Origin of the sequence: Bradyrhizobium sp. NP1, from assembly GCF_030378205.1 — a bacterium.
GTDB lineage: Bacteria > Pseudomonadota > Alphaproteobacteria > Rhizobiales > Xanthobacteraceae > Bradyrhizobium.
The window spans coordinates 1839206-1950172 of the sequence record NZ_CP127385.1; the positions used below are offsets into that span (position 1 = coordinate 1839206).

The 110967-nt window shown below is 64.6% G+C and carries 116 protein-coding genes (2 of these 116 only partly in view); 62 read left to right on the plus strand and 54 right to left on the minus strand.

The features are described 5' to 3' along the window. The 4 genes from QOU61_RS08795 to QOU61_RS08810 form a co-directional block, all read left to right on the plus strand. A protein-coding gene (locus QOU61_RS08795) for an alpha/beta fold hydrolase (RefSeq protein WP_289657719.1) crosses the window boundary here: on the plus strand, positions 1–180 show its end. Its footprint begins 1524 nt before the window's first position; only the last 180 of its 1704 coding nucleotides appear in the window; its start codon lies beyond the left edge, outside the window; it ends in the stop codon at positions 178–180. Further along, a complete protein-coding gene (gene phaZ, locus QOU61_RS08800; RefSeq protein WP_289657720.1) occupies positions 173–1123 on the plus strand; it encodes a poly(3-hydroxyalkanoate) depolymerase in 951 nt (316 codons plus the stop codon). Before QOU61_RS08795 ends, phaZ begins: the two co-directional genes overlap by 8 nt. A 24-nt stretch (positions 1124–1147) precedes the next feature. Beyond that, complete coding sequence (locus QOU61_RS08805) at positions 1148–1576, plus strand: phasin family protein (protein ID WP_289657721.1); 429 nt, start codon at positions 1148–1150, stop codon at positions 1574–1576. Positions 1577–1682: 106 nt separating this feature from the next. After that, positions 1683–2900: an acyl-CoA dehydrogenase family protein gene (locus QOU61_RS08810; protein ID WP_289657722.1), complete on the plus strand. Its 1218-nt coding sequence runs from the start codon at positions 1683–1685 to the stop codon at positions 2898–2900. A 237-nt stretch (positions 2901–3137) separates the two neighbouring features. On the opposite strand, the gene gfa is transcribed toward QOU61_RS08810, so the two are convergent. From gfa to xoxF5, 4 genes are all read right to left on the minus strand, one after another. Next, positions 3138–3701 (minus strand): S-(hydroxymethyl)glutathione synthase, encoded by a 564-nt coding sequence (gene gfa / locus QOU61_RS08815; RefSeq protein ID WP_289657723.1) that lies wholly within the window; start codon positions 3699–3701, stop codon positions 3138–3140. A 31-nt stretch (positions 3702–3732) separates the two neighbouring features. Beyond that, the gene (locus QOU61_RS08820; RefSeq protein ID WP_289657724.1) at positions 3733–4842 is read right to left on the minus strand and encodes an S-(hydroxymethyl)glutathione dehydrogenase/class III alcohol dehydrogenase; all 1110 of its coding nucleotides are present in this window, start codon (positions 4840–4842) and stop codon (positions 3733–3735) included. Between the two features lie 40 nt (positions 4843–4882). Continuing rightward, complete coding sequence (locus tag QOU61_RS08825) at positions 4883–5398, minus strand: c-type cytochrome, methanol metabolism-related (protein WP_289657725.1); 516 nt, start codon at positions 5396–5398, stop codon at positions 4883–4885. Positions 5399–5475: 77 nt separating this feature from the next. Further along, the gene (gene xoxF5 / locus QOU61_RS08830) at positions 5476–7281 is read right to left on the minus strand and encodes a lanthanide-dependent methanol dehydrogenase XoxF5 (protein ID WP_289657726.1); all 1806 of its coding nucleotides are present in this window, start codon (positions 7279–7281) and stop codon (positions 5476–5478) included. Positions 7282–7620: 339 nt separating this feature from the next. Between xoxF5 and QOU61_RS08835 the strand changes: the two genes are divergently transcribed. From QOU61_RS08835 to QOU61_RS08855, 5 genes are all read left to right on the plus strand, one after another. Beyond that, positions 7621–8586 (plus strand): helix-turn-helix domain-containing protein, encoded by a 966-nt coding sequence (locus QOU61_RS08835; RefSeq protein ID WP_289661392.1) that lies wholly within the window; start codon positions 7621–7623, stop codon positions 8584–8586. A gap of 417 nt (positions 8587–9003) precedes the next feature. Next, positions 9004–9405, plus strand: coding sequence for a lanmodulin LanM (gene lanM / locus QOU61_RS08840; RefSeq protein WP_289661394.1), 402 nt, complete (start codon positions 9004–9006; stop codon positions 9403–9405). Between the two features lie 108 nt (positions 9406–9513). Then, entirely contained in the window at positions 9514–9594 is an 81-nt protein-coding gene (gene pqqA, locus QOU61_RS08845) for a pyrroloquinoline quinone precursor peptide PqqA (protein ID WP_289661397.1), read from the plus strand. 176 nt (positions 9595–9770) lie between these two features. Next, positions 9771–10637 (plus strand): DUF6662 family protein, encoded by an 867-nt coding sequence (locus QOU61_RS08850; RefSeq protein WP_289657727.1) that lies wholly within the window; start codon positions 9771–9773, stop codon positions 10635–10637. 101 nt (positions 10638–10738) lie between these two features. After that, the gene (locus tag QOU61_RS08855) at positions 10739–10975 is read left to right on the plus strand and encodes a hypothetical protein (protein WP_289657728.1); all 237 of its coding nucleotides are present in this window, start codon (positions 10739–10741) and stop codon (positions 10973–10975) included. A 19-nt stretch (positions 10976–10994) separates the two neighbouring features. Here QOU61_RS08855 and QOU61_RS08860 read toward each other — a convergent pair whose 3' ends face one another. Both QOU61_RS08860 and QOU61_RS08865 read right to left on the minus strand, forming a co-directional pair. Continuing rightward, positions 10995–11339 (minus strand): hypothetical protein, encoded by a 345-nt coding sequence (locus QOU61_RS08860; protein WP_289657729.1) that lies wholly within the window; start codon positions 11337–11339, stop codon positions 10995–10997. A gap of 30 nt (positions 11340–11369) precedes the next feature. Further along, the gene (locus tag QOU61_RS08865; protein ID WP_502876903.1) at positions 11370–12062 is read right to left on the minus strand and encodes a pentapeptide repeat-containing protein; all 693 of its coding nucleotides are present in this window, start codon (positions 12060–12062) and stop codon (positions 11370–11372) included. Between QOU61_RS08865 and QOU61_RS08870 the strand changes: the two genes are divergently transcribed. After that, the gene (locus tag QOU61_RS08870; protein WP_289662318.1) at positions 12061–12252 is read left to right on the plus strand and encodes a hypothetical protein; all 192 of its coding nucleotides are present in this window, start codon (positions 12061–12063) and stop codon (positions 12250–12252) included. The genes QOU61_RS08865 and QOU61_RS08870 overlap by 2 nt on opposite strands. A gap of 94 nt (positions 12253–12346) precedes the next feature. Next, a complete protein-coding gene (locus QOU61_RS08875; RefSeq protein WP_502876946.1) occupies positions 12347–12634 on the plus strand; it encodes a hypothetical protein in 288 nt (95 codons plus the stop codon). A gap of 28 nt (positions 12635–12662) precedes the next feature. Here QOU61_RS08875 and QOU61_RS08880 read toward each other — a convergent pair whose 3' ends face one another. Together QOU61_RS08880 and QOU61_RS08885 are read right to left on the minus strand one after the other, a co-directional pair. Continuing rightward, entirely contained in the window at positions 12663–13442 is a 780-nt protein-coding gene (locus QOU61_RS08880) for a quinoprotein dehydrogenase-associated SoxYZ-like carrier (RefSeq protein ID WP_289661401.1), read from the minus strand. Positions 13443–13546: 104 nt separating this feature from the next. Beyond that, positions 13547–14467: a quinoprotein relay system zinc metallohydrolase 2 gene (locus QOU61_RS08885; RefSeq protein WP_289657731.1), complete on the minus strand. Its 921-nt coding sequence runs from the start codon at positions 14465–14467 to the stop codon at positions 13547–13549. 321 nt (positions 14468–14788) lie between these two features. Here QOU61_RS08885 and QOU61_RS08890 point away from each other — a divergent pair, with 321 nt between their 5' ends. Further along, positions 14789–15616 (plus strand): substrate-binding domain-containing protein, encoded by an 828-nt coding sequence (locus QOU61_RS08890; protein WP_502876904.1) that lies wholly within the window; start codon positions 14789–14791, stop codon positions 15614–15616. Between the two features lie 35 nt (positions 15617–15651). Continuing rightward, complete coding sequence (locus QOU61_RS08895; protein ID WP_502876947.1) at positions 15652–16176, plus strand: PQQ-dependent catabolism-associated CXXCW motif protein; 525 nt, start codon at positions 15652–15654, stop codon at positions 16174–16176. A 4-nt stretch (positions 16177–16180) separates the two neighbouring features. Here QOU61_RS08895 and QOU61_RS08900 read toward each other — a convergent pair whose 3' ends face one another. The 5 genes from QOU61_RS08900 to QOU61_RS08920 are packed head-to-tail and all read right to left on the minus strand — an operon-like array spanning position 16181 to position 20622. Continuing rightward, on the minus strand, positions 16181–16795 hold the full coding sequence (locus tag QOU61_RS08900; RefSeq protein WP_289657733.1) for a hypothetical protein: 615 nt from the start codon (positions 16793–16795) through the stop codon (positions 16181–16183). Beyond that, positions 16792–17640 (minus strand): lanthanide ABC transporter permease protein PedC, encoded by an 849-nt coding sequence (locus QOU61_RS08905; protein WP_289657734.1) that lies wholly within the window; start codon positions 17638–17640, stop codon positions 16792–16794. The genes QOU61_RS08900 and QOU61_RS08905 overlap by 4 nt, the downstream gene beginning before the upstream one ends. Beyond that, positions 17637–18455, minus strand: a complete 819-nt coding sequence (locus tag QOU61_RS08910; RefSeq protein ID WP_289657735.1) for a lanthanide ABC transporter ATP-binding protein PedB/LutE — start codon at positions 18453–18455, stop codon at positions 17637–17639. The genes QOU61_RS08905 and QOU61_RS08910 overlap by 4 nt, the downstream gene beginning before the upstream one ends. Further along, positions 18452–19423 carry a YVTN family beta-propeller repeat protein gene (locus QOU61_RS08915; protein ID WP_289657736.1) on the minus strand — a complete coding sequence of 324 codons (972 nt, stop codon included), beginning with the start codon at positions 19421–19423 and terminating at the stop codon, positions 18452–18454. Before QOU61_RS08915 ends, QOU61_RS08910 begins: the two co-directional genes overlap by 4 nt. 17 nt (positions 19424–19440) lie before the next feature. After that, on the minus strand, positions 19441–20622 hold the full coding sequence (locus QOU61_RS08920) for a lanthanide ABC transporter ABC transporter substrate-binding protein PedA1 (RefSeq protein ID WP_289657737.1): 1182 nt from the start codon (positions 20620–20622) through the stop codon (positions 19441–19443). Positions 20623–20750: 128 nt separating this feature from the next. Between QOU61_RS08920 and QOU61_RS08925 the strand changes: the two genes are divergently transcribed. Next, on the plus strand, positions 20751–21266 hold the full coding sequence (locus tag QOU61_RS08925; RefSeq protein WP_289661406.1) for a DUF3280 domain-containing protein: 516 nt from the start codon (positions 20751–20753) through the stop codon (positions 21264–21266). Positions 21267–21276: 10 nt separating this feature from the next. On the opposite strand, the gene fghA is transcribed toward QOU61_RS08925, so the two are convergent. After that, the gene (fghA, locus tag QOU61_RS08930; RefSeq protein WP_289657738.1) at positions 21277–22119 is read right to left on the minus strand and encodes an S-formylglutathione hydrolase; all 843 of its coding nucleotides are present in this window, start codon (positions 22117–22119) and stop codon (positions 21277–21279) included. A 96-nt stretch (positions 22120–22215) separates the two neighbouring features. Then, complete coding sequence (locus QOU61_RS08935) at positions 22216–22836, minus strand: response regulator transcription factor (RefSeq protein WP_289657739.1); 621 nt, start codon at positions 22834–22836, stop codon at positions 22216–22218. Positions 22837–23033: 197 nt separating this feature from the next. Here QOU61_RS08935 and QOU61_RS08940 point away from each other — a divergent pair, with 197 nt between their 5' ends. After that, positions 23034–24389: a histidine kinase gene (locus QOU61_RS08940; protein WP_289657740.1), complete on the plus strand. Its 1356-nt coding sequence runs from the start codon at positions 23034–23036 to the stop codon at positions 24387–24389. A 239-nt stretch (positions 24390–24628) separates the two neighbouring features. Further along, positions 24629–27055, plus strand: a complete 2427-nt coding sequence (locus QOU61_RS08945) for a TonB-dependent receptor (protein WP_502876905.1) — start codon at positions 24629–24631, stop codon at positions 27053–27055. 133 nt (positions 27056–27188) lie between these two features. Here the strand turns inward: QOU61_RS08945 and QOU61_RS08950 are convergent, their stop codons facing one another. Further along, positions 27189–27404 (minus strand): hypothetical protein, encoded by a 216-nt coding sequence (locus QOU61_RS08950; RefSeq protein WP_289657741.1) that lies wholly within the window; start codon positions 27402–27404, stop codon positions 27189–27191. Between the two features lie 224 nt (positions 27405–27628). Between QOU61_RS08950 and QOU61_RS08955 the strand changes: the two genes are divergently transcribed. Beyond that, the gene (locus QOU61_RS08955) at positions 27629–27814 is read left to right on the plus strand and encodes a hypothetical protein (RefSeq protein ID WP_289657742.1); all 186 of its coding nucleotides are present in this window, start codon (positions 27629–27631) and stop codon (positions 27812–27814) included. Positions 27815–28029: 215 nt separating this feature from the next. Here the strand turns inward: QOU61_RS08955 and QOU61_RS08960 are convergent, their stop codons facing one another. Together QOU61_RS08960 and QOU61_RS08965 are read right to left on the minus strand one after the other, a co-directional pair. Then, a complete protein-coding gene (locus QOU61_RS08960; protein WP_502876906.1) occupies positions 28030–29739 on the minus strand; it encodes an AMP-binding protein in 1710 nt (569 codons plus the stop codon). Between the two features lie 274 nt (positions 29740–30013). After that, positions 30014–30535, minus strand: coding sequence for a MarR family winged helix-turn-helix transcriptional regulator (locus QOU61_RS08965; RefSeq protein WP_289657743.1), 522 nt, complete (start codon positions 30533–30535; stop codon positions 30014–30016). A 155-nt stretch (positions 30536–30690) separates the two neighbouring features. On the opposite strand from QOU61_RS08965, the gene QOU61_RS08970 reads away from it, so the two are divergent. The 8 genes from QOU61_RS08970 (at position 30691) to QOU61_RS09005 (ending at position 39348) form a co-directional block, all read left to right on the plus strand. After that, positions 30691–33009 carry a bifunctional salicylyl-CoA 5-hydroxylase/oxidoreductase gene (locus QOU61_RS08970; protein WP_289657744.1) on the plus strand — a complete coding sequence of 773 codons (2319 nt, stop codon included), beginning with the start codon at positions 30691–30693 and terminating at the stop codon, positions 33007–33009. Positions 33010–33017: 8 nt separating this feature from the next. After that, the gene (locus QOU61_RS08975; RefSeq protein ID WP_289657745.1) at positions 33018–33809 is read left to right on the plus strand and encodes an SDR family NAD(P)-dependent oxidoreductase; all 792 of its coding nucleotides are present in this window, start codon (positions 33018–33020) and stop codon (positions 33807–33809) included. Further along, a complete protein-coding gene (locus tag QOU61_RS08980; protein ID WP_289657746.1) occupies positions 33806–34657 on the plus strand; it encodes an enoyl-CoA hydratase family protein in 852 nt (283 codons plus the stop codon). The genes QOU61_RS08975 and QOU61_RS08980 overlap by 4 nt, the downstream gene beginning before the upstream one ends. Before the next feature lie 2 nt (positions 34658–34659). Then, the gene (locus QOU61_RS08985; protein WP_289657747.1) at positions 34660–35844 is read left to right on the plus strand and encodes an acyl-CoA dehydrogenase family protein; all 1185 of its coding nucleotides are present in this window, start codon (positions 34660–34662) and stop codon (positions 35842–35844) included. A gap of 12 nt (positions 35845–35856) precedes the next feature. Beyond that, on the plus strand, positions 35857–37056 hold the full coding sequence (locus tag QOU61_RS08990) for an acyl-CoA dehydrogenase (RefSeq protein ID WP_289657748.1): 1200 nt from the start codon (positions 35857–35859) through the stop codon (positions 37054–37056). Positions 37057–37064: 8 nt separating this feature from the next. Continuing rightward, positions 37065–37502 (plus strand): acyl-CoA thioesterase, encoded by a 438-nt coding sequence (locus tag QOU61_RS08995; RefSeq protein WP_289657749.1) that lies wholly within the window; start codon positions 37065–37067, stop codon positions 37500–37502. Beyond that, on the plus strand, positions 37480–37875 hold the full coding sequence (locus tag QOU61_RS09000) for a RidA family protein (protein ID WP_289657750.1): 396 nt from the start codon (positions 37480–37482) through the stop codon (positions 37873–37875). Before QOU61_RS08995 ends, QOU61_RS09000 begins: the two co-directional genes overlap by 23 nt. Positions 37876–38148: 273 nt before the next feature. Next, positions 38149–39348 (plus strand): adenylate/guanylate cyclase domain-containing protein, encoded by a 1200-nt coding sequence (locus QOU61_RS09005; protein WP_289657751.1) that lies wholly within the window; start codon positions 38149–38151, stop codon positions 39346–39348. Between the two features lie 12 nt (positions 39349–39360). On the opposite strand, the gene QOU61_RS09010 is transcribed toward QOU61_RS09005, so the two are convergent. Next, a complete protein-coding gene (locus QOU61_RS09010) occupies positions 39361–39603 on the minus strand; it encodes a hypothetical protein (RefSeq protein WP_289657752.1) in 243 nt (80 codons plus the stop codon). An 828-nt stretch (positions 39604–40431) separates the two neighbouring features. Between QOU61_RS09010 and QOU61_RS09015 the strand changes: the two genes are divergently transcribed. Beyond that, positions 40432–41046: a hypothetical protein gene (locus tag QOU61_RS09015; protein WP_289657753.1), complete on the plus strand. Its 615-nt coding sequence runs from the start codon at positions 40432–40434 to the stop codon at positions 41044–41046. A 12-nt stretch (positions 41047–41058) separates the two neighbouring features. Next, entirely contained in the window at positions 41059–41766 is a 708-nt protein-coding gene (locus QOU61_RS09020; protein WP_289657754.1) for a transglutaminase-like cysteine peptidase, read from the plus strand. Positions 41767–41835: 69 nt separating this feature from the next. On the opposite strand, the gene QOU61_RS09025 is transcribed toward QOU61_RS09020, so the two are convergent. After that, positions 41836–42723, minus strand: coding sequence for a helix-turn-helix domain-containing protein (locus tag QOU61_RS09025; protein ID WP_289657755.1), 888 nt, complete (start codon positions 42721–42723; stop codon positions 41836–41838). A gap of 257 nt (positions 42724–42980) precedes the next feature. On the opposite strand from QOU61_RS09025, the gene QOU61_RS09030 reads away from it, so the two are divergent. Further along, the gene (locus QOU61_RS09030) at positions 42981–43556 is read left to right on the plus strand and encodes a cupin domain-containing protein (RefSeq protein ID WP_289657756.1); all 576 of its coding nucleotides are present in this window, start codon (positions 42981–42983) and stop codon (positions 43554–43556) included. 65 nt (positions 43557–43621) lie between these two features. Next, positions 43622–44953, plus strand: a complete 1332-nt coding sequence (locus QOU61_RS09035; protein ID WP_289657757.1) for an MFS transporter — start codon at positions 43622–43624, stop codon at positions 44951–44953. Here QOU61_RS09035 and QOU61_RS09040 read toward each other — a convergent pair. Then, positions 44940–45818, minus strand: coding sequence for a LysR family transcriptional regulator (locus QOU61_RS09040; protein WP_289657758.1), 879 nt, complete (start codon positions 45816–45818; stop codon positions 44940–44942). The genes QOU61_RS09035 and QOU61_RS09040 overlap by 14 nt on opposite strands. Before the next feature lie 84 nt (positions 45819–45902). On the opposite strand from QOU61_RS09040, the gene QOU61_RS09045 reads away from it, so the two are divergent. From QOU61_RS09045 to QOU61_RS09070, 6 genes are all read left to right on the plus strand, one after another. Next, positions 45903–46970 carry a YeiH family protein gene (locus QOU61_RS09045; RefSeq protein WP_289657759.1) on the plus strand — a complete coding sequence of 356 codons (1068 nt, stop codon included), beginning with the start codon at positions 45903–45905 and terminating at the stop codon, positions 46968–46970. A gap of 85 nt (positions 46971–47055) precedes the next feature. Further along, positions 47056–47547 carry a MarR family winged helix-turn-helix transcriptional regulator gene (locus tag QOU61_RS09050; RefSeq protein WP_289657760.1) on the plus strand — a complete coding sequence of 164 codons (492 nt, stop codon included), beginning with the start codon at positions 47056–47058 and terminating at the stop codon, positions 47545–47547. A gap of 190 nt (positions 47548–47737) precedes the next feature. Then, positions 47738–48781 carry an ABC transporter substrate-binding protein gene (locus QOU61_RS09055; protein ID WP_289657761.1) on the plus strand — a complete coding sequence of 348 codons (1044 nt, stop codon included), beginning with the start codon at positions 47738–47740 and terminating at the stop codon, positions 48779–48781. After that, complete coding sequence (locus QOU61_RS09060; protein WP_289657762.1) at positions 48781–49608, plus strand: ABC transporter ATP-binding protein; 828 nt, start codon at positions 48781–48783, stop codon at positions 49606–49608. Before QOU61_RS09055 ends, QOU61_RS09060 begins: the two co-directional genes overlap by 1 nt. A 32-nt stretch (positions 49609–49640) precedes the next feature. Then, the gene (locus tag QOU61_RS09065) at positions 49641–50480 is read left to right on the plus strand and encodes an ABC transporter permease (protein ID WP_502876948.1); all 840 of its coding nucleotides are present in this window, start codon (positions 49641–49643) and stop codon (positions 50478–50480) included. A gap of 46 nt (positions 50481–50526) precedes the next feature. Further along, positions 50527–52017 carry a chlorohydrolase family protein gene (locus tag QOU61_RS09070; protein WP_289657764.1) on the plus strand — a complete coding sequence of 497 codons (1491 nt, stop codon included), beginning with the start codon at positions 50527–50529 and terminating at the stop codon, positions 52015–52017. Positions 52018–52081: 64 nt separating this feature from the next. Here QOU61_RS09070 and QOU61_RS09075 read toward each other — a convergent pair whose 3' ends face one another. Then, a complete protein-coding gene (locus QOU61_RS09075) occupies positions 52082–52543 on the minus strand; it encodes a MarR family winged helix-turn-helix transcriptional regulator (protein ID WP_289657765.1) in 462 nt (153 codons plus the stop codon). A gap of 286 nt (positions 52544–52829) precedes the next feature. On the opposite strand from QOU61_RS09075, the gene QOU61_RS09080 reads away from it, so the two are divergent. Genes QOU61_RS09080 through QOU61_RS09120 form a run of 9 tightly spaced genes read left to right on the plus strand, consistent with a single transcriptional unit; the run spans position 52830 to position 62216 of the window. Then, positions 52830–55076: a xanthine dehydrogenase family protein molybdopterin-binding subunit gene (locus QOU61_RS09080; RefSeq protein ID WP_289657766.1), complete on the plus strand. Its 2247-nt coding sequence runs from the start codon at positions 52830–52832 to the stop codon at positions 55074–55076. 3 nt (positions 55077–55079) lie between these two features. Next, positions 55080–55529: an SRPBCC family protein gene (locus tag QOU61_RS09085; RefSeq protein ID WP_289657767.1), complete on the plus strand. Its 450-nt coding sequence runs from the start codon at positions 55080–55082 to the stop codon at positions 55527–55529. After that, positions 55529–56404: an FAD binding domain-containing protein gene (locus QOU61_RS09090; protein ID WP_289657768.1), complete on the plus strand. Its 876-nt coding sequence runs from the start codon at positions 55529–55531 to the stop codon at positions 56402–56404. Before QOU61_RS09085 ends, QOU61_RS09090 begins: the two co-directional genes overlap by 1 nt. After that, positions 56401–56904 (plus strand): (2Fe-2S)-binding protein, encoded by a 504-nt coding sequence (locus tag QOU61_RS09095; protein WP_502876907.1) that lies wholly within the window; start codon positions 56401–56403, stop codon positions 56902–56904. Before QOU61_RS09090 ends, QOU61_RS09095 begins: the two co-directional genes overlap by 4 nt. A gap of 32 nt (positions 56905–56936) precedes the next feature. Beyond that, positions 56937–58181 (plus strand): FAD-dependent monooxygenase, encoded by a 1245-nt coding sequence (locus tag QOU61_RS09100; RefSeq protein WP_289657769.1) that lies wholly within the window; start codon positions 56937–56939, stop codon positions 58179–58181. Then, complete coding sequence (locus tag QOU61_RS09105; RefSeq protein WP_289657770.1) at positions 58182–58880, plus strand: isochorismatase family protein; 699 nt, start codon at positions 58182–58184, stop codon at positions 58878–58880. 1 nt (position 58881) lies between these two features. Beyond that, positions 58882–59727, plus strand: coding sequence for an alpha/beta fold hydrolase (locus QOU61_RS09110; protein ID WP_289657771.1), 846 nt, complete (start codon positions 58882–58884; stop codon positions 59725–59727). A 10-nt stretch (positions 59728–59737) separates the two neighbouring features. Next, positions 59738–60790, plus strand: coding sequence for a 2,5-dihydroxypyridine 5,6-dioxygenase NicX family protein (locus QOU61_RS09115; RefSeq protein WP_289657772.1), 1053 nt, complete (start codon positions 59738–59740; stop codon positions 60788–60790). A 58-nt stretch (positions 60791–60848) separates the two neighbouring features. After that, entirely contained in the window at positions 60849–62216 is a 1368-nt protein-coding gene (locus QOU61_RS09120) for an MFS transporter (RefSeq protein ID WP_289657773.1), read from the plus strand. 70 nt (positions 62217–62286) lie between these two features. On the opposite strand, the gene QOU61_RS09125 is transcribed toward QOU61_RS09120, so the two are convergent. Together QOU61_RS09125 and QOU61_RS09130 are read right to left on the minus strand one after the other, a co-directional pair. Beyond that, a complete protein-coding gene (locus tag QOU61_RS09125; protein WP_289657774.1) occupies positions 62287–63108 on the minus strand; it encodes a crotonase/enoyl-CoA hydratase family protein in 822 nt (273 codons plus the stop codon). Between the two features lie 14 nt (positions 63109–63122). Continuing rightward, positions 63123–63773 (minus strand): 2-hydroxychromene-2-carboxylate isomerase, encoded by a 651-nt coding sequence (locus QOU61_RS09130; protein WP_289657775.1) that lies wholly within the window; start codon positions 63771–63773, stop codon positions 63123–63125. Between the two features lie 240 nt (positions 63774–64013). Between QOU61_RS09130 and QOU61_RS09135 the strand changes: the two genes are divergently transcribed. Continuing rightward, on the plus strand, positions 64014–64703 hold the full coding sequence (locus tag QOU61_RS09135; protein WP_289657776.1) for a TetR/AcrR family transcriptional regulator: 690 nt from the start codon (positions 64014–64016) through the stop codon (positions 64701–64703). Between the two features lie 6 nt (positions 64704–64709). Here QOU61_RS09135 and QOU61_RS09140 read toward each other — a convergent pair whose 3' ends face one another. From QOU61_RS09140 to QOU61_RS09165, 6 genes are all read right to left on the minus strand, one after another. Next, positions 64710–65780: an NAD(P)H-dependent flavin oxidoreductase gene (locus tag QOU61_RS09140; RefSeq protein WP_289657777.1), complete on the minus strand. Its 1071-nt coding sequence runs from the start codon at positions 65778–65780 to the stop codon at positions 64710–64712. 134 nt (positions 65781–65914) lie between these two features. Continuing rightward, positions 65915–66919 (minus strand): LysR substrate-binding domain-containing protein, encoded by a 1005-nt coding sequence (locus tag QOU61_RS09145; RefSeq protein ID WP_289657778.1) that lies wholly within the window; start codon positions 66917–66919, stop codon positions 65915–65917. Further along, positions 66916–67863 (minus strand): transcriptional regulator GcvA, encoded by a 948-nt coding sequence (gene gcvA / locus QOU61_RS09150; protein ID WP_289657779.1) that lies wholly within the window; start codon positions 67861–67863, stop codon positions 66916–66918. Before gcvA ends, QOU61_RS09145 begins: the two co-directional genes overlap by 4 nt. Continuing rightward, entirely contained in the window at positions 67860–68123 is a 264-nt protein-coding gene (locus QOU61_RS09155) for a hypothetical protein (protein ID WP_289657780.1), read from the minus strand. Before QOU61_RS09155 ends, gcvA begins: the two co-directional genes overlap by 4 nt. Beyond that, positions 68113–68403, minus strand: coding sequence for a hypothetical protein (locus QOU61_RS09160; RefSeq protein WP_289657781.1), 291 nt, complete (start codon positions 68401–68403; stop codon positions 68113–68115). Before QOU61_RS09160 ends, QOU61_RS09155 begins: the two co-directional genes overlap by 11 nt. Before the next feature lie 235 nt (positions 68404–68638). Further along, on the minus strand, positions 68639–69343 hold the full coding sequence (locus tag QOU61_RS09165; protein WP_289657782.1) for an RraA family protein: 705 nt from the start codon (positions 69341–69343) through the stop codon (positions 68639–68641). Positions 69344–69548: 205 nt separating this feature from the next. On the opposite strand from QOU61_RS09165, the gene QOU61_RS09170 reads away from it, so the two are divergent. Then, positions 69549–70907 carry a hemolysin family protein gene (locus QOU61_RS09170; RefSeq protein ID WP_289661417.1) on the plus strand — a complete coding sequence of 453 codons (1359 nt, stop codon included), beginning with the start codon at positions 69549–69551 and terminating at the stop codon, positions 70905–70907. A 195-nt stretch (positions 70908–71102) separates the two neighbouring features. Next, positions 71103–71897, plus strand: a complete 795-nt coding sequence (locus QOU61_RS09175; RefSeq protein ID WP_289657783.1) for a hypothetical protein — start codon at positions 71103–71105, stop codon at positions 71895–71897. 156 nt (positions 71898–72053) lie between these two features. Here QOU61_RS09175 and QOU61_RS09180 read toward each other — a convergent pair whose 3' ends face one another. Continuing rightward, positions 72054–72530 carry a MarR family winged helix-turn-helix transcriptional regulator gene (locus QOU61_RS09180; RefSeq protein WP_289657784.1) on the minus strand — a complete coding sequence of 159 codons (477 nt, stop codon included), beginning with the start codon at positions 72528–72530 and terminating at the stop codon, positions 72054–72056. A gap of 93 nt (positions 72531–72623) precedes the next feature. Between QOU61_RS09180 and QOU61_RS09185 the strand changes: the two genes are divergently transcribed. Continuing rightward, a complete protein-coding gene (locus QOU61_RS09185; protein WP_289657785.1) occupies positions 72624–72992 on the plus strand; it encodes an antibiotic biosynthesis monooxygenase family protein in 369 nt (122 codons plus the stop codon). 61 nt (positions 72993–73053) lie between these two features. Further along, entirely contained in the window at positions 73054–73539 is a 486-nt protein-coding gene (locus tag QOU61_RS09190) for a hypothetical protein (protein WP_289657786.1), read from the plus strand. Between the two features lie 248 nt (positions 73540–73787). On the opposite strand, the gene QOU61_RS09195 is transcribed toward QOU61_RS09190, so the two are convergent. After that, complete coding sequence (locus QOU61_RS09195; protein ID WP_289657787.1) at positions 73788–74693, minus strand: LysR family transcriptional regulator; 906 nt, start codon at positions 74691–74693, stop codon at positions 73788–73790. Between the two features lie 94 nt (positions 74694–74787). Between QOU61_RS09195 and QOU61_RS09200 the strand changes: the two genes are divergently transcribed. Together QOU61_RS09200 and QOU61_RS09205 are read left to right on the plus strand one after the other, a co-directional pair. Further along, entirely contained in the window at positions 74788–76224 is a 1437-nt protein-coding gene (locus QOU61_RS09200; RefSeq protein ID WP_289657788.1) for an aldehyde dehydrogenase family protein, read from the plus strand. Between the two features lie 864 nt (positions 76225–77088). Next, positions 77089–77745 (plus strand): FMN-binding negative transcriptional regulator, encoded by a 657-nt coding sequence (locus QOU61_RS09205; protein ID WP_289657789.1) that lies wholly within the window; start codon positions 77089–77091, stop codon positions 77743–77745. A gap of 4 nt (positions 77746–77749) precedes the next feature. Here the strand turns inward: QOU61_RS09205 and QOU61_RS09210 are convergent, their stop codons facing one another. The 3 genes from QOU61_RS09210 to QOU61_RS09220 are packed head-to-tail and all read right to left on the minus strand — an operon-like array spanning position 77750 to position 79128. Beyond that, positions 77750–77929, minus strand: coding sequence for a hypothetical protein (locus QOU61_RS09210; RefSeq protein WP_289657790.1), 180 nt, complete (start codon positions 77927–77929; stop codon positions 77750–77752). Between the two features lie 11 nt (positions 77930–77940). Further along, complete coding sequence (locus QOU61_RS09215) at positions 77941–78330, minus strand: hypothetical protein (RefSeq protein WP_289657791.1); 390 nt, start codon at positions 78328–78330, stop codon at positions 77941–77943. 6 nt (positions 78331–78336) lie between these two features. Continuing rightward, positions 78337–79128 (minus strand): sterol desaturase family protein, encoded by a 792-nt coding sequence (locus QOU61_RS09220; RefSeq protein ID WP_289657792.1) that lies wholly within the window; start codon positions 79126–79128, stop codon positions 78337–78339. Positions 79129–79248: 120 nt separating this feature from the next. On the opposite strand from QOU61_RS09220, the gene QOU61_RS09225 reads away from it, so the two are divergent. Both QOU61_RS09225 and QOU61_RS09230 read left to right on the plus strand, forming a co-directional pair. Then, positions 79249–79563 (plus strand): DUF6166 domain-containing protein, encoded by a 315-nt coding sequence (locus tag QOU61_RS09225; protein ID WP_289657793.1) that lies wholly within the window; start codon positions 79249–79251, stop codon positions 79561–79563. A gap of 21 nt (positions 79564–79584) precedes the next feature. Continuing rightward, a complete protein-coding gene (locus tag QOU61_RS09230; protein WP_289657794.1) occupies positions 79585–80694 on the plus strand; it encodes a Zn-dependent alcohol dehydrogenase in 1110 nt (369 codons plus the stop codon). On the opposite strand, the gene QOU61_RS09235 is transcribed toward QOU61_RS09230, so the two are convergent. The 3 genes from QOU61_RS09235 to QOU61_RS09245 all read right to left on the minus strand — a co-directional run bounded on the left by QOU61_RS09235 (position 80695) and on the right by QOU61_RS09245 (position 84124). After that, the gene (locus QOU61_RS09235) at positions 80695–81453 is read right to left on the minus strand and encodes a GntR family transcriptional regulator (RefSeq protein WP_289657795.1); all 759 of its coding nucleotides are present in this window, start codon (positions 81451–81453) and stop codon (positions 80695–80697) included. It lies immediately after the preceding gene. A gap of 86 nt (positions 81454–81539) precedes the next feature. After that, positions 81540–82946, minus strand: a complete 1407-nt coding sequence (locus tag QOU61_RS09240) for an MFS transporter (RefSeq protein WP_289657796.1) — start codon at positions 82944–82946, stop codon at positions 81540–81542. A gap of 242 nt (positions 82947–83188) precedes the next feature. Further along, positions 83189–84124 (minus strand): LysR family transcriptional regulator, encoded by a 936-nt coding sequence (locus QOU61_RS09245; protein WP_289657797.1) that lies wholly within the window; start codon positions 84122–84124, stop codon positions 83189–83191. 106 nt (positions 84125–84230) lie between these two features. Between QOU61_RS09245 and QOU61_RS09250 the strand changes: the two genes are divergently transcribed. The 4 genes from QOU61_RS09250 to QOU61_RS09265 are packed head-to-tail and all read left to right on the plus strand — an operon-like array spanning position 84231 to position 89405. Further along, positions 84231–85853: an FAD-dependent monooxygenase gene (locus QOU61_RS09250; RefSeq protein ID WP_289657798.1), complete on the plus strand. Its 1623-nt coding sequence runs from the start codon at positions 84231–84233 to the stop codon at positions 85851–85853. A gap of 2 nt (positions 85854–85855) precedes the next feature. Continuing rightward, positions 85856–86635 (plus strand): alpha/beta fold hydrolase, encoded by a 780-nt coding sequence (locus QOU61_RS09255; RefSeq protein ID WP_289657799.1) that lies wholly within the window; start codon positions 85856–85858, stop codon positions 86633–86635. Between the two features lie 34 nt (positions 86636–86669). Beyond that, entirely contained in the window at positions 86670–88148 is a 1479-nt protein-coding gene (locus QOU61_RS09260) for an MFS transporter (protein WP_289657800.1), read from the plus strand. A 57-nt stretch (positions 88149–88205) separates the two neighbouring features. After that, entirely contained in the window at positions 88206–89405 is a 1200-nt protein-coding gene (locus QOU61_RS09265) for a M24 family metallopeptidase (RefSeq protein ID WP_289657801.1), read from the plus strand. A 27-nt stretch (positions 89406–89432) separates the two neighbouring features. Here the strand turns inward: QOU61_RS09265 and QOU61_RS09270 are convergent, their stop codons facing one another. Beyond that, on the minus strand, positions 89433–90188 hold the full coding sequence (locus tag QOU61_RS09270; protein ID WP_289657802.1) for an IclR family transcriptional regulator: 756 nt from the start codon (positions 90186–90188) through the stop codon (positions 89433–89435). A gap of 258 nt (positions 90189–90446) precedes the next feature. On the opposite strand from QOU61_RS09270, the gene QOU61_RS09275 reads away from it, so the two are divergent. From QOU61_RS09275 to QOU61_RS09295, 5 genes are read left to right on the plus strand one after another with little or no spacing between them, the layout of a single operon-like run. Next, entirely contained in the window at positions 90447–91460 is a 1014-nt protein-coding gene (locus QOU61_RS09275) for an ABC transporter substrate-binding protein (RefSeq protein WP_289657803.1), read from the plus strand. 1 nt (position 91461) lies between these two features. Further along, positions 91462–92268, plus strand: a complete 807-nt coding sequence (locus tag QOU61_RS09280; protein ID WP_289657804.1) for an ABC transporter ATP-binding protein — start codon at positions 91462–91464, stop codon at positions 92266–92268. Further along, the gene (locus tag QOU61_RS09285; RefSeq protein WP_289657805.1) at positions 92255–93121 is read left to right on the plus strand and encodes an ABC transporter permease; all 867 of its coding nucleotides are present in this window, start codon (positions 92255–92257) and stop codon (positions 93119–93121) included. Before QOU61_RS09280 ends, QOU61_RS09285 begins: the two co-directional genes overlap by 14 nt. Before the next feature lies 1 nt (position 93122). Beyond that, a complete protein-coding gene (locus tag QOU61_RS09290) occupies positions 93123–93833 on the plus strand; it encodes an isochorismatase family protein (protein WP_289657806.1) in 711 nt (236 codons plus the stop codon). Between the two features lie 34 nt (positions 93834–93867). After that, a complete protein-coding gene (locus QOU61_RS09295; RefSeq protein ID WP_289657807.1) occupies positions 93868–95535 on the plus strand; it encodes an FAD-dependent oxidoreductase in 1668 nt (555 codons plus the stop codon). Positions 95536–95556: 21 nt separating this feature from the next. On the opposite strand, the gene QOU61_RS09300 is transcribed toward QOU61_RS09295, so the two are convergent. The 15 genes from QOU61_RS09300 to QOU61_RS09370 all read right to left on the minus strand — a co-directional run. Continuing rightward, entirely contained in the window at positions 95557–96240 is a 684-nt protein-coding gene (locus QOU61_RS09300) for a putative quinol monooxygenase (RefSeq protein ID WP_289657808.1), read from the minus strand. Positions 96241–96352: 112 nt separating this feature from the next. Beyond that, the gene (locus QOU61_RS09305; RefSeq protein WP_289657809.1) at positions 96353–97279 is read right to left on the minus strand and encodes an alpha/beta hydrolase; all 927 of its coding nucleotides are present in this window, start codon (positions 97277–97279) and stop codon (positions 96353–96355) included. A gap of 19 nt (positions 97280–97298) precedes the next feature. Next, complete coding sequence (locus tag QOU61_RS09310; protein ID WP_289657810.1) at positions 97299–98969, minus strand: amidohydrolase; 1671 nt, start codon at positions 98967–98969, stop codon at positions 97299–97301. Then, positions 98956–99999, minus strand: coding sequence for a branched-chain amino acid ABC transporter permease (locus QOU61_RS09315; RefSeq protein ID WP_289657811.1), 1044 nt, complete (start codon positions 99997–99999; stop codon positions 98956–98958). The genes QOU61_RS09310 and QOU61_RS09315 overlap by 14 nt, the downstream gene beginning before the upstream one ends. Beyond that, positions 99996–100874, minus strand: coding sequence for a branched-chain amino acid ABC transporter permease (locus QOU61_RS09320; RefSeq protein ID WP_289657812.1), 879 nt, complete (start codon positions 100872–100874; stop codon positions 99996–99998). Before QOU61_RS09320 ends, QOU61_RS09315 begins: the two co-directional genes overlap by 4 nt. Further along, on the minus strand, positions 100874–101584 hold the full coding sequence (locus QOU61_RS09325) for an ABC transporter ATP-binding protein (RefSeq protein ID WP_289657813.1): 711 nt from the start codon (positions 101582–101584) through the stop codon (positions 100874–100876). The genes QOU61_RS09320 and QOU61_RS09325 overlap by 1 nt, the downstream gene beginning before the upstream one ends. Further along, positions 101581–102345: an ABC transporter ATP-binding protein gene (locus tag QOU61_RS09330; RefSeq protein ID WP_289657814.1), complete on the minus strand. Its 765-nt coding sequence runs from the start codon at positions 102343–102345 to the stop codon at positions 101581–101583. Before QOU61_RS09330 ends, QOU61_RS09325 begins: the two co-directional genes overlap by 4 nt. Continuing rightward, a complete protein-coding gene (locus QOU61_RS09335) occupies positions 102342–103298 on the minus strand; it encodes an acetamidase/formamidase family protein (protein WP_289657815.1) in 957 nt (318 codons plus the stop codon). The genes QOU61_RS09330 and QOU61_RS09335 overlap by 4 nt, the downstream gene beginning before the upstream one ends. After that, positions 103298–103984: a DUF1989 domain-containing protein gene (locus QOU61_RS09340; protein WP_289657816.1), complete on the minus strand. Its 687-nt coding sequence runs from the start codon at positions 103982–103984 to the stop codon at positions 103298–103300. The genes QOU61_RS09335 and QOU61_RS09340 overlap by 1 nt, the downstream gene beginning before the upstream one ends. A 33-nt stretch (positions 103985–104017) precedes the next feature. Next, a complete protein-coding gene (locus tag QOU61_RS09345) occupies positions 104018–105286 on the minus strand; it encodes an ABC transporter substrate-binding protein (protein WP_289657817.1) in 1269 nt (422 codons plus the stop codon). Between the two features lie 59 nt (positions 105287–105345). Continuing rightward, complete coding sequence (locus QOU61_RS09350; RefSeq protein ID WP_289657818.1) at positions 105346–107064, minus strand: amidohydrolase; 1719 nt, start codon at positions 107062–107064, stop codon at positions 105346–105348. Next, positions 107061–108740, minus strand: a complete 1680-nt coding sequence (locus QOU61_RS09355) for an ATP-binding cassette domain-containing protein (protein ID WP_289657819.1) — start codon at positions 108738–108740, stop codon at positions 107061–107063. Before QOU61_RS09355 ends, QOU61_RS09350 begins: the two co-directional genes overlap by 4 nt. 37 nt (positions 108741–108777) lie before the next feature. Continuing rightward, positions 108778–109734, minus strand: coding sequence for an ABC transporter substrate-binding protein (locus QOU61_RS09360; RefSeq protein ID WP_289657820.1), 957 nt, complete (start codon positions 109732–109734; stop codon positions 108778–108780). Between the two features lie 119 nt (positions 109735–109853). Further along, positions 109854–110162 (minus strand): hypothetical protein, encoded by a 309-nt coding sequence (locus QOU61_RS09365; protein ID WP_289657821.1) that lies wholly within the window; start codon positions 110160–110162, stop codon positions 109854–109856. A 13-nt stretch (positions 110163–110175) separates the two neighbouring features. Further along, positions 110176–110967, minus strand: partial view of a DODA-type extradiol aromatic ring-opening family dioxygenase gene (locus QOU61_RS09370; protein WP_289657822.1) — the 3' portion only. It continues 87 nt past the right edge of the window; only the last 792 of its 879 coding nucleotides appear in the window; the start codon falls outside the window, past its right edge — the gene reads right to left on this strand; its stop codon occupies positions 110176–110178.

Sequence of the window (110967 nt, forward strand, 5' to 3'; positions counted from 1 at the left end):
AGCGCGGACGCCCCCGACGCGTTTCTGGCGTCGGCCGAGAAGCGGAAGGGAAGCTGGTGGCTTGATTGGCGCGACTGGCTGCATGCGCGCTCGGGCGACGAGATCGCAGCGCCTGCTTCACTCGGCAGCGCGCGGCACCCGACCCTTGTTGCGGCCCCGGGGACCTACGTCTTTGAGTGACAATCTCGCCAGCGGCGACAAGGCCGAACCGGTTGTGGTTGCGAAGCCGGGCGCGATCGAGGCGCGGCAGGTTATGATCGACGGTCAGTTGCTTGAGGTCGCCATCAGGCATGGCGGCGGCAGCGGGCCGCCGCTGTTGCTGTTCAACGGGATCGGCGCCAACTGGGAGCTGGCGAAGCCGTTCCTCGAAGCGCTCACGAGCACGACCGCCATTATCTTTGACGTGCCCGGCGTCGGCGGTTCACCCAGGCCGCTGCTGCCCTATCGCCCGTCGACGGTGGCACGGCTTGCGGCAGGTCTCATGGCGGAGCTGGGCTACGCCGAGGTCGATGCCGCCGGGGTCTCCTGGGGCGGCGGAATCGCACAGCAATTCGCGCATCAGCACCCAAAACTGTGCCGGCGGCTGGTGCTCGCCGCGACGGCGCCCGGCGTCACCATGGTGCCGGCAAGCCTCTCGGTACTGTGGAAGATGGCGACGCCGCGCCGCTACACCGACAAGGACTATATGAACCGGGTTGCGGCGGACATCTATGGAGGAGCGTTTCGATTCGATCCGTCATTGATCGGCCGGCACGCGGCTTCGATGCATGGGGTGCGCAATCTGGGCTACCTGTACCAGCTTCTCGCGATGGCCGGCTGGACCAGCCTGCCATGGCTATGGTCGTTGCCGCAGCCGACGCTGGTCCTGATGGGCAGTGACGATCCACTGGTCCCCCCGATCAATGGCCACATCCTGGCAGGCCTGATCCCGAACGCCGAACTCCACATGATCGATGACGGGCACCTGTTCATGGTGACGCGGCCGGCCGAAACGGCTGCCCTGATCGAGGCGTTTCTGGCCGACGAGAACCGACAGGTCCGGCCGTCGTCCCCGCGTTCGCCAACGGCGGACCGTCTCAAAGACCTCATTCCAACGTCCGAAGGTGGACGCCACAAGCCCTAAGCACAGCAACAAGGGAGGAATATCATGACGGATACGACCTCATACATCGAGCTGCTGAGGAAATTCGGGAGCGATCTCGGCTTGCCGAAGTTGAATGTGGACGAGCTGCTGCAGACCCAGAAGAAGAACATCGACGCCCTGGGCCAGAGCGCGAAGGTGGCCGCGCAGGGTGCGCAGTCCGTGGCGCAGAAGCAGCGCGAGGTGCTCGAAGCCGGGCTACGCGAGGCCGCGACGCTTGCGCGGGAATACAAGCCGCTCGGCAAGATTCACGAGAACATCGCACTGCAGACCGAATTCGCAAGGAAAGTGTTCGAGATCTCGGTGCAGGGAGCCCAGGAGAGTGCGTCGACCGCAAGGCAATCGACCACGGAAGCGGTGAAGATCATCCAGGATCGCGTCAAGGAGAGCTTCGAGGAGATCCGCGCCAGCGTCCGCCCGAACAAATCAGTCTGACATCGCCGCCGGGATGTGACGACGCGACGAACCTCGGCAGGAGGAGATCGTCCTGCCGGGGCCACTAGATATCAGGCCAACCTCGCTACGCATGAGGGAGGAATCCATGGCGAACCCACAAGTGACGCGGGCTGGAAAGCCCGGCTATGCGCCGCCGCCGATCGACGGCGACTTCTACAGGGTTGCGGCAGTGCTCAGCGACGAGGAACGTGCACTGCTTCGTCGCGTTCGCGACTTCACCGAAGGCGTGGTCGCCCCCGTGATCGAGGAATATTGGGGGCGCGATGAATTCCCGTTCGCGATCATTCCGAAGATGGCCGAAATCGGCATCGGTGGCGTCGGCTACCAGGGCTATGGCGCAGCCGGTGGCAGTTGGCTGTTGAACGGCTTCGTTGCGATGGAACTGGCCCGGGTCGATGCGTCCGTCGCGACGTTCTGGGGTGTGCATACCGGGTTGTCGGCGGGATCGATCTATCTATGCGGCGACGAGGCGCAGAAGCAGCGCTGGCTGCCGCCGATGATGCGCTTCGAGAAGATCGGCTCGTTCGGTCTGACCGAGCCGCTGGTGGGATCTGCGACATCCGGCGGGATGATGACAACCTGCCGGCGAGAAGGCGACGCCTGGATCCTCAACGGCCAGAAGAAATGGATCGGCAACGCCACCTTCGCCGACGTCAACGTGATCTGGGCGCGCGAGGAGGGCTCGAACCAGGTCAAGGGCTTCGTGGTGGGAAAGGACAATCCGGGCTTCTCGGTCGAAAAGATCAAGACCAAGATGGCGCTCCGCGTCGTGCAGAACGGGCTAATCACGCTGAAGGACTGCCGTGTCCCGGAGGCGGATCGCTTGCAGAACGCCAACACTTTCAAGGACACCGCCAAGGTTCTGCGGATGACCCGCACCGGCGTGGCATGGTTTGCCGTGGGCTGCCAGATGGGAGCATACGAGCATGCGCTCCGCTATGCGACGGAGCGGATACAGTTCGGCAGGCCGATTGGCGGATTCCAGCTCGTGCAGGACCTGCTGGTGCGCATGCTCGGAAACGTCACCTCGACGCAGGCGATGATGCTGCGGCTCGCGCAGCTGCAGGACGAAGGGGTGATGCTGGACGAGCATGCATCGCTCGCGAAAGCTTTCTGCACCGTCAAGTGCCGCGAGACGGTCGGCTATGCGCGCGAGCTACTCGGCGGCAACGGCATCCTGCTGGAGAACCACATCGGCCGTTTCGTGGCCGACGCGGAAGCGATCTATTCCTACGAAGGCACAAGGGAAATGAATACGCTGATCGTCGGCAAATCCATTACGGGATTGAGTGCCTTCGTCTGACGCCCAGCGTTGGCCCGATCCGAAAGAGCTATCGCCTTGGACGTCCACGCCCCAAGCGCGCAGAAGAGGCCTCGCCGCCGAAAACACGGGGCGAGGCCAATCCAGTTCAGGGAGGAACGCAGTATCAGATCGGGCGCGGTGTCATCGACCGCCACGAACATTTGCGGCTTCAGGAAACCGATATACCGCACGGAATCGGGATACCGCGCGTGGGCTCTCCATCGTCGCGCCGGGTGGTCAGGCCGCCTTGGCCTTCGCCACATGGGTGGAAATCGCATCCATTAGTGCCGGCGACAGGCAATCATAGGGCTCAAGGCCGAGCTCCTTGAGGCGAGACCGGATTTCATCCATTTGTTCCGGTTTGACGCCGGACTCGATCACGGAAGACACGAAGGCCGCAAAACCTGGCGCCGCCCAGCCGCCTTCCTCGAAAAGTTCGGGGTGAATGAAATCGAGGCCGTAGAACGGGTGGCCCTTGTTCTCAATGCGGCCGTACATATGCGTGCCGCAGGCCCTGCAGGCGTATCGCTGGATGGTCGCCGCGGTGTCGACGATCTGGAGCTTGTCGCCATTTTCAAGCACCGTCACATTCTGGCGCGGCACAACGGCAACGACGGAGAAGGTCGCGCCTTCGGGCTTCCAGCATTTTGTGCAGCCGCAGGCATGATTGTGCGCGACGTCGCCCTTGATGCCGATTTTGACCGGCTTGTCCTTGCATTTGCAGACCAGCGTCCCTCCCGAAAAGCTCCCAGAGCCTTTCTTCACGCCGTTGTCGATTGCAGGGTGGATATGAACGGTCATGGATCAACCCTCCTTATGTGACATCATGACATCAGAACACGACAACCGAACGGATCGACTTGCCTTCGTGCATCAAGTCGAACCCCTTGTTGATTTCTTCGAGCTTGAGGACATGGGTGATCATCGGATCGATCTGGATCTTTCCGCTCATGTACCAGTCGACAATCTTCGGCACGTCGGTGCGGCCACGCGCACCGCCGAACGCGGTGCCCTTCCAGACGCGGCCGGTGACGAGCTGGAATGGACGGGTGGAAATCTCCTTTCCGGCTTCTGCGACGCCGATAATGACGGAGACTCCCCAGCCGCGATGGCCGCATTCGAGCGCCTGGCGCATCACCGTCGTGTTGCCGGTGCAATCGAAGCTGAAATCGGCGCCGCCATCGGTGAGCGCGACCAGATGCTGGACGAGATCGCCGGAAACCTTCTTCGGGTTGACGAAGTCGGTCATACCGAATTTGCGGCCCCATTCCTCCTTCGAATCGTTGACGTCGACGCCAATGATCTTGTCCGCGCCGACCATCTTGGCGCCCTGAATGACGTTGAGTCCGATGCCGCCGAGCCCGAAGACGACGACGTTCGCGCCCGGCGTGACCTTGGCGGTGTTGACGACGGCGCCGACGCCTGTCGTGACGCCACAGCCGATATAGCAGCTCTTGTCGAATGGGGCGTCCTCGCGGATTTTTGCCACCGCTATCTCTGGCAGAACCGTGAAGTTCGAAAACGTGGAGCAGCCCATGTAGTGGTAGATCGTTTTTCCCCGATAGCTGAAGCGCGACGTGCCGTCCGGCATCACGCCCTTACCCTGGGTGGCGCGAATCGCCGTGCAAAGATTGGTTTTTTGGCTGAGGCAGCTTTTGCATTGGCGGCATTCGGGCGTGTAGAGCGGGATGACATGGTCGCCGGGTTTCACGGAGCTTACTCCTGCTCCAACCTCGCGCACGATGCCCGCGCCCTCATGGCCGAGGATGGAAGGAAATATCCCCTCGCTGTCGAAGCCGTCGAGTGTATAGGCATCGGTGTGACAGATCCCGGTCGCCTTGATCTCGACCATGACCTCGCCGGCCTTCGGCCCTTCAAGGTCGAGCTCAACGATTTCCAGCGGCTTCTTTGCCTCGAAAGCGACGGCGGCGCGTGTCTTCATGGTCGGACCCTGTCTCGCTTCTCACTCCGGTTCCGCTCTTTCAATGTCCCATGCAGGCGTTCTCGGTCTCGGCGTAGGCTGCGGATTTGTCTTCATGCTTGGGCGGACGCACGCGACCGACAGCATTGTCGGCACGCGCGCGCAGGTAGATGTAGATATCGTCCATGTAGCAGGCCACGTTCGGATTATCGCCAAAGGCCGGCATCACGTTCTCTTGCGCCGTGTTGACGTTCTTGCGGCCGCTCGCGACCACTCCCAGGAAATCGGCGTAGCTCATCGTCTTGAGCGAGTCCTTTAGCGCGGGAGCGTAGCTCGATCCCATTCCATCCGGCCCGTGGCAGACGTGACAGTCCGAATGATAGCGCCGGTATCCGGAATAGGTGTACCAGTCGACCGTGCCGTCAGCCGCAACCTTGAAAGTCGGAATCCCGTCCTTGTCGAAATATTTGCCGTTTTCGGATTTGACCGCGGTCGGATCGCCCGAGCCGTCCGCAAGGGCGTTCCTTTCGGCTACGATAACGATCGTCGCTGCAGCCAGCAGCAGGATACTGCGCACGAGCTTGCCCCGGGACTTTCGAGAACAGGTAGACCGGCGCAGAGGATAATCCTCTGCGCCGAGGTGTGGTCAGCAGCTCATTGCGGCAGGGCGAACACGGTGAGTGTTCCACCGAGCGCGGTGTAGTTGCTCAGCGCAGCATAGCCGCCGACCGCGCCGAGACCTTCTGTCGGCTCGGTCAAGCCGGCCGCGAGGCCGATGCCTGCCCAGCCACCCACGCCGGACAACACGGCGATGTACTGCTTGCCGCTGTGCTCATAGGTCGTGACGTTGCCGATGATGCCGGACGGCGTCTTGAACTTGTAGAGTTCCTTGCCTGTCTTGGCATCGACCGCCTTCAGGTAGCCTTCGAGCGTGCCGTAGAACACCACGCCGCCGGCGGTCGCGAGCGCGCCCGACCAGACCGAGAACTGCTCCTTGACCGACCAGACGATCTTGCCGGTCTTGCCGTCCCAGGCAATGAAGTTGCCCATGTTGCTTTCGCCGGGAGGCGGATACATCGACAGCGTCGCGCCCACATAGGGCTGACCCGCGGTGTAGCTCACCTTGAACGGCTCATAGTCCATGCAGACGTGGTTGGTCGGAACGTAGAACAGCTGCGTTTCCGGCGAGTAGGCCGCGGGCTGCTCGTCCTTGGTGCCGAGCGCCGCCGGGCAGATTCCCTTGACGTTATGGTCCTCGCCTTGCTTGTCGGTCGAATATTGATCGACAACCTTCGGCCGGGCATAGGTCGGCGAGCTCTTGTTCATGTCGACGCCGGTGGTCCAGTTCACCTTCGGATCGTATTTCTGGGCAACCAGCAATTCGCCGGTGACGCGATCAAGCGTGTAGCCCAGCCCGTTGCGGTCGAAGTGGGTTAGGAGCTTGCGCGATGTGCCGTTGACCTGCTGATCGGTGAGGATCATCTCGTTGACGCCGTCATAGTCCCACTCGTCATGGGGCGTCATCTGGTAGACCCACTTCGCCACGCCGGTATCGGGGTTGCGCGCGAAGATGGTCATCGACCACTTGTTGTCGCCCGGACGCTGCTTCGGGTTCCAGGTCGAGGGATTGCCGGAGCCATAGTACATGAGGTCGAGCTGCGGATCGTAGGCGATCCAGCCCCAGGTGCAGCCTCCGCCGATCTTCCACTGGTCACCTTCCCAGGTCTTCAGGCTGGAGTCCTTGCCGACCGGCTTGCCGAGTTCGGTGGTCTTCTGCGGATCGAACAGCATCTGGTCGTCCGGCCCTTCGGAATAGGCCTTCCAGACCTGCTTGCCGTCCTTGATGTCGTAGGCGGTCATGCTGCATTGCACGCCGAATTCGCCGCCGGAGGTGCCGACCAGCACTTTGTCCTTGATCACGGCAGGTGCCGAGGTGCCGGTCTGTCCTTTCGATGGATCGCCGTTTGTTGCGCTCCAGACAAGGTCGCCGGTCTTGGCGTTGAGCGCGACCAGCTTGTCGTCCGCCTGGTGCAGGAAGATCTTCCCGTCGGCATAGGCAAGACCGCGGTTCACCGTGTCACAGCACATCACGGGAATGACATTTGGATCCTGCTTCGGTTCGTACCTCCAGACGATCTTGTTGTCCTGTGAAAGGTCAAGAGCATAGACCTTGTTGGGGAAAGGCGTGTGGACGTACATCATGTTGCCGATTACGAGCGGGCCGCCTTCGTGGCCGCGCAACACGCCCGTCGAGAACGTCCAGGCGACCTGCAATTTTCCGACATTGGACGCGTTGATCTGGTTGAGCTTGGAGTAGCGCGTATTGGCGTAGTCGCCGGTCGGCATCACCCAGTCCTTGGGGTTTTGCGACATCTTGATCAGTTCGTCGCTGGCTGACGCGCTCCCTGCGGCAAATGCCGCCACAGACCCCAGACAGCTTGCTAACAGCACCTTGCGCATCGTGCATCCTCCCACACCTGAAATTTCGGGTTCCCGACAGAACGGCCCGCTTTTCTTCATGGTTTCCGTACGCCTTTCGCAAAGGTGAGACTTGCCTGATAGCGAAACGCATTTGCACAGCAGGGAAACCCGACCAAACTTTTTTCGGCTTCATCCGGCCCGCTGCGAGGCGCCCGGTGTGGCGTCCCTTGGGATCGGCTGCCTGGATGTTTGTCTTGACGCGATAGGAGCTTGGTCGGAGGATCATATGCGGCGACTGAGCTCCCGATTTCCGCCTCAAATTGAATGTCGCCTAGTGTGCGTTGCTGCGAGCCCACGGCTGATCATCGGTGGCGAGAAATGTCGGACACGGTCCACTCACTCAGCACTTCAGGATTGGGCTCGAAGGAGCAAATCCGGTATTGGTCAGATGCGCTGACGGACCTCTGTGGCCGGTTCGACGTCGATCCGCTGGAGGCGTCAGCCCTGGAGGGCCGGATCAGCTACACGACCGTGTCGCGGCTGAAGCTCTGCCAGATCGAAGCAAGCCAGCATCGGATCGCTCACACCTCTTCGAAAAGCCAGGGCAGCGAGCACCCGTTCGTCAAAATCCTGTTTCAGATCCAGGGGGTTTCTTATTTCGAGCAGAATGGCTGCCAGATACAGGTGACCCCCGGCGATTGCCTCGCCTATGACGTTTCCTGTCCCCACACCATTATCAGCCCGTCGCTGACGCGCCATGAAGTCGTCATCGTGCCGAAGGAATTGCTGCGCGAACGCGGTTTCCATTTTGCAAAGATGTCGGCGTGCAAGCTGTCGGCGCGCAACGGCACCGGCCGAATCGCGCACGACGTCGCGCATGCAGCTTTTGACGAGGCTGCCAGGCTCTCGCCGAACAGTGCGGCCGGCGTCGCCGATTCGCTGATCGATCTTCTGTTGTTGCCGCTTCGTGAGGCCGATACGGCCTTCGACCGGTCCGGTCCGGAGGCGATGTATGTGAGGGCGCAGGCTTTCATCCGCGAGCATCTGCGCGACCCGGCTCTCTGCATTGACCAGATTTCCGCGGAGCTTGGCTGCACCAAGCGCTATCTGCATATGCTGTTCAGCGAAAGGGGAATGACCGTCGGCGATTCAATCTGGCGGGCGAGATTGCAACATTGCCGGCAGGAGCTGGAAGCGCATGCCGGAAAGACGGTCACGGACGTCGCATTCTCGTGGGGCTTTTCCAGCTCGTCGCATTTCAGCCGCGTCTTTCGCAAGTGCTATGGCGTCGTGCCGTCGGCCATTCACAAAGGGCCGCATGGCGGCGCGTCGGATGTTACCTGACGGCTTGCCCATCAACTCGGGAAGCATTCGGGCAAGCGGTGGGCCGCGGTTTGGTCCCGCGTTTGTCGATGGGAACCTTGCAGTTGTCGATTCGCTGCTCGTCCGTCCATTTCGGGCCGAGCCGTTCTTTCCCGGTCAGCGTCGGCCCGGTTGCAGGCAGGGCGGCGTTTATCGCGCCCGGGTCAAGCTCTCCGTCCTCGGCGAGTGCGCAGGACGCAAAGCCGGTGAACAACAACGAGATAAGCAGGCCTCGATGTAACGATCCCACGGACGCCTCCTGGAACGTTGCTGCCCCACCTTGCCAGCGATATGGAGGATCATCTTAGCAAGATCGAAATTCGTCCAACCACCCGAAACCTGCGGCGGCCTCCGGGGACCCTCACTGACTTTTCAGCTCTGACAAACGGGAGATTTATGATGATTTCGCGTCGAAATGTCCTTCTGGTGTCCGCGGCGCTGTTGGCGGAATCGAGTTCGTCTGCCCTGGCGGCGTCCCGTGGCGATCCGATCAAGATGTTCGACACCGATGCCGACGGCACGCTCGACCTTGCCGAGGTGAAGAAAGCGGCGTCGGCATTGTTCGCAAAGCTCGATCGTGATCACGACGGCACGCTCGACAGGCGCGAATTGTCTGGCCGGCTGAGCGCCCGCGAGCTCGCGGCCGCCGATCCCGATCACGATGGAACGCTGACGCTGGACGAATATCTGGCCGTCGTGGAGCAGCGCTTCAACGCGGCGAACCGGGATAATGACGGAACGCTGGACGCAAAAGAGCTGAGCACGCCGGCCGGGCGAGCGCTGTTGCGATTGTTGAGATAGCCGCGCCAATGCTTCTGCAAGGACTTGCATCGGGCGTGCCGCGGTCCTACGGTTGGGGTCGCGGCGGGCGTTGCGTCAAAACACTGCAAAAGCGCTTGGGAGGTCCAAATGACCTGGAAGACCCCGAAGATCGTCGAAGTGCAGGTGGGCATGGAAATCAACATGTACGCCTGCGCGGTGCGCAAATAGCGCCAAACGATCTGCCCGGCTCAGGCAGCAATCGGCGCCGAGCCGCGGCGGACGTTTCGCTTCGGCTGCCGGCTTCTCCGAGAACGCAAAGCCCACGTGTTGCGAACGCGGCCGTGATAGGCTGTTGCCAGCGCTATTGACGCTTTCGATTCGGGCCAGCAGCTGTCAGAACGCGGATGGCTATTCCTGCAAGATCATTTGGCGCCGCAATGCGGTGCTTTTTCGTGCTGTTGCCGGCCTTCGCTCATGCTGAGGGCATCGACACCGAGCATGTATTTGCCTTCATGATTGGCAGCGATGTGGGCACTGTCGGCGAGCGCGAATTCCAGAGCACGACGACGGGAAGTTTCTCGAAGGATGGCGGCAGGTACGCGGCCTTCGATCAGGAGTTTGAAGTCGAGTTCTTGCCGGCCAGAAATTTCCGTGTCGAAATCGGCGCCGCGCTGGCGGCGCACGCGATTGACGGCGTCGCAGGTTTCGAGAACCGCAACGAGGCGGGCGTGCAGGGGGCAGCTCTGGATCTCCGCTACAAGTTTCTCGATCGGGACGCCGCCCCCTTCGGCTTGACGCTGGCGCTGGAGAGCCACGCGAGCCGCATCGATGAGATCTCCGCTGCGCCGGTCCGAAATTATGGGGCCGAATTGATCCTGGCACTGGAGCGGGACGTGATCCCGAACGTCGCGGTGGCGACCCTCAATCTGAGCTATCAGCCGGAATGGAACCATTTTGTGGGCGCGCAGGCGGGGGAACAGGAGGCCACGCTCGGCGCCGCTTTCGGAATCATGGCGCAACTTCAACCCGGCGTCCTTTTCGGTGGCGAGATGCGCTACTTCCGGAGGTATGAAGGGATCGGTCTTGAACGACTGGCTGGACAAGCTCTCCTTGTCGGTCCGACCGCCTATTTTCAGCTGTCGGAGCGCGCACGACTAACTGTGAACTGGAGCGTTCAGGCTTGGGGGCGCCCGGCAGGATCGAGCCCGTCGCTGGATCTTGTCAATTTCGAGCGTCATCAGGCGCGGCTGGTTTTCGGCGCAAACTTCTGAAATTGGACGACTTGCGGCTTTCACGCCGCAGTGAAACCTTGCTGTGCCGGTTTCCGTAGCTGATCGTGTTGTCGGTTCGACGAACTACGCCGGGGAGTACCATGGATACGATAAACCTGATTATCACGGTTTGCGCCGTGCTGTCGCCGAACAGCTGCGAGGAAAGGCATTTGACCTTTGCCTCGAGCTTTTCGTTGCGGCAGTGTGTCATGGCCGCACCGCCCTACGTTGCGCAATGGGTGGGAGAGCATCCGAACTGGACCGCCGTCAAATGGCGCTGCGAGTATCCGCACAGCCGAGACAAGGTCGACAACGGCGGGAGCACGCCGGCCGGTTAGTGATTCCGTGCCGCTGCTTCTACTTCTTGCAGTCCTCCAAATCCTTGTCGGCTATCGAAAACACTGCATCGGCTTTGATTTCGAGGTTGCGCACGATGCACTGCCTGGCGTCGCGATAGCTGACCTTGGCATCGTAGCGTCCCGGCTCCACGCCGGTGATGCGCAAGCGCTCGTCATGATCCACTTCCTTGTCCTTGTCGTTTGATGTCTGGTCCGGCCCCCATTCGTTCTTGCCGACCGGGGATAGCTGAAAGCCGGAAATGGTCGCAGTCGTCAGGTTCCAGAGTCGAATACCCTTTCCTTGCGCATGCAGCGCGCCGGTGCACGCCATCAGCAGCGTGATCGAAGCCAAAACCCTTCGCATGAGGCCATTCCCCTCGATGTCTTCGAACCGCTATTGCTTTATCAAGCGGTCACGGCTCTTTGCCTTGTCAAAATTTCTGGCCCGGTCGAGGCCGATCGGCGCGATCAGTTTCGCCGATACGAGGTCGGCGCCATCGAAGTCGGTGTCGATAACCGTGACGCCGGTCAGGTCGGCTCCGCCGAGCTGGGCATTCTTCAGCGAAGCGCCGGTCAGGTCTGCTCCCTTCAGTGAAGCAAATTCGAGATCCACCCGAAACAGGTCGGCGCCGCGTGCGTTTACACGCTCCAGATTGGCCGATTTCAGCACTGCGCGCATCAGGCCCATCGACTGGTTACGCATGTCGGCTCCCAAATGTGCGTTCGCGATCGAGGCTCCGACGAGGCTCGCGCCTGTTAGATCGGCGGCGATGCGTGCTCCGGATAGATCAGCGCCGTCGAGGCGGGCGCGCAGCATCTGCGCAGCGAAGAAACTGGCGCCCTTCAGGCTGGCGCGCGTCAAGTCCGCCTCCAGCAACCAAGCCTGGTCAAGCACCGCGCGGTCGAGCCGCGCACCGACGAGCTTGGTCTTGTTGAGGCGCGCCGCGCGAAAAATCACGCCGGAAAGGTCGAGGCCGGAGAGATCGAGGCCGGACAGTCTCTTTCCGGTGAAATCGGCAGGCGCGGCCGCGGTCGCCGAGGCAAGCGCGGCCTCGACGTCGGCGCGTGTCATTTCGGCCATCACCATGTCGGGCGACGACAGGTCAACGCCGCGCATCATGTCCTGTGCCGTTGCCGCTGGCAGGACGATGAAAGCGGCGCAGATCGCAGCCAGTTCACGCAACATGGTTACCTCCCGCGTGTTGTGCCTGCGCGAGCGAAACCTTCATGACCTGCGCCTCAATCGTCTTGTTTTCGGCGCGGGGATGGTATCATAGCTTCAATCGTTGACGGAGGAAGGTCATGATCCTTGCCAGATCCCTTCGATGGGGTGCAGTACTGATCGTTCTTGCGACGACCGCAGCGGCCGCCATGGCGCAGGATGCCAACGACTATCCGACGTCGGCACGCGCTGAATATGTGTTTGGCTGTCTTGAGGCCAACGGCGAGACGCGTCAGGCGATCGAGCAATGCTCCTGCTCGATCGACATCATCGCTTCACTGATCCCCTACGACCGCTATGTCACGGCCGAAACCGTCCTGAGCATGTCCCAGGTCAGGGGAAATCTGGGTGCGCAGTTCCGTTCATCCGAGCAGGCGGCCAGCGCGCTCAACGACCTCCGGCGCGCTCAGGCCGAAGCAGAAGTCCGCTGCTTCTAGCGCGTGATCCGCCCCGGCTCGTGCGCCCTCAGGACCCGGGATCGTCGATCTTCCACTCGTTCTGAAAGACGTGACCCGCGGTGTCCCGGGCTTCCGCGCGGAAACGCTTGGCGCCATTGGTGACATAGGTGAAGCGGACGTTGGGGTCCTCGGAAATGGAAATGCCGCCTTCCATGGCAAGCACTGGGCTGTCGTCCTGCCATAGCTGCAGCCTGTTCACGAAGAAGGCCGGAATATAGAGCTGCGTGAGCTGATCCATCTGCAGGCCCGAATTGTTGGGATGGCCGATCATGATCTGGGCCTCGCGCCGTCCGCTGGAAGGATCCTGACCTGACGCGGCGAACTGCCGGTAACGCATCCGTCCGAGCCGGCTTTTGGCCTCTTCGACATTCTTGGCGGCAGGTGCGGAACAACCGCCGGACGCCTTCACAAAGGTCTTGGTCACGTAGAGCTTGCCGTCGCTCAACTCGGCCACGGCGTGAACATTGGTGTAGCTGTTGACACGAACGCGCGTGGAGATTTCCGAGACCGACGCATCGGGTCCCAGCTCGAACTTCGCCGCCATCGGCGCTGGATTCTGGTCGATCACAAGCGTGATCGACCGGATGCGGCGGCTATCGTCGGGCGCTATCGTCGTGCGCAGCGTCACGGGAACGATGGCGGCATCTTCGGCGCGGTAGGGCATCTCGATGGCGATGACATTGCTGCCATCGCGCATGTCCCGGCCGCCGAAGATATCCTGCACCAGACCCGGCCAAGGATCGTAGGCCTCGGCGCCGACTGCCGGCATCGGACAGCCGTCAACCATCGCTGCGAAGAGAGCTGCGGCGAACACAAGGAAATTCCGCTCCAGCATGGTCCAATCCCGCAAAGATGACCGCGCGCGCTTGTCAATATAATGGATCGCGACGACTATTCCCATTCAATTTCAGAAAATGCCGTGGTCGCGTTGCGTGCATTGTAGTCATCGAACAATTGCCATCGCGACCGCTCGGAGGCAGCAGCCCGCTCTGCCGCAGATCGGATCGGTTCACCGCGGGCCAGTGATGCGCGGATATCAGCGTCCAGCGTTTCAAGGTAGCGGCGTTCGTCGGCAAGCGCGGCTGGCCATTGGCTCACCGGTCCGTGACCAGGAACCACTTGCCGGGCGGGCAGGGCGGCGAGCGCTTTGACGGAGGCCAGAAAGCCGCGAATACTGCCATCGACGACCGGAACATGCGCAAGAAAGACGAGGTCGCCCGCAAAGAGCGTTGCCGTCTGCTCGTCCAGAACGGTGAGATCATTGTCGGAGTGCGCGGTCGGCCACGCGTGCAGCACGAGGGAGCGCGAACCAAGATCCAGCCTGAGTGTGTCCGCAACAAGCAGCGTTGGCGGCACCAGCCGGACCTCGTCGATCAGCGCCTCGCCCATGATGGAGCGAAAGGCATCGAGGTAGAAGGGCCCGCGCGTCGAGAGCGCCTGGGGAAGATTGTGGTGCCCGACAAACGTCGTCCCGCTGCCGATGAACGCCGCGTTTCCGAAGATGTGATCCGGATGGCCATGGGTGTTGATGACGTAGCGGATCGGCTTGTCGGTCCGGGCAAGGATGGCCGCACGCAGTCGGCGTCCCTCGCGGACGCTGCCTCCCGTATCGATCACCGCGACCGCATCATCGCCGATCACGAAGCCGACATTGGCAATGGCGCCGTCATTGTCGCGCGTCATCAGCGCGGTCGATCCCTCGTGCACATAGACGCCGGGCGCAACCTCGCGCACCTCTAACGCCTGCTGCTGCGCCCGTACCGGTCCGCAGAGCAGCAACAGGCAGGCAAGAATCCAGGTGCAGCGGATCACGCTGCGGCCTCCATTGCGCTGAGCATGACCGCCTGTTTCTGTTCCATCGATCCGACCTGTTGCATCGCAACGTGCGGCGGACGTGTCGTGAAGATTATCCGTTGAAGGCCACAATCAGGCAGCATAGCATCCCGCCGCGCCTCGCGCCGCTATCCAGACGCGTCGTCTCGTCATTGCCAATGTGCTCGAAAGTTGGCGCCCATGCAAAAGCCGAAGCAGCCTCCTCGGACAAAAGCCAGGACAAGCACGACGACAGGCATCGCGGAGAGGAAAGTAGCTTTGCGGCGTCGTCCGCAAGCGTCGGCTCTTGCGACTATTGTCTTGCTTGGCAGTTGCGCACTCGCGCGCGCGCAAGTAAGCGACACCGGTGACCTGTCGATCGAGCTTGTCGACCCCAAGGTCTTGCGGGTGTGCGCCGACCCGCGCAATCTGCCGTTCTCCAACGAGAAGGGCGAGGGATTCGAGAATAAGCTCGCCGAGCTGTTTGCCGACAAGCTGCAGAAGAAGCTCGATTATGTCTACTTTCCCCAGGCGACCGGTTTTGTCCGGATGACGCTCGGTGCCCATCGTTGCGACGTCATCATGGGATTTCCGCAAGGCGATGATCTCGTGCAGGCGACCAATCCCTATTACCGAACGGCTTACGCGCTGGTCACACGACAAGGCGGCGGATTGGAAGAGGTCTCCACGCTGGAGGACGAGCGGCTCAGGGGCAGGCATATCGGAGTCGTCGCGGGTACGCCGCCTGCCACAAACATGGCCGCCAACGGGCTGATGGCGTATGCCAAGCCCTACCCGCTGATGATTGATACGCGTGTCGACTCGTCGGTCGAAGCCATGGTCAATGACCTCGCGGCCGGCAAGATCGATGCCGGTGTCCTGTGGGGGCCGATGGCGGGCTTCTACGCGAAGAAGGCCAACCCGGCGCTGCATGTCACGCCGCTGGTCAAGGAAACGGCCGGACCGCGGCTCGTCTACCGTATCGGCATGGGCGTGCGACCCGCCGACCAGAACTGGAAGCGCCTGCTCAATCGGCTGATCCAGGAGAACCAGCCGGCGATCAACAAGATCCTGCTTGATTACGGCGTTCCCTTGCTCGACGAAGACGATCATCCGATCGATGCGGCGGCAGCGACGAAGTCGCCATGAGCGGAAGGCGCGAAGGCCTGGTCCTCGCGGCATTCATGTTCGCGACGACGGCCTTTGCGCAGCAACAGGTCGGTGAGCCCGAAGGCTATCGCACGGACGATTACCAGGCACCTGTGCCGTCGCGCCTTGCCGGCGCGCGGGTGCTCTCGACCGCCGAGGCTGAGGCGATGTGGCGAGCACATGACGGCGTTTTCGTTGATGTGCTGCCGCGCCCGCCGAAGCCGAAGGGCCTTCCTCCCGGTACGGTATGGCGCGACAAGCCACGGCTCAACATCCCCGGAAGCATCTGGTTGCCCGACACCGGCTATGGCGTCTTGTCGCCTGCGACCGAGGACTATCTGCGCCGCGGTCTTGCGCGCGCGTCCCGGGGCGATCCCTCCGTGCCGCTCGTCATCTACTGTCTGGCGGATTGCTGGATGTCGTGGAACGCGGCGAAGCGCGCGTTGAGCTACGGCTATCGAAACGTGGCCTGGTTTCCCGAGGGGACGGATGGCTGGGAGCGCGCCTCCCTCCCGTTCACCGAGGCGCAGCCGGAGCCGCGGCCGGGCGAGGAAAGATAGCCTGCTACTCCATTTCCTGCTGGATCACGCGGCCGAGCGCGAACAGCCGCTGATCGATCGTGGTCGGAACGTCGCAGACAAATTTCACGACCCGGCGCCGATCCTCGAAAATCCGGGTCTCCCAAATCAGCTGATTGCTCAGCTCGTCGATCTTGGGCTGGTCCGGCGGGGAAGCATCCTGCAGGGCTTGCAGCGCCAGCGTGTCAGACCGGATCTTCTCCGCAGCTGTTCGCTGCTTGCGCATGACGCGCTCGAGGCCATTCATGACCGAAGAGCGCTGCGCATTGAGCGTATCGAACAGACCGGCGAACAACTGCTTGCCGGCTGCAAGCTTGTCGGTCGAACTGGTGATGAACTCGCTGGCGTCCTTTTGCGCTTCCTCAAGCGGGGTACGGCGCGCGGCGAGCCGCGCCACGAGCGCGGCAAGCTTGGCGTCGTCCTTCCACTTGTCCTGGACATCGTCAAGCGAAGGCCCGGCCCACACCGCCGGCAGGGATATTTCCGGAACCTTGGCTTGCGCACATGGCCAGTCCGGAAAGCGCGGATCGGCTGCAAGGCTGAATTCGCCGGAGGCCGCGACCGCGATCAGCGCGCCGATCATCGTGATCCGCCAACTCATGTCTCGCCTCCGGCGGGGCCGCGACGGCTGAAGCCGCGTGATGGATCGTAGGCGTAGATGGCTCCGACCATGAAGGCAACCGTGCAGCCCGCCACCACGGCGAACGAAACCCAGTTCATCTTCATGTAAAAGGCGAAGCGGATCAGTTCCACCGCGTGGGTGAACGGATTGATCTGACAGACGTAGTAGAGAAACGGACTTCCTTCCTGAACCCGCCAGAGCGGATAGAGCGCGGAGGAAGCAAAAAACATCGGGAAGATGACGAAGTTCATCACGCCGGCAAAGTTCTCGAGCTGGCGAATGCCGGAGGAAATCAGCATGCCGAGGGCTCCGAGCATCAAGCCCGACAGCACCAGCGCCGGCAGCACCGTCAGATAGCCGAGCGGCGGCGGCTCGATGTCCCAGAACCAGGCGATCAGCAGGAAGGCATAGACCTGGAGCAGCGAAACCGCGGTTCCGGCGAGGAGCTTGCAAAGCAGCAGGTACCATCGCGGCAGCGGGCTCACCAGCAAGGTGCGCATGTTCCCCATCTCGCGGTCGTAGACCATCGACAGCGATGACTGCATGCCGTTGAAGAGCTGGATCATCGCCATCAAGCCGGGCGCGATATAGACCTCGTAAAGGACGTAGGTCTCGTAGGGCGGGATGATGGAGATACCAAGCACCTGACGGAAACCGGCGGCGAAAATGAACAGCCAGACCAGCGGCCTCACCAGCGCCGAGATGAAGCGCTCGCGCTGATGCAGGAAGCGCAGCCCCTCGCGCCAGACGATGCCGATCAGGCAGGTCGCGTACTCCGCAAGCGAAAAGCCGCTCCGTTCGTTCTCGATCGTCGTCGCGCTCATGACCGGAGGTTTCCCGGTTTTGCGGCTGCGTCGGTGAGGCGCCTGAAGGCGGATTGAATGTCATCGCCCCCGGCCTCGGCGATGACGCGCGCGGCCGGGCCGGATGCCAGGATGCGGCCTTCATGCAGGATCACGAGCTCGTCGCTTGCCGTGACCTCATCCAGTAAATGCGTGGCCCAGAGCACGCCGATGTTCTGTTCGGCCACGAGCTGCCGCACATGGGTCAGGATATCGGCGCGAGCCCTCACATCGAGCCCGACGGTCGCCTCATCGAGCAGAAGCAGGCGCGGCCGGTGCAGCAGAGCGCGTGCGATTTCGAGCCGCCGCATCTGTCCGCCCGAGAGATCGCGAACCTTGCTGCTGGCGCGGTCGGCAAGACCGATATGTGGCAGCAGGCGATGGCTACGCTCGATGGCATCGCGCCTGCCGATGCCATGCAAGGCGGCGTGGTAGAGCAGGTTCTGCCTGACCGAGAGATCCAGGTCGAGTGTCCGCGGCTGGAACACGACGCCCATCAGCCGCAGCGCCTCGCCGGGTTCGCGGCCGATGTCATGGCCGAAGATGCTGACGTGTCCCGACTGAATCCCGAACAGACGCGTCACCAGCGAGAACAGGGTGCTCTTGCCGGCACCGTTCAGGCCGAGCAGCGCGGTGAAGCCGGCAGGCGCGACCGTGAAGCTGATGTTGTCAAGAGCGCGTCTTGCACCATAGGAATGGCTGAGACCCGCGATCGATAGAGCCGGCGCGGTGTGAAGGCCGGGCTTCGGGTCGGTGGCCGGCTCTCGGCCGGCAGCGGGCGCTTCGGTTATCGTCATGGCTGCGCAATCGTGATGCCCCAGGGCAGCTCGCCGACCTGGATCGTCTTGATGACTTTCAGCGCGGCGACGTCGATCACGGAGACGTCGTTTGAGACGCCGTTCGTGACCAGCAGATATTTTTCGTCCGGCGTGAAGGCGGTATGCCAGACCCGTTGGCCGACGAGAAGATATTTGGTGACCGCGTGGCTCGTGCCGTCGACGACGGCGATCCGATTGGCCGGGCCAAGTGCAACGAACCCGGTCTTGCCGTCCCGGGTGATGCTGATGCCGACCGGCTGGATCGCTTCCCGCCGCAGGCCGGGAATGCTGAATTCGATCTTGCCGGTCACCACGTGCTTGGCGGGATCGATGATCGATACGGTGCCGCCGATTTCGGACGAGACCCATAATTCGGATCCATCACGCTTGAATTCGGCGTAGCGCGGGCGCGAGTCGACCAGCACGTTGGCAACGATGCGGCGCGACGCGACATCGATGAAATGCGCCATGTTGGTCGTTTCGGAGGTGTTGATCAGGATCTTGCCGTCCGGGCTGACGGCCATGCCCTCGGGCTCCACTCCGACCTGGATGTCGCCGACGCGGGTGCGCTTTTCGAGATCGACGACGGTGACGGTGTTGTCGTTCTCGTTGGCGACGTACAGGGTCTTGCCGGCGAGATCCTGGGTGAACAGTTCGGGATCGGGCCCGGAGGGCAGCGTGTCGACGACTTGCCGGGTTGCAACGTCGATCACCTGGATCGTGTCGTCGTCGCCGACTGCGACCAGCACGAACTTGCCGTCCCGCGTGAATTCGATGCCGCGCGGCCGCTGTCCGACCTTGATGGTATGGATGAGCGACCACGTATTGGTATCGATGACCGACACCGTATTGCCCTTCTCGTTCGAGACATAGGCGATGAAGGCCTGCGCGGGCGCAACCGCTGCCAGCCAGCCGGCTATCACGCAAAGCAGGGCATGGCGCCGCATGCACGAATTCTCCGTCGTCAGTGAAGCTTACACCTGGTCTCGGGCCGGTCGACACCGAGGGTATCGAGTTCCGAGACCTGATGCAGAAAACCTTCCTGAGGTGAGACCGAGACGACCATGCGGCCGTCGGCGAGCAGGATGGGCTGGCGAAGCTGCAGGTTCCAGTCCCGCAGCGTCAGAGGCTGCCCCTTGAAAGCCGCAACGGAAAAGTCGGGGCCCTTGATGAACTCCAGCAGCCGCTTGGGGTCACCGGAGTTGGTCCGTGCGGCGGCCTCTCCGACCATGCGTGCCGCGGTCCACGCCTGCATGTCGAGCGCAGTCATCCGCCTTGACGTCATTTTCTGGAAGCGGTTCTGCAACTGGATCGCCCCCCATTGGTCATGCGCGGCATCCCAGCTCGTGGGCTTGAGGCCGGCCGAACCGGCCACCGGTCGCGGATCCCAGGTGCGGTAGGGCAGGTAGGCGGCGAAGACCTCGCTTTCATCGGCCGCGACGAGGACGTCATAGGCAGGTGCTTGCTGCGTGAACACAGGCATCTGGCGCTGGATCAGGGTCACACCGCTGTCGCTGCGGCGCGCGCCGCCGCTATCCTCAAACGTCTTCTCCTGCACGATCTTCGCGCCGAAGCGCGTAGCCGCGCGCCGCAGCGCATCGGCGTAGAGCCGGTCGCGGTCATGCGATCCGACCACCAGCACCCAGCGCTTCCATTGCTTCCAAACCAGATATTGGGCAAGCGCGTCGGCGAGCATCGAGCGGGTCGGCGCCACATGGATGATGTTGGCACGGCAATCCTCTTCGCGCAGGCGGTCGTCGATCGCGCCGGCATTCAGCAGCAGCGTTCCGCGGTCCCGCAGCGCGTCGGCGGCCTGCAGCAACTGATCCGCCGGCAGATCGGCAATGACGAAGCCGCTGTGATCGGCAAGGGTCGTCGCGGCCTTTGCGGCCTCATCGCCCTCCTTGAGGCGCACCACTTCCAGGGTGAAGTGCTGGTTCAGGAACTTGCCCGTGGTGTTGTTGTCCGCGATGGCGAGGCGGGCGCCGGCGATGCCATCGTCGCCGGGCGGCTGCTCGACCAGGGACAATGTCGACCTCACGCCGGCCTGGCCCAGATATCCGATGCTGATTTCGATGGGGTCAGCGGCAAGCCCCGGCGTGGCCGCGATGCAAAGGCCGAGTGCACCGACCAACCACCGGATCATGGGCGCTCCCTGACATTCTTACCGCCTGACTGGCGGCGCGGTTTCTTTCAGGCAAGACTGAATTGTCGTAGCGTGCAACCCGCAATTTGTCGTAGCGGGACGGCAAGGCGGTCTTGCAGGTCACGATCATGAGAGCATTCGCTGTTATCATCTTCTTGACATTGGCGGCGCCGGAAGCGGTGTGCGCCGATCTGCCGAAGCTTGCAGTGTTTGATTTCGAGTTGCTCGATACCAGCCTGCGGGGCGAGATCAGCGGGCCGCAAAAGGATGAGCAAGAGCGGCTGAAGCGGGCCGGCGATCAGGTGCGCCGACAACTCGCAGACTCCGGCAAGTTCGAGATAGTCGATATCTCGCCCGTCAATGTTGCTGCACATGGCAGCAATCTGCAGGCCTGCGGCGGCTGCGACGTGCGCTACGCGCGACAGCTTGGCGCCGACCTCGTCATCACCGGCGTCGTGCAGAAGGTTTCCGAACTCATCCTCAGCATGAACATCTATTTGCGCGACGTCCAGACCGGGCGCCTCGTGACTGCCATGAGCGCTGATTTCCGCGGCAATACCGACGAATCCTGGTCGCGAGCGGCCAGCTATCTGGTGCGCAATCGGCTGCTGGCGCCGAACTACGGCAAACCACAACCGCAATAGGCCTGCGTGCTCACGTCAGGCGCGCGGCGTGCCAGCGCAGATGATCGTCCATGAAGGTGGAGATGAAATAGTAGCTGTGGTCGTAGCCGGGCTGTCGGCGCAGCAGCAGAGGGATGCCGCCCTTTTCGCATGCCGCTGCCAGCAATTCCGGACGCAGCTGCTCGGCGAGAAACTGGTCGGCGTCGCCGTAGTCGACGAGGAAGCCGGGATATCTCGCGCCATCCTCGATCAGCGCGACGGTGTCATACTTTCGCCAGGCCCGCTGATCCTGGCCGAGATAGCCGCCCAGCGCCTTGATGCCCCAGGGCACCCGTGATGGTGCCACGATCGGCGCGAACGCGCTCGCGGCGCGGTAGCGGTCGGGATGACGCAGCGCCGCGGTCAAGGCGCCGTGTCCGCCCATGGAATGGCCGAGAATGGATTGGCGGCCGGGGTCGACAGGAAAGTGCTCGGCAACCACTTTGGGCAGCTCTTCCGTGACATAGCTCCACATGCGGTAGTTGCGCGCAAAGGGCGGCTCCGTCGCATCGAGATAAAATCCCGCGCCCAGCCCGAAATCATAGGCGCCCGCGGGATCGCCGGGCACGTCGGCGCCGCGTGGGCTGGTGTCGGGTGCAACGAAGACCAACCCGAGTTCCGCGCAGGTGCGGCGGAATTCGCCCTTTTCCGTGACGTTCGCGTGGGTGCAGGTCAGGCCCGAGAGATACCAGACCACCGGCAGCTTCGCGCCCCCGGCTTGCGGCGGCACGTAGACCGAGAACGTCATGTCCGTCCTGGTCTGCTCGCTGCTGTGGCGGTAGACGCCTTGCGTTCCGCCGTGAGATCGATTGGTTGAAACGGTCTGAATTGCCATGATGATGAGATCTCCGTACGCCCGGCAACGAAATCGCCGATCGCGACCCCCGCTCGCATTCTGCCTTTTGAGTCCCCGGGAATCGCGGTGCGAGCGTCAGGCAACGCCATTCTCGATCGCGAGGCGGACGAGCTCGGTCGATGTGCGCACGCCAAGCTTCTGGCGCATGATCGAGGACGTGTTGGCGACGGTCTTGTACGAGGAGTGCACCAGCCAGGCGATCTCGGACAGGCTCTTGCCCGCGCTGATCAGGCGCAAGATCTCCATTTCGCGCGAAGTCAGCTTCGACAGCGGGCTTCGCGCAAACGCCGGTCCGGCAAAAGCGATGCTGCGCGCGACCGCGGGCTTGAGGAAGGTGTTGCCTTTTCCGACCTCGCGGATCGCCTCGAGCAGATCGTACGGATCGCCGGATTTTGAGACGTAGCCTTTTGCGCCGACCTCGATCGCGCGCGCGGCAAAAATCGGATCATCGTTCATGCTGAACATGATGATGCGCGCCGACGCCTCGCGCGCGAGGATTCGCCGCGCCAGCTCGTAGCCAGACACGGTCGGCAGGTTGATATCGATCACGCAGACATCCGGGCGTTCGACGATGAAGAGGCGTTCGCCGCTCTCGGCGTCGGACGCTTCCAACAGCGCTATGTCGGGATCGTCGGCGAACAAGGTCCGACAGCCCGATGCGACAATGGGGTGATCATCGACGATCAAAACGCGCATTGGCATGGATCCCGCAGTCGCGTCCTTCGGCATCGCCGCAATGCGCGAAGCCAAGCGAACGCGGCTTGTCGGCAGCGCGTCCTCTCGGAACATGCGTCGCACGCGACGTTACTGTAGACTTCATTAGATAACCGGCTGTTTTGCCTGTCAACGCTGTCTTGTCAAGGAACCGGATGAAGGGGGCTGGGATGAATCCGATGTGGCGAAGCCTTTCCCTGCGTGCCCGGATCAACCTGCTGCTGGGGCTGTTCCTTGCGCTTGGCCTCGCCGTCAACATTGCACGGCTTGTCGTCGAGGCCGGACCGCGTGTTCGCGCCGAAGATCAAAGCGTCGTACGGTTGGTCCGCGAATTCGTCGAAATGATCAGTGCCGACCTCGGCGCGACGCCTGACCCCGATGCCAAGCTGAAGCAGATTGCCGATCATCTCAATCGGCTTCGTCACGTCAGCGTCACGCGAAAGAGCGAGGCTGGCGGGCCATCGGACGCCGATCGCGCTGCCGACAATGAAGATCCCCGTCCGCCGCCCGGCTGGTTCGTCAAGCTGATCCATCCGGAGCAGACTTCCATCGAGGTGCCGGTCGCGGTCCACGGCAAGCCGGAATCGCTTGTCATTACGTCCCACCCCAATGACGAGATCGCGGAAATCTGGGATGGCATCCTCACTCAGCTCGAGGTCGGCCTCGCAATCGCTGTCGTGCTGCTCCTTGTCACCATGCGCGTCGTCGGTCGCGCGCTGGCACCGCTTGGGGCATTGTCTCGCGCGATGACGAAGATCGAGGAGGGGGCCTATGACACCCGCGTTGCACCCGGTGGCGCGCCTGAACTCGCGGCGATCTGTGCCAAGCTGAACCACCTCGCGGCCACGCTGGGAAACGCCGTCGAAGACAAGCGGCGCCTCGCGGAGCGGGCGGTCTCGTTGCAGGATCGGGAACGCAAGGCTATTGCCCGCGAGCTGCATGATGAATTCGGGCCGTGTCTCTTCACGCTGCGTGCTCATGCGGGTGCGCTGGCGCGGCTTTCGGCGACCGGCGAGCCGGAAGTGTGTTCGCTGCAAAAGCATGGCGATGCGATTCTCAAGCAGGTCAATGCGCTGCAGCAGCTCAACCGCATGGTGCTTGAGCGGCTGCGTCCGGTCGGGCTGGCCGAGCTCGGGCTTCGCGGCGCCCTTGAGGCGCTGTTGCGTCTATGGCGGGAATCCCATCCCGACGTCGCGATCAAGACTCACATTTCGCAGGTGCTCGGCGCGACCGGCGAGACCGCCGACTTGACGATATACCGGGTCATCCAGGAATCGCTCACCAACGTTTTTCGCCATGCCGGCGCCACGACCGTTGACGTCACCATCGAACCGACGAATTCACAGCAGGTTGGGCGCAGCTGTGCCTTGGTGCGGGTGCGCGACAATGGTCGCGGCCTGCAATTCGACCACAAGCTTGGCTTTGGCCTGATTGGCATGCGGGAGCGGATTTTGGCGCTGGGCGGAACACTCTCGATCGCGTCCGGCGAGGGCGGTGTCATGGTGGAAGCGCTCATTCCCACGGGGACACAGTAGAAATCCATGATTTCAATGTGGTTTTGGTTCAGAAGGTCTCTTGACGGACTCGCAGCAGCAATGAAGAGAGCTTCTCAACCACCACGCCGGCAGTGCGTTGGTGCGGAACCCGTCCGTTGCATCGATCGGGAAATTTTCCCGGGTTTCTCGGGAAAAACTCGCGCCCGGCACTTGCCTTTTTGCACGCGCGCCAGCGCGTTGGCGCGCGTATCGTCCAGCGGCTGAATTCCAGATGGCCGATGGAATGGGAAGTGAGTACGCGTGCCCTGTCGATGGTGTCGATATCGGTGGCGCTCTCCCTCGCGGGGGAGGGCTACGCGCAGGATGAGCCAGGCAATGTTCACAGGTTGCCGCCCTTGCGGGTGACGATTCCAGGGCCGCGCGCCAAGCCTGCGCCACCAAAAACGGCCCCTGCCATCGCGCGTTCGCTGCCAAGGGTCCGCGTCTATCCGCTGACGCCGATCGCGGGCGCAAACATCGAGGTCGACAAGGTCCCCGCCGCCATTAACGTGGTCGAATCTGGCCAGATCGAGCGCACCGGTTCGCTCAATATTGCTGAAGCGCTGCAGCAGGCCGTGCCGGGTGTCACGCTGAGCGAAGTTTCGGGCAATCCATTTCAGCCGAACGTTGAATTCCGCGGGTTCGTGGCCTCGCCCGTCGCCGGCACGCCGCAGGGACTGGCCGTCTACCAGAACGGCGTACGCATCAACGAGGCGTTCGGCGATACCGTCAATTGGGATCTGATCCCGACCACTGCAATCAAGTCGGCGACGGTGGTGACCAACAATCCAGCCTTCGGCCTCAACGCGCTCGGCGGCGCGGTCAGCATTCAGATGAAGGACGGCTTCGGCTATCACGGCGCGGAAATCGACACGATGGGCGGCGCGTTCGGCCGTGTCCAAAGCTCGGTGCAGTGGGGTAAGCAGGTCGACAACTTCGCGACCTACGCCGCGCTTGAGGGCGTGCACGACGACGGCTTTCGCAATTTCTCCGCATCGGATATCAAGCGGTTCTACGGTGATGTCGGCTACCGGAGCGACAGCACCGAGTTCCATCTCAACATGGGCGTGGCGGATAACCGGTTTGGCGCCACCGCCACCGCGCCGGTCGAGCTGCTGCAGCAATATTGGGGCGCAACCTACACCTCGCCGCAGGTCACCGACAACCGCGTGGGCTATGTCAATTTCACGGGCAAGGTCGAGGCCACGCCGAGCTGGACACTCGAGAGCGGCCTCCATGTTCGCGTCTTCGAACAGAAGGTGCTGGACGGGAATCCGACCGGAGCGCAGCCGTGCGCCGCCAATGCCGCACTGCTGTGTTTTGGCGACGACACGACACCGGCGAATGGCCTGAATGGCGCCCAGCTCGCCAATCCGTTCGCCAGCGGTGCGGTGCTGGGTGAACTCGATCGAACCGTGACGCGCTCGACCACCACGGGCGTATCGCTGCAGGCGACCAACAGCGACCAGCTGTTCGGTCACAACAATCGCTTCGTCGTCGGCACCAGCTTCGATAGCAGCGTGTCGCGATTTTCCGCCAGCGCCGAGCTCGGCACCATCGGTCCCGGCTTTGTCGTGAGCGGCAGTGGCATCTTTCTCGGACAGTCGGGCAGCCCGGTCTCGATCGGCCCGGTCGCGCTGCGGACCACCAATCAATACAGCGGGCTCTATGCGCTCGACACGTTCGATGTGACCAACGCGTTTTCGATCACTGCGGGCGGCCGGTTCAACGATGCCCGCATCGCGCTGGAGGACCAGATCGGCACCGCGCTCAACGGACGCGAAACTTTCGATCGTTTCAACCCGCTCATCGGGGGCACGTACAAGATCACTCCGGGGTTGACCGCCTATGCCGGCTACTCCGAAGCCAATCGCACGCCGACCCCGCTGGAATTGGGATGCGCGGACCCGGCCCGTCCCTGCATCATCGCGGCCTTTCTCGTCTCCGATCCGCCCCTGAATCAGGTGGTATCGCGCACCGTCGAAGCCGGGCTGCGGGGCACGCAGGAAACGAGCCTCGGCACATTGAGCTGGAAGGCCGGCATGTTCCGCGCGAAGAACACCGACGACATCCTGGCCATCCCCAGCCCGCGGCTCCAGGGCTTCGGCTACTTCCAGAATGTCGGCTCGACGCGCCGGCAAGGCATCGAGGCTGAAATCAACCTGAAATCATCCAGACTGCAGTTCTACGCAAGCTATGCCTTCGTCGATGCGCGCTTTCTCGACACCCTGCAGGTCGGCTCCAACAGTCCGTTTGCCGACAGCAACGGCAACGTCCAGATCCTGCCGGGCAATCAGATCCCGGCCGTGCCGCGGCAGCGGATCAAGGCGGGGTTCGATTACTCGATTACGGAGGCCGTCAAGGTTGGCGGCGATGCCCTGTTCGTGGGCAGTCAGTATTTCGTCGGCGATGAGTCGAACCAGGCGGCGAAGCTGCCGCCCTATGCCGTTTTCAACCTCCATGCGTCCTATCAGATCGACAAGACGTTCCGTCTTTATGGCCGCCTCGATAACGTCCTTGATAACCGCTACGCGACTTACGGCACGTTTTTCGACACCGCGGCCATACCCAACCTGGCTAACGGCGGTGCGCCCTTTATCGATCCGCGTTCGCTCAGTCCAGCACGGCCGCGGGCCTTCTATGTCGGCCTGAAAGCAACATTCTGAAGCAGCGTGCGCGCCGCGCCGCCCTAATGGCATGCACGGCTTCCGGCCGCCGGATCACCAGAAAGGTGATCGTCGTCGGCGCAAAGGCAGGCGCGCTCAGATGCCCGGAAAATGCATCCTTGACGTCCGCGACTTAAGCCTGGCTCCTGGGAATATATTTACCCAGGACGCATTTGTAACTCTGTAACGTCCACTCGTGATACGGGCCTTTGGCAAGCCAGTCGGCAATGCCGATCTGCGCATTTACCGAACAAGCGCTCATCGTGATGCCCGACTGCTCGCTTGTGGTAACGACTTTCTCCAGGCACAATTGACCGTTGCAAAGAATGGCGACGAGGGTGACGAGCATGTTGACCTTTCGTTGATGAGCATGCCTTTCGTTAGGTCCATGCAGGGTTCGTGCCATCGTTGGTGCGTTCTGGGTTACTCCCGTAGACAGAGTGAAGCGCAAATTTCTCGCTGCTAATCAAAGGTCTAGGTTCGCGCACAGCAAAGCGCTATCAATCCCCAAGATTGCGTGCTCCGCCAGCCAGGCGGCAATTTTTGCAGTGCTCGAGTCCGGGGACGCTTCCGATGACGGAGTGGTACCTAGTCTGGGTCGAAGGTCTGCGCGGACCAGAGCCGCAGAAGTGGTCTTCGGATGCGCTCTGGGGCCAGCTTGGCCGTCAGGACGTTATTGTCCGCTTCCAGTTGACGGATCGGGAAGCGAAACTGCCGCTCGACCAGCTGGCAAGGCTGCACCCGATCCCAACCGGGTGATTCTTCGAAACCCTGCGCGCTCAACCCGTTCCGTGGGTGGCTGCGCGTAACGGTCGAAAGCTGCGGCGGAGACGTTGTGCCCCGCAGCTAGAGCATGATCCGGAAAAGCGTGTAGCGGTTTTCCCTCGCGACAAACGCGGAACGCGTTTGCGCGGAGATCATGCTCAATCAAGAACCTAAAGCGCGATGACGATTCAGCCTGATCTCAACGCGCTTTAGTGCCCTTCCTTCAACTTGAACCGTTGCACCTTCCCGGTCGCCGTCTTCGGCAAGCTGTCGTGAAAGCGGATCGATCGTGGGTATTTGAAGGGCGCGATCGTCGATTTGACGTGATCCTGAAGACGCCTCACGCATTCGGCGTCGGCGGCAACCCCGGGTCTCAGCACGACGTGAGCTTCGACAATCTGACCGCGCTCCACATCAGGGACCCCGATCACACAACATTCGGCGACATCCGCATGCAAAAGAAGGGCGGCCTCGACCTCCGGACCGGCGATGTTGTAGCCGGCCGAGAGAATAATGTCGTCCGTGCGCGAGGCAAAATGAAATCGCCCTTCGGCGTCGCGCACGAAAGCGTCGCCGGTGAGATTCCAGCCGTCTCGCACATACTGAGTCTGACGCGAGCCGTTCAGGTATCGGCAGCCCGTGGGTCCACGAACGGCCAGACGGCCAGGCGTTCCGTCCGGCGCCTCATTCATGTTGTCGTCGACGACCTTGGCTCCATAGCCCGTCACCGGCCGCCCGGTGGCGCCGGCGGCCGCGTCTCCCAGGCGATTGGAGATGAAGATGTGCAGCATTTCCGTCGCGCCGATCCCGTCAAGGATCGGCTTGCCGACCTTGCGCGTCCATTCGTCAAAGATGGGGGCGGGCAGGGTTTCTCCAGCGGAGACGGCGATGCGCAGCGAGGACAAATCGGCGCCGTCATTTGCTGCCGCCAGCATCACGCGATAGGCGGTGGGCGCGGTGAAGCAAATCGTCGCCTTGTGAGTCTGGATCAACTCTATCAGGTTGGGGGGCGAGGCGTTTTCAAGCAGCGCCGCCGCCGCTCCGAATCTCAGGGGAAATATCGCCAATCCGCCGAGCCCGAAGGTGAAGGCAAGCGGCGGCGATCCGACGACGACATCGTCAGGTCCGACGTTCAGCACCTCGCGCGCATAGCCGTCCGCAATGATCAGGAGATCGCGGTGGAAATGCATGGTCGCCTTGGCTTCTCCGGTGGTGCCCGATGTAAATCCGAGCAGGGCGACATCGTCGCGGCCCGTTTTGACGGCATTGAACCGGACGGGCTTGCCGAGTGCGACGCGGTCAAGTTCGGCATCATGGCTCGACGTGCCATCGAAGCAGACGACCTTTTTGAGAAAGCGGCTCTCCTTTGCGCAAGCCACCAGCTCATCGGCGATGCGGCTGTCGCAAAGGGCGAGGGCGATCTCCGCCGTGTCGACGACTTTCGCCAGCTCGACCGCGCGAAGCATCGGCATTGTATTGACGACCACCGCGCCGGCCTTGGTGGCGCCGAGCCAGGCCGCGACGAAAGCCGGGTTGTTGCCGGAGCGGATCAGGACGCGGGCGCCGGGAACGACGCCGTAATCCTCGACGAGCGCGCGGGCGATCCGGTTGGACCAGTCGCTCAATTCCTTGTAGGTGCGTTGACGGCCGTTACCGATGAGCGCGATGCGGTCGCCCATGCCGTGTTCGACGATCCGATCGGTCAGTTCGACCGCGACGTTGAGATAGTCCGGATACTGAAATTCCGGCCGGTCGAGCAGAAGGTCCGGCCATTGTTCGGTCGGCGGCAAGCGGTCGCGCGTGAACGTATCGACGTGGCCGGTTGGACCGAGGGCCGCAAGGCCACCCGCATGACGGCGCGAGACGGGGCCGAGGCCGTGACGTTCGGACGAATGCGGCTCCGATTCCTGCCTGGTCATCTGTTGTTCCTCCCTTGATCCGATAATGGGCGGACAGCCGTCCGCCATGGTCAGCCGAATTGAGAGACGTGATCCCGCGGTCCGCCCCTATCCCGGACGTTGGATAATTATTTCGTCTTTAGATATTTTATATATGAAATATATAGGCCGGTCAAGCCGCCATCGATGGGGGCGGTTGGGGTGGCGGGAACGATCGAAAGCGCGCGGGTCGGCCGGGCTTGCGGCGGGCGGGACCGGGCGGCGGCTCGTTTGAGCGACCGCCGAAACTTGCGGCTCAGTCTTCCGGCCCGGCGTCCGAGGCGGCCGTCGTCACCTTGATGACCGAACGCTTGAGTGAAGCCAGTTCCTGCATCAGGCGGTCAATCGTCGCGATATCCAGTTCGCCGAACATGGAGATCAGCCAGGCTTCGTGCGCAGCCGCGATCTGCGCGAAGGCGGTCGTTCCCGCCTTGGTAAGGCGCACGACCAGTGCGCGGCGATCTTCCAGGACAGCCTCGCGGGACACGAATCCCTCCGCGGTCAGTCGATCGACGAGTGCTGTGACATTGGCGTTGCTTACCATCATGCGCTTCGAGAGCTCGCCGAGGCGCAACCCCGCCGGCTCCCGGTACAGCTGAGCCATGAGGTCGAAGCGCGGCAGCGTAAATTCGAACTCGGCGCGCAGCCTTTGGCGGATTTCGGCGCTGATCAGATTGGTGCACGACAGAAGGCGCAGCCACAGACGCAAATGTCGCTTGCGCCCGTCCGGTTCGTCGCGAACCATCGCCTCAACATCGGTCGCATCCGCAACGCTCATGATCCGCCTCATTTTGGAGTCCAACATTTTATAGCTGAAAATGCCGTGTTGGCGGCAGCTTCATTTCCTTAAAAATGGGGCTTGACAATAAGTTTATATATAAATATTTTATGTATGAAATAACTAAGCCGCCGTGAAGCAGGGAGGTTGTGACAATGCGCGTCGTTTGTATCGGTGGCGGCCCCGCAGGCCTGTACTTCGCCTTGTTGATGAAGAAGCTGCATCCCGATCATTCGATCACCGTTGTGGAACGCAACAAGCCCTACGACACGTTCGGCTGGGGCGTCGTCTTCTCCGACGCGATGATGGAGGCGATGACGCAATGGGATCCCGAAACCGCCAATGAGGTGCGCGATTCGTTCAACCATTGGGACGATATCGAGCTGTGGTTCAAGAACGAAAAAATCCGCACGGTCGGCCACGGCTTTGTCGGCATCGGCCGGAAGAAGCTGCTGAATATCTTGCAGGCGCGCTGCGAGGCGCTGGGTGTCGAACTGATTTTCAATCGTGAAGTGGAGTCTGACCTCGAATTTCCCGACGCCGACCTCATCATTGCGTCCGACGGGATATCGTCGAGAATTCGCAACCGGTACGTCAAGGAGTTTCAGCCGGACATCGTCGTAAGGCCCAACCGCTACATCTGGCTTGGCACCAACAAGCTGTTCGACGCCTTCACGTTTGACTTTCGCAAGACCGAGCACGGCTGGTTCCAGGCGCATATCTACAGGTTCGACGACAAGACCTCGACCTTCATCGTCGAGACCACCGAGGAGGCCTTCCAGAAGCACAAGCTCGGCGAGCTCGACCAGGAGGGCTCGATCGCCTTCTGCGAGAAGATATTTGCCGATGTCCTCGGTGGCGCGAAGCTGATGACCAATTCTCGCCATCTGCGCGGCTCCGCCTGGCTGAATTTCAGCCGCCTGATCTGCGGCCACTGGAGTCACTTCAATGGCGCGTCCCACGTCGTCCTGATGGGGGATGCGGCCCATACGGCGCACTTCGCCATCGGGTCAGGCACCAAGCTCGCCCTCGACGACGCGATCGAAATGACGCGGCAGTTCGAGCGGCTCGGCCACGGCAAGGAAAATCTGCCCAAGGTGCTCGAGGAATACGAGAAGGTCCGTCGCGTCGACGTCGCCCGCATTCAGAACGCTGCCCGCAATGCCATGGAATGGTTCGAGGTGGTGGGCGAGCGCTATGCCGATCAGCTCGAGCCCGCGCAGTTCATGTATTCGATGCTCACGCGCTCCCAGCGCATCAGCCACGAGAACCTGCGCCTTCGCGACAAGGCGTGGCTGGAGGGCTACGAGCGCTGGTTCGCGCAGAAGTCGGGCCTGAACGTCCAGCCCGACACGCGCGGGGCGCCGCCAATGTTCACCCCCTTTTCCGTGCGCGGCGTGACCCTGCCGAACCGGATCGTCGTCTCTCCGATGGCAATGTATTCTGCGGTCGATGGTGTGCCCGGCGACTTCCATCTCGTTCACCTCGGCGCCCGGGCCATGGGCGGTGCCGGACTCGTATTCGGCGAAATGACCTGCGTCTCGCCGGACGCCCGCATCACGCATGGCTGCCTTGGGCTGTGGAGCGAGGCGCAGACTGCCGGCTGGAAGAAGGTCGTCGATTTCATACACGCCAATACGGCGGCAAAGGCCGGCATCCAATTGGGGCACGCCGGCCGCAAGGGAGCCACCAAGCTTGCCTGGGAGGGCATCGACCAGCCGCTTGAGAGCAACGACTGGCCGCTGATCTCGGCCTCCGCCATTCCCTACCTGCCGCACAGCCAGGTTCCGAAGGAAATGGATCGCGCCGACATGGATCGCGTCAAGGCGGACTTTGTTTCCGCGACCCTGCGTGCGGCGAGCGTGGGAGCTGACTGGATCGAATTCCACTGCGCGCATGGCTACCTGATGTCCTGCTTCCTGTCGCCGCTGACGAATGTGCGAACCGACGAATATGGCGGCGACCACGCCGCCCGCGCGCGCTATCCGCTCGAGGTTTTCCGTGGAATGCGCGCGGTCTGGCCAGCGGACAAGCCGATGTCGGTGCGCCTGTCCTGTCACGATTGGGTCGAAGGCGGCAACACCCCGGAGGACGCCGCGATCTTCGCGGCCATGTTCAAGGAGGCCGGTGCAGACGTGATCGACTGTTCGTCGGGCCAGGTGTCGAAGGCGGAGCAACCTGTCTATGGTCGCCTGTTCCAGACGCCGTTCTCCGACAAGATCCGCAACGAGGTCGGCATCGCGACCATCGCCGTGGGCGCGATTTCGGACGCCGACCAGGCCAATTCCGTGATCGCTGCCGGGCGTGCCGACCTTTGTGCCTTGGCACGACCGCATCTGGCCGACTCGGCCTGGGCGCTGCACGAGGCCGCCAAGATCGGCCTGACCGATGTTGCCTGGCCGAAGCAATATCAGTCCGCAAAGCTGCAGTATGAGACCAATCTGGCGCGCTTCGCGCAGCCGGTTGCCAAGTAGGAGTGCACATGAGCGGCTCAGCCAATCTTATGGGGCGGCACGCCCTCGTCACCGGCGCTGGCAGCGGCATTGGCGCCGCGATCGCGGCCGGTCTGGCAGGCGCTGGCGCGCGCGTCACACTTGCGGGCCGGCGGCGTGCGCCGCTGCACGCGCTCGCAGCCAATTTGCCGACGGGCAATGCGCTTGCCGTAGACGGTTTCGACGTGACCAGCCCGCAAGCGATCGAGCGCGGCCTGGCAGAAGCCCGCGCGGCGTTCGGGCCCGTCGACGTTCTCGTGAACAATGCGGGCGAGGCGCCGAGCGCGCCGTTCGACAAGACGGATCTCGACCTCTGGTCGCGTGTCATCAATGTCGATTTGACCGGCGTGTTCCTGGTGACGCAGGCCGTCCTGCCCGATCTCAAAGCACGGGGCGCCGGCGCGCGGATCGTCAATATAGCCTCGACGGCGGGCCTCAAGGGCTACGCCTATGTCTCCGCCTACTGCGCGGCCAAGCACGGCGTCATCGGGCTCACGCGGGCATTGGCGCTGGAGCTGGCGCGAACCGGGATAACGGTCAATGCGATCTGCCCCGGCTTTACCGATACGCCGCTCGTGCAAGCCGCGATCGCCAATATCGTGGCCAAGACCGGTCGCACGGCCGACCAGGCGCGCGCGGATCTTGCGCGCAACAACCCGCAGGGCCGGCTGATCGATCCAAAGGAAATCGCGGATGCGGTGCTGTGGCTCGCATCGGAAGGCGCCGGCTCCATCACCGGACAGGCGCTGCCGATCGCAGGTGGAGAGGTAATGGCGGGATGAGCGAACAAATGTCGGCAATGCGCGGCGCCCTGCGCCCTTTCAAGGATTACAAGGCGCGTCACTTCCTGTGGGAGACGAGCGATGACGGCCGCGTCGCCACCATCCGCCTCAATCGTCCCGACAAGAAGAACCCCCTGACCTTCGACAGCTACGCCGAACTGCGCGACTTGTTTCGCGATCTGGCCTATGCATCGGATGTGCGTGCGGTCGTGCTGGCCGGGGAGGGCGGAAATTTCTGCTCCGGCGGTGACGTCTTCGAGATCATCGAACCGCTGACGCGCATGTCGATGCCCGACCTCCTCGCATTCACGCGGATGACCGGCGATCTCGTCAAGGCCATGCGCAAATGCCCCCAGCAGATCATTGCCGCGGTCGACGGCATTTGCGCCGGCGCCGGCGCCATTCTCGCGATGGCGTCAGACCTGCGCTATGCGACGCCTGAGGCCAAGACCGCGTTTCTGTTCACCCGCGTCGGCCTTGCCGGGGCGGATATGGGGGCCTGCGGAATCCTGCCGCGCATCATAGGCCAGGGCCGTGCTGCCGAACTCTTGTATTCCGGCCGCGCGATGACGGCGCAGGAGGGCCAGGCCTGGGGATTTTACAACGCCTTGCATTCCGCGGACGTCATCGAAGGCAAGGCTGCCGACGTCGCCCGTTCACTCGCGGATGGGCCCTGGTTCGCGCATGGCGTGACCAAGACCATGATGAACCAGGAATGGGCCATGGGCATCGACGAGATGATCGAGTCCGAGGCGCAGGCCCAGGCCATCTGCATGGCGACCGGCGATTTCCGCCGCGCGTTCGAGGCGTTTGCGGCCAGGCGCAAGCCCATTTTCGAGGGGAACTGAACATGACAGGCGCCTCCACGCTTCGCGGTCCGACGCGCGAGCATCTCGACTGGCCGTTCTTCGGCAAAGGGCATCGCGCTTACGTGGAACGGCTCGACGCATTCGCGGCCTCGGGAGCGATGGCTGCGATCGATCATTCCGATGTCGACGATGCGTGCCGCAAGATTGCGGCGGCGCTCGGCGAGGCCGGATTGCTCGATGCCTGCGTCGCAGCGCCCGACGGAGACGCCTCGACAATTGATTCTCGCAAGGCCTGCCTCGCCCGCGAAACACTCGCGTGGCACGACGGTCTCGCCGATTTCGCATTCGCGATGCAGGGGCTCGGCTCCGGGGCCATCGGCCTTGCAGGTTCGCCAGGAATCCGTCGAACCGTTTTACCGAAGGTGCGCGCGGGACAGTGGCTCGCGGCTTTCGCCTTGTCGGAGAGGGACGCGGGCTCCGACGTCGCGGCGATGACGTGCGCCGCGCGCCGCGAGGGCGACGTTTTCGTGCTCGACGGCGAAAAGACCTGGATATCGAATGGCGGAATCGCCGACGTCTACTGTGTCTTTGCCCGAACGGGCGAAGCACCGGGCGCGCGGGGCTTGTCGGCCTTTGTCGTTTATCCCGACGATCCCGGCTTCTCGATCGCTGAGCGCATCGACGTGATCGCACCGCATCCGCTGGCGACGCTGCGATTCGAGAATTGCCGCCTCCCGGCCGATCGTCTGCTCGGCGCGCCGGGTGAGGGCTTCAAGCTCGCGATGCGCACGCTTGACATATTCCGCGCCTCCGTCGCCGCTGCATCTCTCGGCTTCGCGCGGCGCGCGCTGGACGAAGCGACTGCACATGCTCGCCAGCGCAAGATGTTCGGCGCGACGCTCGGGGATTTGCAACTGACGCAGGCTGCGATCGGCGATATGGCGACCGGCGTCGACGCCGCGGCGTTGCTGACCTATCGCGCGGCGTGGCGCCGCGACGTGCAGGGCCTGCCGACCACGAAGCAAGCCGCCATGGCGAAGATGGCGGCCACCGAGACGGCCCAACAAGTGATCGACCGTGCCGTCCAGATGTTCGGCGGGCGAGGCGTCAAATCCGGCGAGATGGTCGAAAGGCTGTACCGGGAGATTCGCGCGTTGCGCATCTACGAAGGCGCAACCGAAGTCCAGAAATTGATTGTCGCCCGGGAAACGTTCAAGGCCGTTTGAAGGATAAATCACATGACCGACAGGACTCACTCCGCGTCGCAAGGTTTCGATTGGGCCGATCCCTTCCGGATCGAGGATCAACTGTCCGAGGAGGAGCGGCTGATCCAGGAGACGGCACGCGCCTATTGCCAGGAAAAGCTGGCGCCTCGCGTGCTGCAGGCGTTTCGCCAGGAGCAGACCGACCCTGCAATCTTCCGTGAGATGGGAGAGCTCGGCTTGCTCGGACCGACAATCTCTCCGGAGTATGGCGGCGCGGGACTCAACTATGTCGCCTATGGCCTCATCGCGCGCGAGGTCGAACGCGTCGATTCCGGTTATCGCTCGATGATGAGCGTGCAGTCCTCGCTTGTGATGGTTCCGATCGAGACTTTCGGCAGCGACGCGCAGAAGCGCAAATATCTGCCCAGGCTCGCGAGCGGAGAATGGATCGGCTGTTTCGGCCTGACCGAGCCGAACCACGGATCCGACCCGGGCTCGATGATCACGCGCGCGCGCAAGGTCGATGGCGGCTACAGCCTCACCGGCGCCAAGACCTGGATCAGCAATGCCCCGATCGCCGACGTCTTCCTGGTCTGGGCCAAGACCGAGGATGGCGTGATCCGCGGCTTCATTCTGGAAAAGGGGTGGAAGGGCCTCTCGGCCCCGGCCATCCATGGCAAGGTCGGCCTGCGCGCCTCGATTACGGGCGAGATCGTTCTCGACAACGTCTTCGTCCCCGATGAAAACCTGATGCCGGGCGTGAAGGGATTGAAGGGGCCGTTCACCTGTCTCAATTCCGCGCGCTTCGGCATTGCCTGGGGCGCGCTCGGCGCAGCGGAGGCCTGCTACGCAACCGCGCGCCAATATGTGCTCGATCGCAAGCAGTTCGGCCGTCCGCTCGCGGCCAACCAGCTCATTCAGAAGAAGCTCGCCGACATGGCAACCGACATCTCGCTCGGCCTTCAAGGTTGCCTGCGGCTCGGCCGCATGAAGGAGGACGGGCATCCGCCGGTCGAGTTGACCTCGATCGTCAAGCGGAATTCATGCGGCAAGGCGCTCGATATCGCACGAACGGCGCGTGACATGCTGGGCGGCAACGGCATTTCCGACGAATTCGGCGTCGCGCGCCATCTCGTCAATCTGGAGGTCGTCAACACCTATGAGGGCACGCACGATATCCATGCCCTCATCGTTGGTCGCGCGATCACCGGAATCGCGGCCTTCAGCAATTGAGGTTGGATATGCCAGCACTCGAGACCTCACGACCACTGCGGTTCGGGGATTGCGATCCTTCGGGTATCGCCTATTTCCCGTCCTATCTCGACATGCTCGCCGGCGTGCTCGAAGAATTGTTCGCCGCCGCAGGCGCGCCCTTCACCCGCTTGATCAGCGAGCGCGGGATGGGGACGCCAACGGTGCGGCTGGAAGTCGAATTTGCGCGACCCGGTTTCCACGGAGACCGGCTCGACTGGTCCGTCGCGGTCATGCGCCTGGGCCGCAGCTCCGCCGAACTTCGCTACCAGGTGCGGGCGCGCGGCGAGGATCTGTGGTCGGCTCGCCAGACCGTCGTCCTCACTGCGCTATCATCGCACAAGGCCATTCCCTGGCCGGACGACATTCGCGCCGGGCTTTCGCAATTCATCACGGAGAACACCGATGCTAGCCATTCTGCAGCCTGAGGGCTGGGCCAAACCCAAGGGTTATGCGAATGGGGTCGCGGCGAGCGGACGCCATATCTTCGTCGCCGGCCAGATCGGCTGGAACGGCGATTGCGTCTTCGAGAGCGACGATCTTGCCGACCAGACACGGCAGGCGCTCGAGAACGTCGTCGCCGTTCTGGCGGAGGCCGGCGCCGGCCCGGAGCATGTCACGTCGATGACGTGGTATCTCGTCGACAAGTCGGACTACCTGCGCAGTTTGAGTGCGATCGGTCAGGCCTGGCGCGACACGATGGGACGCAATTTCCCGGCCATGGCGGCCGTGCAGGTGGTGGCGTTGATGGAGGATCGCGCCAAGATCGAAATCCAGGCGCACGCCGTTCTGCCGGAGTGAGCCGGCACTGCGCCGCGCGTGGCCTCCACCCTCGGAGGCTGGCGCTCCATCGAGCTGAGCTACGGGTGGATCTCCGTTACTTGCGCGGGTTTCCTCGATGAAGTGACGAACGTGTGTCTCGAAAACCCTTGAATTCCCTTCGCGCCGGACACGCGGCAACCCATCGACAACCCGATGCGCGCAACCAGATTGTGGCGGGCTCCATTGACGCGGTGGGGCGGGGACACGACATATCCCGTAGCATCGATCCGGGGCACTACTCGGGAGCAAGACATGAACGCGCCGCCAAACATCGATCCCGTCACCGCGCATTCTGACGACGACGTCGTGCACTGGCTGACAAACGACACGCGCGATGAGCGCTTCATTGACAATATTCTCACCGAGCTGTGTATCCGGCTCCAGCGGGCGGGTATTCCCGTCAAGCGGGCGTCGCTTCATTTCCTGATCCACCATCCGCAGTGGCTTGGCGCCCGGATCATGTGGGCCGACGGGATGCACGAGGCCGAGCTTGCGAGAGTTGACTACGATGTCAGGGAGCGATCCGAATACATCGACAGCCCCGTCAACGAAATCCATAACGGTGCCACCGAGGTGCGCGAGAATCTCGAACGCGATCCTTCGCTGGGCCGCCAGCACGCCATCTATGACGAGATGCGGGCGAAAGGCCTAACCGACTATGTGGCGTGGCCGATGCATCATACGCTCGGCAAGCGGCATATCGCGACCTTTGCAACCGATCGGCCCGGAGGTTTCGACGACGCTCATATCGCCAGCCTGTTGAAACTGATGCCGGCTCTGGCGCTGGTCAGCGAAATCCGTATCAAGAACCGGCTGGCGCGAACGCTGCTCGAAACCTATGTCGGGTCGCATGCCGGCGAGCTCATTCTGGCCGGCGCCACCAGGCGCGGAAGCGGGGCGACGGTACGCGCCGCCATCATGATCTGCGATCTGCGCGATTTCACCCGGATCTCCGACAACTGGCCGCGCGATGACGTCATTGATCTTCTGAACGGCTATTTCGACGCGATGTCGGAGCCGATCGCGCGACATGGCGGGGAAATACTGAAATTCATCGGCGACGGTCTGCTCGCCATTTTTCCGCTCAGCCAGCCGTCGGCCTGCGCGAATCTGTTGCATGCCGTGGCCGAAGCCCGTCAGGCCATGGTCGCCCTGAACGAAAAGAACAGCGAAACCGGTCGTGCACCGCTGAATTATGGCATCGGCGTCCACGTCGGAGACGTCATGTACGGCAATATCGGGTCGCGCACCCGGCTCGACTTCACGGTCATCGGTCCTGCGGTCAACATGGCTTCGCGTCTCGAAACACTCACCAAACAATTGGGAAGAACGGTGCTGCTGTCCCGCGACTTCGCCGACCTCGTCGAAAGCGATTTCGATCTCGAACGCGTCGGCGAATATCCGGTGCGGGGCTTCAACGATCCGATCGAGCTGTTTGCGTATCACGGCTGAGGTGCAGCGCTTTTACGTCTCGAAGCCATTCCATCCGGCAACACCGGGAGCGCCAGACACCTGTTTCCGGCCGGGCGTTTCATGTCGGCGACCGGATCGGTCCACCCGTTTTACTGAGATCGTTTGGCCGAGCGAGCTTTGGGCTTGGGCGTCGACGGCACGGCCGGCGCATTCATCGTCTGGAATTCCCGGCAGAACGAGGGCGTCACGATGGATATCGAGACGCCGGAGCATGGAGACGATCACCACGGGCATTCAGGCCCTCGCATGGCGTCCATAAAGTCGCCTTCATCAGTGATCGCCCAATGCCGAAGAAAGGTGCAACATGTCGTCCCGTGCAACCGCCGGTCGCAGATCGGCAACGGCTTTGCTCGCCGCCATGGCAGCATTGCTGCCGCTATTGACGATCCCGTCATCCGCTCGCGCTGCCGCTCGGCCGTCGGACACGGTAACGGCGCGACAGGGCTCCGCCGCCAATGTGATCTCCGGTGCAAGCGAAGCGATTCCAGGCGGTTATATTGTCGTATACGTCGCTGCCGGCCGATCCGCCCCCTATTCGAGCGGCCCGCTGCTGCATTCCAGCGTGGGGCCAGGGCTGAACATTTCTGGTCCGGATGGAATCTCCACGGTGACGGTCAAGGCCGTGCCTTGTGGAATAGCGGCGCACGGAACTGACGGGTCAACAACCTGTGTCGGAATACCCGATCGTCCCGGCAGATAACGATCGCATCAATCCGCGCCGGCGCAGGAAATTCTCCTGCACCGGCAAAGAGAAAGCTGCATTGCGCGCAACGCGTCCGCCGTCACGAGAACAGGAGCAAAGTTGATCGATCGGCCATTGCGGATGACGCCGGCCCAGGTCCGTTTCTTGCATCCACTCAAGCCACAACGTCGCTTGACAAAAATCAACGCGCCCCGGGGCCGGTGGGCCCCTACATAGTGGATGGGAGCAAGTCGCAGAACATTTCGGCCTCCTCAGTAAGCAGGGAACCTTTCTGCTGGACTCCGCGTTCGGCATTCACTCGCGTGTCAATCGGTGTCTGCGCAGTAATCCTCCCGCGTCAAATCGGAAAGGAATGCGTCATGGTCATCCGCAATCCGAGGATCTTGACATTCGCGTTGCTGCTATCGGCCCTGCCGATGGGACTTGCGCTCGCCGGAGGCCGTGGCGGCGGTGGCCTCGGGGCCGGGGTGGGGGCGGCGGGCACCGGCAGCGCTGGCGTAGGCGGTGGAGCACCGGCGGGATCCGTCGGCGGGGGCCCTCCCGCCGGGCAGGTAGGGGGCGGCAGCCCCGGGTCGAGCAATCCTCAGGGCAACGGATCGGCGGGCGCCGGCAATCCCAGGTTGAACGCCGTCGGGATCAGCGCGCCGGAAAACCGCAGCAACACGCCCGGAATTCCACAGGCCACGACCACCACAGGCGAGATCGGTAGTGCAGGTGTGGGATTAGGGCAGGCCGGCGGCATCTCGCCGGAAGCCTTGAGCAAGGCAGATCAAGCGTCCGAACGTTCGACCGCGCCGGAAACTCTTCACGGCATCGCAGACGAGCAGGCCGGACTATCGACGGTCGGACTGGCGATAGCGGGACCTGATGGCGTGTCGACGGTGACGGTCGCGCCACGGCCCTGCAGCGTTGCGGCCCACGAAACGGACGGTATCACAACCTGCATCGGAGTCGGCAAGGAGCGCCGCCGATGACCGGCCTCTCCCGTGAATTCCGATCTGAAGAAATCCTGGTCTGAAAAGAGAGCGTTCAGCGTGCATAGAAAACGTTGCTGTGTCGTTGCGTCGCTGACTTTGGTTGTCGCTGCCGGGCCGCTCGCGGGCATAGCGCTCGCGCGAGATCGTCCGTCCAACGATCTCCCCGTTCGAGCCGTGCTCGTCGAAGCTTCGCCGAGCCTCGCGCCGTTTCAGCACGTTCGTTTTTGCCTTCGCTATCCGGCCGAGTGCAAGTCGGATCCCAGCGAGGACGACAGTATCCATCTCACCAGGGAGAACCTGGAGCTGCTCGGCCGCGTCAATCATGCCGTCAATGCCGCCATCGTTCCCCTTGCCAAGCACTACGGCGCAAATCTCGGGGATCGCTGGACGATTGCGCCAAGCGCGGGAGACTGCAACGATTACGCCGTCACCAAGCGTCACGAGCTTATCCGTAGCGGGCTGCCGGCCAAAGCCCTGAGACTGGCCGTGGTCAGGACCGCATCGGAAGTCGGCCATCTTGTGCTGCTCGTCTCGACGACAAGAGGCGATCTGGTGTTGGACAATTTGACCGAAGCGGTACGGCCCTGGCAAACCACCGACTATCACTGGCTGAAGATCCAGTCGGCGCGCGATTCCAAGTTCTGGTACGACCTCAAGGTGGCGACGGCATTGCCGTCACCGGCCAACCGCAGGCTGCGCGTGGCCCAGCGGCAATAACCACCTCGGAAACGTCAGCTCTGCCTCGAACCGATCGCGAAGCTGACGATGCTGTGGCAAAAGCATGCGTCAGTAGGGGGCTTCGTTCCTGGTGGCATCGAGGATCGGAATCCCGCCGTTTTGCCGCAAGGCGGCCGCTGCCTTGCGATAGTCGCTGGGACTGACGCTGGTGTGCTGCTGGAAGAACCGGGAAAAGTGTCCGGGGGCCGAGAACCCGAGACGTCTTGCGATCTCCGTCAGCGGATGCGTGGTGCTCGCGAGCGTTCGTGCCGCGACATCGATGCAAAGCGCGTCCATGTAGAGGCGCGGCGATACGCCGGTACAGGAACGGAACAGCTCGAAGAAGCGGGAGCGCGACAGGCCCGCAATCTGCGCCAGGTCGGACATCTCGACTTCCTTCGAGATGTGATCGCGCATATGCGCGATCGCGCGGCGGATACGGTAGTCGAGCGTGGTCGTGGAGCGGGGAAGGTCGCTTCGCGCCTTGCCGGTCGCGTAGCTGGAAAGCGTCTGGTCGATCAGGTCATAGAGAATTTCCTCGAGGCGGACCTCGGAGCTGTCGCCCGAGATCATCGTCGCGGCAAGATGGTCGGCAAGCGAGCGGATCAGGGTGGAGATGGGGGCCGACGGCCTTGCGAAAGGCTTCAGCCGCCCGGAGGTCACGTCCGCCGAGCGCTCGGACAGCCAGACCGTCTCCACGTAGAGCGCCAGCACGCGGCTCGCCGGACCGCCGGCGCGCCGCGGGTTGCGATGCGGCATCCAGGGATTGACCAGCACGATCGTGTCGTCGCGAAACGGTGCGCGCTCGTCGCAGACATAGTAGTGGCCGTCGGCCCCGCCGCATTTGATCAGCACATGGCATTGCGAGTGCGCGTGTTCGACGACCGGCGTGTTGGTGTCAAACAGAACCGCGCGCCCGAAGCGGCCCTGGAACGCCCGGATTTCCTGTTTGAGCATGCCTCGCCCTCCCGGCACGCCGACCATAGCCAGAAGCCGCCCGTCCGATCCAGCCGGAAAAATCGGACGGATTGGTAAGTCGGCGGACGCGTGGGTAAAGCCAAACGGCGCAAGATCGGGACAAGTCTCGTTACGACAACAAGGAAGCGCCGCGCTCAAATCGACGCAAACGGAGGAGCATCGTGCCACCACGTCTTGGCCTGTTCGAGGATATCTACCGCGGCGCCGCGGTTGCCGATCTTCCCGCCGGCACGCGCATGCTCTTCATCGTGCACGGTTCGATGGCGATCGACGGGCGCACGTTGCAGAGCGGCGCGGCGTGGTTCGGCGAGAGCGACGTCACCTGCACCGCGGGTGCGGAAGGTGCCGCGGTCTGGCGCTGGGAGCTCTCGCACGGAGAGGCGGCGCAACCGGATGCCGTCGACGTCGTCACCCGAACCAAGCTGTCCGCAATTCTGGATACGATCCCGGCAGGCGACCTGCTGTTTCGCGGCGACAGCGTCGCGTTCCCGCCCGGCGGAACGGCGCTCACGCACCGGCATCAAGGTCCGGGAATTCGCTGCATGATCGAAGGCGCAATCCGCATCGACACGCACGGCCGCTCGACGTCGTACGGGCCCGGCGGCGCATGGTTCGAAACCGGTCCCGACAGCGTGTTCGCGCAGGCGGACATGCATCGGCCGAGCCGGTTTATCCGCGCGATGATCCTGCCTCGCGCTCTGCTGGGGCAAAGCTCGATCCGCTACGTCTACGAGGAAGACAAGAGCAAGCCCAAATCCCAGAAGTATGAAGTGTTCATTGATCAGCCCATTGCCTTCACCGGAGCCGGATGAGGGGTCGGCGCAGCGAGGGCTGAAACCAGGCCGGAAAATCCGGGCCAGCCGAGGTCCCGGCCGAAATGGATCCGGGGCGCGGCATCAAACAAGCAAGAGATCAATCGGGGGAGAGCAACGTGGCTACATTTCTGGGGGACCTGAAGCACAACGAGCGGCGAACGCTTTACGCATGCTTCGGCGGCTGGGCGCTGGACTCCTTTGACGTCAATCTCTACGCGCTCGTCATCCCGACGCTGCTCGCCACCCTGAATTTCACGTTGCCGCAAGCAGGCGTGCTGGCGACATCGGCGCTGCTGTTGTCCGCGGTCGGCGGCTGGTTCGCCGGAACGCTGGCCGACAAATACGGACGGGTGAGGGTGCTGCAGATCACCATTCTGTGGTTTGCGTTCTTCACGTTCCTGGCGGGCTTCTGCAACACGTTCGGGCAGTTCTTTGTCGTGCGCGCGCTCCAGGGCCTCGGTTTCGGCGGCGAATGGGCCGCCGGCGCGGTGCTGATCGGCGAGGTCATTCAGTCGAAATATCGCGGCCGGGCGGTCGGCGTGGTGCAGAGCGGCTGGGCGGTCGGCTGGGGTGGTGCGACCCTGGTCTTTGCGATTGTGTTCTCGCTTCTGCCGCAGGAGATCGCCTGGCGCGTGCTGTTCTGGACCGGACTATTGCCGGCGCTGCTCGTCGTCTACATCCGCCGCTTCGTCGATGAGCCCGAAATCTTCGAGAAGTCGCGGGCCGCCGACAAGGACGGCGCGCCTGCGAAGCTATTGCAGATCTTTTCGCGCGAGAACATCCGCCTCACCGTGCTGACCTCGCTGCTGACGACGGGCGCGCAAGGCGGCTACTACACCGTCAACACCTGGCTGCCGACCTTCCTGCGGACCGAGAAGAAGCTGACCGTGCTCGGCTCGTCCGGCTATCTGGCCTTCGTCATCATAGGCGCGTTCTGCGGCTTCATCGCCTGCGCCTGGCTTGCCGACACGATCGGCCGCAAGCGCACGTTCCTGCTGATGGCGTTGTGCGCGGGCCTCGTGGTCGTGGTCTACATGCTGGCTCCGATCACGGACTCGGTGATGCTGTTGCTGGGCTTTCCGCTCGGCTTCTTTGCCAATGGGCTCTTCGCGCCGATGGGCGCCTACCTGACCGAGCTGTTTCCGACCAACATCAGGGCGACCAACCAGGGTTTCTCCTACAATGCCGGGCGCGCCATCGGTGCGCTGTTTCCCGCGACCATCGGCTATCTCGGCCAGGCCATGGGCCTCGGCATGGCGATCGGTATCTTCACGGTCACGGCCTATCTGTTCATTCTCGTTGCACTCGCGATGCTTCCGGAAACGCTGGGGCGGGAACTGCGTGAGCCCGCCCTTGCGCAACCCGTCCGGCAGAACGCCGTCATTGCCGGATGATCTTTTCGAACGCGCGCGCGGCCGGACTGTCGATCCGGTCCGGCACCTTCAATTGCCACAGCGTGCGCTCGATCGCGAGATCGCGGATCGCCACGGATTTCAGACGGCCGAGCTTGAGCTGATCGCCGACGGTCGCCGTCGACACGATCGAAACCCCGAGGCCGGCGGCAACCGCCTGCTTGATCGCTTCGGTGCTGCCGATCTCCAGCGTCTTCGGTTCGATGCCGGCGTCGATTAGCGCCTGCGCGACCACCTCGCGCGATCCCGATCCGGGCTCGCGCACGATCAGGGTCTCCTCCTTCAGCGCGACACCGTCGATCGATCGGGCCGAAGCCCATCGGTGCTGGGCGCCGACAATGAGGCCCATCACGTCGGTGCGCCAGGCTTCGCAGCGCAACTCCTTGTCTTCGACCGGCCCTTCGACAAGCGCGATGTCGATCTCGTGCGCCAGCATCAGGTCGGCGACGCCGCGGGTGTTGGCGATGACGAGGTGCAGTTCGATGCCCGGAAACTGGCGATGAAACAGGCCGAGATAGTCGGCGACCATGTAGGTCGCGATCGTGGTGCTCGCGCCGATCCGGAGCGAGCCGCTGTCGAGGCTGCGCAACGCCAGCAGCTCGTCCTCGGCGGCGCGCTCGGCGGCAAACAGGCTCTCGGCGTGCCGCACCAGCGCCTTGCCCTCGCGCGTCGGCACGACCCCTCGCGATGTCCGATCCAGCAGGCGGCAGCCGACCTGCAATTCGAAATCCCGCACGCCCTTCGAGACCGCCGGCTGGCTGATCCGCAAGGCTTCCGCGGCGCGCGAAAAGCTGCCGGTGCGCACCACGGTCGCGAACAGGCGCAAGAGGTGAAGGTTCAGCGCCATAACCGCACTCTATGGCGCCAGACCGAAAATGTAGTTCCCGGTCGGGCCGGGCCGGCCCATACATCCCCGGAGCAGGGGGGATTTGTGCGACGCGGTGCAGGATCATTCATCACGGCAAGGGCGGCGGCCTCCGCGGACCGGCTGCGCGTCGTATTGCCGGGTGTTGTTCTCTGCGGGCTGATTGCCATCATCTCTTTTTCGATTGAGCGCGTGGAGCAGCGCTTCACGGCTCATCCCTATATCGAGCCGCTGGTTTTTGCAATTTTGCTCGGCATCGCCCTTCGTTCTGTCTGGAATCCCGTGCGAGCGCAGGCAGGAATCGCATTCAGCGGAAAAGTCCTGCTGGAAGTCGCCGTCGTGCTGCTCGGCGTCTCGATCAGCGCTGCCGCGATCGCGGCCTCGGGGCCGTTGCTGCTCGCCGCGATCGTCGGCACCGTGATCGCGAGCCTCGTGCTCAGCTTCGGTCTCAGCCGCATGCTCGGCCTGTCGAACCGCCTCTCGATCCTGATCGCGTGCGGCAACTCGATCTGCGGCAATTCGGCGATTGCGGCCGTCGCGCCGGTCGTCGGCGCCGATGCCGATGAAATCGCCTGTTCGATCTCGTTCACGGCGATCCTCGGCGTCGCGATCGTGCTCGGGCTGCCGCTGCTGATCCCGTTGCTGCATCTTTCCGACAATCAATATGGAATTCTGGCGGGGCTGACCGTCTACGCCGTTCCCCAGGTGCTCGCGGCGACCGTTCCCGCCGGGATCGTGAGCGCGCAGATCGGAACGCTCGTGAAGATGACCCGCGTGCTGCTGCTCGGACCGATCGTGCTTGGCCTGTCGCTGTTCGGCACAAGGCTGCTGCGCGACGACGCGCCCGAGCAGGCAAGGGCTAACGGCTTTGGCCTGTTCGGCTTCGTGCCCTGGTTCATCCTGGGCTTTGTCGCTCTGGCCATGCTCCGGTCATTCCAACTGGTTCCCGATGGATGGATCGCGCCGCTCACGAAGCTCAGCACGTTCCTCACCGTCATCTCGATGGCTGCGCTCGGGCTGGGCGTCGATCTCGGCGAGCTCAGGCATGTCGGAGGACGCGTGACCGCGGCGGTGGCGCTGTCGCTGATTCTGCTGCTCCTGATCAGCATCGGGCTGATCCACCTCTTTCAATGATGCGCCCATGGTGATGGCCTTGCCTGCAGTCCTCGACAGCGCACCTGAAGTGGGAGCATTATTCCCGCACTCGATGGGGTATTCGATGAGTCGCGGTGAAGCGAGTGGACCGGGTCGCAAGCGGCCCGACATCATGGTGCGCCGTCCCGGATTCCTGGTCCGGCGGCTGCACCAGATTTTCGTGTCGATCTATTTTCAGACCTGCGGACGCTTCGGCACGACGCCGGTGCAGTCCAGCATCATGCAGGTGCTCAACAGCCAGCCGGGCATCGACCAGGCGGCGCTGGCGGCGGAGATCGGGCTCGACCGCACCACCACCTCCAACGTGCTGTCGCGGCTGGAGGCGCGTCGCATCGTGCGCCGCGAGGTTCATCCCGATGATCGGCGCACCAAGCAGGCCTTCCTGACCAGCCAGGGCAAGACGCTTCTGCTCGGCATGCAGGACGCGATCGAGGAGGCGCATGGCCAGCTCATGGGTCCGCTCAATCGGGACGAGCGGAAGCTGTTTCTTTCACTGCTGTTGCGATTGGTGGAAGAAAACAACGACAAGGGGCGTTCCGCGTTGAGCTGGTTCTAGCGTGGTGGTCCGGAACACCACCAGCGTCTGATCGTTCCTTGTGCGCCGCGACGCATTTCCGGGCAGCGCAAATTTCCGAAAAGGCTTGAACGGGGTATTTTGAATGATAAGCTTTTGCCTGATCAGTATGCTGACTTATTCGTCAGTATACTGATGAATTGGATGACGCTGGTTGACGAGGAGGAGTGCGATGGGACTGGTCGATAGCTGCGTGCGTGCCTGGACATCCTTCTGCAACGCTGCTGGTCGCAGAACGCCTGCGGTTCTGCTTTTGCTGGCGGGCGTCATGGTGCCGGGTCTCGCCCGCGCGGAGGTGAGTGAGGTCCGGCTTGCCCGGCAGTACGGCATCTCGCATCTCGCGATGGCCATCATGGATGAGCTTCAGCTCGTGCAGAAGCACGCCGAGCAGGCCGGGCTGGGCAAGGTCACCGTGACCTGGAACCGGTTCAGCGACGGCCCCGGCATGAACGAGGCCTTGCTCTCCAACAATCTCGACGTCGCCAATGGCGGGCTCACCGCGCTGCTCGTGTTGTGGGACAAGAGCAGGGGCGCCTATGTCGGGCTGTCGGCGCTGAGCTCGATGCCGGCGGTGCTGATGACCCGCGATCCCGCGATCAAGAGCGTTGCCGACTTCAAGGACACCGACCGGATCGCGCTGGTGTCGCGGGTCTCGATGCAGGCCATCATCCTGCGCATGCTGGCGGCCGATGCGTTGGGCAAGGACCAGGCGACCAGGCTTGACCGGCTCACGGTCGCGATGCCGCATGCCGACGCCTTTGCCGCGCTGCAGTCCGGCAAGACCGAGATCACCGCGCACTTCACGGCTGCGCCGTACTACCAGCAGGAGGAAGCCGCGGGGCTGCACCGGGTGCTCGGCTCATACGGCGTGCTCGGGGGGCCGGCGACCTACAGTGTCGCCTGGACCTCGAAGGCCTTCATCGACCGCAATCCGAAGACCGCGCGCGCGATCCTCGATGCGATGGAGGAGGCGACCAGCATCATCAAGGGCGATCCCCGCCGCGCCGCCGAGCTGTACATCAAGGCGGACAATTCCACGCTCAAGCCGGAGCTCGTCGAGGCCATGATCCGCGACCCCGAGAACGTCTTCACCACGACGCCGCAGAACGTCATGAAGTTCGCGAACTTCATGGCGGACACGGGAACGCTGAAGTCGCGTGCCAGCGACTGGAAGGAGATCTTCACGCCGCTGATCGCGAACCGTCCGGGAAGCTGATGACCCAGGCCGCTTTGAAACTTCCTCCCACCTCGGACGCGCGCAGGCTGCTCGCGGTCGAAGGCGTGAGCTTGCAGTACCGCACCCAGCAGCACGTGGTGACGGCGACGCATCGCGTGTCGTTCTCGGTCGAGGAGGGCGAGCGCTATGTCATCCTCGGGCCCTCCGGCTGCGGCAAGTCGACGCTGCTCAAGGCCGTCGGCGGCTTCATGACGCCGATCAGCGGCCGCATCGTGATGCGCGACCGCCTGATCCAGGCGCCAGGGCCCGACCGCATGATGGTGTTCCAGGAATTCGAGCAGCTGATGCCCTGGAAGACGGTGATGCAGAATGTCGTGTTCCCGATGAAGGTCACGGGCAAGTTCGGCCGCCGTGAAGCCCAAGAGCGCGCAAGCGCGATGCTGGAGCGGGTCAAGCTCGGCAAGTTCCGCGACGTCTATCCGCACATGCTGTCGGGCGGCATGAAGATGCGCGTGGCGCTGGCGCGCGCCATGGCGCTGGAGCCGGAAATCCTGCTGATGGACGAGCCGTTCGCGGCCCTCGATGCGCTGACGCGCCGCGAGATGCAGGCCGAGTTGCTGCAGCTCTGGGAACAGTCGCGCTTCACCATGCTGTTCGTGACCCATTCGATCGACGAGGCGATCATCGTCGGCTCGCGCATCCTCGTGCTGTCGCCGCATCCCGGCCAGGTCCGCGCGGAACTGGATGCGAGCGCGTTCGGCGCGGAGGATGTCGGCAGCGAGCCGTTCGGCGCGCTGTCGCGGCGGATCCATGAGCTGCTGTTCGGCCAGAGGGCCACACGCGCGGGCGGAGTATTGCCGGGATGACCGAACGAGCCCCCATTGCCACCAGGCCCGACATGGTGTTCGAGGTCCTCGATGCCTCGGAGATCGGCGAGATCGCCCAGCCGCTGAGCTGGCTGCAGCGCCTCGTCGCAAGCGACGGCTTTCGCCGCGCCGCGATCCTGCTCGCGCTCGCGCTGATCTGGGAATTGTATGCCCGCTGGGTGCAGAACCCGCTGATCCTGCCGACGCTGAGCGATACCCTGGTCACCTTTGCGAAGGACACGATGAGCGGCGTGCTGCCGGACCGGATCGCCACCTCGCTGCGCTCGCTGCTGCTTGGCTATGGCGCGGGCCTCGCACTGGCCGCCGTCTTCACCACGCTCGCCGTCTCGACGCGGATCGGCTCGGATCTCCTGGCGACGCTGACCTCGATGTTCAATCCGGTGCCGGCGATCGCGCTGCTGCCGCTGGCGCTGGTCTGGTTCGGGCTCGGCACGCCGTCGCTGGTATTCGTGATCGTGCATTCGGTGCTGTGGGCGGTGGCCCTGAACACGCTGACCGGCTTCCGCAGCGTGCCGGAGGTGCAGCGCATGAGCGGCCGCAACTATGGCCTGCACGGCGTGCGCTACGTCGTGCTGATCCTGATCCCGGCGGCGTTCCCCTCGATCCTTGCCGGCATGAAGATCGGCTGGGCGTTTGCCTGGCGCACGCTGATCGCGGCCGAGCTGGTGTTCGGCGTCTCCTCGCGCGCCGGCGGCCTCGGCTGGTACATTTTCGAGGCGCGCTCCGAGCTCGACACCAGCCGCGTCTTTGCCGGCCTTCTGGCCGTGATCCTGATCGGCCTGTTCGTCGAAGCCTTTGTCTTCCGCCTCATCGAGCGCCGCACCGTGCAGCGCTGGGGCATGCAGCGCTAGCCATCGTCTCTTTTTCCGCAAACCGCCGACCTGAAGGAAGCGTCCGATGCGAACAATGATAAAAGCCCAGTGGATCGTCGCCAACGACGGCCAGCGCCATACCTTGCTGCGCGACGGCGTCGTCGTCTACGAGGGACGCAACATCATTCACGTCGGCAAGACGTTTGACGGCCGGGTCGACAAGACCATCGACGCCGGCGCCAAGCTGGTCTGTCCCGGGTTCATCGACACCCACGTGCATTCCGGTCACCGCGCCTCGCACCGCCTGATCACCGACAGCGGCCGCCCGCTCTATTTCGGCCAGCCGTTCCTCGAGATCAGCGTGCCCAAGGAAGGCAAGACGGTATCCGGCGATCCGCGCTATCTGAAGCCGGGTGACGCCGAGCTCGACGCCGCGCTCGAGCTCAACGCGATATTCACGGTTGCCGAACTCTTGCGCAACGGCGTCACGACCTTCGTCGAATTCGGCAGCCAGATCAGCGTGCAGATGGCGCTGAAGACGCAGATCGAGCGGTTCGGCACCCGCGCCTATCTCGGGCCGGGCTATGATTGCGGCCGCTGGGTCGGCGACGAGAAGGGACGGCTGAAGCGGATTCGTGACGACGAGGGTGGCTTGCGCGGCCTCAAGACCGCGGTCGAATTCATCGAGCGCCACAATGGCGAGCAGGACGACCGCATCCGCGGCATCCTGGTGCCGCGCGAGGTCGAGACCTCCAGCGTCGAATTGCTGCGGCAGACGCTGCGCCAGGCGGATCGCCTCAACGTGCCGATGGCGACCCATGCCGCCTACAGCGTGCTCGAATTCCACGACATCGTGCGCGAGCACATGATGACGCCGATCGAGCTGTTGAACGAGGTCGGCATGCTGCGCACCACCCTGAACATCGGTCACGGCAACCTGGTCGCCGACAACGCCAATCTCAACTATTCCGGCGCGCGCGATCTGGATTTGATGGGCAGCCACCACTGCTCGATCTCGCACTGCCCGATCAACATCGCCCGCCGGGCGCGCACGCTCGACAACTGGAAGCGCTATCGCGACGCCGGCGTCAACATCTCGATCGGCAGCGACACCTATCCGCGCGACATGATGATGAACATGCGCACCGCTTCCCTGATGGGCAAGATCATGGGCCACGACTACTACAAGGCGCCGGCCGGCGAGGTGTTCGAGGCGGCGACGCTCGGCGGCGCGCGTTCGCTCGGACGGAGCGACCTCGGGCGGCTCGCGCCCGGAGCGCTCGCCGATATCGTGATCGTGGATTTCTCCGGCAAGAACTCGCTGCGTTACGGCCCGGTCCGCGACCCCATCAAGAGCCTGGTCGATTGCGGCGTCGGCGACGACGTCGACACCGTGATCGTCAACGGCAATGTCTGCATGGAAAACGGCGCAATTCCCGGGCTCGACATCGCGGCGCTGCGCGACCAGGCGCAGCGCTCAGGCGAGCATGTCTGGTCCACGGTGCAGGACTGGGATCCCCGCGGGCGGACCGCGGAAGAGGCCAGCCCCTGGTCGTTTCCGCTGCACCCTCAGTAAGGCGCGCCGTCGTTGCGCCGGCCGGATCGCGATGGTGGGCCCGGCCGGTCCATCATAACGAAAGTCAGATGATCTTCTTCAAGAGCTTGACCAGCGTGCGCCGCTCGCTCTCGGTCAGCGCCGCGAAATGCTCGCTCGATGACTTGCGCACGGCGACGATCGCCTTTTCGATCACCTGCTGCCCCTTCTTGGTCAGCATGATGGCGCGGCGGCGCTTGTCGGAGGGATCGAGCGCGATCGCGATCAAGCCGCGCGCCAGCAGGCGGTCCACCACGCCCTTCATGGTCGCCGAGTCGAAATAGATCAGCCGGCCGAGATAGTTCTGCGAGCAGGCGCCGACCTCGCGCAGCTTCGCCAGCGTCGAGAATTGCGGCGCCGTCAGCCCCTCGATCATGTGCTTGGCGAAGATGATGGTATGGCGGCGCCGCGCGATGCGCAGCAGGTAGCCGGGCTGGTCGTCAAGCACGTAGTCGTCGCTGGTCTGCTCCGCCGACGGCAGCGCACGTATCCTGTTTACCTTCAACATCGCCAAATCGTTCCAGCCCTTCTGCCCGGTGCCGCGGCATGCGCGGGCGCCGGGCGGCATCATCCTATATGGCGCCGATTCTCGCCAGCTTCCACCGCCGCCGCTCCATAGCCGCTTTTCCGCGACTGCGCCAGTGCGCGGATACCGCATCGTTCGGGGGCAAATAAATCGCTTGCACACAAGCAATCTGCTGTCATACTAACGATAACGACAGTTTGGCCGGGTGCCCGCGGAAAGGCCTGAGATCCGCGCGCCCGGTGCAGTTCGGGAAGAAACGAAAATCGCCGTGCATACGAGTAATCCGCGCGCCGACCTGGTCGAGAAAGTCACCGGACGGGCCACCTTCGTCACCGACATCGAGCTTCCGGGCATGCTGCACGCCTTCGCCGTGCGCTCGCCGATGGTGCATGCGCGCATCGTCTCGATCGATGCTGCCGCCGCGCGCGAGCAGGCCGGCGTCGTCGACGTCCTGACCGGCGCCGATGTCGCCTCGCTCGGGAACTGGGGACTGTTGCTGAAGGACCGCCCGGTGCTGGCAATCGACCGCGTGCGCTATGTCGGGGAGCCGGTGGCGCTGGTGATCGCGGAGAGCCACGAGATCGCCGAAGACGCAGCCGAGCTCGTGCAGGTCGACTATGACGGGTTGCCGCCGGTCTGCGACGCCGGCGCGGCGCTCGCTGCCGACGCGCCGCTCGTGCATGAGCGTCACGACATCATCGCCGACTATTACTTCAAGGGGCAGGCGAAGCCCGTCGAGAACAGCAACATCTTCCACCGCTTCGTGAGCGAGGTCGGCGACGTTGCCGCGGCGGAAGCGTCGGCCGCCCTCGTTCACGAGGACCGTTTCAGCTTCCCCTCGATCTTCCATTACGCGCTCGAGCCGCACACTGTGATTGCGGACTATGGGGCGGACCAGCTCACGGTCTGGGCCGGCGCGCAGACGCCGGCGGCGGTGCAGAAGACGCTGTCGCGCCTGTTCGGGTTGCCGCTGGCGCGCGTTCGCGTCATCGTGCCGTTCGTCGGTGGCGGCTTCGGCGGCAAGGCCTCGGTCAAGATCGAGCCGCTCGTGGCGGCGGCGTCGTGGAAGCTGCGCCGCCCGGTGCGGCTGGCGCAATCGCTGTCGGAATCGATGCTGACCTGCCGAAGGCTCAGCGCTGACATCTGCATCCGCACCGCGGTCAATACGGAAGGCCGGATTCTCGCCAAGAGCGCGAGGATCGTGCTCGACGGCGGCGCCTATGCCGACACCGGTCCTGCGATCGCGACCAAGGCCGCCAACCGCATCATCGGCCCCTATGTGATTCCGAACCTCAAGCTGGAGTCGATGGCGGTCTACACCAACAAGGTGCCCGGTGCGGCCTTCCGCTCGATCGGCGGGCCGCAGGCGGTCTGGGCGGCCGAATCCCACATGGACAATATCGCAGCCCGGATCGGGCTCAGCCCGACCGAATTCCGACTGCGCAACCTTGCCTCGCGCGGCGAGCGGATCCGCCCCGATTTGCGTCCGCTCGACATCGACATGGGTGAGCTGATGGGCGCTGTCGGCCAGGCCGTCGTCACCAACGTCGTCGACGGCGAACGGGTCGGCCGTGGGCTTGCGGTCGGTGCGTCCGATCCCGGCATCGTCCCGATGTCGAATGCGCTGGTCCGGTTGAAGATCGACGGTTCGATCCTGATTGCGGTCGCAAGTGTCGAGATCGGGCAGGGCGTGCAGGCCACCATGGCCAACATCGCCGCGAAGGCGCTCAACCAGCCGGTCGAGGCGGTCACCGTGCTCGCCACCGACACCGCGATCGCGCCGTTCGACTGGGGTACCGGCGCCAGCCGCTCGACGGTCATCGTCGGCCTCTCGGTTGAAGCCGCCGCGCGCGATGCGGCCGAGCAGATCATCGCGATGGCGGCCGACGTGCTCGGTGTCGAGGGCGGGAAGCTCGTGCTGGTTCCCGGCGGGCTGTCCGACGGCGCCACGACGATTCCGTTCGAGACCGTGTTCCACAAGACGTTCGGCGTCGATTCCGGCGAGGTCATCGGCCGCGGCGCCATCACGCCGCGCTCGAAGAATGGCGCGTTTGCCCAGGCGCCGTTGTTCTGGGAGACCGCGGCCGGCATTGCCGAAGTCGTGGTCGACGAGGACACCGGAGAGATCACGCTGCGGCAATATGGCACCGCGGCCGACGTCGGCCGCGTCATCAACCGCGTTGCCGCCGAGGGGCAGGACGAGGGCGCTACCATCCAGGGGCTCGGCCACGCGCTGTTCGAGGAGCTCGTGTTCGAAGACGGCCAGCCCGTCAATGCGACGCCGATCGACTACGCGATCCCGACCATCGAGGACATCCCGAGGACGCTGCACACCATCCTGATCGAGCATGGCGACGGGCCTGGCCCGCAAGGTGCCCGCGGCATGGGCGAGGGCGCCATCCTGCCGATCGCGCCCGCGATCGCGAATGCGATCTTTGCCGCGCACGGGGTCCGCGTAACCGATTTGCCGCTGACACCGGAAAAGGTGTGGCGCGCCCTGAAGCAGAGGAGCTGAGGCGTGCAGTTTGCGATGTCGATGGATTTGCCGGCGGCGCCGGAGCGGATGTGGGGCGTGCTTACGGACGTCAAGCGCATCTCCGAATGCATTCCCGGCTGCGAGAATGTCGAGGAGATCGTGCGGCTCGCCACCTACAAGGCGACGGTGAAGCAGAAGATCGGCCCGTTCAAGCTCGAAGTGCCGGCCGACATCGTGGTCGACGAAGTGGTCGAGCCCTCGCGGGTCGGCATGCACGCGACCGGCCGCGACAAGTTCACCGGCACGCGGCTGTCGGTTGCGCTCGAGGTCACGCTGGTCCGCGAAGGGCACGGCGCGAAGCTCAATGTCAGCGCACAGCTCGACGTGCAGGGCCGGCTTGCGACGCTCGGCATGTCCGTGATCAAGCGGCGCGCCGAGCAGAACTTCCAGGAATTCGAGACCCGGCTCCGTGCCGTGCTGGAGACGGTCTGATGCGGCCGGCGGCATTCGACTATCTGCGTCCGACCGCCGTCGCCGAGGCGGTCCGCGGCATCAGCGGGTCCGACGGCGCCTTCTTCTATGCCGGCGGCACCGAGCTGCTGCTCGCCCTGAAGATGCGGGTGCTGCGCGCCGACCGCCTGATCGACCTCAAGCGCATCCCGCAGCTCGACCGCATCGCTCTTTCCGAGCGCGGCGAGCTCACCATCGGCGCGCGCGCCACCCATCGCCAGATCGAGGAAAGCGCGCTGGTTCAGCAGGTGCTGCCGGCGCTGGGCCGGCTCTGCTCGCAGGTCGCCAATATCCGGGTGCGCAGCGTCGGCACGATCGGCGGCAATCTCTGCTTTGCCGAGCCGCATGCCGATCCCGGCACCTTCCTCGCCGCGCTCGGCGCGCGTCTTCATCTCGTCGGCGCGCAGGGCGAGCGGATGGTCGCTGCCGACGAGTTCGTGCTCGGCGAATTCGAGACCGCGCGCCGCGACGACGAGTTGCTCTCCCACATCGTGATTCCCGCGCAGGCCGGACCTTCGGCCTACCGGCGCTTCCGTCATGGTGAGCGACCCTCGGTCGGCGTCGGCGTGAGCTGGCGGCTCGCGAAAGGCGGCCGCACGATCGAAACCGCCCGCATCCGCTTCGGCGCGCTGGGACCCAGGCCCCAGGCGGTCGAGGCGCTGGAGCAGGCTCTGGGCGGCGTCGAGACCGCCAAGGCGTCCGGCCGGATCGCCGAGCTGCTGCCGCATGCGCTCGACGCTCTCGAAGTGATCTCGGACCGCCATGGCGGCGCCGACTACAAGCGGCATCTGGCGGCAACGCTCCTGCAGCGCTGCATCGCCGACGCCCACCAGGCCGCGCTCGGGGGGCGCCCATGACGACGGCGACGATGGCGATCAGCTTTACGCTGAACGAACGCGAGGTCGCGGCGGAATTTCCGCCGAACCGGCTTCTGATCGACCTGCTTCGCGATCACTTCAAGCTGAAGGGCACCAAGCGCTCCTGTGACATGGAGGTGTGCGGCGCCTGCACCGTGCTGTTGAACGGGCAGCCGGTGTCGAGCTGCACGACGCTCGCGGCCGATGCCGATCAGGGCAGCATCGTCACGATCGAAGGTCTCAGCCCGGAGGCCGGCCTGTCCCGCATCCAGCAGGCCTTTGTCGATCACGGCGCGGCGCAGTGCGGCTTCTGCACGCCGGGCTTCATCGTCGCCGTGACGGACCTGCTCAGCCGCAATCCATCGCCGAGCGACGATGAAATCCGCCATCACCTGCGCGGCAATCTCTGCCGCTGCACCGGTTACGTGAAAATCCTCGAGGCTGTGAAGAGCCTCGTCCCGCCGGGGCGCGAAGGCGTCAAGGCGCAAGTCAAGGCTTAGTCAAGGCATAACAGCAGAACAGGTGAAGTCTCGTGAAACCGACCAGGCCAACCTCCTCGTCCCATCGCATCCTGATCGCCGGCGCCGGCATCGGTGGGCTGGTGACCGCGCTCTCGCTCCTGCACCGGGGCATCGATTGCGACGTCTATGAGCAGGCTCCGGAGCTGCGCGAGGTCGGCGCCGGCTTGTGGATCTCCGCCAACGGCGCGCGCGTGCTGTTCGACCTCGGCCTGAAGGACGAGCTCGAGCGCGCCGCGATCGCCGCCTCCGAGCGCGCGATCCGGCTCTGGAACAGCGGCGAGAAATGGCCGCTCTACGAGGCGGGAGCCTCGGCCGCGTCGCACAAGCCCTATGTGCTGCTGCGCGCGCATCTGCTGCGCATGCTGCAGGACGCGGTGCAGCGGCTGAAGCCCGGCGCGATCCACCTCAACGCGCGCTGCGCTGGTTTCACCGAGGCCGACGGCAAGGTCACGCTCAAGCTCGAAGACGGCTCCGAGGCGGTCGGCACCGCGCTGATCGGCGCGGACGGCATTCATTCCAGAATCCGCGAGCAGGCGTTCGGACAGGTCGAGAGCCGCTACACCAACGCGCTGGCGTGGCGCGGCCTGGTGCCGGTCGATCGCCTCGCGCCGCATCAGGCGAGGCACGCGGTCTACACCTGGGTCGGCCCGTCGGCCCATGTCACCGTCTATCCCGTGCGCTGGCAGGACACCGCGCTGCTCACCTTCTCCGCGCAGGTCGAGCATAGCGAATGGCAGCTGGAGTCCTGGTCGGTGAAGGGCGACCCGGCGGACTGCCTGAGGGATTTCGCGGGCTGGCATCCCGACATCATCGAGATGATCACCCACGTCGACACCCTGCACAAATGGGGCATCTTCGTGCGCGAGCCGCTGCCGCGATGGAGCAAGGGACGCGTCACGCTGCTCGGTGATGCCTGCCACTCCATGGTTCCCTATCTCGGGCAGGGCGTGAACATGGCGATCGAGGATGCCTGCGTGCTCAGCCGCTACCTCGAAGCCAATGCCGATCCGGTGCGCGCCTTCGAATTGTATCAGAACGAGCGCAAGGAGCGCGCCGAGACCACCGCGCGCCGCGCCGCCGATATGCAGGGCATCTTCCACAATGCGGCGCTGGCCTCGCGCGAGACAGCGGGCGATTACATCCTGTCGCAATGGGGGCCGGCGCAGAATGCGGCGCGCTACAACTGGATCTACGATTACGACGCGACGTCGGTGAAGCTGCGATCGGGCGGCGGCCTGGTCGGCGCGGAGGCGTAGATGTCCCCGCGCAGGCGTCCCTGGGACGGCATCATCCCCGAGAGCGAGTGCGAGACCTATCGCATCGCCGGCCTTGGGGCGCCGGGCGGCTTCGGCACGCGGCCCGCGCTGCTCGTGATCGATGTGCAGTACCGCTCGGTCGGCGACCGGCCGCAGCCGATCCGCGAGGCCATCAAGCAGTATTCGGTGAGCTGCGGCGAGGCCGGCTGGCACGCCGTCGTGCACATCCGCTCGCTGGTCGAGGTGTTCCGAGCGCGGGGCTGGCCGATCCTTTATCCGTTCGTCGCGCCCAAGACCGAGCACGACCGCGATTCCTTCGCGGCCAAGGTGCCCGGCGTGATGGCGATCCCGGCGAAAGGCTACGACTTCGTCGCGGAGATCGCGCCACGGGCTTCCGACATCCGCATTCCCAAGAAGCAGGCGAGCGCGTTCTTCGGCACGTCGCTGTCGAGCTACCTGATCGGGCTCAAGGTCGACACGCTCGTCATCACGGGCTGCACGACCAGCGGCTGCGTTCGCGCCAGCGCGGTCGATGGCTGCGCGCTCAACTTCAAGATCGTTGTTCCCGAGGACGCGGTGTTCGACCGCTCGCCGACCTCGCATGCGGTGAACCTGTTCGACATGGCGAGCAAGTATGCCGATGTGATGCCGACGGCCGACGTGCTCACCCGCCTCGACAGCCTCCCCGGCGGCGCCTGACATGGCATCCGTCGCGCCCCATTCGCCCGGCCTGCTCTATGGCGCTCACGTCCGCGCCAACGGCATCCGCCAGCACTATCTGCGCTTCGGCGGCAGGGGACCGGCACTGCTGCTGGTGCCGGGGATCGCGAGCCCGGCGGCGATGTGGGCCTTCGTGGCGGCGCGGCTCTGCGAGCATTTCGACGTATATGTGCTCGACGTGCGCGGCCGCGGCCTTTCGGAAGCCGGTGAGCATCTCGATTACGGGCTCGACGCCTGCGCGCAGGACGTCGTCGCGTTCGCCGACCGTCTTCGCCTGTCGTCCTACACCATCCTCGGTCATTCGATGGGGGCGCGGATCGCGATCCGCGCGGCGCGCGCACGGCCAGCGGGGCTTGCGCGAATCGTGCTGGCCGATCCGCCGGTCTCGGGTCCGGGGCGGCGACCCTATCCGTCGCCGCTTCCGGCGCTGCTCGAATTGATCGCGGCGGCCAGGCGCGGCGAGGTCGAGGACCTGTTGCGAGCGACGCCGTCGGTCTGGCCCGAACCGCAGCTTCTCACCCGCGCCGAGTGGCTTTCGACCTGCGACGAGCGCGCAGTGACCGTGACGCATCGCGGCTTCCACGAGGACGACATCCATGCCGACCTGCCCGGGGTTGCGGTGCCTGCGGCACTGATCGTCGCGGGCAAAGGCGGGGTGATCCGTCCCGAGGACGAGCAGGAAATCCGCGCGCTGCTGCCGTCGATTGCGATCCGCCGCGTCGAGAATGCGGGGCACCAGATGCAGATCGACGACCTCGAAGGGCTGCTTGCCGCGCTCGGCGACGTGCTGGGCGTGCGGTTCTCGCGGCCGTCAACGAACACATAAGGAGGAGCCTATGTCGGGCACATCTGTCGATGTCGAGATGCTTGATGTCTTCAAGGAAGAGCTGCGGCTGTGCAAGGTGACGAGCGGCGAGGTCGTCGCGGTGCTCAGCGGCGGCAACGACCACCCCGACTACGCGCAGACCTTCATGCTGGCGGCGCAGAGCTTTGGCGCCACCACCTTTCACGTCAACGTCCTCAAATACGGGCAGGTGAAGGTCGCCGGCGTGCAGGGGCGTCATGCGCTCACGGGAAATCGGCCGGCGATCGAGATGCTGAAGCAGGCCGACATGGTGATCGACCTGCTCGGACTTTTGTTCTCCGCCGAGCAGGCCGAGATCCAGGCCGCCGGCGCCCGCATCCTGCGCGTGATGGAGCCGTTCCATATCCTCAAGCAGATGTTTCCGACCGAGGATCTGCGGCGGCGGGTCGAGCTGTCGCGCGAGCTGCTGATCGCGGCGAAGGCGATGCGGATCACCTCGCCCGCAGGCACCGACATCCGCTACGGCCTCACGCAATATCCCGTCATCTCCGAATATGGCTACACCGACGAGCCCGGGCGCTGGGACCACTGGCCGTCGGGCTTTGCCTTCACGCAAGGCACCGACGGCGACATCGAGGGCACGGTCGTGCTGTCGCCGGGCGATATCCTGTGCGCGTTCAAGCGCTATATCCAGTCGCCGGTGAAGCTGACGGTCAGGCGCGGCATGATCACGGCGATCGAAGGCGAGGGCACCGACGCGCTGCTGATCAGGAATTACATCGACAGCTTCAACGATCCGCGCGGCTACGCGATCTCGCATATCGGCTGGGGCTCCAATGAGCGCGCGGCATGGCATCACTTCGCGTCGACCGGCAGGCTCGCCAGCGAGCACGTGATGAACGCGCTGTCGTTCTACGGCAACGTGCTGTTCTCGACCGGTCCGAACACCGAACTGGGCGGCAGCAACGACACGCCCTGCCATCTCGACATCCCGATGCGCGGCTGCAGCCTGTGGCTCGACGACATGCACATCCTCGATCGGGGCAATTTCGTGCGGCAGGACCTGCGCGCGCCGGGGAGATGAGCGCCGTCCGATCACGAAACGGCGCTTGAAACGTGGCTGGACAAAAGGGGGAAACACAATGGCAACTGCCGCGACTGACGCGAACGTCACGGATTATACGACCAAGCAGCGGTACTCGATCCTGATATCCGCGATGCTCGGCTACATCCTCGATTTCTATGACGTTCTGATCTTTCCCTTCCTGCTGCCGGCGATCCAGAAATCGATGTCGATCTCGCTGACGCAGGCCGGCACGCTGCAGGCGCTGACGCTGTTCGGCTCGGCGATCGGCGGCGCGCTGTTCGGCACCATCGGCGACCGTTTCGGCCGCAAGACCTCGCTGCAGTTCACGATCGCGCTGTTCTCGATTGCGGCCGTCCTGTCGGCCTTTGCCTGGGACTTCTGGTCGCTCGCGGTGCTGCGCTTCATCACCGGCATCGGGCTCGGCGGCGAATACGGTGCCGGCATGGTGCTGTTCAACGAGGCCTGGCCGAAGCGCAACCGTGGCCTCGGCACCTCGGTGCTGCAGGGCTGTGCGGTGATCGCGTCGTCGGCCGCGTCGATCGTCGGCATCTGGCTGATCGCGACGTTCAGCGTCGAATGGAGCTGGCGCATCGGCCTTTTGACCGGCGGCACGCCGATCCTCCTGATCATCTTCATCCGCTTCTTCATGCCGGAATCGAAAATCTGGCAGCAATATAACGAGCTGCGCAAGTCCGGCGCCGTCAAGGCGGTGGAGCAGTCGCAGACCACGCCGCTGGTCGACATTTTCCGCCACGGGCTGGCGCGGCAGACCATCACCGCGCTGATCTGGATGATGAGCTACATGCTGTGCTACTACAGCATCCTCTCCTTCATCCCGTCGCTCTTGCTGCGCGACATGCAGACGCCGGGCGATGTGGTGCGCACCACCGCGATCCTGCTCTCGGTCTGCAGCGGCATCGCCTATATCAGCAACGGCTTCTTCAACGACCGCGCCGGACGGCGGATGGGCGCGATCGTGCCCGCGATGTTCTGGATCGGCTCGCTGATCGGCATGGCGATCTGGGGTCACACGCTGTATGCCGGCTCGAAGCTGGAATGGCCGATGTTCTGGCTCTACATCATGTTTGGCATCGGCAACGTGTCGCTCGCGGTCAACGGCGTGTGGATCTCCGAGCTCTATCCGGTGGGCCTGCGCGCCACCGCGGTGTCGACCTTCTACATGGCCGGACGCGGGCTCGGCAGCATCGCGCCGATCGCGGTGCCGATCGCCGCGAGCCACCTGGAAGGCGGGCTCTTGTCGGGCATGATCGCGGTCGCGCTGCCTTGCGCCTTCGTGTTCGTGCTGGCTTCGCTGCTGCTACCGGAGACGCTCGGCCGCGATCTCTCGCTGCAGCAATTCGGCAAGGACCAGCAGCCGGGATTCGAGCCGTCGCTGATGGAGAGCGCCAAGCAGCCGGGCTGATGCGGGGAAAGATGCCAGCCATGACGGCGGCTGACCGCCCGTCATGGCTGCGCGGCTTCGGCGCTGCGATTCAACCTGCCGCGGTGTGGCCGAAATCGCCATGGCGACCGGCGCCCGCGGCAAAGCGCGCCACGCCGGCGGCGCCTTCCGCGTTGAACGTTCCCGTGCAATTGTACCATTCGCGTTCCAGCGCGGCGCCTTCGGGCAGGCCATATTGCAGATAGACCGAGCGGCGGTCGGCGCGCAGCGAGCTTTGAGGAAACTGCGCGATCTGCCGCGCCATCTGTTCGGCGGCGGCACGCGCCTGTCCGTTCGCGACGACCTTCTCGCAGAGCCCGATGCGCAGGCATTCCTCGGCCTCGACCTTGCGGCCGGTCATGATCAGCTCGAGCGCGCGGCCTTCGCCGACGAGCCGCGGCAGCCGCACGGTGCCGCCATCGGTCAACGGTACGCCCCAGCGGCGGTTGTAGACGCCGATATAGGCGCTCTCCGCCATCACGCGGCAGTCCGCCCACAGCGCAAGCTCGAGGCCGCCGGCGACCGCCGGGCCTTCGATCGCCGCGATCACGGGCTTGCCGAGCTTCAGCCGCGTCGGGCCCATCGGTCCGCGCGGCAAGGGCATGCCGAAGCCCGAGAACTCCAGCGATTTGTGCGTGGCCCGGTTCTCGGCGGTGGCGATGCCGCGTTTCGCGAGGCTCTTCAGGTCGGCGCCGGCGCAGAACGCCTCGCCCTCGCCGCAGAACACCGCGACATCGACCGCATCGTCCCGGTCGAAGTTCAGGAAAGCCTCGTACAGCGCCTCGGCATGATCGGGGTCGACCGCGTTGCGCGCTTCGGGGCGCGACAGGATCACGGTCGCGACGCGCTCCTTCTTCTCGATACGGACGGGCATGGAATGTGTCTCCTTCAGGGTGATTTGGCGTGAGTTGCTTGCAGTGCGCTCGCATGGGCCAGCGCATCGTCGAGCCGGTCGTCGCCCCAGAACATCTCGCCGGCGACGAAGAAGGTGGGGGCGCCGAAGATGCCGCGCTCACGCGCTGCCTCGGTCTGCGCGCGCAAGCGCGCCTTGATCGGCTCGGATTGCGCCTGCGCGACGATGTCGTCTCCGGGAAGCCCGAGCGCATCGAGGATCTTCGTCATCGGCGCCGCGTCGTTGATGTCCTGGTCGAGGACAAAATTGAGCTTCATCACCTCGCGGCAGAACGCGCCGGTCCAGGAAGCGCCATTGCCGACCAGCACGATGCGCAGCGGCAGCACGCCGAGCCGCGGAAACACCGTCGGCGGCGCCCATGGCGGCAGGCCGTATTTGCGGCATTGCCGCGCCATGTCCTTCTGCACATAGGCGAGCTTCTCCTTCTGAAGCAGGAACGGCGCGTTGGCGAAGCCGAGCGCGCGGAAGATCGCACCCAGCAGCATCGGTTGCCACGCGACGCGCACGCTGGCCAGTGCGGCCGCCTGCTCGATCCGCATCACGCTGAGATAGCTGTAGTTGCTTCCGAACTCGAACCAGATTTCGATCTCGGTGCCGGGCGCGGCGGCTTTGTCTGGCTGGGACATGGTTCCGGTCTCCTTGCCGCGCGCATCGTGGCCGTAACCCGCGCGGCGTCGGCGATGCTTCGAGCGATAGAGGCAGCGCCGCACCGCGGCAATGCACCAGGCGGTATAGCGCGGGGCAGCCTGTCCGGTGTGAGCGGAATTCATCAGCGGGCGTAATTTTTTGCGCTTGTTGCGCCGCCATGGCTGAGATCGACTTTCGCCGGCAAGACAATGGCTTGTTGCCGGATAAGGAGGCTCGAGGTGAACAAGGTTGAGGACAGGGCTCCGACACGGCGCCGGATCCTGGATGCGGCGGTGCTGCTGTTCGATACGGAGGGCGTGCGCGGCGCGACGGTGGATCGGATCGCGGCAACCGCAGGGATCACCAAGCGCACCCTCTATTATCACTTCCGCAGCAAGGATGACCTGATCGCCGCGGCGCTGGAGGACCGCGAATCCTTGCGCGACGGCGTGTTCGACACGATCCTCGACAGGGTCGAGCTCGACGCGGCCCAGTTCGTCGCGGCGGCTTTCGAGGAGATCGCGGCGCGCGCCCGCGACATCCGCTGGAAGGGCTGCGCCTTCACGCGCGCGGCGGCGGAGCTGGCGGGCCTGCCCGGGCATCCCGGCGTGGCAGCCGCGCGCCGCTACAAGAAGGAGATCGAGCGCGGCCTGTTCGAGCGGCTGACGCGGGATGGTATGAAGCAGGCGGATACGCTGGCGCGGCGCCTGGTGATCCTGCTGGAAGGCGCGATCATGCACGGCATCGTCCATCACGAGCCGGACTATGCGCTCGAAGCGGGCCGGGCGGCGCAGGAGCTGATCGAGCGCGCGCAGGTCGGGTCGATCGCGCTGACGACGTTGCTTGCACCCGCGCTGGCTCAACCGGCGCGGCGCCGCCTTTGCCCGTTGTCGGACGAGAAGGATGCGACCTGCACGCTGCGGCGCTAGGCGCGCTTAGCCGCCGAGCAGCTTGCGCGCGCCGTCCCAGAGGCTGGTGAGCAGCTCGCCCGCCGGCATCGCTTTCGCAAGCCCTGCGGATTGTCCGGCCCACGCCTGCATGCATTCGATATTGCCGGCCTTGGCCGCCTCGTTGCGCATCGCGGCGGTGAGGCCGCGCTGCACCGGATAGGGGGCGGGCTCCGGTGCGGACGCCGCCGTTGCGGCCTTCACGTAATCGGTGGCGAGGCTGCGTCCCGCCCGCCCGGAGAACGCGCGGCTCACCATCGTGTCCTCCGGCGCGGCGCGGCCGAGCGCGTCCGCCCACGCCGGATGAATCTTCGCCTCGGGGCAGCGCAGGAAACCGGTTCCGATCTGCGCGGCGCTCGCCCCCATGATCAGGGCGGCGGCAACCCCGCGAGCGTCCGCAATGCCGCCGGTCGCAACCACAGGCACTTTCACCGCGTCGACCACCGCCGGCAGCAGCGCGAACAGCCCGACCTGCTTTGCGATCGCGTCATCTGCGGCAAAGCTGCCGCGATGTCCGCCGGCCTCGCTGCCTTGCGCCACGATCACGTCGGCGCCCGCGGCCTCCGCCTGCCTTGCTTCTGCGACGGTCGAGATGTTGGCAAACCAGATGATGCCGCGCTTCTTCATCTCCTTGACGAAGACCGGCGGATAAAGACCCATCACGGAGGAGAGGATCGGCGGACCCGCCTCCAGCATCGCCGCCAACTGCGCGTCGAAATCGGGCGGCGCCGCATCGCCGGCTTCCTTCGCCACCGCGGGCCCCCACTGGCCGAGGAATGTGCACAGCTCGGCCTCGCGCGCCGCGTGGCGCAGCGGCGGCGGATCGGGAATCCAGACATTGAGCTGGAATGCGCCGTTGCTATTGGCGCGAACCTCGCGCGACCAGCCGAGGATCTCGTCGGGCTTCATCAGCAGGACGCCGCAGGAGCCGAGCCCGCCGGCATTGGCGACCGCAATCGAGAGCGAGGCCGCCGACGCGCCCGCCATCGGCGCCAGCAGGATCGGGGTACGGATACCAAGGCGCTTGCAGAACTCCTCGGCGCGTCTCACGGGATGCATGACTTAACTCCTCAGCGAATCCGGATGTTATTGTGCCCGGCTGCATCTGCAAGTGATCAGTTCTGATCGGAGCTATCGCTTGAGCAGATGGCATCGCCGCGATCCGCGCCGGAACGCGATGAAAGCCTGGCGGCCTACCGATCGCGCCGCCGCGACGGTTTGGCCGATCCTGTCTTGGCGCGCAGGCCGGCGGTTTCCTCGATCAGCCAGGCCTTGAGCGCTTCGACGGGCGCGCGATGGCCACTGTTTTCGGATTGCACGATCCAGTAGCCGTCGTCGAGCGAAACGCGGCGATCGGCCACTTCCACGATCGCGTCGCACGCCAGAAGCGCGAGCGGAAGCCGCGCGATCGCGACGCCAAGCCCGGCCGCCGCGGCCCTGACCGCCATCTCCGCGGTGTCGAAGGTCAGGTGCCGGCCGATCGTGATCGGCCGTTTGGCATGCGCGTTCCAGTTGCTCCAGTCGGACGGGAAGTTCGATGTGTGGATGAAGGAGACGTCCTGCCACTCGATCGCGCCGCGCGCCGACGCGACGCGGGCGAGATAGGCGGGGGAAGCAACCGGCACCAGGGTTTCCGTAAACAGCAGGGTCGATTGGGTGCGGGGCCAGTCGCCCCAACCGTGGCGGATCGCGAGGTCAACGCCATCCATGGTGAAGGATGCTGGCTCGAACGACGTGTCGACCGCAAGCTCGAGTTGCGGGAAGCGCGCATGGAAGCGGTGCAGGCGCGGCAGCAGGAAGCCGCTCGCGAAGCTCGGCGCTGCGCTGATGTGCAGGCGGGCGGTGCGCTGCACGTAGGGGATGCGCGATAGCCCGGCGGAGATCAGGGAAAGCGCTTCCGAGACATAAGGCAGATAGTCGCTGCCGGCCGCGGTCAGGCTGACGCCGCGCGCGCCGCGAACGAACAGCGGCACGCCGACGGATTTTTCCAGCGCGTCGATCGCGTGGCTGATGGCGCTGCCGGTCAATCCGAGCTCGGCCGCGGCCTGGCGGAAGCTGCGGTGTCGGGCGGCGGCCTCGAAGATGCGCAGCGACGGCAGCGGCGGCATCTTGGCCGCGGAAACTTGCGAGGCGCGTCGTCCCGGCTTGCGGCCTTTGCCGCGCGCGCGCCCGGCGGTCGGTAGAGGCTGGCGGCTCATCGCGCGGCCTCGCGCCCTCGGCGGTGGCTGACCGGCGGCGGCGTGGACGGCTCTTGACCATTATCCGCCTGGCGTGCCTGTGCCGCGATCCAGTCGCGGAACCGTCGCACCGCCGTGCTGCCCTCGTTTCGTTTCGGGCAAAGCAGCCAGTAGCCGGTTTCGCTGCGCACGGGGGCCGCGCAGACTTCGACCAGCCGGCCGGCGCGAAGCTCCGGCTCGACCAGCGGCTTGCGCCCGAGCGCGATGCCGAGGCCCTGGCATGCCGCTTCGAACGCCATCTCCAGCGTGTCGAATTTGAGACCCTTGGTTGCGTCGATCGCGGGCCGTCCCGTGATGCGGGCCCAGGCGTCCCAGTCGACGCTCGCACTGTTGACATGGATCAGCGGCGCGTCGTCGATCCGGTCGGGCGCGCTCAAGCGCCTGGCGAGACGCGGCGCACACACCGGCACGAGCTGCTCTTCCATCAAGAGTTCGGCCGCAAGATCGGGCCAGTCGCCGCGGCCGAGCCGGATCGCGATATCGGCCTGTCCGCTCGCCAGGTCCGACTGACCGCGCGCGGTATCGAGCATCACCTTGATATCGGGGTGGCGGTCGCGGAAGTCCTGCAGCCGCGGCAACAGCCAGCGCGCGGCGAAGGTCGGTGCGGCGCTGATCGCAAGCTCATGCTTCTTGCGGTGGCCGCCGAGCTCCTCGCTTCCTTTCGAGAGCAGGTCGAGCGCCTGGCACACGATCGGATAGTAGCGTTGTCCGGCGCGCGAGAGCGCGAGCCCCTTCGGCGTGCGGCGGAACAGGGTCGTGCCGAGCCATTGTTCGAGGCCAAGCACGCCGTGGCCGACGGCGCTCGGTGTCAGGCCGAGCTCGTCCGCCGCGCTCCTGAAGCTGTGCAGGCGCGCGGCGGCTTCGAACAGCCGCAGGGCATTCAGCGGTGGCAGGCGGTACTTCATGGCGCTGCCATCAGTGTAGCGCGCAGGTTGCCGGCGGCCAAGCCGCGTGCCAGCGCCCGTGCGACATGATTGATCCGCTGCTCGTGGAACCGATCAGGCGCCAGGAGAGCGGACGCGCGATACAGCGTCCCCAAGGCGAAGCCATCGCGCGCCGCATTTGTTTCGCGAACGTCGGGGTAGCTGGCGTCGAACGCGGCTATGAGGAGGGTCAGCCAACCGATGATGAACGCGACGTGCTTTCCGCTCGCTTCAGTCCACAACGTGCTTCATGGCTTGCCCGGCCATCCAGCTGAGGCTGGTCACGATCATGCACAGGAGGACAGCCAAGACGCAATCGGTCAGGTTTGCCAGGCGTCCAAAACAGGCGACGGTGACGAATGCGGCCGGAAATCCAAGCCGCAAAATGACTGAGGTTGCGCTGACCGTTTGATAAAGAGCCCGCCTTGCGGGTTGCAAAGATATTTTCATCGAACGACCTTCAAAAAAGGCACGGAAAAAAGATGCGGCAGGTGCAATGAAAAGGACTTCATCGGCGTCCAAAAATCTCGCCGAACGGCCTGACGTGGTTCGCAAAAAATCCCGGCGAACGATGCGGATGATAGGTTCGATTCGGGAAAGGCAAAACTAACGTGCGGGTGCGTCGCGTGTTCGGCTCAATCAGTGGGGCGCACGTGATCCGCTCGCATCCGTAATTCTACGGTTTCTCAGGACGCGAGGTGAGCATGACGGCGGCTGTTGCGGAACAGCAGCCGGGCAAAGGCGCTGCGGCCAGGCCCTAGACCTCCCCCGCCGCCGCGATGTCCTTGAGATGCTGGCGGAAGCCGTAGGCCGGATCGCTGACGCGCCGCGCGAGATAGTCGGCGAAGCGGGTCTGGCTGCGATAGGCCTTGCCCTCCCGCATGGCCTTGAGCTGTCGCGCCTCGGTCTCGCGATAGGCATTCGCAGCGCTCACGATCTCGGCGAGGTTCTGCCGCGGCAGGAAGATGACACCGTTATCGTCGGCGACCACGAAATCGTCGGCCGTGATCATGTGCTGGCCGAAGCTGGCGCGGCCGAAGGTGTCGGGCGCGCGGGCGTGCAGGCGCTGCGGCCCCGTCGGCAGCGCGCCCATGCTGAACACCGGAAAGCCGATCCCGGACAATTCGCTGTCGTCACGATGCAGGCCCCAGATCACGAAGCCGCCGAGGCCTGCGGCCTTGCCTTCGAGCAGGATGATGTCGCCGATGCAGGCTTCGTCGGTGCGCCCGCCATTGTCGATGACCAGCACCTCGCCGGGCTGCACCTTCTCGAACACTTCCAGGAACACGTCGATGCTGCCGACATGGCGCACCGGCCGCGCCACGCCGCTGCACCGCATGCCGCGCACGAGCGGCCGCACGCCGGCCGGCGCGACACGGATTGGAACGCCAAGGCGAAGGCAGCCGTCGGCAAGATGCGGGGTCGTCAGCCCAGCGAGCTGCGCGGCAAGGGCTTCGGTCAAGGCCGTCTCCTCTCCATTCAATCGGCGCGCACGATAGGGGAGAGGCCGGGCGAGACCATTCACCGCGCGGTATACAATGTCCTCGCAATGCGACAATTTCTCGCGCTCGACCATCTCGATAATGGCGTAGCCAGAACCATCTTGGGTGGTCGTTCGTTTGACCAAGCGGCCCTTCGGCATCCGCCGAAACGCGAAAGAGGAGAATATGCCCAGCGCAGATGGCAGTACAACTGAGTTGCTCGGCATCGTGGCAATCCTTGTCTTGGTCGCAGCCAACGGATTTTTTGTTGCCTCTGAATTCTCCCTGGTCGCCGTTCGGCGAAGCCGGGTCACGGAACTGGTCACATTGGGGCGCGCCAATGCTGCAGCATTGCAAAGAGCCCTCGACAATCTCGACGCCAATCTCGCGGCCACGCAGTTGGGGATCACCATGTCGTCGCTTGCCCTCGGCTGGATCGGAGAGCCGGCGCTCGCGCGCTTTATCGAACCGCTGCTCAGCGGGCTTCCTGGATCAATCGTCTCGGCTGGTTCTCACACCGTCGCGATCACAATCACGTTCGGCATCATCACAGCCTTGCACATCGTGTTAGGCGAGCTCGCTCCCAAAAGTCTTGCCCTGCAGCGCAGCGAGGAGACGGCGCTGTGGATAGTCCAACCGCTTGGATTTTTTCGTTTCTTGCTGTGGCCCGTGATCAGGCTGCTGAATGGCCTCGGCAATCTGGTATTGCGGGCTTGCGGTCTGCATCCGGGCGGGACCGAGCAATCCCTGCATTCGCCGGAAGAGTTGAAACTCCTGGTGTCCGCGAGCGCGCAAGCCGGACTTTTGCGGCAGGTTCAGCAGGAAGTTGTCGAACGAGTGATCAGTATGGGTGGGCGTCTGATCGGTGACATCATGACGCCACGACCGGAAGTTGATTGGGTAGATGCGAACGACAGCCGCGAGGAAATGCTGCGAGTCATTCGGAAATCCAGACACGAGCAAATCCTTGTTTGCAGCGGTGCGATCGACAACACGCTCGGCATGGTAGTCAAGAGGGACCTGCTGGATCAGGCCGTTGACGGCCTTCCTATCGATCCGATGACATGTATCCGACAGCCGCTCGTGGTTCCCGAGAGGATGCAGATCGTTCGGCTGCTTGAGCTATTCAAAGACCAACCCGTTCGTCTGGCGCTGGTAGTCAACGAATACGGCGGTCTCGAAGGCATCGTGACCCAGACCGATCTTTTGGAAGTGGTGGCCGGCGATCTTTCCGGGGTGGCGAATGAAGATCCCGATGTCATCGAGCAGGCCGACGGATCGCTGCTTGTGGATGGCATGATGCCGGCTTACGATGCACTCGATCGGCTCGAGATTTCAGCGGTGGCCGAGCGTACGAGCTTCAACACGATGGCCGGGTTCGTTCTCCATCGCATGGGACGCATCCCTGCAGCCGGGGACCATTTTGAATGGAGGGGGTGGCGATTCGAGATCGTCAGGATGGAAGGCCGCCGAATTGACAAAGTGCGGGTCTCGCGAAGCCCGCCCAGTGGCGGCGAGCCGGAGCATCCTGTTGTCGCTCAGTAATGGAAAAAGCGGCCGCCTCGTCGTCCCATCTCGCGTCCGTGAGCATCGGCGGCGTTGGGCCGCATGAATGGTGTGCGCCTGCTGCCAACCGGTTGGAACCGGCCCTTTCCGGAGGCTGCGTGATGCCTTAAGTTGGAGGTGAAGGATAGTTGACCACCATCCTCGGATGACATTGGACGGAAAAGGGAAACGCCAATGAACTCCACACCCGCCCCGAAAGCGACCGAACCCGGCACCTCAATCGCGCACGCCGATGAACCATTCGCGCGCGCCCACGAGCAGATCGTGCGGGCGGATGAACAGCTCGCGCGTTTGACTGAACAGGTTGCAAGAATGGAGCGCGATGCCACGCGGCCTCCGTCGCCCGAACCTGGCCCTCAATCACCGCCTGGAAGGGCGCGGCTCCGGGCCCTCGTCGGCTTGCCGCTGGCGGCGTGCATCGCTGTCGCTGCCCTGGCTTTGCAGTCGTCCTATGGCGGCGGGGCCAAGCTGATCGTCGCCCGCTGGGCGCCGCAGCTCGTTTCAACTCCGTCATTGCCGCCGGAAAATCCACCGCTTCCCGCGCAGCCCGCTCCATCTGCGGTTCAAGTGGCCGCAGCGGACGCCACACCACCGCAAGCAACGCTCTTGGCGCAGACCGCACCCGACGCCGCCGCGCCGGCAGCTGCCGCAGCGCTTCCCGACCAAACACAGCTGCTGCAAACGATAGCGCGCGATCTCGCGAACATGCAGCGAGACATCGAACAGCTCAAGGCCAACCAGCAACAAACGGCGAGCGACACTTCAAAGGCGATTGAACAGCTCAAGGCGAACCAGGAAGAGATGAAGCGCATGTTCGCGAGGGTTCCCGAGCAGAACCCGCCCAAGGCGTCGCCGCCTCCGACGCAGCCGGATATCACCTTGCGCAAGCCCGAGCGACCGCCTCAGCTGCCGCACGCGAGAGCGCGGCCGCGAATGCCAAGGGAGTGGATCTACGACGATTGGTGGTAGCCCTGGATGCGGTGGCCTTTCGTCGGGCGCATTTGGCGTCCGGTATGCCCTCAACAGCGGCGCAAAGGCGTACATCGCTGGAGGTCCGGGTCGGGCCATTTGCCGACATGCGAGTAACGACCGGCATTGGTGTAAAGGCGTATTCTGCTTGCTGCGCTACACCCGCTCTTCAGGTTCGTCCTTGCTCTCTAGTTTCTTCCGTAGTGCCGCGACGACACGGTGAACAGTTTGCAGGTCCTTGACGGAGAGCCCTTCCGAGAGGCCGTTGACCCAAGGCGCCTGCAATTCCATCGCGGTGTCGAAGGTACGCTTACCCTTGTCAGTCAAGACGACGAGTTGGGCCCGCCGGTGATGCGGATTTGCCTCGAATGCCACAAGCCCTTCGCCGTGCAGGTCATTGACGATCCGCTGCACGTTTTGGCGATTAGCTCCCAGATCGCGGGCGAGCCACGCGACGGGCTGGGGGCGCTCTGCCTCCACAATGGCGCCAAGGATCTGCCAGCGGGCGCTCGTCAGCCCAAGACCCGCCGCCAACCGATCGCCGACCGTTAAAAGTCGGCTGCTGAGCCTGAACAGGTCGAGCATGAGGTTGGTCAGGGCCTCGCCGGCTGGAGTTCGCTTGGTCTTTTTCATCTGTCACCATAAATCACTATTGACACCATGATGTCAAATTATTATGCTATCATACCACATTGGCATCATACAACCAATTGAAGGGAGCCATCCATGTCGCTGCTACGCCCGCTAGACCCTGCCTTTCCGATCGAACGTCAGCTCGGTATCGATACCGGGCCCGTCGTGCTGGTGAATGTCGTCACGCTCGACAAGGCCGACGAGCAAAGCTTCCTCGAGGTCTGGCAAGACGATGCTGTCTTCATGAAGCGCCAGCCTGGCTTCATCTCCACTCAGCTCCACCGCGCCATCGGCGAAAGCCCGACCTATCTGAACTATGCCGTTTGGGAAACGACCGCTGACTTCCGAGCAGCGTTCGCGCACCCTGAGTTCAGATCGAAGATCTCCGCCTGTCCGTCTTCCGTCGTCTCTTCCCCGCACCTGTTCCAGAAGGTTGCCGTCTCGGGTGTCTGCGTCGCCTAGGTCGCCGGGTATTACTCACGGCTCCGCAGTCAACAAACTTTCGGAAAAGGACAGGGAGACCATGACCAAGCTCCTCCATCCAGTAGCCGGCGCGGTCGCGCTTGTGACCATTGCGACCTTCTGGCTATCGACGGCGCTTAGTGAGTTGTTTGCATCAGACGCGAGCGTAACCGTGATCAAGACGGCCATACCGTGGGGCTTCCTGTTGCTGGTTCCGGCGCTGGCGGCGACAGGAGGCTCGGGCTTCTCGCTGGCAAAGGGGCGGCGGGCCGGACTCATCGGTGCGAAGATCAAGCGTATGCCGTTTATAGCCGGCAACGGCATCGTGGTTCTCATCCCGTCCGCACTGTTTCTTGCGTCCAAGGCGAAGGCCGCCGAGTTCGACACAGCCTTCTACACGGTGCAGACGCTCGAGCTGGTTGCCGGCGCGACGAACATCATTCTTCTCGGACTGAATATGCGGGACGGCCTCAAGATGAAGGGCCGATTCCGACCCTGTCAACGTGATCGCTCGAACAGCGCGTTGGGTGTGAAGCCAATGCTCTGAGGATCGCCCGGTGGCGGCATTAGCCAGAATTACAATTCCAAGCTCGATCCGCAGCGTCCCGGTTTATGAGTACACGCAGCGCGCCAGCCTGTGTCGTTATGGTGTACAGAGGCATCGAGCAGGCTCCCGTGATGCTGCCGATCGTCTGAGTCGGGCCGGCATCGGTCTAGAACGTTCCTGCTCAAAACTGTCAGCTGGAGAGTTCGGCTCCAAGGACATGCGTTGCGATCGCGGACTGAGGCGCATATTCAGCCCCGGGGGTGGCGACGCCGCTCCTGTATGAGGTCGATGAAGGCGCGCAGGCCTGCCGGCACATGGCGGCGGCCCGGGTAGTAGAGGCAAATCCCCGGGAATGGTGGAGTCCATTCTGCCAGCAGATGAACCAGGCGTCCTTCGTGCAAGTCGTCGGCGACCTCCCACTCGGACACGTACGCAAGCCCGCAGCCTGCGAGGGCCGCATCGCGGATCAGGCCGACATCGTCGAGCGTGAGCCGGCCGGAAACGTCCACCAGCACCTGCTCGCCGTCCTTCTCGAATTCCCAACGATAGACCGCGCCGCCGGGCAAACGCATGCGGATGCAGGCGTGCTCGGCGAGGTCGGCCGGTGCGATCGGAAGCGCCCGCCCGGCCAGGTAGGCGGGGGAGCCTACGATGACAAGGCGCTCGTCGCGCCCGAGCGCAACGGAAATCATGTCGGCGGGCACCTGCTCGGCGAGGCGGAAGCCGGCGTCGAATCCCTCGCGCACGATGTCGATCAGCTTCCCTTCGGTGACGATGTCGACTGACATCTCGGGGTAGCGCTTCAGATACTCGAAGACGATCGGCCGCAGGATCCGCCGCGCCGCTCCCGCCGAGGTGTTCAGTCGCAGCACGCCGCTCGGGGTGGAGCGGTGTTGATTGACCGTGTCGGCGGCGTCCCTGATCGCGGTCAGTGCTGGCGCGACCTGGGCCAAAAACTGCTCCCCGGCCGGCGTCGGCGAGACACTGCGCGTCGTCCGGTTGAACAGGCGCACACCCAGGCGTGCCTCGAGTTCGGCGATGGCCTGACTCAAGGCTGTGCTGGACAGTCCGAGTTCGGCGGCCGCGGCGCGAAAACTCCGGCGCCGTGCGACCGCCACCGCCGCCTCCAGCTCGATCAGTCGTCCTCGGCTCATTATCCCGATTTTCGGATCAATCCATCCAGCTTAATGCCACTAATCCAGGTCAATCGCCAGATCTATCTCCTCGGTACAAAACGCGGAGACATCAATGCGCACTATCGAGCACATCTACATCGACGGCCGCTTCGTCGAGCCCCACGGTCGCGAGCTGTTCGACCTGCATAATCCTGCGACCGGCAAGGTGATCGGCCGGGTGCGTCTCGGCGACGTCGAAGACGTCAACGCCGCAGTCGCGGCGGCCAAGCGCGCCCTGCCGGGGATGGCGCGTACCACGAAGGCGGAACGACTGCGGATGCTGGAGGCGCTGCACGTCGCGATGCGCTCCCGCGTCAAAGAGCTGCACGAAGCGGTGCTCGACGAATACGGCGCCCCCACCTCGCGCTCGGTCTGGATGGGCGACTACGCCGCCGACTCGTTCCTGGTCGCCGCGCGCACGCTCGCCGACTATCCGCTGCAGCGCGAGATCGGCGCGGCCCGCGTGGCGATGGAGCCGGTCGGGGTCGTGGGGCTGATCACGCCCTGGAACTCGAACGCCGGCTTCATCTGCAACAAGCTCGCTTACGCCATAGCCGCGGGCTGCACAGCGGTGATCAAGCCGAGCGAGATGAGCGCGAGCCAGACCGACGTGGTGCTGCGCGCCCTGCACGAGGCGGGCCTGCCCGCGGGCGTCTACAACGTGGTCAACGGACGCGGCGCCGACGTTGGCGCCGCGATCGCCGTCCACCCCGACGTTGCCAAGATCTCCTTCACCGGCTCGACCGCCGTGGGCAAGGCGATCGTGCGTGCGAGCGCGGACAGCCTGAAGCGGGTGACGCTCGAGCTCGGCGGCAAGTCGCCGACCATCATCCTTGATGACGCCGACCTGGACGCGGTGATCCCAGGCGTCATCGAGGCCGGCTTCATGAATTCGGGCCAGGCCTGCATCGCCGGGACGCGCGTGCTGGTGTCCGAGAGCCGCCGCGCCGGGTTCGAGGCGCGCCTGAAGGCGGCGATCGAGACGGGCGTGAAGGTAGGCGATCCACGCGATCCTTCGACCACCGTCGGGCCCATGGTGAGCCTTACCCAATGGGAGCGGGTCCAGCGCTACATCCACCTCGGCCTCGAAGAAGGCGCGCGACTGCTGACGGGCGGCGAAGGCCGGCCCGAGGGTCTTGGTAGCTATCTTGGCGGCTATTTCGTCCGACCGACGGTGTTCACGGATGTCAGGAACGACATGCGGATCGCGCGCGAGGAGATCTTCGGGCCAGTGCTTTCGATTCTCACCTATCGCGACGAGGACGACGCCGTGGCCATCGCCAACGACACCACCTATGGCCTCTCGGCCTACGTCTTCGGCGGTCAGGCGCGAGCGGAGCGCGTCGCCGACCGTCTCGAAAGCGGCCGCGTCGTGATCAACGGCGCCGCCCACGAACCGCTGGCGCCATTCGGTGGAATGAAGCAGTCCGGCCTGGGCCGCGAGAACGGCGTCTTCGGGCTGGACGCCTATCTGGAGCCGAAGACGTTGCTCGGTGCGAGACCTGCCTGACGAATACGCGCGTCTGCCCGACGGGCAGGCCTGCGCATTTTGCGGCTGCCTGCTGGCTTCGGAGGTCCTGGCGGTGACTGAATCGGCGTGCGCGCAAAAGCCGAATTGATCCGAGGATTCAACGTGATTTGGGTCGTCCAGTCCTGCGCGCAAAAATATTCTGCTTGTTGCGTCGGGCAAATCAGTGGCTTTCCTCGGCGCGTCCTGCCTCGATCAGAGGGGCGTTGCGCATCGTCACGAACGTTGGAGCAGGATGCGATGGACGCTTTGGCATCAACTGACGAGTGATGCCAGGGCGGACGGCGAAGTCGTGTGGTCCTGATGCCCCGACGCTGGCATCAAGTTCGCGAGAGGCAAGCTCTCGCTGATGACGGTGGCAAGAAAGCCCGGTCACCGGGGAGAGCGCGAAGGAAACCGTTAAAACCAATCGCGCAGGGAAGGCCGGATGATGAGGCCAAACCTGTGGTGACTAACTCGTGTGCTTTTTTGTTGCACGCGAGGCTGCGGGTGCGGCCAGCATCCGGCTTTCCCTGCGCCCTCTTCTTCAATCGAGGGTGATGTTTCGCAGAACTCGGGCCGATCACGCCGCGGGAAGGCGGACTTGTGTCCTCTCTTCGTCATGCCCCGCGAATGCGGGGCATCCAGTATTCCAGAGGCGTCTCAAACAAGCTCAGCCGTCTCTGGAATACTGGATCGCCCGGTCGAGCCGGGCGATGACAGCGCAGTAGCTGTTTGACAACTGAATAGAGTCTGGGACGCGCTCACGGATCTCATCGGTCCCGCGGGCGGTGTCGCGGCGGATGGGAAACTCAGCTAGGTTAACTGCCCATCAAGAAGGCGCAATGCACAGGGCAGGGGCGGGCGATGCATATTCTGAGACCTCAGTTTCGCATGGAGGAGCAGGCCGCGCTGCAATTCGCTGCCGAGCGGGGCTTCGGCGTCCTCGTCGCTTCCGACGCGCAAGGCCCGCGCGGCTCGCATGTGCCCTTCATCCTGGTAAGGCGCGACGATCATGCTGTTGCGCAGGTGCATCTCACCGCGCGCAACCCGCTGGTCGAACTGGCCGACGGGGTGAGGCGCTTCCTGCTCATCGTATCCGGCGCCGATTGCTACGTGTCGAACGACTGGTACAGCTCGGTCGACAACGTCTCGACCTGGCTGTATGAGGCGGTTCATCTCTCGGGTGTCGGCTACCTGCGGGAGCTCGGCGATAATCGCGCGCACGGCGACAAGCTGCTTGCGGTCTCCGAGGCGCGGCTGCCGAAACAGCCGTGGTCGCTGGCGAGCATGGAGCCGGCCAAGCGCGAGCAGATGCTTTCCGCGATCCGTGTCATCGACATCGTCGTCGACCAGATCGAAGGCCAATCCAAGCTCAACCAGCACAAGATCGACGCCGACCATGTCGCGGTCGCCAACCAGCTTGCGCGATCGGAGAACTCGGCGAGCCGGCAACTCGCATCCAAAATGCGTTCGTTAAGGCCACATCTCGCCTATGATTTTCCGAATTCAGTGGACGGCTGAGGGCCTATCGGTCGGCGCGGCGGGTCACTTCGGGGAAGACCCACATCGCCGCAACCATGAAGGGCGCGAGAAACAGGATCGCGATCTTCGGGCCATGCATCCCGATCGAATTCTCGTAGAAGTAGCCGGCGCACGCGACCAGCAGGACGATGACCGACAGCGCTGTCTTGATCGGGAACGGCATCGGCGGATCCTTTAGGACAGAGAGAGGTGGAGCGGGGCGGGCAACAGCGCGATCGCGGCAAGCTGGACTGCGCCGAGCAGGGCGAGGCCGCCGCGGCTGTCACGCCAGCCGTTCGGTATGATGGTGAAGATCGATGGCACGAACAGGAAGATCAGCCCGCCGAAGATGACGATCGACGTCCAGCGCAGCGTCTGACCGGCATAGAGCAGCACCTCGGCGAGCAGCAGGATCAGCAGCACGAGGTTGACCACGACCAGCGCCATGCCGGGCAGCCCTGCAAGCGCGCGGGGCCGCGCGCTCAGCGGAAACATGCCGGCGATGGTGAAGAAAGCGAAGCAGCAGGCGGCGAAGGCCGCGGCGAACACGGCAAGCGCCACTCCATTGGGCTCGATGCCGGACACGGTCGCCTACTCCGCCGGAACGCCGCTCGGCGCCGCATCGAGCCGCGGCGTGCGCGCGGTCTTGCGCATGGTGCGCTTGATGAACCGCGTGTCGTAGCCGTTGAAGAGGTGGCCGAGCAGGCCGCGGTCGAGATCGGAGGTGCCGAACAGCCAGTCCATGATCGGGAAGGTCAGGTTCATGTTGCGCTCCATCATGATGGACTGGTCGTGATGGGCGGTGTGATGCCGCCGGATCGTGTTGACGAAAGGCATGGTGCGGACGAACCAGTTCTCCTCGACATGGCAGCAGAAATGCATGAACTCGTAGATCAGGTACATCGACGTCGTGGTCGAGATCAGAAGCCATCCGACGTTGGGCGAGATGATGGTGCCGGCCACGATCGCCAGCGGGATCGACATCAGTGTGAAGGTGGCGAGCGCGTAAGGCGGAAAGAACGTCACGCGCCAGTCATGATGGTCGGCGAAGCGCATCTCCTTCTCGGTGAAGAACTGGTGATGCATCAGGGTGTGACGGTTGTAGATCGCGCGGAACGCCTTGATCTGCGAGGGGCGGTGCATGACGAAGCGGTGGATCCACCACTCGAAGAAGTTGGCGCCGACGAAGGTGACGGGAACGATCACGAGTTCCCAGGCGCGCAGGTCGCGGATGTTGGCGAGGTAGATATAGAGGGCGGTGAAGCCGATCGTGTAGATGATGAAGACGTGCAGCCAGCCGTTGTACCAGCCGGCAACCCGCTCCCGGTAGGTTTCGCGGTAACGGCGCTGGCGATCAGACATGGGGGTCGATGCAAGTTCCATCCTTCGTCTCCTCGGGCCGCCAAAATCGGTTGTCCCATCGCGCGGTCAGTGTAATATATCACTAATCTATCAACGGTCAACGCGCTCGGTGGGGCGGACCGGAGGGAGGAGGGCTCGGCCATGAAGACGTTCTGTGGGGACCGCACCATCGACGGGGTCAAGGTGACGGTGGACGGCCGTCCGCTCGACCAGCGGCTCGACCTCCACCGCTACACCGGCAACGGTTTCGAGTGGAGCTATGAGGGGCCCGAGCCGCGTCAGCTATCGCTGGCGATCCTGGCCGATCATCTCGGTGACGCGGCGCGGGCGCAGGCGCTGGTCGAGCCGTTCATGAAGGCGGTGGTCGCCAATTTCGGCAATGAATGGGAGATGAGCTCGGCCGATATCGACGCGGCGCTCGCCGCGCTCGAGAAACGCCAGGGTGCTTCGCGGTAACGGCGGGCAGGGGGATTGGACGTGACGCTCCGGTACAAGGCGGCCGTGCTGCACGCGCCGAAATCGCCGCTCGTCGTCGAGACGGTCGAGGCAAAGGAATTGGCCGCGGACGACGTGCTGGTCCGCATCAAGGCGGTCGGGCTCTGCCATACCGATCTCGAGGTGATCGAGGGCTCGCTGCGCAACCCGATGCCGATCGTGCTCGGCCACGAGGCGGCCGGCATCGTCGAGCAGGCCGGTCCCAGCGCCCGCGGCGTCGCGGTCGGCGACCACGTGGTGCTGTCATGGAATCCGCATTGCGGCCACTGCTTCTACTGCGACCGCGACCTGCCGATCCTCTGCGAGCCGTATCTGGCGCAGGCGCCGCTGGCGGTGCAGTTCGACGGCCACAGCCGCGCGCGGCTTTCCGACGGCCGCGATCTCAAGCACCTGATGTATCTCGGCGCGCTCGCGGAATACTGCATCGTGCCGGCGCAGCAGGCGATCGTGATGCCGAAGGAGCTGCCGTTCGAGCACGGCTGCCTGATCGGCTGTGGAATCATGACCGGCGTCGGCGCGGCGATCAATGTCGCCTCGATCCACTATGGCGATGCCGTGATGGTGATCGGCTGCGGCGCGGTCGGCTTGGCGGCGGTGCAGGGCGCGCGGATGGCGGGCGCGGCCACCATCATCGCCGTCGATCTCGCCGATGCCAAGTTGCAGATGGCGCGGCATCTCGGGGCGACCCACGCCATCAATGCGTCGAGGGAGGATGTGATCGCCGTGTCGAAAAAGCTGACCGGCGGGCGCGGCGTCGATGTCGTGCTGGAATCGGCGGGAAGCGAGGCCGGCTTCCGCGCCAGCATGGAGGCGGCGCGCCCGGGCGGCGAGGTGATCTGGCTCGGCAAGACCGACGTCGAGAGCCAGGTCGCGTTTCGCTGGGGATCGCTGATGCAGGAAAAGCGCATCCGGCGTTCGAGCTATGGCGGCGCGCGGCCGCTGCGCGACTTCCCGATGCTGGCGCGGGCGGCGCTCGAAGGCACGCTGCACCTGGAGGAAATGATCACCGCGCGGATTGCGCTCGAACAGGTCAATGAAGGGTTTGACGCGTTGCGGCGGGGGGCTGCGATCCGCAGCGTCGTGATATTCTGATCAGGTCTCGATCGTCTTGCGGGCAAAGCTCTCGATGTAGTCGATCAGCCGATCGGAGGCCTTGCCTGCGGCGTCCGCATCGCGCGCGGCGATCGCTTCCGCAAGCTCGGCGTGCAGGCGCGCCGAGAGCGGCAGGTCGCCCGCTTCGCGGTAGTGCTGGTACCAGAAACGCCGCGACAGGCCGTGCATCAGCCCCATCGCGCGCGCCGCGAATTCGTTGCGCGCGGCATGGCTGACCAGCTCGTTCAGCGCGCGGTCGAGCCGCATGAAGGTCATGTCGTCGGCCTCGTCGGAGGCGCGGCGCATCTCCCGAGCGATGGTGGAAAAGCGGGTGAGCTCCTCAGGTGTCGCGCGCTCGGCGGCGCCGCGCGCCATCAGCCGCTCCAGCTCGCGCCGCACTTCGAGCAGGCGCATCTGGGTCTTGAGGTTGATCTGCGAGACCAGGATACCGCGCCTTGGCAGGATCACCACCAGCCCGTCCCGCGCGAGCCGCTGCAAGGCCTCGCGGATCGGGGTGCGGCCGATCGACAATCGTGCCGCGAGCGACTGCTCGGACAGGATGGTTTCCGGCGGCAGCTTCAGCGTGACGATCAGCTCCTCGATCTGCCGGTAGGCGCGATCGGTGAGCGTTTCATCGTCGCGCTCGCCATCGGCGGCCGCGGTGCCGCGGTCAGGAGCAGCCCGGCGGACCCTGGTGCTTTCCCGGGTCCGCTCCGTCTCGGCGCTGCGAGCGCGCCCGGCGCGTCTGTCCGCGGCCATCTGCCGTGATTCTCCCTTCTCGTCGGCACGATATTTCACGCATGACGGGAAGGGTCAATCCGACATCGGGCAATCGGCCGGACCCGTCAGTGCGAGATGCTTTCGAGCGTTCGGCCCCTGGTCTCTTCGCCGAGCACCAGCACCACCAGCGCGGCGAGCGCAAACGCGCCGGCGCCGAGCGCGAACACGCCGGATTGGCCGGCCGCCGGCAGGATGAAGCCGATCACCGATGGCCCGATCAGCGAGCCGATGCGGCCGATCGCGGACGCAAACCCGGTACCCGTCGCGCGCACCTGCGTCGGGTAGAGCTCGGGCGTGTAGGCATAGAGCGCGGACCACATGCCGAACGCGCAGAACTGCATGCAGAGGCCGGCGACGATCAACTGGGTCTGGTCTGCGGCCCCGCCGTAGAAGTAGCAGGAGATCGCCGCGCCGAGCAGCGTGCCGATCAGCGTCGCCTTGCGTCCGACGCGCTCGATCAGGTAGGCGGCGGTCAAAAAGCCCGGCACGCCGGCGAGCGAGATCAGGATGGTGTAGAAGACGGACTTCGTGATCGGAAAGCCCTTGGCCTGCAACAGTGCGCCGAGCCAGGTGGTGAGACCATAGAAGCCGAGCAGCGCGAAGAACCACAGGCACCACAGCATGACGGTGCGCCTGGCATAGGCCGCCGAAAACAACGTGGCGAGCCCGTAGGACGAGCGCGTATCGACTGGATGCGGCACAGCTGCAGGCAATGGCGCGCCGTTCAGGCGCTCGGAGACCTTTGCCTCGATTCCCGACATCACCCGTTCCGCCTCGGCGGCATGGCCGTGGCTTGCCAGCCAGCGCGGCGATTCCGGCACGTAGCGGCGCACGATCAGGACGAAGATCGCGGGGATGCCCTGCAGGATGAACACCCAGCGCCAGTCGGCAAAGGACAGCACCACATAGCTGAGGATGCCGGACGCGATGAAGCCGATCGGCCAGAAGCCCTCGAGCAGCGCGATGTAGCGGCCGCGCTGCCTGGCCGGAATGATCTCCGACACCATCGACTGCGCGACCGGAAATTCCATGCCCATGCCGAAGCCGAGTAGCACGCGCGCAGCCGCAAGCGTCTCGACCGACGGCGCAAGCCCGCAAAGGATGCTACCCGCGCCCCAGAAGATCATGCTGACCTGGAACACCCGCGCGCGGCCGAACCGGTCAGCCAGAAGCCCCGCAGAGGCGGCGCCGATGAACATGCCGAGGAAGCTCATGCTGGAGAGCAGGCCGGCCTGCGCGGTCGAGAGGTTGAAGGTCTGGCGGATCGGGCCGAGCACGAAGGTCAGCGCGCCCAAATCCATGCTGTCGAAAAACCACGCGGTCGCGATGATCGCGAAGATGCCGCGCTGGTAGGAGGTCATGGGAAGCCGCTCGAGGCGGCCGACGATGCCCGAGACGCTTGCTGCCGACGCCGCGGAAGAAGCGGTGCGCGCCCCGATGTCGATCGCGCCGCCCGTAGACAAGCTGCTCATGAAAAGCCTCCCCGTGTTCCCCGAATTAGGCGTTTTCGCCTTTGTATATAACTGAGATATTACTGATATCCGATAGAAGTGCAAATGGTTTGGCCGCGCGCATGGCTTGCGGCGTCGCGATCTCCATTTTCGGCACGAGGCCCGCCGGCGGAATCAGGAAGGTGTGCGCCGCAGCGCGGCAATGCGTTGGCCGAGAGCTGCTACGTGCGAAGGCCGATGCGCTGGCGGCAGCGGGGCTGGCCTTAGCGTGGTCGGGCTTTTCGACGGCGCGCGCGCCTGGGCGGAGCAGGCCGCGCCTCGGTGGTTCGGATGATGCCGTCCGCGATCAGGTCGCGGCAGATGTCCTTGAGCGCGGCCGCCGTCTCGCGTGTCGCGCGGCTGATTGGACGCCCGCGCGGCAGCGCCAGCACGCGCTCGGCGCGAAGCCAGGGCAATAGCGTTGCCGACAGCTTGCCGGCCTCGACCTCCTGATGGATGCCCGAGAACGGCAACAGCGCATAGCCGAGTCCCAGGGCTGCGATGCCCTTCATCGCCGCGCTGCTTTCCACCCGCAGCGAGAACGGCACGGTATCGGGAAAGGGAGTGCGGCTGAGCGGTACAATGGCGCGTGGCAGGCGCTTGAACTCGCCTTGCGTCAGCTTGCCACGTTTGAGCAGGGGATCGCCGGGCGGGCCGATCAGGAAAACCTGCTCGACAACCAGCGTTTCGTACAAAAGATGATCGTTCTCCTCGGGCCTAGTGACGATCGCAAGGTCGACCTCCGCGCGCAGGAGACGATCGGTCATCGCTTCCGTCAGTCCTTCGCTCAATTCGAGCCGCACGCGCGGAAAGCGATCGTTGAACAGGCGCGCGAGCGGCGGATAGAAGATGTCGGCGAGACTCGACGGCGCGCCGAGCCGCACCGTGCCGCTCGGCTCGCGGTTCTCCGTGCGCACCTCGACCTTGATGTCGTCGACGACGCCGAGCAGCCAGCGCCCGCGTTCGAGCAGCACCTTGCCCGATTCGGTCACCGCGACGCCGCGGGCGCCACGCTCGAGCAGTGGTCCGCCCAGTTCATGCTCCAGCTGCCGGATGTGGCGGCTGAGCGCGGATTGCGCGACGTTGAGCGTGCCGGCTGCGGCGACGAAGCCGCCGCGCTCGGCCACCGCCACGAAATAACGAAGCTGCCGCAGGTCCATAACGCGCTCCATCTCAAGTCGAGATGGAATCCATATCAAACATATTCTTGTGAGATGTCAAAAACGGAGCAGGCTATGACGCAAGGAAATCAGGGAGTGAACGACCATGGCCACGCATCCGGAGGCGCCTCGCCGGACATCCATATTCATCGTCGGTGGCGGCCCCGTCGGGCTCGCGATGGGCCTCTTGCTCGAGCGCTTCGGGATCGACGCGGTGATCGTGGAAAAAAGCCCGACCACCACCGATCATCCCAAATCGCGCGGCTGCTGGGTCCGCACCATGGAGCTTTTCCGGCAATGGGGCATCGAGCAGGCGATCCGCGATCGCGGCCTGCAGGATTCCTCCGACATGTTCATCCAGGTCGAGAGCATCGCAGGCCGCGAGATCAGCCGTTCGCGGCCCGAGCCCAATCTGGGCCAGACCCCGGCCTGGAAATGCCTGGTGGCGCAGGATGCGGTCGAGGAGGAGATCTACAAGGTCATCGCGCATTCCAACCTCGTGCAGGTGCATTTCTCGACCGAATTTGTCGGCTTCGAGGAGGTCGAGGACGGCGTGATCTGCGAGGTCCGTTCGATCGACACCGGCCGCAGTGAGTTCTGGCACGCCAAATATCTGCTCGCCTGCGATGGCGCGGGCAGCCAGACCCGACGCGCCGCGGGCATCGAGATGATCGGCCCCGCGACGCTCGCCGTCGTTCTCAATGAATATTGGCGCGGGGATTTGTCGCGTTTTCCGCTGGCGCGCGAGGCCGCCGGCTATCAGGTCTATCCGAAGAAGCCCGGCATGCCGAGACGGGCCACCATTCTCAACACCAACGGCCGGGACAGATGGCTGTCGGTGATTCAGCTCGGCGAGCAGAAGGACGAACGGCCGCAGCCCTGGACCGACGCCGAGACAATCGAGATCATCCGCACCATGGTCGGCGTGCCCGATCTCGACGTGACGCTGCTCAACCGCTCGATCTGGCGCATGAGCAAGCAGGTCGCGTCGCAGTTCTGCAAGGGCCGCGTGCTCGTGGTCGGCGACGCGGCGCATCGCTTTCCGCCGACCGGCGGCTTCGGGCTGAATTCCGGCGTGCAGGACGCGCACAACCTCGCCTGGAAGCTCGCTTACGTTCTGCGCGGAGCGGCTTCGGAAAAACTGCTCGACAGTTATGACGTCGAGCGCCGGCCGGTCGCGCAGTCGAACGCCGATTTCAGCTACGGCAACATGATCCGCTTCCGGCGCATCGACGATGCGGCGCGCTCGGAAAACGAGGATCGCATTCGCTTCTGGGTCAACGACCTCGACAATCATCTGCACAGCATCGGGCAGGCGCTCGGCTTCTCCTATGAAGAAGGCGCGGTGATCCCGGACGGCACGCCGCGCGGCGGGCATCTGACGCGCTATTACACGCCGTCCGACCGTCCGGGCGGGCGCTTTCCACATCTGTGGCTCGACATGGCGCGCAAGCACTCGACGCTGGACTGGTTCGACAAGGAGTTCACCGTGGTCGCGGGCCCGCTTGGGGCGGAATGGTTGGAGGCCGGCCGCGACGTCTCGGCCAAGCTCGGCCTGCCGCTCAACCTGCAGCAATTGCCGAACGCGCATCCGGCCGACGGCATCCAGATGGGCCCGCGCGGCGCCGTGCTGGTTCGCCCCGACGGCCATGTCGCCTGGCGCATGCCCTACATCCCCTCCGATCCCGCGCGCGAGCTCGCCGGCGCGCTGCAAACCGTGCTGCACTAGCCATGGACACGATCGCAGCCAACGGCACGACGATCGCGTTCAAGCGAAGCGGCAAGGGACCACCGCTGCTGCTCCTGCATGGCGCCGAGGCCGACCATTCGATGTTCGATGCGTTCGGCAAAGAGCTCGCGCCGCATTTCACCGTGATCGCCTACGACCAGCGCGACTCCGGGGGCACGCGCAATCCGCCCGCGCCGTACGGCCTCGATGTTCTGGCGGATGATGCCGCCGCATTGATTGCGGCGCTGGGCCATCGCCGTGCTCATGTGTTCGGCACCTCGCTCGGCGGCGCCATCGCGCAAGTGCTCGCGGTCCGCCACGCCGACCGCGTCGATTGCCTGGTGCTGGCAAGCAGTTTTCGTGTGGGTACACAGGTGTCCGCGATCAATCCGGCGGGATTTCCGAAGTTCGCCGAGCTACGCAGCCGCTTGCCGGACTCCTTGCCCGAATTCGCCGAATATTTCTTTACGCGCGAGTACCTCTCGTCGCATCCAGAGGCGCTGAACATCTTCAAGGGCAACACGCGCACCGCCGAGCAACGGCGGCGGCGCGGCGTCATCCTGGCGCAGCCGATCGCGATCGACCTCGGCACAATCACTGCGCCGACGCTGGTCCTCGCCGGCAGCGAAGATCGCCTGATTCCGCCTGATCATACGTTGTCGCTTGCGCGCGAGATTGCGGGTGCGCGCGCTGCGAAGATCGCAGGCGTCGGCCATGTCGGAACGATCCAGAACCCGGCGGCGGTGGCCGCGGAAGTCGTGGCGTTCTTACAGAATCAATAATCAAAAAAGAGACGGATCATGAGGGAGAAAGACCATGGGGACCGAACGACAAGATCTCGTCGCCGCTTATGACCGCGCGCCGCTCGATGCCCGTTACTTCGCTACCGTCGGGCTGACCATCGCGACCAGCGTCTTCGATTATTTCGACTACTATATTGTCGGGTTCCTCGTTGCGGTGCTGGCGCCGCAATGGCACCTGACGTTTGGGCAGACCTCGGTGATCCTGCTCAGCGCCGGCGTCGGCGCGATTGTCGGCTCGCTGGCGTGGGGCGCGCTGGCCGACCGGTTCGGGCGCAAGACGCTGCTGGTCGCCGGCGTCACGCTGTGCGCACTGAGCTCGGGCTCCGTCTCGTTCATTCCCGACGGCGCCTGGATCGGTTTCGCCCTGCTTCGTTTCTTTGTCGGATTCGGGGTCGGCGCCGCCACCTCGGTCCTCCTGCCGCTGATCGTCGAATACACGCCGACGCGCCACCGCACGCTCGTCACCAGCGCGACCACGATTCCTGTCTCGCTCGGGATACTGACAGCGTCACTGCTGGCGGCGACGCTGTTGCACCAGATCGGTTGGCGCGGTCTTGCCGCGCTCGGCTTCATTCCGCTGGTGCCGGCGGTGCTGATTGCGTTGATCGTGCCGGAATCGGTGCGCTGGCTGGTCTCGCGCGGGCGGCATGCCGAGGCGCGCCGCATCGTCGCGCGTGCGCTCAAGGTCTCGCCGGATACGCTAGGTGAGCCTCAGAATGGACCGGCGGGCACAAGCGTGCCGAGCGTGGGCTTCTCGGAGCGGTTCCGGGAGCCAAGGCTGGTCGTGCTCACGGTCATCGTCTGGTTCGGCGCCAGCACCGCCAATTATGGCGTCTTCCTGTGGGGACCGACCATCGTTGCACTGCTGATGGGCGTTTCACCGAGCGAGGTCGCTCACCTGTTCGTCGTCGTCAGCCTGACCGGCATGCTCGGGCGCGCCATATTCTCCTTCCTGCCGCACTGGATCGGACGCCGCCGCTGCGGCGAGATCATGGGCTACGGCATCGCGCTGTCGCTCGGCGCGGCGGCGCTGTTCTTCGACAGGACGCTGTTCGGCTACCCGGCTTTCCTGGTATTGCTGATCCCGGCGGCGATGTTTTTCGACGGCGGCTTTTCCAACATCGCGCCCTATTCGGCGGAGATCTTTCCGGTTCGCTTGGCTGCACGGGGGGTCGGGCTGGCGCAGGCGGCCAATGGCGTCGGCAAGATCACCGGCCCGCTGTGCCTTGCCTTGATCGCGGGCGCCTCGAACCTGATCACACCCAAGGCGACGATCGACGCGGTGACGCCGGCATTTCTGTTCCTGGCCGGCTGCGGTCTTGCGATCGGGCTCGCCTTCAGCTTGCTCGGCGTCGAGACGCATGGCAGGCCCCTCGCAATGGAAGGTGACGAACGGCCATCTCCGGCGCACATTAAAGAAAGCACGGGAACAGGCGAACGCGGGCGAATAGGCGAGGCTGAGGCCGTTGCGGCGCGCGCCCCGCTCTCCTAGCTAATCCAAGATTGGTAGCTAACCCAAGGCTGGCGTCAAAATATAAGGAAACGCGTCATGCAGGACAGCGTCAAGACCCAGACCGCCGTGCGCGGCATTCCGTTCGACACGGGCAAGCTCGACAGGCTGATGGAAGAGGCGGGCATCGACGTGCTGCTCGCCACCTCCAAGCACAATGTGCAGTATCTGCTTGATGCCGAGCGGGCGATCTTCTTCGACTACATGGACGCGCTTGGCATATCCCGCTATCTGCCCGTGGTGATCTATCCCAAGGGCGCGCCCGACAAGGCGGCCTATATCGGGCATGGGCTCGAGGCGCATCAGCGGCAGGTCGCGCCGCCCTGGGTTCCCGAGGTGCAGGCCTCGACCAGCGGATCGCTCGATGCGATCGCGCTGGCGGTGCAGGCCATCCGCTCACGCGGCGTGCCGGCCAAGCGGATCGGCGTCGAATTCCCCTTCCTGCCGATGGATGCCGGCAAGGCGCTGCAGGATGCTTTTCCGGACAGCCAGATCAAGGATGCGCTTTACGTGCTGGAGCGCCTGCGTGCGATCAAGACCCCGGCCGAGCTCGCCAAGCTGCGCAAGGCCTCCGAGCTCGTGATCGAATCCATGCTCGACGTGATCGCCCATCACGGACCCGGCACCACCAAGCGGCAGATCGTCGAGGCGCTCAGGGTTGCCGAGGTCAATCGCGGGCTGACCTTCGAGTACTGCCTGATCGCGAGCGGGACCAGCCACAACCGCGCGCCTTCCGAGCAGCGCTGGGAAACCGGCGACGTGATGTCGATCGATTCCGGCGGCAACTATCACGGCTATATCGGCGATCTCGCGCGCATGGCGGTGCTGGGCGAGCCGGATCGCGAGCTGAAGGATCTGCTCGCCGAAATCGAATCCGTGCAGCGCGCGGCCTTTGCCGTCATCAAGCCGGGCGTACCGGGCGGCGAGATCTACACGGCGGCGGAACGCGCCATGCAGAAGATGAGCGAGCGCGACAACAGCGAATTCCTCGCCCACGGCATGGGCCTGGTCAGCCACGAGGCGCCGCGCCTCACCGCCACCGGGCCGGTCCGCTATGATGCGGCGGATACGAGCCGCCCGCTCGAGCCCGGCATGGTGGTTTCGGTGGAGACCACCATGAAGCATCCGCGCCGCGGCTTCATCAAGCTGGAGGATACGGTCGCGGTGACGGCTGATGGTCACGAGATCTTCGGTGAGGGCGGCCGCGGCTGGAATATCGGCGGCACCGCGCTGCGCTGAACTTCCCGGCGCGCGCGACGGCGCCGGTCAGCGCGCAAGCGACAGCAGCTCGCGCGACAGGTTGGCCGCCGTTTCCTGCAAAAGCGTCGCGCAATGCTCGCGCTCGTTCTGGTTCAGCCATTCCGAGACGAAGGCGGTGCTGATCGCGGCAAGCGGATGGCGCGCCGCGTCGCGGATCGCGACGCCGATGCCGCTGATGCCTTCGCGAAACAGCCCGTCGTGAAGCGCATAGCCGCGGCGCTGGGCAAGCGTGTAAGCCTCGCGAAAGCCTGCTTCGTCAAAGCCCTTGCGCTGCCGGTAGCGGCGGATATTCGCCGCGATAATACGCTGCGCCTCCTGTTCGGGCAGCGCGGCGAGGATCGCCATGCCGCCGGCGCCCGTGCCGAGCGCTTCGCGCGTGCCGACCTGCAGCACCAGGGTCTGGATGCGGTCCTGCGGTTCGTGCCGCGCGACGCACACCGCGTCGTCGCCGACGCGCAGCGTCAGGTAGATGGTCTGATCGATGTCTTCGGCAAGCCGGGCGAGCGCCGGATCGGCGATCCGCTGCAACGGATGCCTCACCATCGCCGCCAGTCCGAGGCCGACGAGGTCGCGGCCGAGATAAAACTGCGCGTCGTCGTCGCGCTCGATCCAGTTGGAATCGGCGAGCAGCCTGAGCACGCGGTGAATGGTCGGCCGCGGCAGGCCGGTCCGCGTGACGAGATCGCGCAGCGACGCGCCGCGAGGTGCATCCTGGGCGATGGCGCGCAGCAGCAGCGCGGCACGGTTGAAGCTGCCTGCCATGGCGCGATCCCGCTGCGATTTGGCCGTCCTTCCGTTTCGTACGGACGCCTGCATCTCCGCCATAGAACCCTCATGCCGTGACTGATCAATCCTGTCCGATATTCGGACAGTTTTCAAGCGATGGACGGCCCGAAATCTGCGCGCTCTGGCCGCATATTTGACCCCTTGACGCAAACTTCGTGGAGCGATCTAGTTGTCGCACGGAGAAAGAAAGTCCGATAATCGGACATCGATAGCAGCCGGACAGGGATGGCAATCATGACAGCGAAGCGGCGATCGGCATGGGCCTTGCGGGCCGCAACGTTCCTTGCGTCGCTCGTCATCGCGCTGGCGCCGACCGCGCCACGCGCTCAGGAGCCGAAGAAAGTCTCGCTGGTCGAGACGGTCCATCACATCTTCTTCTCGCCACTCTACCTGGCCGACGCGCTCGGCTATTTCCGCGACGAAGGCATCCGCGTCGACTACACGGCCTCTCAAGGCGGCGACAAGGCGATGGCGGCGCTGTTGTCGGGCGAGATGGACATCGCGCTGGTGGGACCGGAAGCCGCCATCTATGTCCAGGGCAGCCAGTCGCCCACCAAGGTGAAGATGTTCTGCGGCCTGACGACCTCGGACGGCACCTTTCTGGTCGGTCGCGACGACAAGCCGCTCGACTGGAAGGATCTCAAGGGCAAGACGATCATCACCTTCCGTCCCGGCACCACGCCGGCGCTGTTCCTCGACGAGGCGCTGCGGCGGCACGGCCTCGACCCGGCCAAGGACGTCAACCTGATCAGCAACATCGGCATTCCCGCCCGGCTCGGCGCGTTCCTGAGCGGGCAGGGCGACTATGCGACGTTCTTCGAGGTCGACGTCTCGAAGCTGGAGCGCGAAAAGAAGGGCTTTGCGCTCGCAAGCATCGGCCAGACGGTTGGACCGATCGACTATACCGCCTTCGTCGCGACGGACGCCTACATCGCCAAGAACCCGGAGATCGTTCGCGGCTGGACCCGGGCGATCAGCCGGTCGCTCAAATGGATTGCGGGCGCCTCGCCGACCGAGGCTGCAAAGCTGCTCACGCCATTCTTTCCCGGCGTTCCCGTCGAGCTGATCGAATCGGCGGTCGAGCGACAGCGCAAGGCCGGCCTCTGGAAGGCGACGCCGGAGATCCGTCCCGACGCGATCGAGGCGTTGCAGAAGCTGCAGGTGATGGGCGGCATCCTCAAGGAGGCGCAGAAGGTCGCCTATGACGGTGTGGTGACGCCGCAATTCTTCGCCGCCGGGGCCAGGTGACGTGGCGGCGGCTCGCGAACCGGGAACGCGGACGGCGGCGAAGCTGGCGTTCGAGAACGTTTCGCTGAGCTATTTCACCCCATCGGGCGAGACGCGTGCGCTCGATGGCGTCTCGTTCCGCATCGCGCCGGGAGAGATCGTCAGCATCGTCGGGCAGTCCGGCTGCGGCAAGAGCACGCTGCTGTCGCTGCTCGCGGGGCTGATCGCGCCGACCAGCGGAACGGTATCGATCGACGGCGCTCTGGTGCGCGGACCGTCCACCGCCGTCGGCTTCATGCTGCAGCAGGACACGCTGTTCGAGTGGCGCACGATCCTCGATAACGCGATGCTGGGTCCTGAGATACGCGGGCGCGATCGCGCCGCGGCGCGTCTGCGCGCGGAAGCGCTGCTCGATCGCTACGGCCTGCGGGACTTCAAGCAGCATTTGCCGTCCCAGCTCTCCGGCGGGATGCGGCAGCGCGCCGCGCTGGCGCGCACGATGTGCCTCGATCCGGGCATTCTGCTGCTCGACGAGCCTTTTTCGGCGCTCGATTTCCAGACCAGGATCGCGATCTCCGACGAGATCGCGCAGATCATCCGCGGCGAGGGCAAGACCGCGATACTCGTCACCCACGACATCAACGAGGCGGTCGCGATGGCTGATCGTGTCCTTGTGATGTCGCGCCGGCCCGGACGGATCAAGTCCGAACACGCGATCGATTTCGGCGCAGTGCCGCGCGAGCGGGCTTCGAGCCTCGAACTGCGCGAGCTTCCCGTTTTCAACCAGGCCTTCCAGGCGATCTGGAAAGATCTCGATGTCCATGTCTGAGGCAAAGACGGTCGGCGATCTCGCCGCGGCGGCGCCCACCGGCCCGGTCGCGAGCCCGGCCTATCGACGCTGGCAACGCGCGCAGCGCCGCCGCCGCCTGATCGTCGTGGGCTCGCAGCTCGGCCTCGTCGCCATTCTTCTCGTGCTTTGGGAAATCTCGGCGCGGATGCTGTGGGTCAATCCGCTCTTGACCAGTTATCCTTCCGCGGTGGCGCGCAGCATGATCACACTGTTCCAGGACGGCCTGCTGCTTCGCCACACCTGGGTCACGCTGATGGAGACGCTCACGAGCTTTGCGGCCAGCACCGTGCTCGGCGTGATCCTGGCGATCTGGCTGTGGCTTGCGCCGACCGTCCGGCGCGTGCTCGATCCGTTCCTGATCGTGGCCAATGCGGTGCCGAAGATCGCGCTGGTCCCGATTTTCTACATCTGGCTTGGACCTGCGCTGTCGATCTACGGCATTGCGATCGCGGTTGCGGTCTTCATCGTGCTGCTGATGGTCTATACCGGCTTCGAGCAGACCGACAAGAACAAGGTGAAGCTGATCCGTGCGCTCGGCGGCTCGACCTGGCAGGTGCTGCAGAAGGTGGTGTTGCCGGCCAACCGGAGAGTGATCATCGCCGCGATGAAGGCGAATATCGGTCTGTCGCTGGTCGGCGTCATTGTCGGCGAATTCCAGTCCGCCAAGGCCGGCCTTGGTTATCTGATCGTCTATGGCAGCCAGATCTTCCAGATGGACATGGTGATGTCGGCGGTCGTCATCCTCGGCGTCATCTCGCTGGTCCTGTTCGTCGGCATTTCCTCGCTGGAAAAGTGGACGAACTACGCGCATTTCACCGAAGTGGAGAACTGACATGCACAAGATCGCGATCTCGGATGAAGTGATGCAGCGCGTCGCGCTTCGCCGCGGCGGTCCGAAGCTTTACGGGCGCGTGCAGGGACCGCGTGCCGCGCTGGTCGTGATCGACATGCAGAACGCGTTTCTGCTGCCGGGAATGCCCGCGGAGGTGGCTGGCGCGACCGACATCATTCCGCAGATCAACCGGCTGGCCGAAGGCTTCCGTCGCGCCGGCGGCACGGTCGTCTGGATCAAGATGACGATCGACAGGGAGACCGAGAGCTGGAGCACCTGGTTCGAGTGCTTCATGAAGCCGGACCGGCGTGCCGCGATGCTGCGGGAGCTCAGCCCCGGCGGCAAGGGCCACGAGCTGCACGCCGACCTTGCGGTGCGCGACCAGGACGTGGTGCTGCAGAAGACGCGCTACAGCGCCTTCATCCAGAATTCCTCCGATCTCGATTCCGTTCTGCACGAACGCGGCATCGATACCGTCGCCATCGCCGGCACGCTCACCAATGTCTGCTGCGAGGCCTCGGCGCGAGATGCCATGATGCTCAACTACCGCACCTTCTTCCTGTCGGACGCCAATGCGACTCATTCGGACGCCGAGCACAATGCGTCGCTCGCCGCCGTCATGCAGTATTTCGGCGAGGTGCTCTCGACCAGCGAACTGCTGGAGCGGCTCGACGGTGCGCAGGCCCAGCCGCAGCGCGTCGCCGGCCGATGATTCAATTGTTTCTTGACGTCAATAAGAGGCAGCCGTGTCGGTCACTCAATCAAGCGTTCTGATCGTCGGGGCGGGTCCGGTCGGGCTGACACTCGCGATGGATCTCGCCTGGCGCGGCATCGATGTGGTGATCGTGGAGCGGCGCGCGGCCGGCGAGCCGCCGAGCGTCAAGTGCAACCATGTCGCGGCGCGCTCGATGGAGATCTTTCGCAGGCTTGGCGTTGCCGATGCGTTGCGCGGCGCCGGCCTGCCGGCCGACTATCCGCACGACGTCGTCTATCGCACCAGCGCGACGGGGCAGGAATTGACGCGGATCGTCATTCCCTCGCCGGTGGGGCGGAAAGCCGGCGAGCGCGGGCCGGATACCGACTGGCCGACGGCAGAGCCACCGCACCGGATCAACCAGATCTTCCTCGAACCCATTCTCTACGCTCATGCGGCGGCGATGCCGCAGATCCGGATCGTCAACCAGGCCGACGTCGAGAGTTTCGAGCAGGATGACGCAGGTGTCACGGTGCGCGCGAGAAGCCTTGCCGGCGGCGAACCGCTGGCTTTCTTCGCCCGCTTCTTGATCGGTTGCGACGGCGGCCGTTCGCTGGTGCGCCGACAGATCGGCGCCGGCATGATCGGGGACGCGGTGGTGCAGCGCGTGCAGTCCACCTATTTGCGTGCGCCCGATCTGCTGCATCGGATGACGCGCCCGCTCGCCTGGGGCAATTTTTCGCTGAACCCGCGGCGCTGCGGCAACGTCTACGCGATCGATGGCCGCGAGACCTGGCTGGTGCACAACTATCTCAACGACGACGAGGCTGACTTCGATGCCGTCGATCGCGACTGGGCCATTCGTACCATTCTCGGCGTCGGTTCGGATTTTTCCTACGAGATATTGTCGAAGGAGGACTGGTTCGGTCGTCGCCTGATCGCGGACCGCTTCCGCGACCGGCGCGTCTTCCTGTGCGGCGACTCCGCGCATATCTGGGTGCCGTTCGCCGGCTATGGCATGAACGCCGGCATCGCCGATGCCGCGAACCTCGCCTGGCTGCTCGCCGCCCATCTCAAGGGGTGGGGCGATGCGGCTGTCCTCGACGCCTATGAGGCCGAGCGCCTGCCGATCACCGAGCAGGTGTCGCACTTTGCCATGAACCACGCGCTGGCCGTGGCAAAACATCGCCGCGAGGTGCCATCCGATATCGAGGATGCGGGCGCCGAAGCGCTGCGCCGGTCCATCGGTGCCAGGGTGTATGAGCTCAACGTCCAGCAATACTGCTGCGCCGGCCTGAACTTCGGCTACTATTATGACCGGTCGCCGTTGATTGCCTATGACGGCGAGCCGCAGCCGGCCTACGGCATGGGGACGTTCACGCCATCGACCGTGCCGGGCTGTCGGCTGCCGCACTTCTTCCTGCCCAGCGGCCGCTCGCTGTATGACGCGTTGGATCAGGACTACACGCTGCTTCGCAGCGACCGGGCCATCGACGTCGCGCCGCTACGGCGCGCCGCCGCAGCGCTTGGTTTTCCGCTCGCGCTGCTGGATATGGATCCCCCGGAAGACATGCGCGGCGTGTTCGGCCACGCGCTCTATCTGGTTCGCCCGGACCAGCACATCGCATGGCGTGGCGACAAGCCGCCTGCGGATGCGGCCGTCCTGATCCGGCGGGTCTCGGGCCGTGCTGTGCCGCCGGGCGTGCTTGCTGCGGAATAGTCGATCGCGTGAGCGACGCGATTACTTCCCGGCTAGGCGGTAGATCCGCTCGTCGTAGAGCGCGCCCATCATCGGCGAGAGTTTCTGCCGGAATTCGCGTGTGGGCGCGGCGGCTGAATGTCTTGCCCGCGCCGGCTCATCCTTCCATTGCTCCACCGTCGTGAAGTGGTTCGGACGGTTTGCCTGCCGAAGCACCTCGTGGGCGGCATTGCCGTCTTCCTTGCTTGTTGCGTCGAACAGCGTCTGAAGCAGCGCTGTGGCGGAATCGGCATATTGCGGGGCGACGTCCACATGGGTGAGCACGTAGAGAGTTCCGGAACGGCCTTCATCCGCGCTGACGCGCAGCCCGCTCAAGATCCTTTCGTCCGGCGGCGCAGCCGCAATCTTCTCGAATTTGGCACGGAATTCGTGGGCGCCTGGTCCGCTCTCGTGGGCGTCCAGCGAGGCCTTGTTGTCCCAGGTCTCGAGCAAGGCAAATCGCGCCGGCCGGCCGAGCTCGCTCAGCACCTCCAGGCGAAGGTTGCCATGTTCGCCGCGCCCGGCGTTCCGGTAGGCGATCAGCAGCCCGGCACCCGCGTCGCTTTGGCTCGGCAGCAGCTCGACATAGGTCACCACATAGACGCGCTCGGCCTGACTGTCGCTGGCCGCGAGTGAAGGGGTGGTGAGAAGTGCCATCGCGGCAAGGATTATGGCTTGCGATCGCATCGTGCACCTGTTCCGGCGCCGGCATGGCGCGCCGCAGGCTAACGTGGGCGTGAGCGCCCAGCAATCGTCGCCCGTTCAAAAGGAGCGGCGTGGCAGCCGCGCACGGCGCGCGTCATTGCGCGGTCCGGCGCAGCCAATCCGTCATCGCCACATGCTCGGCCTGTGCCGCCGTACAAAGTGCCCGCGCACGAACAAAGCCGTGAATGAGGCCGAGGCCCGGACGGAAGGTCACCGCGACGCCCGCGGCCTCGAGGCGACCGGCATAGGCATGGCCGTCGTCGCGCAGCGGATCGTGCTCGGCGACCACGATGAAAGCGGGCGGTAGCCCGGCAAGCGAAGCGGCCTTGATCGGCACCGCGAGCGGATTGGCGCGCTGCGCGGGTTCGGGGCAGTACTGGTTCCAGAACCAGATCATCTCGGCCGCCTTGAGGTACGGCGCCTGGGCCTCGCTATGGTACGAGGGCCGCTCGAAATTCACGTCGACGCAGGGATAGATCAAGAGCTGACCGCGCAGCCGATGCGGGCTGTCGCGGAATGCGAGCGTCATGGCGGCTGCGAGATTGCCGCCGGCGGAATCGCCGCCGACGAAGATCGCGTCGGGACTGGCGCCGATCGCGGCGGCGTTCTCGAACGTCCAGGCAACCACCGCGCGACAATCGTCGACTGCGGCGGGGAATGGATGTTCCGGCGCGCGGGCATAGTCGACGCTGATGACGACGCAGGGGGTATCGGCGGCGATCGCCGCGGTGATGGAATCGTGGCTGTCGATGCTGCCGATCACCCAGCCGCCGCCGTGCATATAGACGAGCGCGGGCAGCGGGCCCGGTGCGCGCGGCCGGTAGATGCGGATGCGCACCGGGCGGGGAGCGTCGATGACGCGGGTTTCGTCGGCAAACCCGTCAGGGTAGGGCATGCGCGCGGCCGCGGACAGCCGCTCGACCCGCTCGCGCCAGGTCGCAACCGGCAGCGACAGCACGGGCTCGGGCCAGGCTTCCGCGAGGCGCGCGATGAAGGGAGCGAGTTGTGGATCGATGGCCATGTCAGCTTCCTCTTCGAATCTACAATCCGCCGTGAACGAACCGGCCGCCGACCATGGTGGCAAGGCATGACAGCGATTCCAGTTCGTCGGCTGTTGTCGTCAGCGGGCAGCCGCTGAGCACGGCGAGATCGGCAAAGTATCCGGGCGCGATGCGGCCCTTGACGTCCTCCTCGAACGAGAACCAGGCGCCGTTGCGCGTCATGGCGCGCAGCGCGAGCTCGGCCGAGCTGCGGGCAGCGCCGCCGAGCACTTCCCCGGTGGTGCGCTCGCGCCGGGTCCGCATCGCGCGCATGGTCGCGAGCGAATTGCACGGGCTGTTGTCGGTGCCGCAGGCAACCGGCACACCGAGCGCGTCGAGCTGGGTGGCAGGCGCCACCAGCTCGCGGTCGCGCTCCGACAGCGGGAAGAAGCGCGTGCCGACCTTCCACAGGTGGTAGTCCGGGATCAATGTCACGCCGATGCCGAGCACTCTCAGCCGCGCGAGATCACCGGCTGCGGCGTAACTCATGTGCTCGACCACCCAGCGGCGATCAGCGATGCCGTGCGCGGCATGCACGCGCTCGAAGATCGGGGCGATCTCATGCAGCTTGTCGATGGCGATGGTGTGAACCCGCAGGTCATGCGCGGCGGCCGCCAGGCACAGCCGCTCGAATTCGGTCGGTGTGTTGGCCTGCTTGACGTAGCACGACCAGCCCAGATCGCCCGGATTGGCCAATGCGGCGGCGGCCGCCGTCGGCTCCCCGCCATAACTGATGAAGATGCCGCCGACCCGCAGGAAGGAATCGCCGAGGCCCGCGCCACGCGCATAGGCGAGGCTATCGCGCATCATCACTTCCGCTTCGTCCAGCGTGGTCCAGGTCGTGCTGACGACGAGGTTCATCCGCATCGTCAGATCGCCGGACTCCCAGAGGTCGCGATAGGCGCTGATCACCTCCGGCGCACAGCCGTGGCCTTCATAGACGCTCGTGGTGCCGACCGCGTGATAGGTCTCGACCGAGCGCAGGATGCCGTCGCGCCGGTCGCGCGCGGAGAAGCGCGGCACCGCCGGCAGCAGCGCAATCTGCGCGGAGTCCGGATGATTGTGCTCGACGATCACGCCGGTCAGCTCGCCTTCGGCATCGCGCATGAGCTCGATGCCTTCGACCGGCGAGCGGGAAGCGCGATCGAGCCCGTTCAATTTCAGCGCCAGCGTGTTCAGCGCGGTATGACACGGCACCAGGCTCCAATAGCCTGATGGCGGCAGGATGCAGACGGGATGGTCGGGAGCTGCGCGGTCAAGTTCCTGCCGCGTCGGCATGCGGCGTTCCCGCAGGACGATCGGGCCGCCGAAATAGAAAGGGGCGTCGCCGACCGGCATGGTGACGATCCATTCGCCCTTGGGCGTGGTGCGCGCGAGCTCTGCAATCCGCGCCAGCACGTCGGCGATCGAGCGCATGCGGCCGAGCGAGGGAAAACGATCGCGCAGGCCCTCGGTGTCCATATGCGCATGCGCATCGTTGAAGCCGGGAATGATGGTGCCGTCGGTCCGCGAGACCCGCGTTTCGGGACCCTTGAGATCGAGGATCTCGCTCTGTGTACCCACGGCAACAATTCGATCGTCGCGGATCGCAACGGCCTCGGCGATGCTGCCTGTGCGATCGAGCGTCAGCACCCGGCCGAGCAGGATGTGGTCGATGTCAGGCCGGCTCATTCTGCGCACTCCCTGCCGGCTCGGTCCGGGTCGGCGCGCCGGTCGAGCCTTCGACCCAGCCGAGACGGACGCAGACCTTCAGGAATATCCGCTCGGCCATGCCGCCGATTCCAGACGGCACCAGGATCAGCGTGAAGATCAGCGTGCAGCCGAACACCAGGCCGCCGAGCGAGACGTCGATATCGCTGGCCCAGGTCGGCACGAACTGGATGAACATCGCGCCGATGACAGCGCCGCCGAGCGAGGTGATGCCGCCGACCACGGCGCCGACGAACAGGCTGAGACTCAGCATGACGTTGAAGGTATCGGGCGAGACGAAGCCGACGATCATGGCATAGAGCGAGCCGGCGACGCCGGCATAGAGGCTGCTCATCGCGAAAGTCGCGGTCGCGAGCCGCGCCCGGTTGACGCCCATGACGGCCGCGACGAGCTGATTGTCGCGCGCCGCCACCAGCGCCCGCCGCAGCGGTCCGGAAAGAATGCGGCGGGCGACGATGTAGAGCACGGCCGCGATGGCGAGCGAGACGAAATAGATCCACTGGGAATCATCGAGCCAGCGCACGGGAGATTCGGGGTTGCCGAGGTTGAGCCCCTGCACGCCGCCGGTTAGGCCGTCGAAGCGCTTAAGCAGGGCAGGGACCGTGATTGACAGCACCAACGTGCCCATCGCGAGATAAAGGCCTTGCAATCGCAGTGCTGGAAATCCCAGGCACCAGCCGCCGATCCAGCTCAGCGCCGCCGCCACCGGGATGGTCGCGAAAGGATTCCAGCCGTAGCGCACCGTCAGGATCGCGGTGGTGTAGGAGCCGAGCGCGACGAAAGCCGCGTGGCCGAGCGTGATGGCACCGCCGAAGCCGGTGACGAGATCGATGCCGACAATGGCGATGGCGAAGACCAGCACGGTGGCGAACTGACTGACGAGATAGTTCGGGATCGCGAAAGGAACGACATAGAGCAGGAGCACCGCGAGCGCGATGCCGGCAATGGCGCGAACGGCGGCGGGTAGTTTCGGCTTGATGACGACGCTCATAGCCGGACCACCTTCTTGCGGCCAAACAAGCCGTCCGGCTTGACCAGGAGCGTCCCGAAAATCAGGACCAGCGCCACCACGATCTTCAGGTCGGGGCCGATCCAGGGCACATAAGTCCCGACCAGATTTTCGACGACGCCGACCAATAGCCCGCCGACCACGGCGCCGAGCACGCTGTCGAAACCGCCCAGTGTCGCGGCGGCAAAGGCGTAGATGATAACGCCGAACATCATCGTCGGATTGAGGAAGACGCGCGGTGCGACCAGGATCCCCGACAGCGCGCCGAGCGCGGAAGCAATGCCCCAGCCGATCAGCAGCATGACAGGAACGGGAACGCCGACCAGCTCCGCGGAATCGGGCGTCGATGCGGCGCCGCGCATCGCGAGCCCGAGCTTGGTCGTCTCGAACAGGAGATAAAGCAGTCCCAGCACGATGGCGACCACGGCGATGATGCCCGCGGTCTCGACCGAGACGCTGAACGATCCGAGCTTCAGATGCGCCTTCGGGAACAGGCTCGGCAGCGCCTTGATGCTGTAGGTCCACAGGAAGCCGGCGAGGCTGTTGAGCGCGAGATAAAGCCCGATCAGCACGCTGACCACGGTGAGCACGCTCGCATGCGAGAGCGGCTTGACGATCGCGGCATAGAGCAGGGCGCCGGCGACGAAGGAGACGACGATGCTGACGATTGCGGCGGGGATCAGCGGCATGCCCCAGGCCATCAACTGCCAGACCAGATAGGCAGACAGCATCGCCATCTCGCCTTGCGCGAAGTTGACGATCCCGGTCGAGCGGTAGCTGAAGGCGAGCGCCAGCGCGAGCGAGGCGTAGATCGCGCCGTCGGCAAGGCCATCGATGATCTGGTTGGCGAAAAGCATCATTCGTATCCGAGATAAATGCGGCGCACCTCGTCGTTGCCGGTGAGGTTGGCGGCGGTGTCGCGGAGCACGACGCTGCCGCTCTCCATCACGACGCCGTCGTCGGCGACCGCCAGCGCCAGGTTGGCGTTCTGCTCGACGATCAGCATGGTCATCGCGGTCTCGCGCCGGATCGCGGCCAGCGTCTCGAACAGGCCGCGGGTGATGATTGGCGCGAGGCCAAGCGAGGGCTCGTCGAGCAGAAGCAGCCGCGGCTGCAGCATCAGCGCGCGCGCAATCGCCAGCATCTGCTGCTCGCCGCCGGACAGGCTGCCGGCCTGCTGCGACAGCCGCTCGCGCAGGCGGGGGAAATAGCTCAGCCAGCGCTCGCGGTCGCGTCGTGTCTCAGTGGAGCTGCGCAAGTAGGCGCCGAGGCGGATGTTCTCGTCCACCGTCAGGTCGGCAAAGGTGCCGCGGCCCTGCGGCACATGCGCGATCCCGCAGGCCACGACCTTCCGGGCCGACAGGCCGCCGATCGGCTTGCCGTCAAACAGGATGGTGCCGCTGCGCTCGACGGTACCGGAAATCGCACGAAGCAGCGTGGTCTTGCCGGCGCCATTGGCGCCGAGCACGACGTGGATCTGCCGTTCCCCGATTTCGAGATCGATATCGTGCAGCACGGGACGCAGGCCGTAGCCCGCGCGCAAGCCCCTGATGCTCAGGAAGCTCATGCGGCATTCCCGAGATAGGCGGCGGCGACGTTCGGATCGGCCTTGACCTCGTGGGGCGTGCCGTCAGCGATCTTGATGCCGTTTTCCAGCACCACGACGCGGTCGGAAATGCGCATCAGCATCCGCATGTGGTGCTCGACGAGCAGGATCGTAAGGTCGTATTGCCTGCGTATCCGCAGGATGACCTCGGACAGCTCGTCCACCTCGCCATGCGAGAGCCCGTTGGCGGGCTCGTCCAGCATCAGGAAAATGGGCCGCGCGATCAGCGCGCGCGCAAGCTCGATCCGCTTCAGCGTGCCGAAGGGCAGGCCGCCGGCCAGGTGATCCGCCACGCCGTCCAGCGCGAGGTCGCGCAGCAGGCTCCTTGCTTCCTGCTCGATCGCGGCGACGTCGACGACCGCGCCATGGCCGAAGATCGTGTTGACGAAGCCGGGTTTCAGCCGATGATGCGCGCCGAGCAGCACATTCTCGGTGACGGAGAGGCCGGCGAACAGCCCGACATTCTGCAGCGTGCGCGCGATGCCGAGCGCGATGATGCGGTCCGGCGACAGCGCGGTGATATCACGGCCGGCGAAATGGATCGCGCCGCGGCTCACCGAATAGACGCGCGAGATCGCGTTGAACAGCGTGGTCTTGCCGGCGCCGTTCGGACCGATCAGGCCGCAGATCGTACCGCGCTCGACATCGAACGACACGCCCTGTAGCGCGCGGACGCCGCCGAACTCGATGCCGATGTCGCGGACCTCCAGAAGCGCGGTCATGGCCGTGCTCCGCCCTGGAAGATCGCCTTCGGCAGCCGCGCGTGAATTCCGTTCACGCCGTTCACGACCTGGGTCGCCACGAGGTCGGCCTGCAGCGAGCAAAGCGCGTAGGCGTCCTGCCGCGTCATACCCTGCGTTTCGGCGAGGAGACCGATCATGTCGAGCACCGCCTGGCGCGCCGCCTCACGCAGGTCCTCGTCGAGGCCCATGGTGATGAAATGATCGCGCGTTTCGGCGCGCGGGCGCGGAATCGAGCGGCCTTTTTGCACGGTCAGCTTGAGCTGTGCCGATGTCATCGCCGTCTCCAGCGCGGTCTGCACCACTTCGCCCGCGCCTTGGGCCGCATGCGCGTCGCCGGCGTAGAAGCCCGCGCCTTCGACAAAGACCGGAAGATAAAGGATCGAGCCGGCGACGAGATCGGAGCAATCGATGTTGCCGCCGAAATTGCCAGGAAAGGCCGAGCTGCGCGGCGGCTCGCCGGCTGGCGGCAGCACGCCCATGATGCCGAGAAAGGGCCGCAGCGGAATCGTGATGCGGTCGCTGAATTTCGTCGTCATGGTACGGCGATCGAGCTCGAAGTGGCGTAGCTCCGCTTCCTCGAAGAGGTCGGCGAGCAGGCCGCGGCTCTGCTTGCCCGGGAAGATCATGTTGATGCCGTGGTCGGCGATTTCCAGCCGTTCGATCTCGACCTTGAGCACGTCGCCAGGCTCGGCCGTCTTCACCGCGATCGGACCGGTCAGGCTGTGGGGTCCGCGGCCCTCGGCACGGAAGCGATCGCGCAAGGCGAGCGCCTGGTCGAGCGTGAGGCCCGCGCCACCCGCATTGTCCCACATCGCCCAGGTGTCGAGGATGACCGTATCGCCCGAAGCGATGGTCAGCACCGGCCTCGCCTCCGATACGATCAGTCCACGCTGCACCGTCGCGGCGGACGCCTTGATCAGATGGGTCGCCATCACACAGCCTGAGCCGGCGCCGGCGCGAACACCTGCAGCCGCATCGGGGTGCACCGCCCGCCATTGATCAGGCTGACATGATCTTCCGGGCAATTGGAGATCGCGACCGGGCAGTCGATCTCGGCGCGCAACTCGACATAGTCGCCCGGCTTTGACACCGGCGCTTCCGCCACCCACGAATGGCTGGCGCAATCGTGGTGATAGTTCATGAAGAAGTCGATGGTGTCGGGGATGTCCTCGGGGCGGATACCGTAGGGCGCAACCACGCCGGCGATGATCTCGTGGCAGCCGTCGATGCCCGAAAGCCCGAAGCTCTCGTAGAAGCGGCGGTTGCACATGCGCTGGTTGACCTTGTGGACGCCTTTCGGCTCCGGCGTTTCCTTGATGATCGTCATCAGCGGCGTGTAGATGGTGGACATCAGCACGTCGCCTTCGGTGACGAAGTCCTTCGACATCAGCACATCGGGCTCGGGCCGTCCCGACTGCCGCGCGCTGTACTGCATCGCATAGCGCGTGGTCGAATAGGACAGCGAGAGCCGGTCGCGATGGTTGTTCGCGTTGAAGATCGCGACATCGACGACCTGCTGGCCCTCGAGATCGGTGATCCGCAGGACTTCGCCGGTGCGGACAATGAGCGCGCGGCCGGTCTTCGGCGGCAGCACCTCGTTCAGCAGTTCATGTGTCATTGTCGTACTACGCTCGGAAACGCTTGCCGATGTTCACTTCGCGATCTGCGGTGTCTTGCCTTCGTACTTGGTGATGATGCTGCCTTGCGGCTGCCAGTTACCCTTGCTGTAGCGGACCACCTGCATCGATTCGACGTAGAACGGGTCCTGCTTGCCGTCGACGCACACCTTGACGCCCGGCACGACGCCCATGATCGGCACGCCGCACAGATGGCGGGCAGCATCCATGATGGCTTCCCGCGTCGGGGCCTTGGCCTTCTCCAGCACGGCGACCATGGTCTGGCCCTGGCCGAAGCCGTACATGGTCATGGGATCGTCGAGGTTGAGGCCGGGACTTGCGAACTTGGTGCCGATCTCGCGATAGACCTGCATGTCCTTCGAGCTGGCATAGTCGGACGTCGTCGGGTCCATCAGGCTCACCACCGAATAGACGCCTTCGGAAGCATCAGCACCGGCCGGCTCCATCACCGTCTTCTTCGAGGCGCTGATATTGGAGACGATCACCTGCGGCCGCCACGACAGGTCCTGGATCTTGCGCAGGGTCTGCGCGGTGAATTTCGGCACGGCGAAAACCAGCAGGAAGTCCGCGTTGGTCGCGGCGAGATTGGAAACCTGGGAGTCCACCGTCGGCGACGTCACCTCGTAGGACTGCGCCTCGACGATCTGCACGCCGCTGCCGGCGGAGGCGTTCTTGAACGCGTTGAGCAGCTCCTTGCCGAAATCGTCGTTCTGGTAGAGCACGGCGACCTTGGCGTCCGCTTTCTTCGACTTGACGAACTCGGCGTAAATGCTGCCCTCGGTGGTGTAGGAAGGCTGCCAGCCGACGGTCCACGGATATTTCTCGAGGTCGACGCTGAATGCCGACAGCCCGCTGCCCACTGAAAGCTGCGGCACGCCGCGCTTGTTGAGATAGTCGCGGATCGCGAGCCCCGTCGCGCTGCCGAGCGGCCCGATGACGAGCGCAACCTGGTCGCGCTCGACGAGGCGGCGCGCCTGTTCGACGGTGCGCGGCGGCGAATAGCCATCGTCGTAATAGGTATAGGCGATCTTGCGGCGCTTGCCGTCGCTCATCATTACGCCGCCGTCGCGCTCGTTGACGGATTTGAAGTAGGCGTCCTGCATCGCGCAGATCGTGACGAAGGAGGCGATCGGACCGGTGCTCGGGCAGATACCGCCGATCTTGATCTCGGTATCGGTGATCCCCGGCGTCGCGGTCTCTGCCGAAGCGGCGGCGAGCGGCGTCGCGAGGACGGCAGCGGCCGCGAGCATCCGCATTACGGAAGTGGAACAGGCGTTACGCATTTTAGAGACTCCCCTTTGATTTTCCCGGCAGGCCGCCTTGCGGCGATTGCCTGCATTCCTCATGCCGCCGACTGCATGTCGGCGGCGCCATGCACGAATTGTCCACCGACCATCGTCGCCACGCACGACAGGCGTTCCAGCGCATCGGCCGGTGTTGCGAGCGGATCGCCGCTCAACACCGCAAGGTCGGCAAGGTTGCCGGCGCGAGCCGCGCCCTTGGTTTCTTCCTCGAAGGTCAGCCATGCGCCGTTCACGGTGAGGCAGCGCAGCGCAAGCTCGGCCGAAGCGCATGCCGCGGCGCCGAGAATTCGCCCGGTGACGCGCTCGCGGCGCGTCATCATGGCGCGCATGCTGGCGAAGGGATTGACGGGGCTGTTGTCCGTGCCAGCCGCGACCGGCACGCCAAGCGATGCGAGCTGAACGACAGGCGCCACCAATTCGCAGGCTTCGTCGGCGAGCTTCGCGAAGCGGCTGCCGGCCTTGGCAAGATGGAATTCCGGAATCAGCGTGACGCCGACGCCGAGCGCCTTCAGCGCCGCGAGGTCGTCCATCCTGGCGATGCTGATGTGTTCGAGAACCCAGCGCTTGCCGCTGATCGGGAATTGGGCATCGACGCGCTGCAGGATCGGGACGATCTCATGCAGCTTGTCGATGACGATGGTGTGCAGCCGCAGATCGTGCTGCGCGGCGAGCAGGCACAGCGCCTCGAAGATTTTGGGATCGTTGGCCTGCCGCACATAGCAGGACCAGCCGAGATTGGAAGTATCGGACAGCGCGAGCGAGCCGACCACGGGTTCGCCGCCGTAATTGACGAAGATACCGGATACGCGGAGGAAGGCGTCGCCCAGGCCGTTGCCGCGCGCGTAGGCCATCCAGTCTGCCATCTGGCGGCTGGCGTCATCGAGCGAGGTCCATGTCGGGCTGACCACGGCGCCGAGCCGCATGGTCAGTTCACCCTCCTGGTGCAGCGCGCGATAGGCGCCCAGGATCTCCGTGGCGCAGCCGTGGCCCTCATAGATGCTGGTGATGCCGTGAGCGTGGTAGGCGCGCATCGCCTTGCTGATCGCAGCGCGGCGGTCGGCCGGCGCAACGCGCGGAATCTTCGCCAGCAGGTCGAGCTGCATCGCATCCGGGAAATTCCGCTCGACGAAGATGCCGCTCGGCTCGCCGTTTTCGCCGCGCAGGATCTCGATGCCCGGCACGCGCGGCGCGCTGTCCCGATCGATGCCGAGAGCGCCAAGCGCGCGCGAGTTGACCGCCGCATGGCAGGGAATGAGACTCCAGTACGACGACGGCGGCAGGATGCAGACGGGATGATCGGGCGCCACACGATCGAGCTCGTGGCGGTCGGGCATCCGCTTTTCGGCGAGCACGTCCGGGCCGCCATAGTAGAACGGCGGCTCGCCGATCGGCATGGTGATGATCCACTGGCCTGCTGGCGTCCGCGTCGCCAGCGCCGCGATGCGCGATAGCACGTCGCCGATCGAGCGCGCACCGGCGAGCGATGGAAAATGATCGCGCAGGCCCTCGGTATCCATATGAGCATGCGCGTCGTTGAAGCCGGGCACGATCACGCCGCCGCTGTTGACGACCCGCGCCCGCGGGCAAAGCCGTGCCATTTCGCTGCGCGAGCCGACGCCTGCGACGCGATCACCTTTGATGGCAACCGCTTCGGCCACGGTGCTTTTGTCATCCAGGGTGAGCACGCGGCCGCACAGCACCAGACCCCGAGGGTCGCGTGCATCCGCCGGCGACGAATTGGGTGCAGGTGCGGTCAATTTCCGCTCCAGGGCATCACCAGCCGCTCCAGGCGATCGAGCAGAAGGATCGAGAGATAGCCGCTGAGCGAGATCGCGATGATGTTCACATACATCTTCTCGACCGCGAAGATCTGCCAGGACGACCAGATGGCGTAGCCGAGACCGGTCTTGGCGCCGACGAATTCGACTGCCGCAATGACGACGAAGGCGGTGCCGATCGCGAGCTTCACCCCGGTGAAGATGCTCGGCAGCGCCGCCGGGAAGGCGACGAAGCGGAACAGCTTGAATTGCGACAGGCCAAGATTGTGCGCGACGTCGACGTAGATCTTCGGCGCGTAGCGCACGCCGGAGAGCGTATTGAAGAACACCAGGAAGAATACGACGATGGCGATGACGGCATATTTCGGCGCTTCGCCAAGGCCGAAAACCATCAGGAGGAGCGGGAAGGTCGCGATCTTCGGCACCGGATAGAGCGCGGTGAAGATCGGCGCGATGATCTCGCGGGCGGTCGACCACAGGCCGAGCACGAGGCCGAGTGCGATCGCAGGCACGCCGCCGATCAAAAGCCCGATCAGCACGCGGGCAAGCGTGGCATAGGTGTCGGCCAGCAGCGGTCCATGCACGAGCTCCTCCCAGAAGATCGAGAGGATCGAGGAGGGCGCCGGAAAGAACCGGTCGTCGGCCATGCCGCTCTTGACCACGATCTCCCAGAGCAGCAGCACCGTCAGCGGGCTGAACTTGCCGAGCCAGGCGATGATTTTCCGGCTGCGCGGCGGCCGCGCCAGCGTTTCCAGGGTTTCCGTCGAGACCGGGCTCGCCTTGGCGGGCAACGGCTGCGGCTCGATCGCCGTCCGATCCACTGCCGGCCGTTCCTCGTCGGCCTTGTAGCGCGCCAGAAGCTTCCAGATCTCGAACGTCATCTGCCCGAATTCGGGCAAGCGCCTAAGCTCCAGCACATCGCGCGGCCTTGCGAAGGGCACCGCGATGTCGGCGGCAATTTCGCCGGGACGAGCCGACATGACGATCACCCGGTCGCCGAGCGTCAACGCCTCCTCGACGCTGTGGGTGATGAAGACGACGGTCTTGCCGGTCCGCTCCCAGACCCGCAGCAATTCCTGCTGCAGCTCCATCCGGGTCTGCTCGTCCAGCGCGCCGAACGGCTCGTCCATCAGGAGGATGTTGCTTTCGCGATCGATCAGGGCGCGCGCCACGCTGGCGCGCTGCTTCATGCCGCCGGAAAGCTGGTAGGGAAAGGCCTGCGCGAAGTCCTGAAGCTGCATCAACGACAGCAGCTCGCGCGCACGCTGCCGGCACTCCTCGATCGGGACGCCCTGCAGCTTCAGCGGGAAGATCACATTCTCTTCGACGGTCAGCCAGGGAAACAGCGAGGCTTCCTGGAACACCATCGCCGGCGGCCGATCGGAAGCGTCCTGGCGCTGCTCGATGCCGATATTGCCGATCGTTTCCTCTTCCAGGCCGGCGAGGATCCGGATCAAGGTCGATTTGCCGCAACCGGAGGGTCCGCAAATGCAAACGAACTGGCCGCGCGGAACGGTGATCGAGACGTCGCTGATCGCGACGACCGTGGCGCGCCGGCGATCGTCGTGAAACGCCTTCCACAAATGCTCCACGGTGATGGCGTCGGGCGAAGACGACGGCGCCAGCCTCGGAAGGGTCTGTTGAAGGGCGGACATGGGCGGAGATCTTCCTGTGCGATGCAGCCGGCTGTCGTCAATTTGCGAGCTTGAGCGCCTGCTCCACGATTTTTGGCGAGTAGTAGTCCTGGAAGTTCAGCTTGTCGCTGTAGGTCAGCATCTTCCGCTCGCGGAAATATTCCTGCATGTCCTCCATCAACGCGAAGTCGGGTTCGATCTTCGGCATCAGCTTCGAGGGCGTGCGGCGCAGGACGTCAGGTGGAACGCTGGTGTATTTGGAAACGATCTCGACGATCCTTGGATCTTTCCAGCCGCTGGCTTCGATTTCGCGCGCGGCTTTCAGGAAGGCGGCAAGATAGCGCGCGCAGGCGTCGGGGTTTTGCTTCGCGAAATCGCCGTTGGCGAGCAGCGGAAAGGCGCCGCGGCCGCGCGCCGCGTCGTTCTTGATCGGCACGGCAATGCCCTTTTCCTCGAGCAGGGTTACGCCGGGCTCGGCCGCCCAGCTTGCGATGACGGCGCCGTTCGCGACCGCCGGGCCGATGTCGTTACGCCCGATCTGCACCAGCTCGACGTCGTTGACACTGCCGCCGACGGCCTTGAGCGCGAGATTGACGTCATACTCGTTCCAGCCGCCGAGCCCGACGACGCCGACCTTCTTGCCCTTCAGGCCAGTGGCCGTGGTGAGGCCGGCATCATAATTCGCCTTCGAGACCACAAGCGCGACCAGGTTGCGGCCGCTCTCCGGCAGGGTGGTCTGCGTGCCGAGCACGCGGATCAGGCCGCCGCGCCGCATCGCGTTGAAGACGGACGCGCCCCACGAGGTGGCCATGATCTGGTACTTGCCCGCCGCCAGCAGCGGAAGCTGGTCGGCGACGTTCTGCAGCGAGGTGTCGACCGTGACGTCGAGGCCCTGCTCGGCGAAATATCCCTTCTCCTTGGCCACGAAGTGCGGCGAGGAGGTGATGCTCTGCACGGCGGAGACAACGATCTTGAGCGGTGCGGGATCGGCGAGCGCCGGCCGCGAAGATGTCATTGCCGACATCAAACCGGCGGCCGCGGCAATCAGGGCCGCACGACGAGACGGCCCGACAAGCGGAGCCCTTACGCAAACACTGGACATTGCACCTCTACCCCATCATCCGGTCGCGCCGATCAGGCGACCGATCCCTTGCCCTGCAGCGATTCGACCAGCTTGTTGACCGCGATCGTTGCGCCCTTGCCGGCCTCGTTGCCGAAGATCAGCCGGGCGAACTGCCCGCCGAGATAGGGATGAAGCCCCATGTCGTAGAGCGCGAGAAAGTTCCGCGTCTCGATCGCGTGCCGCTCGTCCTTGCGCAACGGATAGCGGTCGAGCACCTTGGCCTCGCTGGTGGCGAATTCCTCGCGAAGCGCCGGCGACCATTTGAGGTCCTGGATCAAATCGTGTGTCGCGAGCGACGGATTGAATTTCTCTAGTCCCATCTGAGCACCTCGGTCAGGCCACTGCGCGCTGCTTCGGCAGGTTGGCGTTCATGTCCCACAACACCGCGCCGACGCCGCATTTGAAATCCTTGTGGACGGTGTAGCCGAAGCTCTTTCCGGGCTTGGGGCCGATCGCGCCGAGCACGACCACCCAGGCGAGCAGCTCGGCTGTGCCGCCGGAGCCGGCCGCCTCCATCTTTTCCAGCGTCAGCTCTTTCAGCAGCTTCTCATGGTCGCCCGAGGCGACGAGATCGAGAAACCAGCGGTCGAACACCTCGTCGATGAAGTAGTAGCGCGCGCCGCCGGGCTCATGGCTGAGCCCGCCCGAGCCGAGCAGCGCCACGCGCATGGTGGCCGGCAGGTCGTTGCGGATGAAGTCGCCGAGCGCTTTACCTACGGCATAGCAGCGGTGCTGGTCCGGGATCGGCGGCACGGTGCAGTTCTGCAGCACCGGCACCATGGGAATGCCGGTCCCTGCGATGTTGGTCAGCAGCACCGGCACCGAGATGTTGTCGTCGAATTTGAGGTTTTCGTTCTGGGCGAACATGCGGATGCCGCGCCGCGTCATGCCGTCGAACAGGGCGGCGGCGATCTCCGGCGAGCCCTTCACCGTGTAATCCTCGCAGCCGATCCACGGCTTGAACCATTCATAGGGACCGCGATGCTCGGCGGCCATGCCGATCAGGAAATCCGGATAGGCGCGCACCCGGCTGTTGGCGAGATGGTCGTTGGCGAACACGATCAGGACGTCCGCTTTCGCCGCCGCGATCGCCTCGGTGAGGTTGCGGTAGGTGGTGGTGACCAC

Bases quoted from the DNA above. Each gene is read 5' to 3' on its own strand.
- QOU61_RS08945 (WP_502876905.1), top strand. From the start codon at position 24,629: ATGGAATGGGAAGTGAGTACGCGTGCCCTGTCGATGGTGTCGATATCG.
- QOU61_RS09365 (WP_289657821.1), bottom strand. From the start codon at position 110,162: ATGGGACTAGAGAAATTCAATCCGTCGCTCGCGACACACGATTTGATC.
- QOU61_RS09095 (WP_502876907.1), top strand. From the start codon at position 56,401: ATGACGACGGCGACGATGGCGATCAGCTTTACGCTGAACGAACGCGAG.
- QOU61_RS09200 (WP_289657788.1), top strand. From the start codon at position 74,788: ATGCGCACTATCGAGCACATCTACATCGACGGCCGCTTCGTCGAGCCC.
- QOU61_RS08980 (WP_289657746.1), top strand. From the start codon at position 33,806: ATGAGCGAACAAATGTCGGCAATGCGCGGCGCCCTGCGCCCTTTCAAG.
- fghA (WP_289657738.1), bottom strand. From the start codon at position 22,119: ATGGCAATTCAGACCGTTTCAACCAATCGATCTCACGGCGGAACGCAA.
- QOU61_RS09060 (WP_289657762.1), top strand. From the start codon at position 48,781: ATGACCCAGGCCGCTTTGAAACTTCCTCCCACCTCGGACGCGCGCAGG.
- QOU61_RS08880 (WP_289661401.1), bottom strand. From the start codon at position 13,442: ATGGTTGACGGCTGTCCGATGCCGGCAGTCGGCGCCGAGGCCTACGAT.
- QOU61_RS09300 (WP_289657808.1), bottom strand. From the start codon at position 96,240: ATGCGATCGCAAGCCATAATCCTTGCCGCGATGGCACTTCTCACCACC.
- QOU61_RS08870 (WP_289662318.1), top strand. From the start codon at position 12,061: ATGTCGGGCGACGACAGGTCAACGCCGCGCATCATGTCCTGTGCCGTT.
- QOU61_RS09185 (WP_289657785.1), top strand. From the start codon at position 72,624: ATGTCGCTGCTACGCCCGCTAGACCCTGCCTTTCCGATCGAACGTCAG.
- QOU61_RS08915 (WP_289657736.1), bottom strand. From the start codon at position 19,423: ATGCGGCGCCATGCCCTGCTTTGCGTGATAGCCGGCTGGCTGGCAGCG.
- QOU61_RS09065 (WP_502876948.1), top strand. From the start codon at position 49,641: ATGGTGTTCGAGGTCCTCGATGCCTCGGAGATCGGCGAGATCGCCCAG.
- QOU61_RS08920 (WP_289657737.1), bottom strand. From the start codon at position 20,622: ATGATCCGGTGGTTGGTCGGTGCACTCGGCCTTTGCATCGCGGCCACG.
- QOU61_RS08955 (WP_289657742.1), top strand. From the start codon at position 27,629: ATGACGGAGTGGTACCTAGTCTGGGTCGAAGGTCTGCGCGGACCAGAG.
- QOU61_RS09005 (WP_289657751.1), top strand. From the start codon at position 38,149: ATGAACGCGCCGCCAAACATCGATCCCGTCACCGCGCATTCTGACGAC.
- QOU61_RS08835 (WP_289661392.1), top strand. From the start codon at position 7,621: ATGTCGGACACGGTCCACTCACTCAGCACTTCAGGATTGGGCTCGAAG.
- QOU61_RS09320 (WP_289657812.1), bottom strand. From the start codon at position 100,874: ATGCTTTTCGCCAACCAGATCATCGATGGCCTTGCCGACGGCGCGATC.
- QOU61_RS08985 (WP_289657747.1), top strand. From the start codon at position 34,660: ATGACAGGCGCCTCCACGCTTCGCGGTCCGACGCGCGAGCATCTCGAC.
- QOU61_RS09110 (WP_289657771.1), top strand. From the start codon at position 58,882: ATGGCATCCGTCGCGCCCCATTCGCCCGGCCTGCTCTATGGCGCTCAC.
- QOU61_RS09340 (WP_289657816.1), bottom strand. From the start codon at position 103,984: ATGACACATGAACTGCTGAACGAGGTGCTGCCGCCGAAGACCGGCCGC.
- gcvA (WP_289657779.1), bottom strand. From the start codon at position 67,863: ATGAAGTACCGCCTGCCACCGCTGAATGCCCTGCGGCTGTTCGAAGCC.
- QOU61_RS09315 (WP_289657811.1), bottom strand. From the start codon at position 99,999: ATGAGCGTCGTCATCAAGCCGAAACTACCCGCCGCCGTTCGCGCCATT.
- QOU61_RS09265 (WP_289657801.1), top strand. From the start codon at position 88,206: ATGCAGGACAGCGTCAAGACCCAGACCGCCGTGCGCGGCATTCCGTTC.
- QOU61_RS09055 (WP_289657761.1), top strand. From the start codon at position 47,738: ATGGGACTGGTCGATAGCTGCGTGCGTGCCTGGACATCCTTCTGCAAC.
- gfa (WP_289657723.1), bottom strand. From the start codon at position 3,701: ATGACCGTTCATATCCACCCTGCAATCGACAACGGCGTGAAGAAAGGC.
- QOU61_RS09325 (WP_289657813.1), bottom strand. From the start codon at position 101,584: ATGAGCTTCCTGAGCATCAGGGGCTTGCGCGCGGGCTACGGCCTGCGT.
- QOU61_RS09015 (WP_289657753.1), top strand. From the start codon at position 40,432: ATGGTCATCCGCAATCCGAGGATCTTGACATTCGCGTTGCTGCTATCG.
- QOU61_RS09180 (WP_289657784.1), bottom strand. From the start codon at position 72,530: ATGAAAAAGACCAAGCGAACTCCAGCCGGCGAGGCCCTGACCAACCTC.
- QOU61_RS09070 (WP_289657764.1), top strand. From the start codon at position 50,527: ATGCGAACAATGATAAAAGCCCAGTGGATCGTCGCCAACGACGGCCAG.
- QOU61_RS09210 (WP_289657790.1), bottom strand. From the start codon at position 77,929: ATGCCGTTCCCGATCAAGACAGCGCTGTCGGTCATCGTCCTGCTGGTC.
- QOU61_RS08900 (WP_289657733.1), bottom strand. From the start codon at position 16,795: ATGAGTTGGCGGATCACGATGATCGGCGCGCTGATCGCGGTCGCGGCC.
- QOU61_RS09115 (WP_289657772.1), top strand. From the start codon at position 59,738: ATGTCGGGCACATCTGTCGATGTCGAGATGCTTGATGTCTTCAAGGAA.
- QOU61_RS09030 (WP_289657756.1), top strand. From the start codon at position 42,981: ATGCTCTTCATCGTGCACGGTTCGATGGCGATCGACGGGCGCACGTTG.
- QOU61_RS08995 (WP_289657749.1), top strand. From the start codon at position 37,065: ATGCCAGCACTCGAGACCTCACGACCACTGCGGTTCGGGGATTGCGAT.
- QOU61_RS09345 (WP_289657817.1), bottom strand. From the start codon at position 105,286: ATGCGTAACGCCTGTTCCACTTCCGTAATGCGGATGCTCGCGGCCGCT.
- QOU61_RS09105 (WP_289657770.1), top strand. From the start codon at position 58,182: ATGTCCCCGCGCAGGCGTCCCTGGGACGGCATCATCCCCGAGAGCGAG.
- lanM (WP_289661394.1), top strand. From the start codon at position 9,004: ATGATTTCGCGTCGAAATGTCCTTCTGGTGTCCGCGGCGCTGTTGGCG.
- QOU61_RS09025 (WP_289657755.1), bottom strand. From the start codon at position 42,723: ATGCTCAAACAGGAAATCCGGGCGTTCCAGGGCCGCTTCGGGCGCGCG.
- QOU61_RS09270 (WP_289657802.1), bottom strand. From the start codon at position 90,188: ATGGCAGGCAGCTTCAACCGTGCCGCGCTGCTGCTGCGCGCCATCGCC.
- QOU61_RS09310 (WP_289657810.1), bottom strand. From the start codon at position 98,969: ATGAGCCGGCCTGACATCGACCACATCCTGCTCGGCCGGGTGCTGACG.
- QOU61_RS09275 (WP_289657803.1), top strand. From the start codon at position 90,447: ATGACAGCGAAGCGGCGATCGGCATGGGCCTTGCGGGCCGCAACGTTC.
- QOU61_RS09245 (WP_289657797.1), bottom strand. From the start codon at position 84,124: ATGGACCTGCGGCAGCTTCGTTATTTCGTGGCGGTGGCCGAGCGCGGC.
- QOU61_RS08905 (WP_289657734.1), bottom strand. From the start codon at position 17,640: ATGAGCGCGACGACGATCGAGAACGAACGGAGCGGCTTTTCGCTTGCG.
- QOU61_RS09035 (WP_289657757.1), top strand. From the start codon at position 43,622: ATGGATCCGGGGCGCGGCATCAAACAAGCAAGAGATCAATCGGGGGAG.
- QOU61_RS09090 (WP_289657768.1), top strand. From the start codon at position 55,529: ATGCGGCCGGCGGCATTCGACTATCTGCGTCCGACCGCCGTCGCCGAG.
- QOU61_RS08865 (WP_502876903.1), bottom strand. From the start codon at position 12,062: ATGGTGATGGCCGAAATGACACGCGCCGACGTCGAGGCCGCGCTTGCC.
- QOU61_RS08950 (WP_289657741.1), bottom strand. From the start codon at position 27,404: ATGCTCGTCACCCTCGTCGCCATTCTTTGCAACGGTCAATTGTGCCTG.
- QOU61_RS08975 (WP_289657745.1), top strand. From the start codon at position 33,018: ATGAGCGGCTCAGCCAATCTTATGGGGCGGCACGCCCTCGTCACCGGC.
- QOU61_RS09250 (WP_289657798.1), top strand. From the start codon at position 84,231: ATGGCCACGCATCCGGAGGCGCCTCGCCGGACATCCATATTCATCGTC.
- QOU61_RS08910 (WP_289657735.1), bottom strand. From the start codon at position 18,455: ATGACGATAACCGAAGCGCCCGCTGCCGGCCGAGAGCCGGCCACCGAC.
- QOU61_RS08875 (WP_502876946.1), top strand. From the start codon at position 12,347: ATGGCGCAGGATGCCAACGACTATCCGACGTCGGCACGCGCTGAATAT.
- QOU61_RS08965 (WP_289657743.1), bottom strand. From the start codon at position 30,535: ATGAGCGTTGCGGATGCGACCGATGTTGAGGCGATGGTTCGCGACGAA.
- QOU61_RS09360 (WP_289657820.1), bottom strand. From the start codon at position 109,734: ATGACATCTTCGCGGCCGGCGCTCGCCGATCCCGCACCGCTCAAGATC.
- QOU61_RS08860 (WP_289657729.1), bottom strand. From the start codon at position 11,339: ATGCGAAGGGTTTTGGCTTCGATCACGCTGCTGATGGCGTGCACCGGC.
- QOU61_RS09290 (WP_289657806.1), top strand. From the start codon at position 93,123: ATGCACAAGATCGCGATCTCGGATGAAGTGATGCAGCGCGTCGCGCTT.
- QOU61_RS09205 (WP_289657789.1), top strand. From the start codon at position 77,089: ATGCATATTCTGAGACCTCAGTTTCGCATGGAGGAGCAGGCCGCGCTG.
- QOU61_RS08990 (WP_289657748.1), top strand. From the start codon at position 35,857: ATGACCGACAGGACTCACTCCGCGTCGCAAGGTTTCGATTGGGCCGAT.
- xoxF5 (WP_289657726.1), bottom strand. From the start codon at position 7,281: ATGCGCAAGGTGCTGTTAGCAAGCTGTCTGGGGTCTGTGGCGGCATTT.
- QOU61_RS09355 (WP_289657819.1), bottom strand. From the start codon at position 108,740: ATGTCCGCCCTTCAACAGACCCTTCCGAGGCTGGCGCCGTCGTCTTCG.
- QOU61_RS08850 (WP_289657727.1), top strand. From the start codon at position 9,771: ATGGCTATTCCTGCAAGATCATTTGGCGCCGCAATGCGGTGCTTTTTC.
- QOU61_RS09330 (WP_289657814.1), bottom strand. From the start codon at position 102,345: ATGACCGCGCTTCTGGAGGTCCGCGACATCGGCATCGAGTTCGGCGGC.
- QOU61_RS09050 (WP_289657760.1), top strand. From the start codon at position 47,056: ATGAGTCGCGGTGAAGCGAGTGGACCGGGTCGCAAGCGGCCCGACATC.
- QOU61_RS08820 (WP_289657724.1), bottom strand. From the start codon at position 4,842: ATGAAGACACGCGCCGCCGTCGCTTTCGAGGCAAAGAAGCCGCTGGAA.
- QOU61_RS08810 (WP_289657722.1), top strand. From the start codon at position 1,683: ATGGCGAACCCACAAGTGACGCGGGCTGGAAAGCCCGGCTATGCGCCG.
- QOU61_RS08855 (WP_289657728.1), top strand. From the start codon at position 10,739: ATGGATACGATAAACCTGATTATCACGGTTTGCGCCGTGCTGTCGCCG.
- QOU61_RS08895 (WP_502876947.1), top strand. From the start codon at position 15,652: ATGTTCGCGACGACGGCCTTTGCGCAGCAACAGGTCGGTGAGCCCGAA.
- QOU61_RS09120 (WP_289657773.1), top strand. From the start codon at position 60,849: ATGGCAACTGCCGCGACTGACGCGAACGTCACGGATTATACGACCAAG.
- pqqA (WP_289661397.1), top strand. From the start codon at position 9,514: ATGACCTGGAAGACCCCGAAGATCGTCGAAGTGCAGGTGGGCATGGAA.
- QOU61_RS09305 (WP_289657809.1), bottom strand. From the start codon at position 97,279: ATGGCCATCGATCCACAACTCGCTCCCTTCATCGCGCGCCTCGCGGAA.
- QOU61_RS09010 (WP_289657752.1), bottom strand. From the start codon at position 39,603: ATGCCCGTGGTGATCGTCTCCATGCTCCGGCGTCTCGATATCCATCGT.
- QOU61_RS09255 (WP_289657799.1), top strand. From the start codon at position 85,856: ATGGACACGATCGCAGCCAACGGCACGACGATCGCGTTCAAGCGAAGC.
- QOU61_RS08940 (WP_289657740.1), top strand. From the start codon at position 23,034: ATGTGGCGAAGCCTTTCCCTGCGTGCCCGGATCAACCTGCTGCTGGGG.
- QOU61_RS09075 (WP_289657765.1), bottom strand. From the start codon at position 52,543: ATGTTGAAGGTAAACAGGATACGTGCGCTGCCGTCGGCGGAGCAGACC.
- QOU61_RS08970 (WP_289657744.1), top strand. From the start codon at position 30,691: ATGCGCGTCGTTTGTATCGGTGGCGGCCCCGCAGGCCTGTACTTCGCC.
- QOU61_RS08805 (WP_289657721.1), top strand. From the start codon at position 1,148: ATGACGGATACGACCTCATACATCGAGCTGCTGAGGAAATTCGGGAGC.
- QOU61_RS09190 (WP_289657786.1), top strand. From the start codon at position 73,054: ATGACCAAGCTCCTCCATCCAGTAGCCGGCGCGGTCGCGCTTGTGACC.
- QOU61_RS08960 (WP_502876906.1), bottom strand. From the start codon at position 29,739: ATGACCAGGCAGGAATCGGAGCCGCATTCGTCCGAACGTCACGGCCTC.
- QOU61_RS09000 (WP_289657750.1), top strand. From the start codon at position 37,480: ATGCTAGCCATTCTGCAGCCTGAGGGCTGGGCCAAACCCAAGGGTTAT.
- QOU61_RS09285 (WP_289657805.1), top strand. From the start codon at position 92,255: ATGTCCATGTCTGAGGCAAAGACGGTCGGCGATCTCGCCGCGGCGGCG.
- QOU61_RS09175 (WP_289657783.1), top strand. From the start codon at position 71,103: ATGAACTCCACACCCGCCCCGAAAGCGACCGAACCCGGCACCTCAATC.
- QOU61_RS08935 (WP_289657739.1), bottom strand. From the start codon at position 22,836: ATGCGCGTTTTGATCGTCGATGATCACCCCATTGTCGCATCGGGCTGT.
- QOU61_RS09195 (WP_289657787.1), bottom strand. From the start codon at position 74,693: ATGAGCCGAGGACGACTGATCGAGCTGGAGGCGGCGGTGGCGGTCGCA.
- QOU61_RS09260 (WP_289657800.1), top strand. From the start codon at position 86,670: ATGGGGACCGAACGACAAGATCTCGTCGCCGCTTATGACCGCGCGCCG.
- QOU61_RS09140 (WP_289657777.1), bottom strand. From the start codon at position 65,780: ATGCATCCCGTGAGACGCGCCGAGGAGTTCTGCAAGCGCCTTGGTATC.
- QOU61_RS09235 (WP_289657795.1), bottom strand. From the start codon at position 81,453: ATGGCCGCGGACAGACGCGCCGGGCGCGCTCGCAGCGCCGAGACGGAG.
- QOU61_RS09240 (WP_289657796.1), bottom strand. From the start codon at position 82,946: ATGAGCAGCTTGTCTACGGGCGGCGCGATCGACATCGGGGCGCGCACC.
- QOU61_RS09040 (WP_289657758.1), bottom strand. From the start codon at position 45,818: ATGGCGCTGAACCTTCACCTCTTGCGCCTGTTCGCGACCGTGGTGCGC.
- QOU61_RS09225 (WP_289657793.1), top strand. From the start codon at position 79,249: ATGAAGACGTTCTGTGGGGACCGCACCATCGACGGGGTCAAGGTGACG.
- QOU61_RS08925 (WP_289661406.1), top strand. From the start codon at position 20,751: ATGAGAGCATTCGCTGTTATCATCTTCTTGACATTGGCGGCGCCGGAA.
- QOU61_RS09335 (WP_289657815.1), bottom strand. From the start codon at position 103,298: ATGGCGACCCATCTGATCAAGGCGTCCGCCGCGACGGTGCAGCGTGGA.
- QOU61_RS09125 (WP_289657774.1), bottom strand. From the start codon at position 63,108: ATGCCCGTCCGTATCGAGAAGAAGGAGCGCGTCGCGACCGTGATCCTG.
- QOU61_RS09130 (WP_289657775.1), bottom strand. From the start codon at position 63,773: ATGTCCCAGCCAGACAAAGCCGCCGCGCCCGGCACCGAGATCGAAATC.
- QOU61_RS09220 (WP_289657792.1), bottom strand. From the start codon at position 79,128: ATGGAACTTGCATCGACCCCCATGTCTGATCGCCAGCGCCGTTACCGC.
- QOU61_RS09145 (WP_289657778.1), bottom strand. From the start codon at position 66,919: ATGAGCCGCCAGCCTCTACCGACCGCCGGGCGCGCGCGCGGCAAAGGC.
- QOU61_RS09170 (WP_289661417.1), top strand. From the start codon at position 69,549: ATGCCCAGCGCAGATGGCAGTACAACTGAGTTGCTCGGCATCGTGGCA.